We start from the raw sequence: 115343 nt of genomic DNA on the forward strand, positions 1-115343 counted from the left end.
GACGACAATCTGCCCTTGTATGTAAGCCGCAAGCGTATCGTTTAATTCTTTAAAGATTTTCAATCCTTCTTTACGGTAAGGCATTGGCAAAAATTGAACGAGCTTGTCCGGAAACTTATGTCCGTCTTTCAACATATAAAACAAAATGAACGGAACTGTGATCACAGCTAAAGCAATATTGGCAATCACGCCAAACACAGCAGACATACTTGAAGCAATATTTTCCGGCAAATCTTTTAATGTCGAAACAATTGTCTGTTCAAACTTCGAGACGGAGACATAATCTTGATTCATCATCCAAGTAAATGTTTTAGAATGCGAGAAGTCATTCATAAATTTCTGCATATCCGTCACATAACCAGGGAAGCTTTTGACAAGTCCACCGACCTGCGTGACAATAATCGGTCCCGCAGCATTCACAATGAACGTGATGAGTCCGATGAACAAAAGATAAATGATCAGGATAGCCAGTGTCCTAGGAATTTTCTTGGACAAAAATCGAACAATTGGATTAAAGATGAAAAAGAGAATTCCAGCCAGCAAGATGGGAACAAACAAGGTTGAAGCAAATAAAATAATCGGCTGAAATAAAAACGAAACCTTTGTTGATACATAAACAATGAGTAAAACAAGTAATATTTGGAATGTCCAGAAATGAACTTTAGATTTTAACAAAGATGCTCCTCCTGTTACGTATTGATCTTATTAAAAAACTACTATTCAACCCACCTTCTGTCAACTGCTTCTTGTTTTAGAACCTTATTTTTTGTAAAAAAAAGAACAATTGGTATATCATGCACTTTTTCCAGATATACATTCTGTAAGCATGAAAAAAGCAGACACCTTTGCGTCTGCTTGTTACACTCTTTCACTGTGATCAGGCATCACCGATACAATTTGCTGGATCCGCACATAAAAAACTGATTTCGCCCCCGCCTCAATGACAATATGATCCGGCATGACTTCCTTCAATTTTCCACGCACCGTATCTTTCACTGTTTGAACAATTAATCTCATACCGATTACTTTCTGCAATGTTTGATAAACATATGGATCAACTAATGAAACAAGCTGTGGACTTCCTTGTTGTGCCATCCTACCTGCCCCTTTACTTGTGTATTTACCCACAGCGTATGCAATGACCCATGTGAATGTCACTCAGGGCAAACCCACAACATAAATACCATATTTTAACATTTTATATAATTTTACATCTTTTGGAAGTATAATAGATTGGTGCTGCCAACAACTTAAATCATTTGAAGAGGTGAATGATCTTGAAAAAACTCATCTGTCTCGCTGCTGTCATGCTCTTTTTTTCCTTTGCAAGTTATGCGTATGCAGGATCAATTGGAGATGAACCTGGGACACCGGGGAAGTGGTTTAAAGGAGAAGCGCCAGTTCAAAAAGACGAGTCAAAACCACCACTTGTTTTTGTTCACGGCATTAACAGCTCCTCCTCCACATGGTTCGACCGAAACGACATGGCAAAGCAAGCTGTTCTGAACGGATACGAAAGCGCATTCATAGATTTGTATCCAGATCAGGATACGAAAAAGAATGGCAAACTATTAGCAGAAAAGCTAAAAGAAATCTATGATGTGTTCGGTCGAAAACTCATTGTGATTGGTCATAGTAAAGGCGGGGTGGATACACAGTCCGCACTCGTGTATCACAATGCCCATCCATATGTAGAGAAGGTCATCACACTTGGCTCCCCTCATTACGGGACGCCGCTGGCAGATTTAGCGTATAGCAAGGGCGGAAGCTGGCTCGCGGAAATTCTTGGACAAAAAAGCGATGCGCTCTATTCTTTGCAAACAGGGCTCATGGCGGCTTTTCGAAGTGAAACCGACAAGCTGGAGAAGTTTCCTCAAAAATACATCACTTATTCGGGATCGGAATGGGGCACATTTGGCGGGGTGCTGTATTTAGGCGGCATGTATTTAAAGAGCTTTGGTGCAAACGATGGCGCCGTCACGGTAAGCAGCACAAGACTATCATATGCAAACAATATTTTAACAGGGAAATGGGATCACAACTCCATTAAAAACGGCACAAGCATGTTCCCTGTGTTCCAGCATCAGCTGCTGGCAAATGCCACAAGCACTGGAAACGAAAATATAGAGAGCCCGAACTCTACTGAGCTGAATACAGATGTTTATGTGAAAGGCGGAGAAAGTGAAAAGGATAAAACAGAAGCGTTCTATGTAGAGGAAGGAACGAATGGCTTATCGATTCAGTGGTTAAATGAAAGGCATGAGGCGCAGCCGGAAATCATCGTCCCAAATGGAGACGTCTTAACAAATCTGAAGACATCGGAAGCATCTTTCCCATATGAAGGCGCATTTTCGCACCATGTGCAAATCAATAAACCCGTTCCTGGAAAATGGACAATTCGATCAAATTCAGAAAAAATGACTCCTTATTTGCTGCTCGTATCCTTTGATTCACCATTAAATGAAGAAATCAAAGCAGAAGCAGCGAAATCAGGGGATGATGCATCAACCCATTCAAGCGGTCTGATTAAACGATTAAGCAAGAAAGTAGAAACCTTTTACTTTAAGGATGCCCAAAAAGATCATCCTCTCAAAACAACTGCTTCATCAGCTGTTCAATTGAAAAAAGAAGGTGCTTATTCTGTCACGGTTCATTACACTGGACTCACTGCATCAGGTACATCAGCATTTAACCGTACCGTTATTCGCACATTGTATGTCGATCAGCATGGAAATATTCATGGTGACATTCCATACTAAACAGAGCGTTTCATGGGCTGAAGTGCCTGTTGCACTTTCTGATCCAATTCCGTGATTTTTTTCATTGCAAGTGATTCGTCTATTTGTCTGTAATGGTGATGCCCGCCAGGCTCTTCATCCATTTCATCTGCTTTCTTAACGATTTGCTGGAGTGTGTCCTTATGAAGGTCGCCCTCTGGCAAATATGAATCCGTATGAAGCAGAATTGCAAGCGCAATATCTTTGGCTGCCTTTGGTTCCTCACCGAGGCGTATGAGCAGTTTGTGAGCACGCTCCGCGCCTTTAATGGCATGAATATCATTCCGTCTATATGTCTCGTAATCCCATTCTCCGCCAGCTGTATACCATTCATAGTGGCCGATGTCATGCAAGAGGGCTGCTTTCACAGCGAGATCTGGATTAATCCCAGCCTGCACCGCCAGTTTGAATGCGTGATAAGCACAAGCAATCGCATGGGCTTTACCTGAACGATTTAAATATTTTTGAGCGACTGGATGGGTGTAAACATCCATTAATGTAACCTTTCTCATGGAAACCCCTCCTTATCTATATTTTTAGCATCCTAACATATTCTGAAAAGAAACTCAAATATTCTGTTATATTTTCTATGAGTCTCCAAAATAGCTTATGTCAAATAAGCTGTTTTTGCTTGTACAATACGAAAAAAGCAGTCGTTATGACTGCTTTTTCACATACTCACGTGCATCGTAGACACATCCGCCAGCTGGATCATCCGCTAAAAGATCGAGCAAAATACGTGCGACTTCATCTGGGCTCTTTAACGTGCCTGTTTCATATAATTGCTGAAAACGGTCTATTTGTTCAAAGTCTTGTTTTGATGATTTCCGAATTTCCCCCTGCATATCTGTATCGATCGTGCCGGGTGAAAAGGAAAACGTGTTGATCGGATGCGCCTCGTCCTGTTGTTCCTCATGAAAAGTCCTCATAAACATATCGAGTCCTGCCTTTGAACTGCAATACGCACTCCAGCCTTTGTATGGTTTTTTCGCCGCCCCAGAAGAGAGATGAACGATCGTTTTCTTTCCGTTAAATGATTGAGTCTGCTTGGCAAACACATGGCTCAGCAAAACAGGAATGACAAGATTCAGCTTGTAATGCTGATGAAGTGTATCCAGTCCGCCTTGTCCAACGCGCTTGATAGGTGTGACCATCCCTGCATTGTTGACAAGTAAGATGTCATCAGCATCTGCCAGAGTTTGCGGCGTGAGACTATGTTGAAGCCATTTGGCCGCTGCTTCTTCATCGGTCAGATCAACCTGGGTATGTGTAAGCTTCGGATGGGATATCGGCGATGCACTTCTTGCTGCTGTGTACACATGATCCCCGCGTGAAAGCAGCCTGTTCACAAGTGCTAAGCCAAAACCTTTTGATCCGCCTGTAACGATTGAAATTCGAATAACAATCTCCTCCCTTGATATCACTATTTTACGTAGTGAAACGGTATGACAGCAAGCAATCTGCATAAAGAAAAGCCTGCCTCTATTAAAAGAGACAGACTATTTCTTTTCAGCCTTCACATTCACCTTTGGAATCAGAATGATCATCACAACGAGACCAAGGGCTATCAAGAAACCAAAGATCATCGGAAGCAGTGCCGATGTCTGCTTCTCATGTTCATCCTCAGAAGGTGCTGATACAGCCGAATCACTAAAAGAGATATTCATCTCTTTCATCATACGAGCTGGTGTTTTGGGCGGGTTCTCCTTTAGATCACTAAATAGCTGGGGAGAAAGAGATCCCCCCGGGGCTTTAGGCGGTTTAGCAAAATGAATGTCTGTTTTGATTGTTGATGTCGTTTTGCTTTGTTCGTATTTCGTTTGATCCCTCAATATACTCGAGTTAATATTGAGTTCCTTTTCCTGATATTCATTCGGCTTGACATTCGTATCCGTATCTTCACCAGCAGCGAAAGCAGCAGGGATGAGGAGAAAAAGGGAAACGGCAACGAGTGCCGTCCCTTTCACGAATAGATTAAGCTTCATGAGTCACATCACGTTCCTCTGTTTTATCTTTCCATAGCTTTTTCACAAGCGGTACGACCATGAAAAGAACAGTTAAAATCACTAACCCTGTGACGCCCATTCCAAAGGTGTCTCCATTTCCATATTGAATCGACAGGTACACGTCTGTCACTGGATTGGTAAAGTGGAAATTCGGCATCACCAAATCAATTAACGGTGCGACAAAGAAGAAAATCAGCGCTGTTGCTGCCATCCATCCGGCAATAGAACCGAATAGGAAGGCCGTGCGAATAAAGGCAGAGCACGCCACTAATAACAAAATGGTGAAGATCGACCATTGAATGGCTTGATCATCTGCAAGTTTGTAAATGTTCAGTCCAAACAAGCTGATCATGAGTCCGACTAATAGATTCAAGATGCCAAACAGCGCACCTTTGACCAGCATCGGAGCTGACGCATAATACGAGCTGAAAAAGCCAATTAACAAACTGCTGATCATCACAATGACCAAAATGACGACCGGCGGTACGGTCTGCGTTTTTTCTTCCGGCACATCGCCGCTGATTTTCAGCGGATTGGCTAAATGGTTATACACATAGTTACTGTTGCCTTGATCACTTAATGTATTTCCTAAAATACCCTTTAAATCTTGCTGAACAAGCTTTGTAGAGTCGACATTCTTGCTCCAGTTTTCATTCAGCGTATCTGCTTTTTCTTGAACTGTTGTGACACTCTCTTCAATGTTATTCGTATAATCCGCCACCCCTTTTTGGCGGTCGGTTAACGAACTCATATTTTCAGAAAGACGAAGCACTTCCTGACCAATTGAATCCTGTGCACTGACAACAATTGAACTGCCTGCAAGGTCTGCTGTATACACCGCATCTCCTTGATCAGCCATTTGCTCAGCTACATTGTCCGCACTTTCAGAAATTGTCTGTAATTCCTGTTCCATGCTTGCCTGCTGAGTCGTAATGTACTCCGCATAACCATCTGAAAACTTCTGCATCTCATCAATAAAAGTAGACACATCATCGTTTGATGTCAGCATCTGGTTTTTGAGCTTATCCCAGTTTTCTGTTTCTTCTTTTTTGATGGAGAGGATGGATTGGATATTCTCTTCTTTTGCGTCATATAGAGAAGAGTTATTAGATGGTTGATAGACATTTGCGATCATCAGCTCTAGCTGAGAGAGTTGATTTGAATAGTCCATTAATTTTTTAGTTCTTGTTGATTTTGTTTCGAACTTTTTCTCAAAAAGATGATCACTAAAGGCATTACTAATCGGTGAGTTCCTGCGCTTCAGCTCTTTTACTTTGCTTACAATGGATGATTCTTGATTTTTGATTTCATTCGGAATGACGTTATATCGATCTTGTAACCGTAGGATAGTCTTTTCAAGCTTTTCTACTTTTTTCGTAAGGGTCTCAAGCTCTTTACTCATCTGACTCACTTTGTCTTTTAATTCGTCGTTATGAGCGTCCGCTTTTTCTTGTATTTTCTTTTTCACTTCATCTAAGCGAGTTGAGAGTGCTTTTAGGTCATCCTGCGATGAATTCTTGCTGCTGGTATCTGGCTGAGCAGGATTTTCACCGCTTTCACCTTCTTGCCCATCTTCAGTCGAAGGCGGTGGTGTCTCCTGTTCTCCTAATTGATCCGCAAGGTCGTTCATTTCTATTGAAATCTGTGAGAGCTCATTTGTTTCTTCCTCTAGGTTAATCCCAATCTCTTCTGGGTTTTCATTATCTTGATCTGATGGCCCGTCTTCATCAGAGTCAGCTGGCGGTTCAGGCTCGTCCATTAACTCTTGCCTTTTTGCCAATAGCTTTGTCTGCAAGTCTGATATTTTATTTCGATAATCTTCTAAGTAACGATCTTCATAGTTTTTAATCAGTTCCTTCTGAGACGCTATCACAAGTTCCGTTAACCCCGTGGATTGCTTAGGAATAACGTCTTCTCTCGACTTTTGAACAGATTGGATGGCGCTGTCCGTTGTTTTCAGCTGACTTTGTACTCCGTTGATGTCTGTTTTGAGTCCGCCCATTTGATCACTAAAGCTGCGGGCATTTTGGTTTTGAATGTCAGCGAGTTGTTTGAGTCCTTGCTGGATTTGCTTTTGGCTTGCTGATTGCGCTTTGATCAAGAGATCCTTTTGTTTGTCTTGATACTGCTGGTATTGATCGACTGCTTTCACAAAGTCCTTTAATTGGTTCTTTGCTTCTTCTGTTGTACTCAAGCCGTCTTTATATTGTTTCTGTGAATCGGCCATCGCATTTTTTAATTCTTCTATTTGTTTCTTCTGCTGCTGGACGGCATCTGATAGTTTGTTTGAGTTCGGTTTATAGAAGTTGTACATCGTGTTTTGGAATTCGACTTCTTTGCCGACAATATGCTCAAATTCTTCTCTCACATTGCCAATTTCCTGTGATACAAAACTCCAGTATAACGTCGACATCTGTTCATTCATTTTCTTTTGTGCATTTTCCAGCTCTCTCTGCACTTTCTCTTTATTGACTGCATTGAGCTGGTCTTGAATCGAAAATTGAATGGACGCCTTTTCAGGATGGTCTTTATCATAGCTCAGCACATTTTTAGAGAAATCAGACGGAATATAAAGGACAGCGTCATATTTTCTGTTTTTCAGTCCATTTTCCGCCGCACTGCGATTCACTACAGTCCATGTATAATCAGGACGTTCTGACAATGCTGCCACAACATCCTGTCCGAAACGAGCCGTGTTTTCACTTTCGCTCGCTCCCATATCCTCATTGACCACTGCAATATTTCGTGTGGCATTCTTCTTCTGTTTTGCCGGGTCATCTCCAATCAGGTGGAAAAATAAAACCGGCAGCACAAGAATCAATATCATGGTGGATACGATTTTGATGGAGCTTTTTTGCTGCTCTGTCATTGAACACTCTTCCTTTCTACCGCACATAAAGGAACCTGGATTTTCTTCTCTTTTCCGTTTTCAACCAAATACCCGAAGCCTGGCTGAATCTCTGGTTCTTGTCTTGCATACGGAAGCGGTATGATGTTTTGCTCTGATTTTTTCATGAGTAACATAGCATGACGAACTTGTTTGATTTCGTTTGTGAGTGCATCATAGCCCTTACTGAACTCGGTATGATTCCCTGATGCAATCAGGCTGAAGCCTAAGTGTGCATATGACTTCATGAAATCAGCCAATTGATCTTGAAGACGCGGATCGATCGTCTGCTGAAAACGCGTAATGCCATCAATCACAAGCACAATTTGAGGAAAAGACAACTGATCGGTCTCCCCTTGGCGCACAGCTTCGACATACATTTCTTCCCGCACCTTAAATATGCGGTCCATTTCTTCTGCCCATTCGGTGATATCATCTTTTGTTTCAAGGTAATCAATGTTCTCTTCTTTTGCATAATGGGATAAACCTCGATCAATTGAATCAAAGACAGCCAGCTTTTCAGGCTTTGCCACTAAAAGCTGATCGAGCATCAGTTTTGTCACATTTGTTTTCCCGCGCTGCGTTTGACCGATAATGAGGCAATGTTTATTCTTTTTCAAGTCAAAATAAACAGGTGCCACAGATTCCTCATCTAATCCGACTGGAATGTCATAAGGCAGTTTTTGTTCATCTAAACGACTCTCAAGCTCCCAAACTGTCAGCTTATCAGGAAGCATTGGCACAGGCTTTGGTTTTACGGATGCTTCAAAGCGGTCATGAAGAAGCTGTATCTCTTGTTTCAAATGCTCAAACAATTCGAGATCGTTCTCTCCTTCAACTGGCAGAAACATTTGCGCAAAATAAAGCTCTTCTTTGTTGATAATAACTCGTCCTGGGATCGGCTCTAAGCTGAATTTCGGTCTGCCAATAATCGAGTACGCCTCTCCTTGATCCATTAAGTAATGGACAATCTTTGTTTTCAGATTGTTCATCAGCGATTGACGCACTGCATTTACCCGGGTTGCTGTAATCAAGAAGTATATACCTAGTGATTGTCCGTCACGGCTCAGCTGAATAAATTCAGATTCGAGCTCATGCATTTCGTCTTTGACAATGTCAAAGTTGTCAATCACGATAAAAATGAATGGAAGCTTTTTCTCATTTAAGGCGTTGTACATTTTGATATGACTCATTTCTTGCTGTCTGAATAAGCGCTTGCGATATTCAACCTCTTCCCGCAGACGCTTCATTGATTTTTGAATCTTTCTCATCTGATCCATTAAGAAATAATCCGCCGTATGCGGCAGTTTAGCTAACGGAAGCAATGTTCCGTTTCCGAAATCATAAATATATGCGTGCCATTCTTCAGGTGAATACCTCTCCGCAAAGCTCATCAGCAGTGTTGTGGCAGCAAGTGATTTGCCGTAGCCGGAGGAACCGAAGATGCCAATGTTCCCATCTTCCATCATTTGATAAGAAAGTGGATGCTGGCTTTGCTGATCTGGTTCATCGACAAGCGCAAAATGGAAGACATGCTCTTCACTCGACGCATAACGTGTTTTTGGAATACGTTCCTCAAGCGGTGGAAGCCATGGACTTGGCAGCTTCTCGATTCCAAGCTCTTGCTGCATACGTTCAATTTCATCCACAACAGCGGAAATCTCCGTCACTGTCTCTTTTTTCACTGCTGGCTCTGTGCTTACTCCTGATAACGGAATAAGACCAGTATCTGTCACAATGGCAATGTCATCTTCTGAGCCGTAGCCATCTTCCATATATGGTGCACCGCTCCAAGCCGATTGGAACAATTCATAAATTTCATTGTTGCCCACTTGTAAATAACCGCGGCCTGTGACGGTAATGGACGCTGCATCACTATTTTTCAAAATTTCCTTACTGTCTGACGCATCTTGTACTTTTAGTGCGACCTTAAAACGGGAGTTACTCCAAATCTGATCATCAATGACCCCGCCTGGCTTTTGAGTAGCCAAAATGAGATGGACCCCAAGGCTTCGGCCAATACGTGCAGCGCTGACAAGCTCCCTAATAAAGTCTGGCTCTTCACTTTTTAATTCAGCAAACTCATCAGAGATTAAGAACAAGTGAGGCATTGCCTGCTCAGCCTTTTTCTCCTTGTAAAGCTTCGTATAATCATTGATGTGATTCACATGATACTGATCAAACAGCCGCTGTCTTTTCTTCAATTCACTTTTAATTGAGGCAAGCGCTCTTTCACTAAAGTTCTTGCTGCCTTCAATATTGGTGATCGTTCCAAGTAAATGAGGAATATTTCGAAACGGCTGCGCCATTCCGCCGCCTTTATAGTCAATCAACAGAAAAGCAACTTCATGCGGGTGAAAATGTACAGCGAGCGATAAAATATACGTCTGTAAAAATTCACTTTTCCCTGATCCCGTTGTTCCCGCCAACAGTCCGTGCGGGCCGTGCGCTTTTTCATGCAGGTTCAGATCGACAATGTCGTTTTTCCCTTTATAACCAATTGGCACTGATAATGATTTGGCCGTTTCTGAAGTCAGCCATTTTTCACGAATGCCAATGTCATCTACCTGTTTGGCATGGAAAAGATCAAGGAATGAGACCGTCTCAGGAATCGAATTGGTCATACCTACTTGATGATCTAATGTTCTCAGTGTTCTGGCAAACAGTTCATTGTCCCCGCGCTGATGTGTATCAAGCTGAAATGGAATTCGTACCGCCTTCTTGTGCTGAATGAGAATATCTCCTTCTTCTTCGTTAATATAACGGACAAGCGTCGAAATATTTTCAGCTAAGCTTTCCTTTGTTTCTGCTGCAAAGATGATGGAGATACCAAGATCTGTCCGGCTGCCTTCTAGGTATTCTAAAATCACATGCTCGGCAATGAGCTCATGATTTGTCACGATGAACACAAAATGAGGCGTAAAGATTTTCTTCTCTTTTTCTTCTTCTAAATCACGCTCGCGTAAAATTTCATAAATAGAGGACAACAGCTGATCGCGTGTTTGTTCGTTGTAAATAAACCCTTTGCCATATGTATGAGGCAGCTGGAAGTGCGGAAGCCATTTCATCCATTCCCAATTCTCATACTCCTGCTCATGAAAGATAAAGACAAATCTCAAATCGTGATAGCTGTGCGAGAAAGCAAGCTGTCCAACTAGCTGATGAAGCTCATTTTTCACAATCGCAGGCTTCCCTATTAATCCTGTTGGACCATCCGCAAGACCAAATGTAATCGGGACATTCTTCACTTCACGATATACTTTTTGCATGTGCTGCGTTTGTTCCATTAAGTCATCAACATCCCGGTTGGCCATATCGCCGCCGCTCATCGATAATTCATAGCTTGATGGGACTGCGCCTGTTCCAAGACGCAGGTGCAAGAAGTCGTCACTCACAAGCGTCTTTTCCCAAATGCGTCCGCTAATTTCTGAAGTTAAATACTTCATTTTTTCAAATGACGGATAATGATACGTCAAAATATATTGCTGGCGGTCATACAGCTCCTGCAGCTCTTTCCGTTTATTTTCTAAATAAAGAGAATAGACACGCTGCCGCTTCTCTTCTCGTCTTTTGCGCTGTGATTTTTCCTTAAAGTATTGAACGGACGATGTAATTAACGTCATGATAAACATCGCCATTGACACGATAATAAAGATTCCACGCGGCTGGATAAGGGCAACAATCCCCATTACAAGGAGCATCACAAGCGGCGGAAGGACAACAAGCCAAAGCCCTCTGCTGTTATTTTCACTCTCCTGCGAAGGAAAGCTAAAGGATACCCGGTCATCTGGCAAATCATAAATCAAACGCGGTGTACGTCTGTATGAAGGGTATTTTTGTTTTGTTTCTGTACTTGGCGGTCTTGTTTTTTCCAAACGTGTATGAAAGGGTTCGTAAGCTGTCACCTGTAATAAATCATCATCTTTAAATGTCACCGTCAGAAAGTTCCAGAACAGCTCATCTCCTGCATAAATCTTCTCTGGACCGTGGATTTTCTTTCCGTTCACGTAAATCATCTCGTCCTGAGGCATGACATACCATGTTCCTTCGATTTTCTCTAAAGTGAACTGGCTGGCATCTTGAAACATGGAATGAGCTTGTTCTTTCCACACATCAATCTCATCTTTCTCTTCACGTGAAAAAGACAGCTCCACTCTATTTCCTAGGTAATAAATATGTTGATCATGATGTGCATCCATTAAAATAAGTGTGAGTGAACCAAGCTGATATGGTTCATGTGGAAGTAATTTGCCTTTCTTCTCATCTCCCTGATAAATAGTAAAACCATCATTCGGTTCATCAGGAGATAAACGAATGACCCCTTCATCAAACGAAAGTGAAGGGATTGTCACTGTATGCTCTATTTCAGGTCCAATCAGAGCTTCTCGATTGAACTGCTCATCTAAACGGACAGTTTGATAATCCTCCTCATAAAAAACCCAAAGAAGACTCAAACGCTCCACCTCCTCATGGGACAGCACCAACTGTCAGTTGTATCGAAAGAATTATTTTTTCTCATCTTTTTTTGTCTGAGAGGTTTTCTTTTTCGCTTCAGATTCTTTCTCTTTTTTCTCTTGATCGGCTTTTGACTGCTCTTTTTGTTCAGCTGTTTCATCTGTTTGGCTTGCGTCTGAGGAGTCACCTGTGCTTGTCTCGGTTGTTTCTTTTTCTTCATATTTCGCCATTTCCTTAATGATCGGATCTAGCTGTTTTTGTTTTTCTTCAGCAGAAAGGCTGTCATCGTTTTGAATTTCATTGCGATAGGCGACGAGTGCCGTAAATATGTACCTGTCGTCTCCAAGCACCCGTGCAATATCAAGTGCTTCCTTGCTATTGCCTTGTCCAATATGAATCCAGAATAGGAAGTATTGCGGATCTGTCTGCAATGTGTACGTTTCTGTGATTTCTTTTTTATGCTGATCAAGCAACAAACTGCCTTGGTTCGTTTGTACATACGAAATGGCCAGTTCATATTGTAGAGAGACTGGCATTTTATTGGCTGGATATTTCTCTAACGTATCCACCACTTGACTGTACTGTTTGTTGAGATAATATTTGTTTGCCTCGACGTACGCTTCTTGTTTTGGCATGGCAAAAAAGAAGGTGTAAATGGTGTACACCAATGCAGGGATTAACAGGACAAGCAGACCTAATCCGATGTATCGCTCGATCTTCCATTTCTTTTTAGGAATGGTTAAGAGCGTTTTTTCTTTCGCATCGATTGCTTTGATCTTTTGCTCAATCAAAGCTGACAATTCTTCCAGCGACTTCGTTTCACTAATTTCTTTTGCCAGCTCCGATAATTTCAACGTTTCATTGTAAGCCACATATTCTTGAAATTGATATTCATGGTCAACCACTCGAAGAACGACAGCCTTGACCTCTTTTAACAGGCGATGCTCATCGGTTTCATATGGTGGGATGCTTTCTTTGACTCCATAATGCAAAAATGCAGGAGCTAAGCCTTGATGAAAAACAATGTTTTCAGGAGAAACAATAGGATGCAGCCGCTTCACGTCGTGTTTAAGAACTGCATCGACAAGCTGGTATGAAAAAATCCATTTGCTTTTTTCATCCTTTGCATGGATGAAACGAAATTCCTGATAGGCAGGAGGCGGTTGTATAGAAATGATGACCTCATCTTCAGTTAATTGGATCTCTTTCTGAAATGAAGGATTGATGTCTTTGATCGGTGCCGCTTCTAAACCGTCTAAGAGTTTAATCGTCTCTTTTTGAAAAATAAAGGTATAGGTGCCTCCCTCTTTTTTCATGACTGCTTCTAATTGTTCTTCTAAATAGGAACTCTTTTTATCTGCCATTTACAAAAGTCCTTTCATAGTATTTCCAGCCTGTCTCCTGTAGTAATTCCACAGTCTGACAGCTTATATTCGCCTGAAAACACAGCTTTCTTATTGACTACCCGCACCCATCCGCCTTCTCGCTTTGGAAGTGAGATTTGTTTTGCCTGCCAGGCGATATGGATGACTTGTTTAATATGTAAATAATTTGATAGTCTCAAATCAAACACACTGCCATCATAATTTTTTAAGTCGATGGTAATATCGATATACACAAATTTCCACCTCACAAAATAGAAAGAGCGCCGGCATCCATTGACAGACTCGGCGCTGTTTCTGCTTTTCACACTTAGAAAGGAAATCCCTTTGATTAGCCGCGGATTTGGCTTGCGATGTCTTGGTCAGTGCTTTCAAGTGTATTTGCCGTTTGATCAAGCTGATTGCTGACATCTGTTAATAGATCAGACATTTTGATAAATGAAGGCTTAAGCTGTTCGTATTGATCAGCAAATGCTTCACTAGAAGCACCTTCCCACATTCCTTTTAAATCAGAGATCATTCTATTTAGACGATCAACTTGGTTTAACACTTCTTGACTTTCAACACCATATTGCTTAGCGGTCGCTCTTAGTTCTTCTGGGGTTACGCGAATAATTCCTGACATATTCCTCATTACCTCCCGTGCATAGCCGCCATATAATGGGCTAATCCACTTATTTTTTGACGTTATTATTATAAAAACAGAAATGATACACAGTCAAACAAATCTGTTTTTATTTTACAAAATGAGTCTATAGAATTACTGTTTTTTCGCTTTTTATCTAGTATTTAACAGTTTTTTGGTCATATATTCATAATAAGTATCCACCTGCTTCGGTGGATCTTTCCGCCTATTGATTTTTTACTACGTTATTATTGTACTATTTCTTTTTCAGCGTGCTTCAACATCCATTTGCTAGCTTCTCACACTTTTTGTTTTTTTAAGTTTATGGCAGTTTTTTGTTGATTTACGTACCTCATTCTCTTCATAATGTAAGTACGTGAAATATTCGAAAAAGCAGGGGTTTTTTATGACAAAAAAGACAGATCCGTTTAAGTATAGCCTTGATCGTTTAGAGGATGTGGCAGACCAAATTAGTGATGTGCTCAATTGCCCTATTACTATAGAAGATACTCATCATCGATTATTGGCATATAGCACACACAATGATTTTACTGATCCCGCCAGAACTTCAACCATTATCTCCCGCCGGGTACCGGAAAAAGTCATTAATCGGCTTTGGAAGGACGGCATCATTCCTACACTCCTTAAAACAGACGAACCGCTTCGTGTCCCTCAAATTGCAGAGGTGGGTTTATCTAGCAGGGTCGCCATTTCGATCTGGAAGGACAAAGAAGTGCTCGGATTTATTTGGGCGATTGAATCCGCACAGCCTTTTTCAGAAGAAGAAATGGACCTTCTCAAAATGGCAGCGCATGCCGTGAAAAACAAATTACTCAATTTACAAATTCGAAAAACGAAAACAGAAGAACGTAATCAGGAGCTTTTCTGGAAGATGCTCACAGGTCATATTCATGAAAAGGATGAGATGCTTGACCTATTTTTAAGGCTTGGCATCAGATGTCCAGACACATATGCCATCATCATCTTCCGTCTTCGTGACGAACTCACAGAGGAAACAGAAAAAAAGCTGTCCTATCTGCTTGAAACAACACAGCAAGTACAGGTACTGTTAACGACTGTTGATTTTCACGAATTCATTATTCTTGTCTCACCAAAAACAGAACATCCGCTTCAAGATATTAAGCAATTCACAAGCGGCATGCTGCAGCAGCTTGCGGACCGCTATCATATTCAGCATGTTCAGGCAGCAATTGGAGGAATTTACGATAACATCTCTCAAATTCAGCCTTCCTATAAAGAAGCACTGGCTGTATTAAAGACGAAAGAACGCTTTCCAGTTGAAACAGAACGTTTAAACAGCTTTTCTGAACTAGGCATTTATCAATATCTTGATGTGCTTGCTGAGAAGCGAAAGGGCTCTTCTTACTCCAGTTACTCTTTATCAAAGCTGGAGGATTACGACCTGAGGCATCATTCCAACCTTGTCGAAACCCTTGAGCGGTTTATTGACTGTGACAGCAATGCCAATATTGCCGCAAAGCAATTAAACATCCACATCAATACCTTAAATTATCGATTAAAACGGATTACAGACATCGCAGAAATTGATTTAAAAAACATGAATGAGAAAATGACCATCTACCTTGATATGAAGCTAAAAAACGTCCATTTGTGAAATTTCACAAAGAGGCGTTTTTTTATTTTTTATTTCAACCGAAGAATTTTCTAAACTTTCCGGATACACTAGACATACAATATCAATAGATAAGCATAGGAGGAATAAACATGATCATCGGCATTCCGAAAGAAATTAAGAACAATGAAAACCGAGTGGCTTTAACACCAGGAGCAGCTTCTCAATTGCTTTCAGCTGGACATCAGATTTTAATTGAAACAAACGCTGGTTTTGGAAGCGGATTCACTGATGACGATTATGTATCTGTTGGTGCAGAGATTCTTGATCAGGCGAAAGATGTATGGGCATCTTCTGATATGATCATGAAAGTAAAAGAACCATTACCTGAGGAATATCCTTATTTCAGAGAAGGACTCATCTTATTTACGTACCTGCATCTAGCCGCAGAGCCCTCCTTGGCTGAAGCATTAAAACAAAAAGGCGTTACAGCCATTGCTTACGAAACAGTAACGGACGGAAAAACACTCCCTCTTCTCACACCAATGTCTGAAGTAGCAGGCAGAATGGCCGCTCAAATTGGGGCTCAATTTTTAGAAAAGCCAAAAGGCGGAAAGGGTATTTTACTTGCAGGTGTACCAGGGGTATCAAGAGGAAAGGTCACCATTATTGGGGGCGGTGTGGTTGGAACAAACGCAGCGAAAATGGCGATCGGACTTGGCGCAGATGTCACCCTGATTGATGTAAACGCAGAACGCCTGCGTCAGCTGGACGACCAATTTGGCCATCAAATGAAAACGTTAATGTCCAATCCTGTCAACATTGCAGATTCAGTCAGTGAGGCAGACCTTCTCATTTGTGCGGTGCTGATTCCTGGTGCCAAAGCACCGACGCTTGTGACAGAAGAAATGGTGAAACAAATGAAGCCTGGTTCTGTCATTGTGGATGTAGCGATTGATCAAGGCGGCATTGTCGAAACCATTGATCACATCACAACCCATGATCAGCCTACTTATGAAAAACACGGCATTTTACATTATGCTGTCGCTAATATGCCAGGCGCGGTTCCGCGGACATCAACTGTTGCTCTAACGAATGTCACTGTTCCATATGCGCTGCAAATTGCGAATAAAGGCGCTGCAAAAGCTATTAGAGAAAACAATGCCATCGCAGAAGGTGTCAATGTGATGAACGGACATATCACGTACGAAGCGGTCGCTCGTGATCTCGGCTATGATTACGTACCTGTCAGCAAAGCCATCGATGCCTCTTTTATGACCGAAGCTTAATCAGCTACCCGCCCTATTGATGGGCGGGTTTTATTGTTAACCTAAAATTAAAATAAGTTGACAAAAATCCTTCTTCCCCTTAATCTATTTGTACAGATAAGACAGGGGGAAACATCATGCAAAAGAAGACAAGAACTGCTGACTTTGTGCTAGTGGGAATGTTTGCTGCACTCATGGCTATCGGAGCCAATATCACATCCATTGTGCCATTTTTACAGGTCGGCGGAATTCCACTTACGATGCAGCCGTTTTTTTGTGTGCTTGCTGGTCTCTTACTCGGCAGACGGCTTGGCGCATTAGCTATGATTGTCTATGCCTTGGTTGGAATTGCTGGTGCACCTGTATTCGCCCAGTTCTCTGCGGGCTTTGGGGTCATTTTAGGCAAAAGCGGCGGCTTTGTATTATCATACATCCCTGCTGCCTGGCTTGCCGGATTCATTCTAGAAAAAAGAAAAAACCCTGGCTTTGGCCGCTTTTTGCTTGCAGCCATTGCTGGTACGACCGTGATGTATGTGATCGGAACGACCTATACATACCTCGCATTAAATGTATGGCTCAATGCACCGATTTCCTATCAAACCACATGGTTCTTTATGATCTGGTTTATGGTAAAAGACTACGCATTGACTATATTACTTGCGATGCTGGCACCTAAAATTTATCGCTCTGTATCCAAAGCCACATCCTTTCGAAAACAAGAAGCTGTATCATAGAAAAAAGAGCCTGTCTTCATTCAGGCTCTTTTTCATCATTACTCAGCGTATTGATCTATGATTTCTTCCAGCATTCCTTCAAGCACTTCTACATTTTCAAGATCTGATGGACTGAAGCGGTAGCGCACAAGCTGTTCCCCATCATTATACATCTCCTCAAGCCAGCCTCTCAGGCCTCTTGCTCTACGGTCAACTTCGAAAACAATGTCTAATCCGCCTTCATCTATCAGAAAAATCAGCTCTAACTCATCAAGCATATAGCGATAGTAGTCTGATGTCGGAATGAACTCGAATTCTTGGACGAATGGCAGGCGCCGCTGAAAGTAAGGTGCTTGCTCACAGTCTGCTTCATTTAGGTGGAAGCCAAGATTGCTAGTGGCCTCCAGCACATTTTTCACCCAAGGGTGAGCTTCAACGAAAATGCGGTCATAGTCAGATTTATCGATTCCGCCTTGGATATCAAGGTCTGTCTCCACTGCAATTTCAACTTTTCCGATCGTCATCGGGGTATCGATAGGAAGAATAAAAGAAAACGGAAATTCATGCTTTTCTCCTGGCTGGATGGTAAAAGAATCCGTCACCCGTAAAGTAAAGATATTCACATATTTTCTATGCTCTTCATCATCTTTCACAATCACATACTGTGTTTGAATCTTGACATTGATATAACGGATGTCCTGAGCAATTTTTCCGCCCTTTACATGGACAGTTCCCGTTACTTCTTGTCCTGGATAATAAGCGTTTTTCTCTAAAATGGTATCTACTTTTGCCGCACCAATTCCTGCACTTGCCGCTAGCTTTTTAAAAAATGACATGTCCCATCTTCCCCTTTTCATTTTTATCAGCATATATACGTAAGATAGAGAAAGAAAGATTCATTTAATTCATACTTTTGTCCTAATTATTTTTCATCTATGAACAACAAAAAAAGCTTATAGAAAAAACATCATCGTTTTCTCTACAAGCTTTTCATCTTACAGAATAATCGCCGCCAGCCAGCCGAACAGAACAAGCGGAATATTATAATAGATAAAAGTCGGGACACAAGTTCCCCAAATGTGGTGATGCTGTCCATCCATATTCAATCCAGATGTTGGTCCAAGCGTACTGTCACTTGCAGGTGAACCTGCATCTCCAACAGCCGCAGCAGAGCCAATAATGGCAATGGTAGCCATTGGACTAAAACCTAAGTGTAAGCAAAGTGGAACAAAGATGGTTGTAATAATCGGAATCGTTGCAAATGATGATCCGATTCCCATTGTCACAAGCAGACCAACGAGCAGCATTAAAATCGCCGCAAGACTCTGGCTGTTTCCGATAAATTGGGAAGATGCTTTGACAAGAGATTCAATGTCTCCTGTTTTTGTTAAAACGTTGGCAAACCCAGCCGCAACAAGCATGACAAAACCGATAAATGCCATCATATTCATTCCAGATGTAATCAGTTCATCTGCTTCATCCCGTTTCATCATTCCAGTCACAAACAAGACAAGCAGTCCTGCGAGTGCACCGAAGATCATTCCTTCCACACCAAGGCTTTGTGATAGATAAAGCTGGACAATCAACGAAACGAGAATAGCAAGACCGGCAAAGAATAAGCTTTTTTTCGTATAAGCCGATTTCTCTACGTCTGTAATTTCACGATTCTCATATACCTTCGGCTTTCGATATACAAAAATGGAAACGATCAAGCCAAGAACCATGCCTGCTACAGGAATCAGCATCGCATACGGAATATCTGCAAGGTTTACTGTTAGACCCGCTTCCTTCATATTGTCACGAAGCATTCCGTGGAAAATCTGTCCAAAACCGACTGGAAGTAATATATATGGTGCAGTGAGTCCGAAGGTAATGACACACGCTAGCAGTCTGCGGTCAATCTGAAGCTCGTTAAACACCTTTAATAACGGCGGAATGAGGACTGGGATAAAGGCAATGTGAACAGGAACGACGTTCTGTGAAAAACAGGACACGATCAAAATGACAAGAACGATGAGCACTTTTGATAGTGTTTTCCGTCTTGAATCGCCTTCTTTTCCTAGAAGCTTCACTGCTCCTTCAACCATAGCATCTGGCAGACCTGTTTTCGTCAGTGCCGCAGCAAATGCCCCTAATAACGCATAACTAATCGCCACTGTTGCATTTCCCCCGAGTCCGTCCGTAAAGGCGTCCACTGTTCCTCCCAAGCCTAATCCACCTGCAAGTCCGCCAGCTAAAGCGCCAATTGCCAGCGCAATCACGACATTGACCCGCAGCAAGCTTAATATCAACATTAAAACAACCGCTAAAACAACTGCATTCATGGTGAAACCTCCGAAATCCTTTAGTTTACTAATGTAGTAGATAATTAAAGTACCAACGTATGTTACCATAGAAAAAAAACTTCGTCAAATGGCGTATGTCCTACATAAAAAAGCTCTGCCACTTGGCAGAGCCTTCTCCTTTATTTTGTTCCTTCAAATCGTTCCACAAATGTTGCGAGTGATCTCACCATTACTCCTGTTGCCCCTGTTGGTCCAAAGCATGAAGGTTTTTCTGTTGTTGCAGTTCCTGCAATATCTAAATGAACCCAAGGCGTATCTTCTGCGAATTCTCCAATGAAAGCACCTGCCATAATCGCATGACCATCACGGCCTGGTGAGTTATTGAGATCCGCCATTTTGCTGTTTCGTACTCGTTTCTTATCTTTTTCCGTGATGGGCAGCTGCCAGATCATTTCACCGCATTCTTCTGATGCTTCTTTAAACTGAGCGTACAGCTCATCGTTATTGGTCATCGCGCCTGTTGTCTCATTTCCAAGCGCCACAATGACACCCCCTGTTAATGTGGCCACATCTACAAGGACAGAGGCACCGTGCTGCTTCGCATATGTCACCCCATCTGCTAAAACAAGACGGCCTTCTGCATCCGTATTAAGCACTTCGATTGTTTTACCGCTCAGTGACACGATGACATCATCCGGCTTCATAGCGTCTGCTGAAATCATATTATCGGTTGAGGCAATGACCGCAATGACATTTTGCTCTGGACAAAGTTCTCCGATGATTTCCATTGCGCCTAGAACAGAGGCTGAGCCGCCCATATCTGTTTTCATGCCAACCATACTCGCTCTTGGCTTTAAAGAATAGCCGCCGGTATCATACGTGATGCCTTTACCGACAAGACCGATGACGTCTGTCCATTCTTCCTTGCCTTGATATTTCAATACGATGAGTTTTGGCGGTTCTGTTGAGCCTCTATTGACGGCTAAAATACCGCCCATTCCGAGCTCTTCCATTTGTTCTTTATCTAAGATTTCAATCTCAAATTCATATTTATATGCAAGCTCTGCCGCATACGAAGCCAGATCAGAGGATGTGAGCATGTTCGGCGGCATATTCACAAGGGTACGAGCCGAATTGACTGACTGTCCGTACACTTCGCCGACTTTCAAACTCGCCTGAATTTCATCTTGATCATGCTCTGTCGTTGCATAAACAAACTCGATAAAACGATCCGGTTCATTTGTTTTATGTTTAAAATCTTGTAATTCATATGTAGCTAAAAGGCAGCTTTCAGAAAGGGCATGGGCCGCATCTTGAGCAGGCAGATCCTTTCCAATAAACGTATCCAGCAAGACAGAAACCGCTTGCTTTTTATCTTGATGAAGCTTTTTGAATAAATGGGCAAACACTTCTTTTGCCTCTTCAAACGTGTAATCTGATTCCTTCCCAAGCCCGACAAAATAAATGCGTTTGATGCCTGTTTCAGGGGATGGGAAAAACTTCGTAAGCTGATTTCGTTTGGAAGAAATGTCGCCTTCTTTTAATAATTCAGTGATTCTTCCTTCAAGTAATTCATCCATTTCTTTTGCTTTTCCTGATAATTGGCTCTTTTGAAAAAGTCCGATCGCCAGTGTATCTTTATGCTGCAATTCATTTGTCGAGAAAAACATATTTATCACACGCTCCTTAATGAACTCCATTTTTCACATTGGAACTTCTATTATATCAAAATTTGCGTGCCTATACGATCATTGCCAGACTGTCTTTACTTGATGAACATTTATATTTTCATACGCGGAAGGGCATCATGAAAAAGCGGCGAAACCTGAGCAGCCTGTCCGTGTTCTCCTCATTCCACATCTACTTTCTTTAATGTTATAATGAACATGGACTTGGCAGCTTTTTTACTGCTATCATTTTTTCATCATACTAGGATTTTTAGTCCACCATTTCGCACGATATTTTTTCTTAAAGAGAGGATGTTTCTTGTTCATGAGCGTACTGACGAATTTTCCGCTGCTTGCCAGCCTTGCAGCCATCTTTTTTGCTCAATTTGTAAAAGTACCGATTCAATTTATCATTTCTAGACGACTAGATTGGTCGCTCATTACAAGCACAGGCGGAATGCCAAGTTCACACTCCGCAGCAGTAACAGCACTCTCAACAGCAGTGGCTTTAGAGCACGGGCTAGATACATCTATCTTTGCCATTTCCGCCATCTTTGCCATTATTACGATGTTTGATGCGACAGGCGTTCGCAGACAGGCAGGAGAACAGGCGACTGTTCTCAACAAGCTCGTAACAGATTTTAACCGATTTGTTTCCGAAGCAAAGAATTTCCCAAATGCGGAAGAAAAAGAAAAGCAAAAGAAATTAAAAGAGCTTCTTGGTCATAAGCCGATTGAAGTCTTCTTCGGCGGTTTAACAGGGATCTTGCTGACACTCATCTTAGATTATTACTTCATGTAGAAGCGAAAAAGCTTTGGACCTTAAACGGCCCAAAGCTTTTTTATTCTTTATTGGCTTGAAACTGCTGACGGAATACTTGCATCGATTCTGCTTCATTAAGCTGATTTAAGTCTTTTTCCGTTAACGTCCCTTCACCCTTTTTGATGATATACACATCGAGCACTTTTTTACCCCATTCTCTATACACATCATCAACGGTTTCATAGTATAAATCAAGCTTATGACCTTTAATGGCTTTCCCGGTATCTGCAACCACACCGTAGCCATAGTTTGGGATAAACAGCACCGTTCCAATCGGAAAAACAGATGGGTCGGCTGCCACTGTTGAGTATAAATCACGTTTCACTTTGACGCCTGAATATGTAATGCCATATGCATGATGTTCCTTCGTTTTGCCTGTTGATTCCACACCTGCTGTATAGCCGGTTGCAACAACTTTCTGTTTCGGGTAATCGTTCCAATTAAAGGCCTCTTCGAGAGAAACAGCCCGCGAATCTTCACTTTTGAGTGCGATCGTTTCCCTTTTTTGCTGCTGAAAAAAAGAGGATACTTGCTTGCCCGCATCGGTTTTTTTCACCCATACAGCTAAATCACTTGGTTCAACTCCAGATATGCCCGTAAAGCTTGTCAAAAGTGCAAGCATGAATAAGGCGGTCATGAACAATCGTTTCATCCATGTTTTCATCTCTATTTGTCACTCCTCTACCCATCTATTTGTTTCCAAACAAAATGGAAACTATGCAAAGGAGAAACAAAAAAACCCACTTGCGTGTCCACAAGTGAGTTAAAACATTTGATACCCTCTTTTTCGTAGTACATTAATGACAAAACCTGATGTGATTGCACCGATCAGGCCGCTTAATAAGATGATGATATCTGCCGCAGCGAGTGAGACAATCCGGTCTCCTATTCCTGAAAAAGCGGTGCCAGGCTCTCTTACATAAGCGATCATCTTTTGATTGTTGATAATGAAAAGGCATACAATTGGATATAAAATAGCCATAATCCATGACATTCTCAGCAGCATATTGAGCAAAAAACCAATGCCGAAGAATAACACGAAAAATAAAATAACTGAAATGATAACGACTGGTAAACTGATCACTTCATCTCCACCCCCAAATATCCCATCATTAGTTTAACTTGGAAATAGAGATGAAGTCAATCAATGGAAAAAGCAGATCGATTAACGCTTCTTTCCTGTCCCTTTACATTCCTCACACGTTTCAGATCCGCCGAGCAATAACTGAAAATACCCTTTTCCTGAACAATATTGACAGGTTGATGTTTTTTCCTTTGTTTGTGCATTCATATTGCTCACTCCTTAATCTAAATTTTCTGATAATTTATCATAACATATTTTACTGCCGATGACCAAGTGAGAAAATATACCACAACTTATAAAAAAACGTGTATCACGAGGATACACGTTTTTGTCTATGATGGTTTAGAAGAACTTGAATTTTCCTTTTTTCAGAACAAGTCCTGGTCCGCCAACCATGAATAAAGAACGGTTGTCGATGATTTTCTTCATTGCAGAAGCTTTTGTTCCTTGAAGTTTTTTACCAAACGCAACACCTACAGCGTCGTGTTCACCAAGAGAAGCAACTGTTCCTTTGATGTCTGGCTTAAAGCTTTCAAGAGAACCGCCTTTTACTAGTGCTGCAAGGTTTTTCGCTACTGTCTCACCTTGCTGCATAGCGATTTGTGCAGTTGGTGGGTATGGACGGTTGATTTCTTCATTGATAATCAATGAACAGTCACCAATGATGAAGACATCATCATTTTCTGGTACACGAAGATCTGGAGAAACTTTTACGCGGCCGCGCATGTTTTCAAAACCAGCTTCTTCAACGATTGGGTTACCGCGTACACCTGCAGCCCAAACAACAGTTGCAGCTTTGATTTCTTCTGTATCATCGTCTTTTCCAACAATGATACCCTCAGGCGTACATTCTTTGATCGCTGTACCGATTTTGAACTCAACACCTTTACCTTGAAGGTAGTTCATCGCATAGTCGATCAATTCTGGATCGAATCCAGGAAGAGCTGTTGGCGCAGCTTCTACACAGATGATACGCACGTCTTTTTGATCAATGTCATACTCTTTGCAAAGCTCAGGCACACGGTTTCCAAGCTCACCAAGGAACTCAATACCTGTGAATCCTGCGCCGCCGACAACGATTGTCAAACGCTCTGGACGTTTTTCAGCATCCGTATTATACGTTGCAAATTGAAGCTCAATGTGCTCACGAAGCTGACGAGCAGAGTTAATGTTAGAGATTGAGAATGCGTATTCTTTCAGTCCTGCAATACCAAATGTTTCAGGAACAGCACCAAGTGCAACAACAAGGTAGTCATAAGAAAGTTCGCCATCTGATGTCACAACTTTCTTTGCTTCCTTATCAATGCTTTCAACTGTTGCTTGTACAAAGTTGACACGGGAACTGTTAATCACATCTTTGATTTGATAACGACAGCGGTCATGATGAAGTGTACCTGCACTTGCTTCATGAAGCCATGTTGTTTCGTAATGATAATTATGCTTGTTCACAAGAGTAATGTCCGCATCATTTGTGCCAAGCTGTTTTGTTAATCTTGTTACAGTCATTAATCCGCCATAACCTGCACCTAATACAACGATTTTCGGTTTATTCACTGGAATCACATCCACCTTTTTTAAATTTGCTGTAAAACGGATAAAGAATTACATATCGTTATTCTCAACCGCTTTGCGGCATTTTATGAAATTTAAACAAAAAAATAAGTATGTGAAAATCTGAACTTTCACCTACATAAAACGAAAGCATTTGACCGTATCCGACAAAAATTCATAAAAAATTAATATTTAGTTCCCTTAACAATAATAGCGAGTTCTGCTCCAATTTTCAAGGCTTTAAACTGAAAATCCTTATGATAAACGGTCTTTCTCACTTTTTCCTCCTTTTCAAAGCTTCAGCATCAAAAAACGACAAGTTTTTCAAAACAAGTCAAACGACGATATGTGGTATGATATGATATAGTGATAACAATTTTCATTTGGGAGGATTAAAGGAATGCAAGAAGATTCTAAGGTATATGACATTACCGTTATCGGGGGCGGCCCAGTTGGATTGTTTACTGCGTTTTACGGAGGCATGAGACAGGCAAGTGTGAAAATCATTGAAAGCCTTCCTCAGCTCGGCGGTCAACTATCCGCTCTTTACCCTGAAAAATATATTTATGATGTGGCTGGATTTCCAAAAATCCGCGCACAAGAATTAGTTGATAACTTAAAGGAACAAATGGATAAATTTGATCAAACCATTTGCTTAGAGCAGGCAGTTGAAACGGTTGAAAAGCAGGCAGATGGGATCTTTAAACTTGTGACAAATCAAGAGATTCATTATTCTAAAACAATTATCATCACAGCTGGTAACGGTGCATTCCAACCGAGAAAGCTTGAACTTGATTCAGCAGAATCATTTGAAGGAAGCAACCTGCATTACTTCATTAATGACTTGAACCAATTTGCCGGCAGACGTGTGGCCGTTCTTGGCGGCGGAGACTCTGCGGTGGACTGGGCACTTATGCTTGAACCAATCGCAAAAGAAGTATCCATTATTCACCGCCGCGATAAATTCCGCGCGCATGAGCACAGTGTAGAAAACCTGCACAACTCGAAAGTCAATGTACTGACACCATTTGTACCAACTGAGCTCATTGGTGAAGACCGCATTGAACAAATCGTGCTCGAAGAAGTCAAAGGCGACAAAAAACAAGTGCTTGATGTGGACGACGTGATCGTCAACTTCGGTTTTGTTTCCTCCCTTGGACCAATCAAACAATGGGGCCTTGAAATCGAAAAGAACTCCATCGTGGTGAAATCTACAATGGAAACAAACATTGAAGGCTTCTATGCGGCAGGAGACATCTGTACGTATGAAGGAAAAGTCAAATTGATTGCAAGCGGATTTGGTGAAGCACCAACTGCTGTCAACAATGCGAAAGCTTACATGGACCCGAAAGCCCGTGTACAGCCTCTCCATTCCACAAGCTTATTTGAAAACAAATAAGATCGGATCAAAAAAGGAGTTCCCACTCGCGGAACTCCTTTTTCGTTTATTTAAAAATCCCAATATAGGCATTTGCCATCCCAAGTACCATTGCAGCAAGCAGCACCACAACAATCCCTGCCACAACCAAAATCACCCGATCCTTCACACGTTCCTTTTTCGGAAGCGGCTTCTCAATCCCGCAAGACGGACACGTTTTGGAACGATACGGAATCAGTTCATGACAGTTCCTGCAATTGATTTGTTCACTCAAACCTCAGCAACCTCTTTTCTCACTACAGTTTATGTTTGGTTCTCATGATACTCTTTTCGAGTGGAAATAGCCAGTTGTTCGGGCGAGCTGTAACAAAATTGAGCGATTTGCGAAAAAAAAACATAGCTCCTTGAATTCGCTGCTTCAAACAAGATCAACAATGATATAAATTTTTAAAAAGATGATTGACCCTAACGCAACGTCATATTTTATAGTGGATATCAAGAGAGGTGAATTGAAATGAAAGTAAAAGAAGTAGCTGAATTATTTGGTATTAGCATTCGTACACTTCATCATTACGACAAGATTGGTTTATTGACCCCAAGTGAAGTCACAGAAAATCGTTATCGACTTTATTCAGAAGAAAACCTTGAAACATTGCAGCAAATATTATTTTTCAGGGAACTTGGATTTCCATTGAAGGAAATTCACAAAATGATGCACAATCCTTCATTTAACAAGAAAGAAGCATTTATGCTACAAAGAAAAATGTTAATAGAGAAACGAAATAATCTCGATAAAATGATCGGAAATATTGATAAAACGCTACAGCATTTAACGGGAGAAACTCAATACACCTATAAAGAAAGGTTTGAGAATATGAATATGAATTTTAGCCAATATGAAGAAGAAGCTCGTCACCGTTGGGGAAATCAAGCTGTTGATGAAGTCAGCTCAAAACTAAATCATTTGTCTAAAGATGAACAAATTGAATTATCTGATAGCTGGGATAGCATATTGAATAAACTAGCCTCTCTTCGCAGCCAATCCCCTAAATCCAAAGAGGTGCAAATCGTCATCAAACAATGGTACGACTTTTTAAACGAAAACTTCAGTTATTACTCTCTTGATGCTTTTTACGGTTTAGGCCAACTCTATATTCAAGATGAACGTTTCACAAAGAATATAGATCGTTATGGTGAGGGTTTGGCATCATTTATGAGCGAAGCGATGAAAGTCTTTACTACTCTTCATAAAAGAGGGGACAGCTTTGAAAATGATGATTGAGAATACAATCGATTAATACGAAACGTTATTCTCAACGAAACACAACAAAGAACATTTTTTCCGACACACCATGATGAAACCTTTTGAAAAGATGTGGAAGATGATAAACGTTCCGCTAAAAGCTAAACAGCAAAATGGCTATGATGTAATAATGGCAACCAAGATGCTTGGCTATCTTGATGTAACAGATACACAAACTGGACAACAGGCATTAAAAAAACTACAAGAAATTCAGGCTCTTCAAACAGCAGATATGACCTTAAACCATTGTATGGATTTCATCAAAAAGCACAACCTTCAAATAAATGCTGATGAGTTGAGATTTGGTCTATATATAGCTGATCCGAAAAAGCTTGAACTGCAAAAAGGATATTGTGGCTTTGGAGGAATTCCTGGATTTATTCAAGTATCACTATATCCAAATTCATATAATATCCCAAGAATTCCTGCTCTCATTGCACATGAATTCCATCATAATATCCGTTTTTCACATTTTGAATGGGATTACGGAAACGTCACGGTTGGAGATTATTTAATTATAGAGGGTTTAGCTGAATCATTTGCAAAAGAACTTTATGGTGAACATGTTTTAGGGCCTTGGGTCTTGGGTCACTTCTTTTAATAAAGAGGAATTAGACTATTCTAAAGAAGTGATGAAAGAGGCTTTACATATGAAGGGGTTTGGTGACGTCAGCAGTTATATGTTTGGTGATATCATTGCCCAAGAACAAGGCTTTCATCCTGTAGGATTATCACCCTTTGCTGGTTATGCAGTAGGTTATCAAGCTGTACAATCTTTCATGAGAATTAATAAAGTAGGGATTGAAGAAGCGACCTTACTTGGAACAGAGGAAATACTAAGAAACTGCGAGCTTTTTTCTAATTAAATATCTTTATAAAGAGGACGTGCTGAGTGATTGAAGTCATGTCCTTTTTTTAAATCTTTAAAAACAACACAAAAAACCTCCTCAAGAAAATGATTAATTTGAGGAGGTCTTCATTATACAAATGGTTTTACAGAATGAATCGTTTTAACCCTTAACACTCTTCTGGCGTACCGGTATTCGTCGCTGTTCTGAAAGAAGAACCGCACCCGCATGACGCGATGGCGTTTGGATTGTCAATCGTGAAACCGCCGCCCATGAGTGATTGTTTGAAATCAATGATGGTTCCGTTCATGATATCAAGGCTTTCAGAATCGACAAGGACATTGATGCCGTGCTGTTCGAACTGCGTGTCTTTCTCTGAGACTTCATGGTCAAAGCCCATGCCGTACGAAAGACCGCTGCAGCCGCCGCCTTTTACGCCCACTCGAAGGAACGCATTTTCTTCTTCATGCTCTTTCATCATATCTTTAATCTGCAGTGCAGCAGCTTCTGTAATGGTTACTGGTGTACTCATGATCATCCCTCCTTTTGACTGGATGTTTCTTTTCAATTATAAACGTGATGATGCCTTTTCTCAAATAAATGGTTTAGAGATAAAATGTGCCGTCACAAATCGTTTCAGCAGGTCCTGTCATGAGCACATGGTCATTGTCTTTCCAACGAATGATGAGGTCTCCGCCTGCTAAATGAACTGTCATGTCTGTTTCTTTTTTTGCCTGACCATTCACAATTGTGGATACAGCCGCAGCACAGGCCCCAGTTCCGCAAGCCTGGGTAATCCCTGAACCTCTTTCCCACACGCGAAAATGCAGTTCTGTTTCACTGACAACTTCAACAAATTCTACATTGACGCCTTCAGGGAACATGTCGTGCTTTTCGATGATAGGACCAAGTGTATGAAGCGGCGCTTTTTCTATGTCCTCTAAATAAAAAACGATGTGCGGGTTTCCCATCGAAACGGCCGTTCCATTTAATTTCGCAGTGCCAAAATCAAGCGGCTCATTAATCGTTGTGCTAGCCGGTTCACCAAGCATCGGCATTGCTTCTTTTTCAAAACGTGGTTTTCCCATATCTACTGTGACTAGCTGAACGTGACCATCCTGAGCGTGAACGGTCGCTTCAACGAGTCCTGACAATGTCTCAATCTGGAACGTTGAGTCCGTCACAATTTGATGCTCATACACATACTTTGCAACGCAGCGCAGCCCATTACCGCAGTTCTTGCCCTCTGATCCATCATTGTTGAAAATGCGCATCTTCACAGGTGCAACATCTGATGGGCAAATCAGGATCATCCCGTCAGAACCGATTCCTGTATAAACAGAAGAAACGCGGATCGCTATCTCTGATAGCTCCTCTTCTGGAAGCTGCTCCTTCATCTGATTGACGTAAATATAATTATTTCCTAATCCGTGCATTTTCGTGAATTGAAATGATGTCATGAGCTTCCTCCAAAAATGTTGTTTCTTTATAGTATAAAAGGAGTCGATTCAGGAGACAATCTTATCATCCCCCGTTTTTCATACATAGAAGCTCTTTGCTGCCATGGCAAAGGGCTTTTATTATGCATATGCCTCTTTTTCTCTCGTGTGATGCTTCATATTGATGATATTTTATTAGCATAACATATTGGATGCGCTTTCTATTGATTCTCCTTAAAAATGGAAGATGGAAATGTGAAAAAAATGCACCTCATGACCCATGTGGTGCATTTAAAACATGTCGTTTTCCTCTATAAATGCATAAATACGCTCGACTAGCTGCTCTGCATTTTCTCCTGAAACAAATTCTCCATTCACAAGCGCAAATGGGGAGTCCATACATTTGCCGCAATAGCTTAAACAGCCGTATTCCATTACGTCTAGGTTTGGGTCTTTTTCAAGCTTCTCTTTTGCTTCTTGAGACCCTTGTGCAAGATTACTTACACAAAATTCGATCAGTGGAAACACTGTGCTTCACCTCACATTGCCTTACCATCCTACCGAAATTCCTTGTATTAGTCAAAATATGAGCTTCGCCTATATCGTTACGCCTAATCCTCATAAAATGTTTTACTATTTAGGACTAACTGATGAATATGTAGGTTATTTTGAAACAATTATTGTGGTTTCACAGTAAATTCGATATAATTTTATTTGGTATTTTAACTTAAAGTTTTTTAGTATAAGTGTTTTTCAATGTCTACGGGGAAAAGGAGAATCGTCATGAAAAATTTAGTCTTGATCGGCGGAGGTTACGGGAATATGCGGGTTCTCCACCGCTTATTGCCAAATCAATTACCTGATGATGTCACTATCACATTAATTGATCGAAATCCTTACCACTGTTTAAAAACAGAATATTATGCACTTGCTGCTGGAACGATCTCTGATCATCACATTCGAGTATCTTTTCCAGAGCATCCGAAGCTGGATATTCAATACGGGGAAGTAGAAAAAATTGATATTGAAAACAAACAGATCTTATTCAGCGACCGTGAACCGATTCCGTATGATGATACGGTGATTGGACTCGGTTGCGAGGACAAGTATCATAATGTCCCTGGTGCGAAAGAACATACATACAGCATTCAAACCATTGATCAGTCAAGACATGCGTATAACAAATTAAACAATTTGAGCGCAGGTGCAACGGTTTGCATCGTCGGTGCTGGACTTAGCGGGGTAGAGCTGGCCAGTGAATTAAGAGAAAGCCGTGCTGATTTAAACATTATTCTTTTTGACCGCGGAGAGCTGATTCTATCAAGCTTCCCAAAAAGATTAAGTTTGTATGTGCAAAAGTGGTTTGAAGAAAATGACGTAAAGATCATTAACTGTGCCAATATTACAAAGGTTGAAGAAGGTCTTGTTTATAACCATGATAACGCGATTGAAGCTGATGTCATCGTCTGGACAGCAGGAATACAGCCAAGCAAAGTGGTACGAGAGATGGATGTTGAAAAAGACGCACAAGGCCGCGTCGTATTAACTCCTCATCACAATCTCCCTGGGGATGAGCATGTATATGTTGTAGGTGACTGCGCAAGTCTGCCTCATGCCCCAAGTGCACAGCTTGCTGAGGCGCAGGCAGAACAAATTGTCCAATCTCTGCAAAAACGCTGGAAAAATGAGCCGCTTCCTGAGGCTTATCCACAGTTTAAGCTAAAAGGTGTTTTAGGTTCTTTAGGGAAAAAAGCCGGCTTTGGCTTAGTGGCTGATCGTCCACTTGTTGGCCGGGTGCCAAGACTCCTGAAATCTGGACTCCTTTGGATGTACAAGCATCACAATGGCTAAAATCATGTGAATTTTTTCTCAAAGCTCCTTCGTGACGAGGGAGCTTTTTTCTATGAAACGGCATGTGCCGATGAGTTGGTCCATTTGATCGGAGCAAGAGCAAGAATGCAGTCTTTACGAAAGGTTCTCATCGTTTTCTTCGATAAACAATACGCTTGGATAAGCTGATCCGTTTGACGGTGTACAATGATTTTTCTCTTCGTGCACTCCCCGTTTTTCTTCATATAAATCATCTCAATCGGTATTTGCTGATGAAGAGATTGTTTTAGTAAATAATTCATGATGCTCACACTCCTTTCATTTCATTATAAACGAACAAACGTTCTTTTTCAACCTAAAAAAGAACGTTTGTTCGTTTATATTTCTCAAAAAAAGAACAGCTTATTCACTGCTCTCCTTGTACCCGTATTTCTCCATTTCTTGATAAATGTCTTTTAATTTTGGATTGCCCTCTCCAACGATTTGATCCTCTACTAAAACAAGCGGATAAAAGAATTCATCATCAAGAATTCGTTCAGACAATTCCTTTTGTTGTTCATTTTCTGGCGGGTGCTCAATATCAATATATGTGATGCGAAATGGCTGATTCGGATATTTTCGTTTTAATGCTGCATCTAACCATTCAAACGTATCTTTTGAAGAAGGCAGATTCACGCAGCTAGCGCACAAGACATCTCTTCCATATACATAAAGATCGACGGTTTTGTTCATTTGACAAGCCCCCTATTCTTTCTTCATTTTAGCTGAATTTTATGGATGAAAAAAGTCAAAATCACTTTTTGTTTCAAGATGAGATTGTGCTATAATGAGAAGGAAACTTTGAAACCAATCAATAGATTTTTATCGTCCAGATGAATATAATGGTGATATGTTGTGAAAGGAGCGATTATATCTAATGACTGAAGTCGAAATGAAAGACCAAGTACAGGAAGTACTGGACAAACTTCGTCCATTTCTATTACGTGATGGTGGAGACTGTGAGCTTGTAGACATTGAAGATGGCATTGTAAAATTACGTCTTCTTGGTGCATGCGGCAGCTGCCCAAGTTCAACCATTACATTGAAAGCCGGTATTGAGCGCGCATTATTAGAAGAAGTGCCTGGCGTTGTAGAAGTTGAACAGGTTTTCTAATTCATATATGACATGAAAACGACCCGATTTGGGTCGTTTTTTATTAGGCTAGCTTTTCTCTAAACCATTCCTTTATAAAAGTCAGTCTTTGAATACGCTGCCCCGGGTGGCCGCTTCTGGATAGATCATGAGATGCCTTCGGGAATTTGACCAATCTTGTGTCTTTCCCAAGCTCCTTCAAGGCCACAAAAAGCTGCTCTGCTTGATCAACTGGGCAGCGATAATCTTCATCGCTGTGCAAGATGAGAAGCGGTGTGTTCATCTGCTTCACATATTTTAGCGGAGAGCGATCCCATAGCTTATCGACAGAGTCATAAATATCCCCATCAATCTGCCACCTTGTAAAGAAATAACCGATATCACTGATACCGTAAAAGCTAATCCAGTTTGAAATGGAGCGCTGTGTGACAGCTGCGCGAAAGCGGTCGGTCTGACCGACAATCCAGTTGGTCATAAAACCCCCATAGCTGCCGCCTGTCACGCCAAGTCTTGTTTCATCAAGGAAATCATAGGCTTTGAGCACATGATCAACAGCCTGCATGACATCGTCATAATCAACGTCACCATAGTTTCCTCTCACACGGTCAGTAAACATCTGTCCATATCCATGACTGCCATGCGGGTTGATATACACGATGGCATAGCCTTCAGAAGCGAGCATTTGAAATTCATGAAAATACGTATGACCATACATCGCATGCGGTCCGCCATGAACCTCTAGAATGAGCGGATATTTTTTCCCCTCTTCCATCTTGGAAGGCTTCATAAACCAGCCATGCACTTCGTCGCCATCTTTTGACTGAAAAGAAAATGGTTCAGGTTCGGATACGATATGCTCCTTTAGAAAATCATGATGCTCAAACGTGATTTGCTTTAGTTCTGTCTCCCCTAATGTCATCTCATACAGCTCGCTTGGTGAAACAGGTGTAAGCCGGCTGAGCAGTAGTTTGGATTCATCTGGATGAAGGCTGAAATTGGTGATATGTTCCGCCTCTAGTCGAACAGGATAGGCTAAACCTTCAATAGAGAAATAATAAATCCCTGTACTGCCTTGATCAGAAACAAGCGCATAAAACCCTTGGCTGTCCTTTGTCCACTGCGGAAGCTGATAGACCTCTCCCATCACGCTATCTCCTGCCATACAGTTCCCAACATATATATCGAGCACTTCTGACAGTTGAACCGCCTTTTCTTCCTTCAAATCATACAGCCATATTGATGGGAAGGTGGCATTTTGAAATTCGCGCTCATGTCCAATATACAAAAGACTCTCTCCATTTGGAGAAAAAGATACGGTCGAATAAGCGCCGTTTGCTTGTGTGATCTTTTTTGTCTGACCATCTTCTAATGACAGAAGACACACGTCACTTATGTAAGGTATCTGCGGATTTAATTGAATAAAGGCAAGCCATTTGCCGCAAGGAGAAACCGTATGATTCATATGATGAACCTGCTCGCTCGTGACAGGCTCTATCTCTCCTGAATCGATATCCACCTTCACAATCTGCGTGACACGTCCATCTAAAAAGCCTCTTCCATCTGCTTTATAGGTCAAATCATCATATACCGCTGGAGCAAAGTCATCTTGCTCTTCCTTTTTTTCATCATGAACAGATTCTGATTGTTTCAATGACACAGCCGTATAAAGAAAAGCGCCATCTGGGGAAAAAACAGGATGAGATACTCCGTAAGGAATAGTCGTTAAGGTTCGCACGCCGCCTCCTTCGCTCTTCATGAGCGCCAGCTGAGGGACTTCCTTTGGCTTTTGTAAAATAAAAGCAAGCTGCCTGCTATCTTTTGACCAAACTGGCTGATGATGCTTTCCATCCTCAAATGTCCATTGTGCCAGCTCCTCTGTCTTTTCATCTCGAACCCATAAATGGATGTTGTAATCGTCCTTTTTCTCATTCACAGAGACTTTTGTAAAGACTGCCTTTTTTCCATCTGGTGAATAAACCGGATGAGAAACAGAAACAATCTTCGTTAAATCTTCTGCCGTCATCAATTTCTTCATAAACGTACCTCCCCCTTTTCTGCTTAAAAAATAGTTCGATCCTCTAAATAATAATCCCTGCTTCTTCCCATAAAAACAAGCATAAAAAAGAACGTGCAGATTCATAGCACGTTCTCAGATTGTTGAAAAAGGGCTAAAATGATCTTTATTTTAGCTCTTTTTCTTCTTTTCAGCGTGACCTAAAAACCTTTGCAGTCTAGGAAGAACGAGCACTGGCGCAGAGCGAATTTAACATTCGTGAGCACCAGCGCATAGGACTGACAAAGAATGCGAGGGTTTGTCTACACGCTGCGAACGTGCAGATTCACAGCACGTTCTTTACTTGATTAACAGGATGATGCTCCACGACGACCCCTTCTACTGGCACCGTCAGTAAATCGACTTCGCAATGCGGGAAATTTTGGGCTAGCTGCTCTTTCAGCGCTTCTCCCTTCCCTTTTTCCACTAAGGTGAGGATCGTCGGCCCAGCACCGCTCAAAGCCGTTCCATACGCTCCTTTGAGCGAAGCGACATGCTCTACCTTCGACAGCTCTGGAACGAGCATTGTGCGGTAAGGCTGATGAAATAAATCCTTATTCATCATTTCTCCAACAAGCGGCCAGTTTTGCGTCATTAAGGCGGCAACAAGGACGTTGCTCACAGCACTCGCACTGACGGCATGTTTATAGGAGAAGTCCTCTGGCAGGACATCACGGGCATCCTTTGTCAGCACTTCGTAAAAAGGAATCACCACGACGACATCTACATCCACATGCTGCACTTTAACGGCATGTGTTTTGTCTTCTTCATGGAGACCAATCAGTAAACCACCAAATAAAGAGGCACCCGCATTATCTGGATGACCTTCTACCTCACTTGCATAAAAGAGCTTCTGATCATCTGTCATGTTTAATTCAAGAAGCTGATTGGAGAGTTCAATGGCGGCCACGATGGCAGCAGCACTGCTGCCAAGCCCCCGTGCCAATGGAATATCACTCCACACTTTGACATAAACAGGCGGGAGTGTTTTTCCAAAGTCATCTGCGACCTTTTTGGCTGTTTGGTAAATCAGGTTGTCGGTGCCTGTTGGAATCCCAGACACGACATCTGTTTCTGCTTCAAACAGCCAGCTATCATGGTCATAGACCGATAGCTTTAAATAGCGGCTGAGCGCCATTCCAACTGAATCAAAGCCTGGTCCTAAATTGGCAGTGCTTCCCGGTACTGTGATTGAAAAAAGCATGGAGGCTTCACTCATACGCGTGCGGCCTTTTCTAAGTGTTCAAGAATTTGATCTTCATCTGCATCAAGTGTGACCGGCTTGATTTGTGAAATATCGATAGCCGTATTTGGATCTTTCAGTCCGTTGCCTGTTAGTACTGCAACAACTTTACTGCCTGGCTTGATTTCTCCAGATTTCACCTGCTTTAACACGCCTGCAATCGACGCACATGAGCCCGGCTCTGCAAACACACCTTCCTCACGTGCAATCAATTGATATGCATGAAGAATTTCTTCATCAGTTACTTCATCAATCTTACCGTTTGATTCATCCGCGGCTGCCACAGCTTGTTTCCAGCTCGCTGGATTTCCGATACGGATTGCCGTTGCCACTGTTTCTGGCTGCTCAATCACTTCATTTCGAACGATTGCCGCTGCACCTTCTGCTTCAAAACCACGCATGACAGGCAGTCCAGTTCCTTTTTTCTCGTGATATTCCTTGAAGCCTTTCCAGTAGGCCGTGATGTTCCCGGCATTACCAACAGGAATCGCCAGTACGTCCGGGGCAGAGCCTAGCTGCTCACAGATTTCAAATGCTGCTGTCTTTTGTCCTTCAATTCGATAAGGATTGACCGAATTAACAAGGGCAATCGGTGCTTTTTCACAGATGCTGCGGACGATTTTCAGTGCATCATCAAAGTTGCCGTCAATGGCAATGATCTCTGCTCCGTACATGACCGCCTGTGCAAGCTTACCGAAGGCAATTTTCCCGTCAGGAATGATGACAATACATTTCATATCCGCACGGGCTGCATAAGCCGCTGCTGCTGCAGAGGTATTCCCTGTTGAAGCACACATGATTGTATCGTTGCCTTCCTCTTTAGCCTTTGCAACAGCCATGACCATTCCTCGATCCTTGAAAGAACCTGTTGGATTGACGCCTTCTGTTTTCACATGAAGCTCGATTCCCAGCTTTTCTGAAAGCTTGGCGAGATGGATCAGCGGTGTATTCCCTTCATTTAATGTTAGTTTAGGTGTAGATTCGTTTACTGGTAAGAATTCTTGAAATTCTTCAATGAGTCCATTCCATTTCATCAGCTTAAACCGTTCCCTTCTACTCGGTACGTGCTCTTCACTTGAACCACCACGTCGAGGTCGTTTAATTTTTGCAGGATATTTGAGAAATCTTCTTCTGAGGTCTGATGTGTAATAATCACAATTTCAGCCAGCTCATCATGTCCTTTCACAGGAAGCTGAAGGATCTTTTCAAAACTGATGCCTCTTTCAGAAAAAATAGATGTAATGCGGGAGAATGCCCCGACTTGATCTCTAACATGAATTCTTAAAAATTGCTGAGCAAATATTTCTGATGAGGATTTGATCTTCTTCTCAAACTGCGGTGCGATAAATCCGCTTCCGTTCACGCCAAGGCGCATGTTTTTCATCACTGCCACTAAGTCTGATACAACAGCTGTTGCTGTTGGCAGACTTCCTGCTCCAGGTCCGTAAAACATCGTTTCTCCTACAGCACTTCCGTAGACATACACTGCATTAAATTCATTGTTGACGGATGATAATGGATGATGATCAGGAAGTAAGGTTGGCTGAACGCTGACCTCCACTTTCTCTCCGTCTCTCTGAGCAATGCCGATCAGCTTCATTGTATAGCCAAACCGCTTACTGAAATTAATATCCTCATCAGAGATATCAGAAATACCTTTCACCTTGACGTCCTCTAAATCTACATTCATAGAAAAGCCGAGCCTTGCAAGAATCGCCATTTTCCTTGCTGCATCCAGTCCTTCTACATCAGCTGTCGGGTCTGCTTCTGCAAAGCCTAAATCCTGTGCTTCTTTTAAGACATCCTCATATGCGCTTTTATCGACATTCATTTTCGTTAAAATAAAATTCGTTGTACCGTTCACAATCCCCATCATCTTCGTGATTCGGTCAGAGGCCAGCCCTTCCTCCAGCGTGCGCAGAATCGGAATTCCTCCGGCGACACTTGCTTCATAATAAAGATCACAGCCATTTTCTTGCGCTACATGTAAAAGCTCCGTACCGTAAAGCGCCATTAAATCTTTATTGGCTGTAATGACATGCTTCTTCTCATTCAACGCATCTATTAAATATTGTTTAGTCTCTTCAATGCCGCCCATCACTTCAATGATGACGTCGACCTCTGGATCTCTAATCACATCGTATACTTCAGTTGTGAAGACCTCTCTTGCGACATCCACATCTCTTTTTTTATCGGGATTGCTCACAAGCACTTTTTGTATTAATACCGGACAGCCGATTTGGTGCATTAATTTATCCTGATGGTCTTGGATAATTTTTACGACACCGCTTCCCACTGTTCCTAATCCTAATAGCCCAACTCGAATTGCCTTCACCTGAAATTCCACCTTTCTCCATAAATGTCCTCTCTAAAAAGACATTTGTTAACCTTACACAGACATTCAATGTACACACATTATAAAGGGGTATCCTCATTTTGACAAGGTAATAAAATAAGAGATTGTCAGAATGAAACCGCTTAACAGCTATTTACATCAAGATTCTATATTTTCAAAAAATTTTTGTCAGAAAAGCTCCCGAAAGCCGGGAAGCCTTATATTATGAACGAACCGGCGTTTTGGCTGGCTCGTCTTGTAAGACAAGCGCAATATTTTCAGCACATAAACGCATCATCGTTTTTCTCGTTTCGACACTAGCACTTCCAATATGAGGGAGAACTGTAACGTTAGGTAATGTCGTTAACGGATGAGACGGACTGACAGGTTCCTCTCTAAATACATCCAGACCAGCGCCGGCAATTTTTCCTGTTGTGACAGCCTCGTATAAAGCATCCTCATCCACAGTCTGTCCTCTTGATACGTTAATGAAATAAGCAGAGTTCTTCATCAGATCAAATGCTTTTTCATTAAACATGTCTTTCGTTTCCGGGGTTAACGGCGTCAGACAGACGATGAAATCAGACTGCTTGAGCAGTTCCTCAAAAGCCGCATAGGTCACGCCAAGCTGCGCTTCTGCCTCGGGTTTTCTTGAACGATTATGATAAAGGACATTCATATTAAAGCCTTTGGCCCGCTTGGCAAGTGCTGTTCCAATGCTGCCCATTCCGACAATCCCGAGCGTTTTGTGATGAACATCAGCACCGGCAAGAAGAAGCGGCCCCCAGCCTGTCCAGTTTCCATCCTTAATCCAATCACTCGCCTCGACAATGCGTCTAGCTGATGCCATCAGAAGGGCAAAGGCTAAATCAGCCGTCGATTCTGTTAAGACGTCTGGTGTATGACATACGGTGATTCCGTGCTTTTTGGCTGCTTCAAGATCAATATTGTCATAGCCAACAGCAAGGTTTGCGACCACCTTGATATTTGGAGCCTTTGATAAAAGCGGCTCATCTATTTGATCTGACAGCATGGTGAGAAGCGCATCCGCTTTAGCAGCTTGTGTTTCTAACTCTTCTCTTGGACACGGCTCATCCTCGCTTGGCCACATCTCAACATGAGCGACTTCTTTTAATGGTGTAAGTGATGCTTCATCCAGTTTTCTTGTGATATAGACGTAAGGTTTCGTCAAGAAGAACACTCCTTTTATCGATTTCTTTAAGCATAACGAAAAACGCCTCAAGAGAAAAGAGACGTTTCGTCTGTTCACTGAAACTTCAAATCAGCTGCAGGCTGAATCCAGCCAACAGCCGGAATGGGGCTCCCGCCGCTTCGCATGGCACTCATTTCTTGAAAGATCTTCAGAAAGTATTCATAGCGATTGGCATCATTTAAGACGTAATCTAACCGCTCTTCATAATATGACTTTTCATTTTCTCCCGACATGTAGTAGCCTTCTACAATTTCAAAGTAATGAAGCGGGAACAGCAGGCGGCTGTATAACAAACGCTTTGAAAAGGAGGAAAGAGGTGTCACCTCCTCATATTGCTGAAGAAAGGAAAAGCCTTCTTCAATTAAATCTTCCTTATGCTGTACAAAGGTTTCTCTTAAGTATTCAGCAATATCACGGGTTGGATGATCAAAGACCCAATCCACAGGTAAACGCAGCGGCTGCTCATGCGGCCATGTCATACGTGAAAAGCGCTGATGACAGACAGTGCCCGAGTCACCTTCTTTCGGTTCATCATCAAGCTCAGTATCGACTAAATATTGAATGGCATTCTCCGTTAATCCAAGATAATACGGAAACGATTCAATGAATTTTTGTTCAAACCGTTCCAGCGGTTTTTGATGCATTTGCTGCATCCAAAAGCCTTCAAGCTGATCTAATCGTTTTGCCCATAATTCCTTCCAGGCACCGACACGTTTTGTTTCGGATACTTCATATGGAAATCCTCTTCCCCTGACATGGAAGGATGCCAGTTCTGACGCTTGCTGAAACGAGCGGCTTGAGAGCGGAGGCGCTGCTTTTAATAAAGCATACTGCTCCTTCCCATGAGTAAAGGTGGGTTTCTCTTCATTTGTTAATTCAAACACAGCGACGTATGGGTCTCCAGCATTCAGTAAATACTGACTGATATGATACAACTCTGAGAGTTCTTCTTCTCGCAAATGAGACACAGGAACAATGAGGAAGAAAGCCTCCGCCGTTTGAAAGCTCTGATAACTGCCATATGGCGTAAATTGACGAACATCAATACCAAATGTGTGATAGATGGTTTCTTTCATGTTTTCACCTGCGTTCCTATGATCAATCTCTTATCATATCGTAGTCGCAGGTTGAGGGATTTATGAATACTATTTACTATCCGAAGCTTTTTACACGTTGTGGACAAATTACGAGGATTGGGTGAGGAATACATGCCGCATCATCATGAGATGAACGAAGTAGAAAAAACAGCAAGACGCCGTTTACAAGAACGTGGCGTAACCATTCAAGATATAGCAGACCTTGTCTACTTTTTACAGGAAAAATATCATCCTGGCTTAGACATGACAGAGTGCATCCACAATGTGGAGCGTGTCATCGCAAAACGTGAAGTCCAAAATGCGATATTAACGGGCGTCGAACTAGACGTACTCGCCGAACAAAAAAAGCTGACTGAGCCGCTTCAATCAATACTTGAAACGGACGAGAGCCTGTATGGCGTTGATGAAATTTTATCCTTTGCTATCGTCAATATTTATGGTTCGATCGGCTTTACGAATTACGGATATATCGATAAAGAAAAACCAGGAATTCTCGGGAAACTCAACGATAAATCCACAGGCGAATGCCACACCTTTTTAGATGACATTGTCGGCGCTATTGCTGCCGCCGCATCAAGCAGGCTGGCACATAGTGCAAGAAATGCGAAATAAAGAAAAAGAGGACGCGCGCGAACGCTTGTCCTCTTTTTTTTATGATAATCGCTCAATCCACTCGGATAATGAATCAATGACATAGGTTGGTTGCTTTTCATACTTCTGAAGCAGCTCTTTTGTTGTCACACCTGTATGGACGAGTAATGTGTCCATTCCTGCATTCATTCCTGCCATAATATCCGTATCATAGTTATCACCCACCATGAGCGTCTCAGACACATCTGTCCCAAGTACACGCATCGCTTGTTCCATAATAATGGATTCCGGCTTTCCGATAAATGTCGGCTGAACCGTTGTCGTCACGGTCAGTACAGATGTTAACGAGCCGTTCCCTGGCAAAAGCCCTCTTTCTGTTGGAATGGCAATATCTCCATTTGTTGAGACAAATTGTGCGCCTTGACGGATGGCAATCGCACCTACTGCTAATTTTTCATATGTAATGCCACGATCAATTCCAACAACAACGAAATCAGCGTCTTCCTGACCAAACGTCAGCCCTTTTTCTTCAACGGCCTGCTTGATTCCTTCTTCACCGATCACGTAAACGGACGCATCTTTCTTTTGCTCAGCAATATAATTAGCCGTCGCCATACTTGTTGTAAAAACTTGTTCTTCTGTTGCTGGGATATCGAATGAAACGAGTTTTTCCGCTACCTGCTTTGGCGTACGTGATGAGTTATTCGTGACAAACAAGTAAGGGATGTTCAACTCATTTAACTTTTGAACAAATTGACCTGCTTCTTCGATCTTTTCTGTTCCTTTATACATGGTCCCGTCTAAATCAATTAAATAGCCTTTGTATTTCATGATGCTCACAACTCCAATGGTTTATTTAAACGCTGATACTGGGCCAAGCTCCTGCTCCAAGTAGGTACGGATGCGGCTTGGAAAGACCTCTAGCGCCTGCTCTACTTCGCTGATCACCTGCAATAAGTCATGATGAACCACTTCCTGATATTGCTGCACAAGTGTTTTGCGGGATGAGACAAGCTTTTTCAGCTGACTTCCTTCTCCTTCTGGTACAACCTTTTCATCAACAAGTATATCCATGATGTCATCATAGCTTCCTGGGTCACGCATAATAAAGCCATCAATCATGTCATTTCCGGTATCAAGAATACATTCGACGAGCAAATGAACAATTCGTTCCAGCGCTTTTTTCTCTAGAGGACTTGTCCATGTTTGATGACTCTGCATCAACTCATATTGCTCCTCGAAAAAACGTAATGTCTCTTCAATCTTTTTTCTGTCAACGAAATACATTATGACGCTCCCCTTTGCGTTATTTTCTAATTCGCTTTAAGACAAAATAGGCACACCCAAAATTACAGTATTCATAAATGTATTCATCGAGTGTGCTGATTTTAGTATCAAATGTGGCCTTTTGGTTTTGGTCATCAAAGAACCCTTTCAGCCTGAGCTGATTATAGCCCCAGTCCCCCACAATATAATCATACTTATTTAAAATATCTGAGTACCTTGCTTTAAACGCTTCTTCATTAAAGCCGTCTTTGATATCTCTTACAAGATCAAAGGTAGCATTCTGAACGACGATCATCTTCTCACCTCTTTTTAAACGATCCATCTTTAATGATAATTCATTGGAAGAACTCCATCAATTGCTAAAGCATGTTTTTTCCGATTTAGCCGAAGCTAAAGGAAAAAGGAGGTCACATTTATGAAGAAACAACTGACAGCCGCGATTCTCCTCAGCATGCTTTTAGGCGGGTGCGGCTTTCAATCAGGTATGAACCGGCAAGTGGATGAAGATTCTTCAAGTAAAACCATCCGTCTGTCGGATCGTCATGAAGGAAATAATTCCAACATGCCAGAAGCAGATACAAACAGAGCAGGATATGTTCGTTATCAGCGCCAGCAAGTAACGGATCAGAAAGAAAGAACCCCTGCTTTAAATCGTGAGCATCTTGCCCACGTGATTACAAGTTTAACGGTGCAGCTGCCAAACATCAAAGATGCAGCCACACTTGTGACAGATGAGGATGCACTCATCGTGTATCGAACAGGAAACAAAAACCGTGATGAATCTGCCGATCAAGTAAAGAAAACGGCGGTTTCTGTTCTCCCTCGTTATTATCATGTATACGTCTCTGATAATCCAGAGCACTTTCAATCCATTGCCAATTTTTCACGTCTTCAAACCAATTCACGTGATTTTGACCAAATTTTAACCAAAACAATTCAGCAAATGAAATATTCCCCTCAAGGCGGGAACATATCGAATCAAGAAGATGCAAATGGGATGACGAATTCCGACCGAACGATGAGAAGAAACACCCCTTACGGCCAAAATTAATACGAGAAAAAACGCCAGAGAGCTCTGGCGTTTTCTTTGTTACGCTTGCGCCTGACGCTTTTTAGACGCTTCGTTTACTTGTTCATCTGCATGGTAGGAAGAGCGCACAAGCGGCCCAGCTTCACAGTGGCTAAAGCCTTTTGACATCGCAATTTCCTTTAGCTCTGCAAACTCATCCGGATGGTAGTATTTTTGAACTTTCAAATGCTTTTTCGAAGGCTGTAAGTACTGACCAATCGCCATAATATCCACGTTATTGGCAAGAAGATCATCCATGACTTCAATGATTTCTTCCTTCGTTTCACCGAGTCCAATCATAATGCTTGATTTTGTTGGAATATCGGGCTGCATTTCTTTTGCACGACGCAAGAATTCTAATGAACGATCATATGTAGCTCGCGCACGAACTCTTGGCGTTAATCTGCGAACTGTTTCAATGTTGTGATTTAAAATGTCAGGACGAGTGTCCATTAACGTCTTCAAATTATCATAATTACCGCCCATGTCTGAAGGGAGAACTTCAATGGTCGTGAATGGGCTTTTTCTTCTAATCGCACGAACGGTTTCAGCGAACACACCTGCGCCGCCATCCTTTTGGTCATCCCTTGCAACCGCTGTTATAACAGCATGCTTTAAGTTCATTAAGGCTACTGAATCTGCCACGCGTTCTGGCTCTTGCAGGTCAAGCTCAGTTGGAAGTCCAGTTTTCACCGCACAGAAACGGCATGCGCGCGTACAAACAGATCCAAGGATCATAAATGTAGCGGTTCTTCTCACTGCCCAGCATTCGTGAATATTCGGACATTTTGCTTCCTCACAAACGGTATGCAGGTTGTTTTCCCGCATCATTTTCTTTAAACCGGTATAGTTTTCATTCGTATTCAGCTTAATTTTAAGCCAGTCCGGTTTTCTTACGTGCTCTTCCTTCTTTGCCAATTCCATCATCTCCATATGAATTCGTTAAAGGTGCATCTACAAAAATCTTCCTGCTATATACGATGGATGCAGCCAAGAAGCTGCAAAAAATTGAATCTTCGGCCTAAAGCCTTTTCTTTAGACACTTTAACATAGTACAGATTGAACAACAAGGGAATGAGCTGCAAAAATACCCAAAAGCCTCCTAAAAAAACAGAAGAAAATTACTAACATTTTCTTCTTATGAAATAGAGTGATCTAACCACACTAAACGGTAGAAGATGATGCTCGATGAAAGGAGATGGACGTTTGTGAAAGTGGTTTTAGCCATTATGATTGCTCTTTCAATGCTCCCTTTACCTGTTCATGCAAAAGGGACGGGCAAACAGCCAGATGAATTGAAGCAAAGAATGGCCCTATATGAAAAAGTCTCCATCACAACACAGGTTCCATGGTATGTACTTGCTGCAGTTGATCAGTATGAACACAATATTCGAAAAAGCAGAAGAGATTTACCGAAACAAAAAGGCGTCATTGGCATCTACATTCCCCGGGAAATGTGGATTGGACCAGAAAACCCGAATAAACAGGATACCTCTCCTTTAAGCATTAAAGTGTTTGACGGAATTGGTCTTGATGGGAATGGGGATGGCAAAGCAAGCAGCGATGACGATGAGGATGTATTGTTCACGTTTGCTCAATACTTGCTTCACTACGGCAGCAGCATTGATCAATTAAAAATTGGCTTATGGGACTATTATGGACGTGATCAAACCGTTGGAATCATTTCATCTTTTATGAAGCTATATAAGCACTACGGCCATCTTGATCTTGGAAAACATGCTTTTCCTCTTCCGGTTGGAGCTGACTACAGCTACCGAAGTACATGGGGAGATGCGAGAGGGTTTGGAGGAAGGAGAATTCATGAGGGAACCGATTTATTTGCCCATTATGGACTTCCCGTTCGTGCGACATCGTATGGTGTGATTGAAATGAAAGGCTGGAACCGCTTTGGCGGCTGGCGGATAGGTATTCGAGATATTCATAATCATTATCATTACTTCGCGCACTTAAATGGCTTTGCGAAAGGACTCAAGACAGGTCAAATTGTTGAACCCGGCCAGGTGATTGGGTCTGTCGGAAGCTCCGGCTACGGCCCTCCAGGCACCGCAGGAAAGTTTCCGCCTCATCTTCACTATGGCATGTACAAAGACAACGGCAGAACCGAATGGTCATTTGATCCATATCCTCATTTGAGAGCGTGGGAAAGAGCTGAACGGAAACGAAAGTAAATAACAGCCCAATCATTGTTGGGCTGTTATTCCTTTTTCTCCTTTTTCTCTGGGAGAACAATTGATGGAGCACCTGAGTTTGTTCCGCTGCCATTATAATAATCTGGTACGTCTCCTTGAACGGCTTGTATGGAGACAGGAACAGAGTTTTTAACTACGATTGTTTCAGAAGCAAACGGGATAATGACTCTTACCTTGACCTCGATCAGAACACTAATATCAATCAAGGCATTGTTAATGCCATAAGGCTTAATGTTTTTTTCAACGTCCGTATGCGGATCACCAATCACACTAAAACGTACAGGCACTTTGGGTCCGAGGTTGGCGATGAGTGCATTTCCGGATGCTTGCCCAAGCGGAATGTTATATATAATGCCGTCATGTCCATCTGTTTGATCCTTTAATGCTTCTTTTGCCTCTTTTTGAAAGTTCCCCTTTTCAATGTCCTCTAAATTTTTTTGAAGATGACGCGAGAGGTCAGCCATTGCTTTCGATGTTGCTTGCGCATTAAAATCGATGGTCGTCACTTTTCCGTTCTCACTTGTATTCATGACCACCATATCCTTCATATTCTCCTGATCGTCTGCAAAGTCTTGGACTGAATATTGTATGAGGTGATTGGCGATGCGCTCTGTTTCTAGTTCAGCAATGTGAATAAGGGTAGGTTTAATGGATCGGTTGATAAAAAATAAACTAATTACGGTTGAGAGCACAAAGAATAAGATCGCAAGCAGCATGACGTAACGAAATGGCAAAGGGCCCTTCTTGTAGGGGCGATAACGGCGGTTCATTCTCAATAAAAAATCCCCCCTTCTCCATTACATGTGTATGCAGACAGGCGGGGGGATAAGAATCATCTCTCTATTTTATTTCACCATTTTTAATAATGCATCTCTTCCAATTGTTCCAGCTGAGATGCCCAGCGCTTCTGCGGCGTATGTCACAGATTCTAAAGGAGCATCGAGCAATTGCTCAATGGTTCTTACACCAACTGCTCTTCCTGCAATAATTCCTCTATCTGCAAGCTTTTCATTCAAGAGCCCGACATCCAGTGCACCGCACATGATATATCCATGTTCATTTGTTACTGCCATGAAATTTGTCTTCGGCAGCTTGACGGTGACCGCTGTAAAGGAATGGCCATCAATTGTAATAGGTGTTAAATTCACCAAATCCCTTCACTCCTCTCATCACAATCTATGTGAAAAGAGGGCGCGTGTTGTTAGGCTGAAGCGGATTTCATGTTGCTTCCTTCAAGCGCCATGTCAGAACATCACGTAAAAATTCAGGCATAAAATATTCAATGTGTTCGTGATCACGGATATGAGGAAAAAGAGAGCCTAATGTATACATATCGACTGTGCCAACAGTATAGGAGGCGTCTTTCTTGATCAATTGACCATGTACAAAGACATCCTTCACCCGTTTGGCCTCGCCTTCTTCTAATGTATAGCTGAGGCCGCTATATAGCATTTTCCCCATCAGCTCACCTCTAAAGCCGAAGCCATTGATGCGCAGCTGTTCCATTTTTTCTTCACAGCCCCGCTGAACCGTTTCGATGAGCTGTTGACCGGTAAGCGTCACCCGAATGGGATTAATGGGATGCGGACATATCCGGTGGATTTCTTCTCTTGTAACAATCCCTGCCTCTAACGAATCAAGCACCATACCTGCATTCATCATCCCAATATCTGCTCCGCACCAATCTTTAATGGCATCTGTTAAGAGCTGCGGAAGCGGAGATTCGTCGAACCACTTCGTTTCTAGCTTCGACTCAATCGTTGTCACTTTTTCCTGCATGAGTGCTTTTGCTCTTCTTTCTGCCTGCTGCAAGGTGGTGATGGCTTCATCTGATTCACTGATAAGCTGATCCACTGACTGCACTGTCGCTTTTTTCTCTATCAGCTCTTTGCGCGCTGTATCGATCGTCAGCTCAACGCAGCCAATATAATGCCCATACTTTTCAGCACATGCAAGCAGCACACCATTGTCCATTTCACCTTGTTCTAACAGATGATGTGTGTGTGAACCTAGGATGATGTCGATGTCAGGGAAATCACGGGCGACCTCTCGATCATGGATGATACCGAGATGAGATAAAAGCACAATGACATCTGCCTGTTCCTTCACTTCCTGCAGCATGTCCCGTATGCTGTCAAACGGATCAGTAATGTTCCAGCCCAGCTTCTCATATACAGGTGTATACGCAATGGTCACGCCTAAGAGACAGAGCTTCAGTCCGTTTTCCATTGTGATCATATGATAGGGCTTTGCCCATGATGGCCTTTTGCCTTTCTCAAATAAATTAGACAGGACCACTGGAAATTGTGCATTCTCATACAAGTGATCCAGCTGATCATGGGGCAGCGTAATGCCTTCATTGTTCCCGATCGTGACTCCATCATAGCCAAGCTGATTGAGGAGCTTGACGTTTACCTTTCCATAATCCGCTTCGGATACGAGGTTCACTCGATCCATATGGTCGCCAATATCAAACAAGAGCATCTGATCGTGAACTTGACGCTTTTCTTCAATATAAGCTGCAATTTTTGGCCAGTTCTCAAAGTGGCTGTGCAAGTCGTTTGTATGATATAACCATAGCTTCTGCAGCATGTTGATCTCTCCCTCAAGTTGTCACTGACCGTCTCATTCAGGTTGAAAGCTTCAGTCAGCTCTCGGTTAACTAAATAAATCTAACTGCTTCGGAGACAGGCTTGAATAGGTGATATCCAGCAAATCAATCATCTGCTGGCCATTCGCCGCTGCATCTCCGCCGGAGTTATTATTAAACACGACATAGACATCTTTCGATTGCTGATGCAGGATGTCGAGATTCTTTTTCCACTCTTTTAATTCAGCTTCATTATATAAATATAAGTATCTCACTTCACGCCAATTCTCATGGTCTGCCGGGTGAAGCCAGCCCTGTTTATTCCTCCCGTGAAATCGGACCAATGTTTTATCACGGTGTGTAGCTTGTATGACTGGCGGAATGGAGCCTTCTCCGACTTGCGGTTCATCACAGACAGAATGAATCCATCCTTCCTTTTCCATAAAGGACAAAGTCTGCTCATAAAATTCCTCTGAAAACCATGTACGGTTTCGGAATTCAAGAGCACATGGAATGTCCCCCATCTTCTCCTTACACCATCTTAAATAGTGGACGTGCTCTTTTTTGCAATCAAACCAAGGTGGAAATTGAAAGAGCACCATGGCCAGTTTCCCTTCACGAATGAGCGGAGTCAGCGAAAGAATAAATGCATCAAACATGTCCTCCTTCGAAGCAAACGGAATCTCGCCCCTTTGATGTCCAGTCATTCCTTGGTATGCTTTCACAACAAATTGAAAGTCATCTGGCGTATCCTTTATCCACTTTTCATGATTACGCTCAGGCTGAACCGCATAAAAGCTGGCATCCAGTTCCACAATCGGAAACGTTGACGCGTAGTGAAACAGCTTTTGCGCGCTGCCGATTCTCGGCGGATAAAGACTGTCATGATCTCCCCAGCCAGTTAATCCGATATAAATCATGTTCCTCACCTCTTGCCACTCTCATGTATAGACGGCTTCCTCACATCAAAGCCTTTATTCCTTGTGATACCCATATTTCTGAAAGAAATTCTTCTGTTTACAACATATCATATTTGCTCGTAATTCTGAATGAAGATGACTGGCGGCACGTGATTTTGTCCTGACGCTCTGTTTGTTTGTCATATGAATTGACAACTTTCTATCTAAAATGATTTTAGCTGATAACATAAAATGCATATCAGAGATGTTGTCAGTGATTGTCCATTTTTTTATTCATCTTCACCAATAAAGGAGACCCAGTGGATATGAGCATAGACGATAACCAGTTTGAAATTTTACAAAAAATGGCCAAAAAGATTCACAAGCCCATCTATTTGTTTAACCAGCATGGACGTATTCTCTATACCTCGCACCCCATGATCACAAGCTCAGAATGGATGCACATTCTCCCCTTTTTTCAAAGCAGGACAACTCATTCTTTTTCAATGATACATGCAAAACAAACCTTTTCCATCTTTCCAATTGATCTAAACGAACAAACATGTGATTATCTGGTCATCCTTTCTTTCATTCACCCGCAGAATAAAACTTTGCATGGGATCATTGCAAAAGCAGTAAACAAAATGTCGATTGCACGTATGAGACAATATGCCGCCCTGCAAACGGCCAAGCGTGCTAGAAATGAGGGCTTTCGCAAATGGATAGAGAGGGCATCGTCTTCCCAGCAAGATCCCTTACATTTCGCTCAGGCGTTTGGATTAAACGCCGAATGCCGCTATCTATGTATGATCTGTCAGCTTGACGAGCGCAGTGATACCACATGTTTTATGAAGCAGCAAATGGTTTTGGATCAAGTGGTTGATCTGCTCGAAAGTGCACTTCCAAGCTGCCCATTTCCTGCCTTTCTGTTTTTAAAAGGTGATATGGGTGTTGTATTGATGGAGGAGACTGGCAGTTGGCCGGAGGTTAGCGACAGGCTCAGCTCTTTTTTAAAACAATTGCAGATGCTTGTTAAACTGCAAGTGAATCATACTATTTCTTTTGGGGTGAGCTTGACGGGCTGCCTCATCTCCCATCTGTCTGAAGGATACAATGAAGCATTAGAGGCTCTTCAAACCGGACATCTCTCATTGCGTACTGAATATATTCAATTTTATCAAGCCAAGGATGTGCCAGATTTACTAAGGCTCATTCCAAGAAAGGATATGATCACGTTTCACCAGCTGCACCTTCACCCGTTATCTGAACCATCACAAGTCGATCAAAGCCTTCTTCACACCTTATCTGTCTATTTAGAAACCCATTGCCACATTTCAGAAACAGCCAAACGATTGTCCATTCATCGCAACACGGTCATTTATCGCCTCGAGAAGTGTGAAGAATTGCTTCGAATCAGCTTAAAAAATTCTGACGCAACATTGCGGCTGCGCTTAGCCTTCCGTATTCAAATGTTTCTCTCATCCCATCCTGATTGAATTTTTTCTTCTGAAACCTCATATAGTTTGGAGGAGAAAAATGAGACTTAAGGAGGGATGATAAATGGATGATGAGCTCCGTCACATCCCGCAGCCCATTCGAAAGGATGGCGCGGGTGCCACCGACTTAGGCCCGCGCGATGTCCTTCGAGATATAGAGAACCCAGATATGCTCGTTCCCCCTAAAACCGATGCCGGAACAATCCCCAATTTAAAATTTTCATTTTCTGATACACACATGCATTTGAATCACGGCGGCTGGTCGAGGGAAATTACAAAGCGGGAGCTACCTGTTTCAACAACGATTGCAGGTGTCAACATGCGGCTCACACGCGGAGGTGTTCGTGAACTTCATTGGCATAAGCAGGCTGAATGGGCGTATATGATTTTAGGTAAAGCCCGCATCACATCTGTAGATGCAGAAGGGCGAAATATGATCGCTGATCTAGAAGAAGGCGATTTGTGGTATTTTCCACCTGGTATCCCGCACTCCATTCAAGGACTTGAGGATGGTTGTGAGTTCCTTCTTGTATTTGATGATGGCGATTTTTCTGAATTTGATACATTCACGATCACAGACTGGTTTGCCCATACACCGAAAGAGATTCTCTCCGCCAATTTTGGTGTTCCTAAGAAATTGTTTGACCATATTCCGAATAAGCAGCGCTATATGTTTCAAGGCTCACCGCCGTCATCCTTAGAAAGCCAAATGGTATCTGATCCATACGGGAGCATTAAGCCGCCATTTACGCACCAGCTCCTTCGTCAAAACCCGATAACGACCTCTGGCGGAACCGTCCGAATTGTCGATTCACGGAATTTCCCGATTTCAAAAACGATTGCGGCTGCACTTGTTGAAGTAAAACCTGGCGGCATGAGAGAAATGCACTGGCACCCTAATAATGATGAGTGGCAATACTATTTAACAGGTACAGCTAAAATGACGGTCTTTGGAGCAGGAGGTACTGCCCGCACCTTTAATTACAGAGCAGGTGATGTTGGATATGTTCCTTTTGGCATGGGGCATTACATCCAAAATATCGGCCAAACGAGCCTTTGGTTTTTAGAGATTTTTAAAAGTGACCGGTTTGCAGATATTTCGTTGAATCAGTGGATGGCCTTAACCCCGCCTCAATTAGTGAAAGAGCATTTACACGTAGATGAAGCGATGATTCGTGCGCTTCATAAAGAAAAATCACCTGTCGTGAAATATGAGAGATGATGCCCATCATAAAAAACCGATCAATTCGTCCTGATCGGTTTTTTTATCAGCAAATTTTAAGAAGCTGCCGAAGCATGCTGCACTTTTTTCCCCCACACGATGGATGCAGCGAAGCTTACGCAAAGCACTAGTGTTCCAAACATAAAAGGAAACTCAATATTCACATCAAATAATATACCCGCAAGACTCGGTCCGACGATATTGGCAAGGCTCATAAAGGATGTATTGAGACCGCCTGCTACCCCTTGCTGATTGCCTGCCATCTTGGACAGCAATGTATTGAGGGCTGGTCGGACAAATGACGTAGCCGATAAAAATAAAATCGAACCCGTAAAAATCAACCAAAAGGACGGCGCATAACGGCAGGCGATCAGCATGAAAGCCGCACCTAACAGCGCATAACGGACGACTCTCATCTCTCCAAATCGTTTCACACAGGCATTCACTAACGCCCCTTGAACAAGCACCCCGGCAAGACCCGCAACCGTAATCACAAACGCAATATCCTTCGGTGAAAATCCGTGTTTTTGGTCTACATATAAGCCGAAAATCGATTCAAAATGAATTATTCCGAAATTGAGGACAAAGGCCAATATAAACAAAAAGCCGTACGATGTCTTTAGAGCCTTGATCATTTGTACAAAAGGATTGAAATGAATATCCTTGTTGAGCCGCGCCTCTTCCTGTTTTTCCTTTGTTAATGTTTCAGGTAAGAAGAGGATGGATAACAAAGTAGAAAGAGCAGCAAAGGAACCGGCAATAAGAAATGGAAATGCGATCCCGTACTCAACCAAATAGCCGCCTACGCCCGGCCCGATGACAAAACCTAGTGTCATCGCTGCACTGAATAGACCCATTCCTTTCCCTCGGTCCTTTTCACTTGTAATATCAGCGATGTATGCAAACATGGCCGGCATAAGCAAAGCCCCGGCAGCACCGCCTAAAAACCGTGACACAAATAGCATCCAAAGCTGATCAGCAAAAGCAAAAATAAACTGAGCAATCGTAAAGCCCGCAATCCCGGCAATGATCAATTTTCTTCGTCCAAATCGATCGGTCAGTGCCCCGGCAACCGGCGATAACGCAAATTGTGTAAAACCTGTTGCAGCGACAAGAAAACCGAGTGTTTTTCCTGTTGCACCAAAGGCTTCAATATAACTCGGCATAACAGGTACAATGAGGCCAAAACCAAGCATGGCAATAAAAATATTGAGCATCAAAATGTATAATCTGCCCATCTTCTTCATATAAAAACCTCTTTCTGCATATAAATGAAAATGATGACAAAAAATGATAAGAACTTCTCCAGTATAGCGATAACCTCATCTATAAGTCTAGTTTTTCAAAAATTAGCGTTCTTTTCCAAATGAAAAAATACCCGCCAATGGCGAGTATGTTGGATCTCGTTATTCATCTTGTTCATAGATAGTAAGAGCCGCCTGAAGCCCTGCCCCGCAATGGATAGACGCACCGTGTTTGATGAGAATCGCTTCAAGCCCTGCTAACACAAACAGCACATTTTCCTTTCGGCAGCTGTAGCCCATTGTCCCAATTCTCCATATACGGCCGGCAAGCGGTCCAAAGGAGCTTGCAATCTCAATCCCAAAATGATGAAGCAGGTCGGCACGGACCGCTTCTCCGTCAATACCACTTGGAATGACAATACAGGTCACAACCGGCATTTTACAATCTGGATCACCAAACAATTCAAGCCCCATTGCTTCAAGACCTTTCATCAAGGCTTTCTCATGATATGAGTGCCTTTGAAAACGTTCAGACAGCCCTTCTTCCAGCACAAGACGAACCCCTTCTCGCAGTGCATAAAGCATCGTTGTCGCTTCTGTATGATGATTTAATCGTCTTGGGCTCCAATAATCCTGAAGCTGGCTTAAATCAAAATAATTGCTTTTGATTGGAGAAATGTCAATTTGTTTTTGTAATTCATCCTGTGTCGCAATGCCTTTTTCTACTTTCTTTCTCGATTCAATGACAGCTGCGACTCGGTCATTATACGTAATAGGTGACATACCTGATGGAACAGATAAACATTTCTGCGTGCCGCCAATCGCCGCATCTATTTTCCATTCGTCCACTTTTACCTCGACACCGCCAATGGTTGCCACAGCGTCTACAATAAACAGTGCATCAAGAGCCCGGCATGCTTGCCCGATTTGCTTGAGCGGCTGTAATCGTCCGGTGGATGTTTCACCATGAACCATGGCAACGATTTTAGGCTTGACCTGCTTTATTTCTTTGATGATGTCGTCAGGATCAAAAACCGTCCCCCATTCACATTCCATTGTATGTACCTCAGCACCATAGCGCTGTCCTATTTCAATGAGCAGGTGACCGAAGCGGCCAAAGACAGGCACAAGCATTGAATCTCCCGGCTCAATCACACTGGCGAGCACAGCTTCAAGCCCTGAACGGGACGTACCGTCAATTGGATAAGCCCATCTGTTTTCTGTTTGAAAAAGTGACCGCAATAAGGTCATTGTTTCATTCATAATGTGTGTAAATGCTGGATCAAATTGACCGAGAATTGGCGTGCTCATCACACGGAGCACTCTCGGATCTACTTCAACGGGTCCCGGTGTCATAATCGTTCTTGAAGGTGTTTGCAGTTCTTTCACGTGATCCATCCTCTCCCTTGCTGTCCATCCTTATAAGCCCACTTATACAGGAATGCGCCTAAAATAGCAATCTCTTTTCCTATGAACTTATTACAAAAAATTTACGAAGAATCCATTTATTTCTTCATGGCAATATGATAGAAATAAAGAGAATACATTCCCTATCAAGGAGGAAATCGAATGAAAAGAACTTTATTTGGAACTGTGGCCGCCGGAATCATAATATTCGGCACATTCGCCGCCCCGCTGCCTCCAGCTGCAAATGCTCAAGGTTTCAATCTGAGTGAACCTAGTCAAACGATCACCTTTTCCCCGTTACAGCTTCAAAACAAAACATCTGCACAACAAACGCAAACTGCCGCCACAAGTCAAATCGATTCCTATTACCAATCTGCTGCTGGCAAATCAGGACCCGCTCTCAAAAAGGCTTTACACGATATCATTGATGATCATACGCAGCTATCCTACAGCCAGGTGTGGGATGCATTAAAGAAAACAGATGAAGACCCCAATAACCCAAACAATGTGCTGCTGCTTTATAGTGGTGCCTCCCGTTCAAAGCAAGCGAATGGCGGGAATGTGGGCCAGTGGAACAGAGAGCATGTCTGGGCCAAGTCTCATGGCAATTTTGGGACAAGCCAGGGGCCTGGGACAGATCTCCACCACCTTCGTGCGACAGATGTGCAAACGAACAGCACACGCGGAAATTTAGATTTTGATACAGGCGGTAATGAATACAAAGGGGCGCCGGGCAATTTCTACGACAGCGACTCATTCGAACCTCACAGCCGGGTCAAAGGAGATGTTGCGAGAATGCTCTTTTATATGGCGGTTCGCTACGAGGGTGATGACCGCTTTCCAGATTTAGAATTAAACGACAAAGTGAATAATGGAAGCTCCCCTCTTCACGGCAAAATGTCTGTACTTCTCAAATGGCACAAGCAGGACCCAGTCGATCAAATCGAACGGAACCGCAATGAGATCATATATCAAACGTATCAGCACAACCGCAACCCTTTTATTGATCACCCTGAATGGGCAAGTGAGATTTGGGAATAAAAAAAGGGCACTGCTACGAGCAAGCAGTGCCTTTCTTTTTTTCAAGAGGACAAACAAGACAATAATCGAGACTCTCCGATTTTTTCTCAAGCTTATAATACATACAGCAGGTTTTCCGGTTGGATGTTTCAAGTAAACTGTCGTCTAGGTTTAGGCTGTGCTGAAATGGATTTTGCTGAGCTCCAAAAACATCTCCAGCCGCCTGCTTCAGATACAGATAATCCTCCCGCACGCGCTGCTTCACCGCAGGTTCTTCCGCTTCCCGCATCATGCTTCGATAAAGAGAGTTGATTCGAACCGCTACATTTTCCCATAAAATACGATAAGAGAGTTTTGAGGTGCGGTTCAGCACGTCTAAAAGAGGCGTGACACACTCCGTAAACAGCGCACGCACGACCTTCTCTCTCCACTCATGCCGATCTCCTTCTAGTGGAACAAACGAACACGCCGCCTCATCCACTTCAATTTTCCGATCCTCTCTAAATGCACATGCTGCTGGTGGAAACTGATAGACACCGTCATACAGCGTGATCAAATATAAAGAGGAACTGACGGCTAAGTAGGCATACCGCTTTGAAAACATAGAAGCTGCTACCGCAAGATTCGGTGCATGCATCGCTTCCTTTTCAGCTTCTAATAAACGCATGACGGCTGCTTCTGAAAAAAGCGCAGCAAGTGTGCGATCAGATGTCATTGGTCCATTTGTGATGTGTACCCCAAAATCAAGTAATTCTCTCTCAACCCACTCTGGCCCCATATCAAAACCCCCATCTTCTGTTTATCGATTACGCTGTTGATATAACAAATAAATAAAGAACGGTGCACCAATGGCCGCCGTAAATACACCTGCTGGAACATCTAACGGTAGAAATGCGGTTCTAGCCACAAGATCAGCCAGCATCACGAGAATACTTCCAACTAGCGCAGAAGCTGGAACAAGCGCTATGAATGAACGTCCAATGATCATCCGTGCAACATGCGGCGCCATGAGTCCAACAAATTCAATGCCGCCTGCAAATGCGACTGCAACACCAGCCAATGTCACACTCATCAGGAGAAAGAATAATCGTTTCGCCTGCACTTTTACCCCGAGACCTGTTGCAAGATCATCGCCAAGTTCTTTTACATTCATCGTTCTTGCTAACACCATGACAATCGGTAAAATGATCATCACCCAAGGAAGCATCGCAGTGACGTCTTTCATCGTAGAACCATATAAGCTCCCCGTCAGCCAGATATAAGATTTTGTCGTTGTCATCGTATCACTAAGAACAAGCGTAAACGTCACACAAGCCTTCATAATGGCAGAAATCCCAATTCCCATTAGGACAAGTGTGATCGGCTTGACCCCTTTTTTCCATGAAAGCAAATAGATCAGACACGATACCGCAAAAGCACCTGCAATCGCCCATAAGGATTGATAAGCAATAGGCACAGTGCCCATCCAAAAGACGATGAACATAATCGCACCAAACGAAGCACCACTTGTAATTCCAATGATATCAGGTGATGCCAGCGGGTTGCGGATCAACCCTTGCAAAATAAGCCCTGATACCGCAAGTGCGGATCCAACTAAGACAGCCAGCAGCGTTCGTGGAATCCTCAGCGTATTTAACACAAAGGAATTCCCCTCTCCCTGACCGATTAAATGAAGCAGCACATCGACCGGCTGAATGAACCGGCTTCCCATACTGAGACTGAGAATAAATAAGCCAAAGGCAATGACCGTCAATAAAAGTAAAATTAAAAACGTCCGCTTTGAAAATTGAAATGAAATGCGCCCGCCTTTAGAACGCACTGTATATGTTTTAGCCACCTGTCTTCAACCCCTTGCGCACGAGATAAACAAATAGAGGCGCTCCTGCTACCGCCGTCATGACACCAATCGGCACTTCTTGCGGCATGATCAGAAAACGAGCCGCCAGATCCGCGGCAAGTAAAAGCGACGCCCCCACAACGGCACAATACGGCAGTACCCAGCGGTGGTCAGGCCCGACGAGCTTTTTCACAATATGCGGCACAAGAAAACCAACAAAACCAATTGAACCAGCAACAGCGACGGAACCACCTGCTAAAAAGACAACGAGTACACCCATCGTGATTTTCAGCAGCAGTGTACGCTGGCCAAGTCCTTTGGCAATATCATCTCCCGACAAAAGAACATTAATAGAACGTCCAAGAAGCAGCGCCACTACAGTCGCACCTAAAATATAAGGCAAAACAGGGATTAACATATCAATGCTTCTTCCAGACACTGAACCAGCCATCCAGAACAAAATACTTTGAATCGACTGTTCATTCACGATTAAAAGACCTTGTGTAAAAGACGCAAACAGTGCAGATATTGCCGCACCTGCAAGGACTATTTTAACCGGCGTCAATCCATCTCTTCCAATGGAGCCCAATAGAAAAACGAGCATCCCTGCAATCGCTGCGCCTAGAAAGGCTGTCCACATATAGCTTGTTAACGACTCTGTTGAAAAGAAAACAATCGAAATCACGATAAAAAATAGTCCACCTGCATTAATTCCTAATAAATCAGGCGCCGCAAGCGGATTTCTTGTCAATGCCTGCATGAGTGCACCTGAAATCGCCAGACTTGAGCCAACGACCGTTGCGATTAATGCTCTTGATAATCTGGATGTCATGACAATGACACTGTTTGGATCCGATTCATCAAATTGAAGAAAAGCATGGATGGTGGCTTTGAGGGAAATGGAGGTTTGCCCAAGGGAAATACTGAGCATAAAAAAGACCAACATCAACACAATGAATCCAGCAAAAAGCAGTGCCTTGCTTGAATCCTTTTTTAATAAACTTCTCATCTGATTCCCGCTTTCAATCTGTTATGGAAAAAAGGAGAAAATGGTATATTCACATTTTCTCCTCTCTTATGTCTTATTTATCAATTCCTAGACGATCGTAAATATCATCAAGCATCATGTTTGCAGCGATAATACCGCCGCCCATGTTCCAAGTGATTTCATCAACTTTATGCACTTGTTTCGCTTTCACTGCGTCAAGCTGCTTCCATAAAGGATGACTTGTCCACTCTTTATATGCTTTTTCAACCGCTTTATCCTTTTCATCCATAAAGTAATAGATCACATCTGCATCCATTTGCGGAATGCTCTCTTTGTCTGTAAGTGTAATGATGTCTTGCTTTTTATCTTTGACATTCTTAGGTCCTTCAAAGCCTAGCTCTGTTAAAATGGACCCTGCGAAACCAGTTTGATAGATTCTAGCATGATCTGCACGGAAGTTCACCACAGATACACTCATCGGCCAGTTTTTGATGTCTTTTTTCGCTTTTTCTTTGAAATCAGCGACGCGGTCATCCCACTTCGTCAGCAATTCTTTTGATTTGTCTTGCTTGTTTAATGCTTCACCCATTAATTTCACTGTGTCTTTAAAGGTGAACACAGTTTCAGTTGCAACAGTTGGAGCGATTTCTTGCAGCTGATCAAAAATTTGCTCGTGGCGGATTTTTGATGCAATGATCAAATCAGGCTTGAGCTTTTCAATTTCCTCTAAGTTTGGCTGTGTTTCCTGCCCAACAATTTTAACATCCTTTAAGTCATCTCTTAAATATTTATACGTAGGTGCTTCAAGCCATGATTCAACAACACCCACTGGTTTAATGCCCATAGCGACTGCTGCATCCGTTGCTCCTTGGTACAGTGTCACCACACGTTTAGGCGATCCTTTAATTTCAGTTGAACCGATAGCGCTTTCAACGGTTCTTGTTTTCTCTTTACTATCTGACTTGCCGTCACTGCTATTACTGCCGCAAGCTGCAAGTAAAACGATGGAGAGCACAACTAATAGCGACCAAAAAGATTTCTTGAACATGTACCTCACCTATCCATTCTATATGTAGTCATATCGTTTGATAACGATTCTCATTATCACACTATGATTTTATCATAGAAAAGGATGGTGTCAATGTAAAATATAAAAATAACAACTGATCATCGCCTCATCACATCATGACATATTATAGGAAAACACAATTCTTTCATCTTTTTTACCGTCTTCTATTTCTTTCTGCGATGGAGTGAAATGATTTTTTAAAGGAAGCTTTGAACTCTATGCTTATGTTGGCTAAAGTATCAGCAATAAATTAAAAAACACCGACAAGAAATGCTGGGATGTATTTCACAGCACCTCTTTTTATCGGTGTTTCTTTAATGAGTGATACTATCTTTGTTGAAAAAGTTTCGATTCTCCTGTACGTTTCATATGCTTTTTCAGGAGTATAGTCTTTTCCTATAAGAACTTCCTATTGGGAAAAATTCTTGAAGAATGTGTGTATAGTGTAATCCTCCTTTTAATATCCTCCAGTCCTTCAAATTCAGTGCACTGCATCCACTCATTCTCATCTAACATCTTGTCAAAAATAACTAAATTCTATTTCAATGACCATGACCTTCTTCCGAAGCTATGGCGTCTTTTTTGGTTACATGGACAGTCCCAAATGGATGATTAGGAGGTGCATATATCGAATAAAGTTTTAACGGAATATTCCCTCTATTAGTTACGTTATGCCATGTTCCAGCTGGTATAAATATGGCATAATCATCATGCACATTTCTATAGAAATTTAAATTATATTTACTTTTTCCCATTTGGACAATCCCATGTCCTTGTTCAATTCTTAAGAATTGATCAAGGTCAGGATGCATTTCCAACCCTATATCTTCACCAACGCCAATACTCATTAAAGTGGTTTGCAAATGTGTTCCTGTCCATAAGGCAGTGCGATAAGTATGATTTTGCTTTGTTGCTTTATTGATATTGATGACAAATGGTTGTGTGCCATAATCTTTTAACCGTCTTTTTCCATCAACGTTAAAGTTTTCAAGCCTTCTTTCATGAGGGAAATTCCAGTAACCAGGATGCACACTATGATGATGCCTCGGGGCACTTACATAATAAGGATATTCATATGGATAAAAATAAGGATTATAGTACATTTTCAATCAATCCCTTCACCTTGATATAAAACCATCCTATGCAATGGGTAAGGAATTGTACTCCGGTTACATGAAAATCAAGATGATAAAAAGAGAGACAACCACTTCACTTATAGCGAATAAGTGCAACAAGAACAAAAAACTTGCACAGCGACATAACCTACAATGAATAAGATTTGTTGATGGTTGAAAAGGGAATAAACATGCATTTCCTCAATATGCACCAAATTATGTTGATTTTTATCGTGTGCCAGTTAATTTATTAATGCTATTCAAAAAGCCATAAAACTAGGCAGAAGCTATTGAATGGAAAACGAAAACCTCATTAATCAAGCGTTTTGAATATCCCTCTTCCCTCACTTCACTTCTTCATGCTCCTGAACCGCATGTCGCTTACTGGCGATAAAGAGTGCAACGGTCATGGCTAAAATGGTCAGCGCCCACCAGAACGTCGATACTGCCTCCTTATGATCGATGATAATCAAACGGATGACGGCTGTGATGCCAATATAAATAAAATAGCGAAGCGGAAAATGAAAATTTGATTTAAAGTACTTAATAATTAAGGCAATAAACTCAAAGTACATAAAGAAGATCAGCAGCTCACCAAGCATTTCATAATAACTGTCTTCTTTGCTGAGCAAATTCTTGTAGACGAATTGGACAATATACCAAGTTTCACTAATTAAGAGGACGCTTAAAGCAATAGCAAGAAAGAATAAACAAATATTCAGAAGGCCTTGCAAGAGATCCGGTACCTTTTGGAAGTTGTTGAATCGTTTCATTAGATTGTCTCTCCATTCCATGTTATTCATTTGCCACCTATATTTTGATGTGCCAGAAACGCAGCACGATGTAGTAAACGCCGTTCTTTTCCATCCTTTCAAACTGCCCGTGCATGCGGGACATCATTCGTTTTATGCTTCGTTCACCAAGTCCAGTGCTTTCCTGCGTGTCATTTGTCTCGTTTATCGCATTGCTGACATGGATCTCAAAGATTTCTTGGTCGGATAGAAACGTGAGATTGATATCTTTTTTCGGATCAGCGTATTTCAGTATGTTCGACATCAGATTATCAAACACTCGGCCAAGCTCCTCGACATTCACATTGATATAACTGTCTGGCAGCTCTCCTAAAAGATGAACCTTAAATGTCTCTTGATGCAAGATCGCCACCTGATCTGATAAGAGATCGTAAATCACCTCTTTGACTGCAACTGTCTCAAGCTCAGGTTCATGTTCTTTATCAAGTAGAAAATAGGCGAACAGATTATCAGATAGATTTTTCAATTGCAGTGCTTTTTCATAAGCACTCGCTATATATTGGTCTTTACGGGTATCCGCTCCAGCCTCCTCTTTTTTCGCAAACTCCAGATTCATCATCAGCGACGTCAGCGGTGTCCTCATATCATGGGACATTTCGGTGACCAAGCTGCGGCTCTCTTCTTGAAGCTCATCGATGGCTTGAAGCTTGTCCAAAAAAGCTTTACGAAGGTCCTCAATACTTTTGGCAATCATCGCTAATTCGTCATGCCCTTTCACCGTCATCTCATAGTCCAGCTCGCCGCCTTCAAGAATATGAATGTCTTGGTGAATCGTTTGCAGGTAGCGTAAACTTTTGCGAATACCGAGAAGAACAATGAGGAGAAAAATAAGCGTTGCTCCGAGCAGCTCGAGTGTAAAGGCAAGATCGTGGTAGCGAGATGAATAGAACCCGTCCACCATGACGCGGCCTTTACCGTCGCTAAACTGAACCGGATACGAATGTTGCTCAGCGTACTGGGTCATCCTTTCTTTTCCGTACGCCGATTCATCGGCAGCGGAATAAATAGAGTCATATTGCAGCACTTGATCCTTGAAGATGGTCAAATTAATGTAATTCTCTTTTTTCACCCACTCACCAAACGCTTTTCGATCCGTTGAAGACAGCTCATTCTCAGACACGTAGCGGCTGAATTTTTGAATGTACTTGGCTGACTCCTGATCGTAATACTCATCCGAACTCAAATATCCATCGATCAAATCATTGGTGATCTTTTGCAGCGTCAAAAAGACAATACCACTCACAATTGCAGCCGCCAAAATCAGCAGTGCAAGCTTTTTGGCCAGTGTATATTTACGATGTGGATGTGCCAAATCGATATCCTCTTCCCCATTCAGTTTTGATATATACAGGACGTGCCGGATCATCCTCAATTTTGGCACGCAGCTTTCGAATATGCACCATCACCGTATTGTTGGAACAATAGTAATAAGGCTGTCCCCATACGCTTTCATAAATATTTTGAGCTGAAAAGATTTTGTTTCGCCTGCTCATAAGCAGTTTTAACATCCGATATTCTAGATCAGACAGCTTAATTTGCTGGTTTTCTTTCCATACTTCATTAAATTCTTCACTTACCTTCAGTTTGCCCCCAACAAGAAAGGTCTCTTCCTGTTCCTTCTTTTCCTGATAGACAGTATACCTGCGTAATTGTGCAATCACTCTAGCATGAAGCTCCTCTTGTGAAAAAGGTTTTGTCATATAATCATCCCCGCCGGCAAGTAAGCCTTCGGTTTTATCGAATGTACTTGATTTGGCTGTTAGAAATAGAATCGGGACATTAGAAGAGGCTCTTATCTGCTGGCACGTTTCGATGCCTGAGAGCCCCGGCATCATCACATCTAAAATCACCAAATCGAGCGAATCCTCCACAAACTTCAATGCTTGCTCGCCATTCATCGCTCTTAGCACCTCATATCCTCCACGTGAAAGGGATTCCTGCAGAAGGTCACCAATATCCTGATCATCTTCTACGACTAATATTCGATGGGTCATGTCTCTCACCTCATGTAATGTGTTGCTCTTTCTTTTATGTCTTTACTATATATCATCTAGCTATGTGAAAAGATACAGCATAAACCTTAACAGTTTATGAATTTGACCATCTGCCATCAATTTGTCACATTTATTTTCAAAAAATTGGATCTTCATAAATTGTTAAGAATTGGGCCGTATATTGATTCATTGTAAGGATCAATGAATTGATCCGAATGACATTTATCATACAAGAAAAGGAGCATGGATATGAATGTAAACAAAGTAGCACACGGACAACCGATGAGTCTGCGGGAACGGGTTCATTTCTTGGACATCGTACGAGGGTTTGCCTTAATGGGGATTATTCTAGTCAATTACTTTTTGATCGTGGATTCGGCCAAGGGATTCGACATGCTGTCAAATGATGTCTTTCACAATGTGGTGAATTGGTTTGCCTCGGGGAAATTCATTACACTGTTTTCCTTTCTATTCGGGGTTGGTTTTATGATTTTTATGGACCGAGCTGCTCAGAAGGTGGACAGTCCGAACAAACTGTTTGCCCGCAGATTAACCATTCTCTTAGGATTTGGCCTTCTGCATTTGACCTTTGTTTGGATTGGTGACATTTTGGCCTATTATGCAGTCGCTGGCTTTTTATTGCTTTTCTTTTACAAACGCACAGCCAAAACCATCGGATACTGGCTCATCACACTCTTTGTGATTCAATTGCTCACACCTATTTTCACGATGCTGTTCAATACCGTCAGTTCAGGATCATCAGGCAAGCCGGACTTTGCTGATTTCGAGCTGACCAGCCACAACAGTCTGACTTATTTAGCATCTATTGGTGATCGGTGGACAGATATGGTCACAATGGCTTCCAGTTCTTTTTCCACCGTCTATTCTATGTTCTTCATGTTTTTACTCGGTGTGTATTTTGTGAAAATGGAGTTTTTCAAAAACATGGAGGCAAAAAAAGCGATTTGGAATCGCATTTGGATCATTTTTGCCATCGCTTTTCTCATCACCCAAGGCAGCACGATCATAGCAGCGGTTAATCCTTTTGAAAATACGCTCTGGACGAACATAGCCTCTGCCCTTGAGCAAAACGGCGGATTAACAGGCAGTATGTTCTATATGAGTACACTTGCGATGCTGTTTCTTCACGTCCCTCAGCTGCGAGGTGCTTTGATGGTATTTACCAAAGTCGGACGCATGTCACTGACCTGCTATTTGCTTCACTCCATCATTGGCACAACGCTATTTCTGAAATACGGAGCCGGACTTGCCGATCATCTTCAGCCCGCTGGCACGTTTATGATTGGACTCGGAGTTTATGTCTTCCTCGTGCTCTTTAGTACATTATGGTTAAAGCGGTTTAAATATGGCCCGATGGAGTTTATCTGGCGTCAGCTGACATATGGGAAGGTTGATGATCAACCGAAAACAAATACAATGGATGTGGCGAAGTAACTGAAATAATAGTAGTTAAAAAGAGTGGGAAAAGGCGAACTTTAGTGGTTCGCCTTTTCTGTAGTATATTAATTTTTTTTTGATTCAATACTTGTCAATCACTTCTCGTAATTGATTCAAATAACTTTCTTTCAATTCATCTGGGTATTCAATTTTCACATGTTTCCCAAATGACATCAAATAGTGAGTCATATACGATAATTCTTCTTGGTTGTATCCACCGACAATATAAGGAATCTGATCAATGATCTCCAATCTCATATTTGGGTAATGATGCTTTAAAAACTTTTCTTTTCCTTGTTCCGTTAATCGACATTTAAATGAGATATCATGATAAGTTTTTTCGTACTCGAGTTGCAGTTCTTTTAATTCTTCCTTTGTAAATGTGTCTCTGATTTCTTCTTCAATCACCATGTCCTTCATAAAGTCACATCTATAGATGCCCCACTTTTTATTTTGAACATCATATGCTTGAGAAAACCAAATACCATTTCGATAAAACAACTCAAGAAATTGCAGCCTGATCCATTTATTTTCATATTGAGTGTACGTCATCTTCACGATTTGATCTTTCATCATTGCCTGTAAAATCAATTCCAAATGATTTTGTTCACTAACTGGTGCGACATTATAGTAATGAATCACATCCAAAGTCTCCGTAATCATTTGCTTTCTCTCTTCAGACATTGTGGCAAACAACTTTTGCCGAATTTGTGAGTAGGATTTTTTAAATGGTGTTGCTGACACCAGGTCAAGCGCTTTAAGAGCGAAAAAAATAGCTTGGACTTCTTCTATATTGAAATAAATAGGAACCAATGGAGATTGATTCACCAGTCGATATCCTCCGTGTCTGCCAGGTTCAACATAAAAAGCTAAGCCCATTGACTCTAGCTCTTCTATATCTCTTAAAGCCGTCCTTTTAGAAATGCCGAATTCGGACTGTAAGTCCTTTAACTGAAAAGAGTGTTTATCGCTTAAAAAAATAAGTTCTTGGTTTAATCGTTCTGATTTTTTCATTTGTTTTCCCTCTTAAAAAGGTGCCTTCTTTTGTCACCTTTATCATTTATACTCAGCTTATCAAAAGAAAAGGAGCATGTACATGCAAACATTAATCATTAACGCGCACCCAGATTTCACTCATCGAGAAAGTTATTCAAACAAACTGCAAACACTATTTTTAAAACAGTTTAAAGAAAGGTTTCCTCATGAGGAACCAACCATTTTACATTTATATGGAACTGAAATTCCTCGTATCGAAAAAGAACAGCTGATAGGAATTTGGGATAAGCAAGCATCCAAACAAGCATTAACGGCTGCCGAGGAAAAAATCGCCGCTGCTTCATCTGCTTTATTGGCTCAATTTAAAGCACATCATCGAATTGTGATCGTGTCACCTGTTCATAATTTCAATGTAACTTCACGAATGAAAGATTATATAGATAATATCTTTATTGCGAGAGAAACGTTCAAATATACAGAAAATGGTTCTGTTGGTCTGATGACTGACGATTATCGTGTACTTTTACTTCAAGCAAGCGGCTCAATTTTCACAAATAACGATCGATATACACCTCTGGAATTTTCACATCATTACCTAAAAGAAATATTTCAAAACTTGATGGGGTTTCATCAATTTCATATTGTCCGAGCACAAGGAACAGCGATTTTAGAGCAAGATGCGATCTTACAATCTGCATCTGATGATATGACGAAAACCTTAGATCAGTTTTATGCACCTCATTAACCTCTATTTAATCAAAAAGACCCAAAACGAAAAATCGTGCTTTTTTATTAAAAATCACCTTTTTCGTTTTAGGGTGCTATAAAATCTTTCAGTTGGTGTGCATCGGTGGGATCACAAGCACTGCGATTTCATTTCAATTACGACATACTTTATTTATCCCACATTCTCAACTGCTAGTAAGACTATTTTTTATAATTAATGCTGCCGTTTCACTAGGATGGCTAAGAGGAAAATGATGGCCGTATGGAACAACATCAACCTGACCAAGATGCAACGGAGCAGAATAGCCTTTGTCATACTCTCCCCAGATAATATGAGGATGATCCTTTGTTAATTCATTGAATTCACCTTGATCGATGTTCAATAGTAAATGATTAAGCTGAACCGTCGTATTTAAAATTCTAGGAGACGTAAAACTGTTTCTGATTTTTTCAATATAATGTTCAGGGATGCTCTCCGTCCTTTCAAACAAACCATTACTTAATAAATAACGCTCTATCATTTTAGGAGTTGCTAATTTTAAAGACCATTTGTTCATCCATTGAGGAACATTTAGCGATTTAGCATTTTTTTTGGCAACTGGCGGCTGAAGTAAAGTGATTGAATACTTCTTATCTATGTACCCTTGTCCTAGCGCTTCCAGTAGAATAAACGCACCGAATGAATGGCCGATAAGATGTGCACCATTAGCCGCTTTCTCCAATACCTTTTTCACTACATTCAAATAGATATCTAGAAGGTGTTTCCCTCGTTTAAATGGAGAACGTCCCAAACCTGGAAGATCCAAGATCCATACAGGCTGACCCGTTTTTTCATGAAGCCCTTGTGCTAAAAGAAATAAATCCTCTCCATCACTCAATAAACCATGTAATAAAATAAATGGCTTCCCCTCTCCTTGTAATTGGTAAAGGGTATTGTTATCGCATAATGTTCGCTCAAATACATGATAATGCTCACCATGTTGATCCATCATGCGATAATCCAGATCAGCTACTACGGCAGAGAAAAAGTTCATGACACTCGTCTTCTTAAACCAATCCCCTCCCATTATGTTTTTCACTGAAGCATTTGAAAATGTTCGTTTTGTCATAAAATTGAGTCCATCAGAAGGAATGTTTGTTATTTTACTTACTCCACTTTTCATTATTGTTTTCATAAGCGGCATTGGGACAGAGATTTTTGGTGCTCTCATATTCATACTTTCCGACATCACACTTAATAATTCAGCAATGTTCTGATCATACTCTTTGTCTTCAACAAGTGTATATGTTTGAATAGCCGGCTGCTCCATCCTGAAAACCTGCACAATAAACTTCGCAAACTCATCGTTTGAAATCAGTGGCAGCCTATATCCTTTACCTCCAGGAATCACTGGCATAAGCCCTCTTCGCATACTTGTTACAAGCAAACCTAATCCTGCTATCTGTTCTGTACTCCCTGTTTTACTACTGCCGACCACAGTTGGCGGATTAATGACAGACAGCGGATAACCTACAGCTGATGCTTGTTGACGGATATAAAGATCTGCTAAAAATTTTGTTCTTTCATAAGGATTCTTTATTTTCAGGTAATCATTTCCTTCTTTAAACACATCAATTGCAATCTTGCTATTTTGATCATCAAAGGGGCTCATATAACCGACAACATGAATAAATTGATGCAAGCCCTTCAATTGATGAATACTTTTAGCTAATTCACCAATATGTTTGGCACCATTTAAAAAGACGGAAGCTGCCTCGTTACTTGTCGCTTGAATATCCATAGGGCCTCCTGCGTGAATCATCACATCCGTCTTCAATACCCTCTCTTTATCTTCAGGACTTAGACCTAAATCTATTTTCGTCAAATCACCTTCAACAAAGTGCATCACTGAATCTTTTAAAATACGTCTTTCTTGAAAAATGCGTGTCGCTTTACTTTTCGACCTCACTAAAAGAAGAATGTTCACATCCTCTTTGGCTAATTCTTTCACTAATTGCTTTCCAATAAAGCCTGTTCCACCAGTTAAAAATACTGTTTTCATATGAAATCTCCTTTTTAGTACTACATAGTACTAATTTGATGTAAAAAAAATGCTTCTTTATCGAAGCAAGTTAAATAAATGATCTGCTGTTTTTGTGATGACAGTGGCATCCTTCAATGTTTCTGAAATAAATAACGCTCCTTCAAGATTTGTAATAAAAAGTGATGCCACCTCATCAATCTGAATCGTATCTCTGAATTCCCCGTTCTCTACACCTTGTTTCAGTAATAGAGAAACTTTCTTTTGTAATCCTGTAAAAAAAAGACCTATTTTTTCTTTTATTTGTATGGCCTGTGCAGGACTTTGAATATAAAGAGTAATAAATGGACAGCCTCCCTGATACTCTCTCGACTGAACGCCTTGTGATAATTGCTTTAAAAACATTTGGATACGATCTTCAACTGAAAATTGGGTCTGAGACATTACGTCGTCTATTGCAGCTTGATACATATCAATCCAATAATCAACGACCCCTTCTAATAATTCTTCCTTATTAGAAAAGTGATAATACACATTCGACTTTGATACTTTGCTTACACGTACCAATTCATCCATACTTGTATAAGCAAACCCTTTTTCCAAAAATAATGTTGCAGCTACTTCAAGTACACGTTTTTGATTCATTAATTTTGCCTTTGTCATAATTAGAACTATACAGTACTAATTTGAATGTTGCAAGTATTTATGTTCGTTTAGAGAAAAGTTTGATTAAAAAAGTTCACTAACATTGATTTTACTGCAAAAAAATCCTTATCTTTAGAAGAAATGATTATTAGAAACAATTTTAATAAAGGGTAATGTTATTTTTCAAGAGGTTTTGAACGTAATGATAGAGAAAATAGAGAAACTCGAAGCACTACACAAGAAATATAGACTGTATGACGAATAAACAAAAAAGGACCAGGTTCTCACTTTCATGAGTGCCTGGTTATTTATTTTGATGACTATTCAACAATACCTATACCTGTGTCTACGAGGTTTAATTGGTATATATACCTATTAAAAACTAATAATTGGTTTGATAACCAAAAATATCTATGTTATCATAACGTTTCAATATATTTCTAAATATAGGAGGTTTTTCTTTATGAAAAAATTATTACTCGTCCCCATTATTTCCCTAGGATTATTTAGTGGAATAACTGATGATGTATCTGCTACTGAAACAAAAAACTACAATCAAAATCAAAATATTTCTACTATCATGAATACATCTAGCAGTATTCATGATAAAGCCTTTGAACTAAAAAATGGAGGTATAGGTAATTCTTATACCAACAAGTATAACCCCATTAAATATTATAAATTTTATTTTGATGGTTATGAAGGCGTCAGTGTAATATTTGATAGTAAGGGATCTCATAAAATAAGTATCTTAAACGGAAATTTTTTTGAAGTTGGAACAGACATTGCATTTTTTCCGGATATAACTTCAGGTTGGAATTATATTGAAGTAGTAGATACAAGACCTAGCCTTGGTGCATCATACTTTGATTTAAAAATACAATGGAATTAATTTGTTAGTACATATTTAGAAAAAAATACTTTTAAATGTTTATTTAAATGTGAGAATATAAGACCCAGACGGCAATTACGCTATCTAGGTCTTATTTTATTTATTATGTCTTTGTTGAATTGCAAGATACAATTCTACTTTGTTGAAAAACAGATTAGATGAGATACCAGCAATAAAGTAATTTTAACAACCTTAAAGAACACATCATCCTCTTATCACATGTTTAAATGATGCAGTATTAAAAGAACTTAAAAAATTTAAGATAAAACAGAATGACATGAGAGTACTGAGAAAATAAAAGAAGACGAACTAAAAAGTTCGCCTCCAATCAAAAGATAAAATCTATATCGGCACGGCCGATTTTTATTATTCTTTCATAACCTTTAAAATCCTTTTAAATGAGGCGTTTCAGGTGTATTACCCGATACTGCCTTCCATCTCAAACTTAATCAAACGGTTCATTTCAACGGCGTATTCCATTGGCAGTTCTTTTGTGAATGGCTCGATAAAGCCCATGACGATCATTTCTGTTGCTTCTTCTTCAGAAATTCCGCGGCTCATCAAGTAGAACAGCTGTTCTTCTGATACTTTTGATACTTTTGCTTCGTGCTCTAATGAAATGTTGTCGTTTAAGATTTCATTGTAAGGGATCGTATCAGATGTTGATTTGTTATCCATGATGAGTGTATCACACTCGATGTTTGAGCGTGCACCCTCTGCTTTGCGTCCGAAGTGAACGATTCCGCGGTATGTGACTTTACCGCCTTGTTTCGAAATCGATTTCGATACGATCGTTGAAGATGTGTTTGGTGCAAGGTGAATCATTTTCGCACCTGCATCTTGGTGCTGACCTTTACCTGCTAGGGCAATACTTAATGTCATACCACGAGCGCCTTCACCTTTTAGGATGACCGCTGGGTATTTCATTGTCAGCTTAGAACCGATGTTTCCATCAATCCATTCCATTGTTGCATTCTCTTCACATACTGTACGTTTTGTCACAAGGTTGAAGACGTTGTTTGCCCAGTTTTGAATCGTTGTATAACGGCAGTAGCCGCCTTTTTTGACGATGATTTCAACAACCGCACTGTGAAGTGAGTTTGTTGTGTAAACTGGTGCTGTACAGCCTTCTACGTAATGCACATGTGCGCCTTCGTCAACGATGATCAGTGTACGCTCGAACTGACCCATGTTTTCAGAGTTGATACGGAAGTATGCTTGAAGTGGAGTATCTACTTTTACGCCTTTTGGTACGTAGATAAATGAACCACCAGACCACACAGCCGAGTTAAGCGCAGCAAATTTGTTGTCAGTCGGAGGAATGACTTTTGCCCAGTGCTCACGGAAGATGTCTTCGTTCTCTTTTAACGCGCTGTCTGTATCTTTAAACACAATTCCTAGATCTTCAAGGTCTTGCTTCATGTTGTGATACACAACTTCAGATTCATACTGAGCAGATACACCTGCTAAATATTTTTGCTCTGCTTCTGGGATACCAAGCTTATCAAAGGTTTGTTTGATTTCTTCTGGTACTTCATCCCAAGAACGCTCAGAGCGCTCTGATGGCTTTACGTAGTACGTAATTTCATCAAAGTTTAATGCATTTAAATCTCCGCCCCATTGTGGCATCGGCATGTTGTAAAAGTGCTCAAGAGATTTCAAACGGAAGTCGAGCATCCACTGAGGCTCTTCTTTCATACGAGAAATTTCTTCAACGATCTCTTTTGTCAGTCCGCGCTCTGAACGGAAAATGGAAACGTCTTTATCAGAAAAGCCGTATTTATATTCACCAACATCTGGCATTTTTTTAGCCATCCATTTTCACTCCAATCTTATGATTTGCCGTTATCTTCGGCAGATGCGCCTTTTTCAAGCGCCTTCCAGGATAATGTTGCACATTTGATGCGGGCTGGGAATTTTGCAACTCCCTGCAGCGCTTCAATGTCACCAAGATCAATGGAATCGTCGTATTCTTTTCCTTGCATCATATCGGAGAAAATCCGAGACATTTTCAAAGCTGTTTCAATATCTTTCCCTTTAATCGCCTGCGTCATCATGGAGGCAGATGCCATCGAAATCGAGCATCCTTCTCCTTCAAATTTCGCATCCGTGACTTTTTCGTCTTCGATTTTCATCGTAAGACGAATACGGTCACCACACGTTGGGTTGTTCATATCGACGACAATGCTGTCGTTTAGTACACCTTTGTTTCTCGGATTTTTATAATGATCCATAATCACTTGTCTGTACAGTGTGTCTAAGTTTACATTAAAAGACATTCGTAAAATACTCCTTTGTCTTACGGAGCGCTGCAATGAGTAGATCAATCTCTTCTTCTGTATTATACAGATAGAAGCTTGCTCTTGCAGTTGCTGATACACCAAGCCATTTCATGAGCGGCTGTGCACAGTGGTGTCCAGCACGAATGGCGACACCTTCCGTATCCAGAACAGTTGACGCATCATGCGGATGGACGTCGTCTAAGTTAAACGTCACAAGCCCAGCTCGGTGCTGCGGTCCATAAACAGTCGCACCGTCAAGCTCTTTAAAGCGCTCAAGCGCGTAAGTCGCAAGCTGATGCTCGTAACGGCTGACTTCCTCCATACCGATGTCATTTAAGAAGTCAATTGCTTTTCCTAGTCCAACTGCTCCAGCAATAATCGGTGTTCCCGCTTCAAATTTCCACGGCAGCTCTTTCCATGTGGAATCATACAGATCCACAAAGTCGATCATTTCACCGCCAAACTCAGCAGGCTCCATATTATTCAAAAGGTCCTTCTTCCCGTAAAGCACACCGATGCCAGTCGGTCCACACATTTTATGCCCAGAGAATGCGAAAAAGTCACAATCTAGATCCTGAACATCAATTTGCATGTGCGGGGTGCTTTGCGCACCGTCGACGACAATGATTGCCCCATGATCGTGGGCAATTTTGGCGATTTCTTTAATCGGGTTAATGGTTCCTAATACGTTTGAGACATGTGTGACAGCGACGATTTTCGTTTGATGTGTGATCGTTTGCTTCACATCTTCAAGCGATAGCGTGCCGTCTTCCTGTAACGGAATGTATTTCAATGTGGCGCCAGTTGCTTTTGTTGCTTGCTGCCAAGGGATGATATTCGCATGATGCTCCATATGCGTAATGACAATCTCATCGCCTTCTTTGAGGTTTGCTCTAGCATAGCTGATCGCCACTGTGTTTAGTGCAGTTGTTGTACCTCTAGTAAAAATAATCTCCTGGACAGATGAAGCACGGATGAATGCACGAACTTTCTCTCTCGCACCCTCGTATGCGTCCGTTGCTTTTGTGCCAAGGGTATGAACACCCCGGTGGACGTTCGAGTTGTAAGACCGGTAATACTCATTCATTGCATCAATGACCACTCTTGGTTTTTGAGAAGTCGCTGCACTGTCCAAATACACCAAATCATGTCCGTTCACTTGCTGATGAAGGATTGGAAATTGCTCACGAACGTCTTTGATATTCATTATTTTACTTTCCTTTCAATCACAGAAATCAGCTGCTTTTTAACTCCTTCAATCGGCAGTTCTTTCACAACTGGATTTAAGAAGCCATAAATCACAAGTCTTTCTGCATCTTCTTTGGAAATTCCGCGGCTCATGAGGTAGTACAATTGAATTGGATCAACACGTCCAACAGAAGCGGCGTGCCCTGCTGTCACATCATCTTCATCAATTAAAAGAATTGGGTTTGCGTCACCGCGTGCTTTCTCACTCAGCATGAGGACACGTGATTCCTGCTCTGCATTTGACTTTGTTGCGCCATGCTCGATTTTGCCAATTCCGTTAAAGATAGAGGATGCTTGATCCTTCATCACACCATGCTTCAAGATATACCCTTCAGAGTTTTTACCGAAGTGGATGATGCTTGTTGTGAAGTTTTCTGTTTGGTTTCCTCGGCCGACAACAACTGATTTCGTATCACCGAATGTACCGTCGCCCATCAGTTTTGTGATGTTTTCAGACACGACGTCTCCATCATTCATCAGGCCAAGCGCCCATTCGATTTTACTGTCACGGCCATTAGCCATACCGCGTCTGTTTACATATACTGTCACACCTTCTGCAAGGTTATCTACAGCACCGTATGTGACGCGGGCGTTAGCACCTGTGAACACTTCAGAAACGATATTGAAGATCGCTTCTTCCGGTTTTGCTGTACTGATGTAGTTTTCTACATATGTCACAGCACTATGATCGTCTGCTACGACGATGACATGGTTGAACAAAGTCGTTTCGTCATTTTCATGAAGATAAACAGCTTGAATTGGTGCTTCAAGCTCTACGTTTTTCGGTACATAGAGGAAAGCTCCGCCATTCACTAAAGCAGCATGTAAAGCTGTTAGTTTATGCTCATCCACTTTCACTGCATCTGTCATGAAGTATTGTTTCACTAAATCTCCATGCTCACGAATCGCTGTATGAAGATCAGTGAAAATCACACCTTTGTCTTTCGCTTCAGCTGAAAGAGACAAATAGGCCGGCGTTTGATCACGCTGAATGTAAACTGTCTTATCTGTGTCCTCTAAATCAATAAGAGATTTCACTTCTTCTGGAAGCTCTTCTAATGATCCAAATGGCGCACTTTCGACTGTATGCTGTTTGAATTTCGTTAAATTCCATTTTGAAATATTCGTTTTGTCAGGCTTTGGCATTGGGAGGTCTTCTGCTTTTTCAAGAGCCTGTAAGCGAAGGGAGCTCATCCATGCCGGTTCCTGATGCTTCTCGGAGAAGCTTTTGACATAATCTTGATCTACTGATAATTTCGTTTCTAATGTCATCAATAATCCTCCTAACGCTTACGCTTCTTGACCAACAGTTTCGTCTTCAATTCCTAACTCTTTTTTAATCCAGTCATAGCCTTCTGCTTCTAGACGCTGCGCGAGTTCTGGTCCGCCAGATTTCACGATACGACCTTGCATCATGACATGAACGTGATCTGGTGTGATGTAGTTCAGTAGACGCTGATAGTGAGTGATCATTAAGCAGCCGAAGCTTTCGCCGCGCATTTTGTTAATTCCTTTAGAAACAACTTTCAAGGCATCGATATCAAGACCAGAATCGATTTCGTCAAGGATGGCGATCTTTGGTTCAATCATCATTAATTGAAGAATTTCGTTGCGTTTTTTCTCCCCGCCTGAGAAACCTTCGTTTAGGTAGCGCTGTGCCATATCTGGGTCCATTTCAAGGAACTCCATGTTTTCGTCCATTTTGCGGATGAATTTCATAAGAGAGATTTCATCGCCTTCTTCTCTGCGTGCGTTAATTGCAGAACGAAGGAAGTCAGCATTTGTAACACCGCTGATTTCAGATGGGTATTGCATCGCAAGGAAAAGACCAGCTTGAGCGCGCTCATCTACTTCCATTTCAAGGACATCTTCGCCATCAAGCAAGATGCTCCCTTTTGTTACTTCATATTTAGGGTGACCCATAATGGCAGCAGATAAAGTAGATTTACCTGTTCCGTTTGGTCCCATTACTGCGTGGAATTCTCCACCTTTTATCTCGAGGTTTACACCCTTTAAGATTTCTTTCCCTTCAATCTCAACGTGCAAGTCCTTAATTGTTAATGTCGAAGCAGTCATATATCGATACCTCCAAAATAATCATTATTCTCAATTTATTCTCATTCTAATTTTATAACAAATTAAAACTGAATACAACACATTCACGATAAGCGTGAGAGGATGCTCTCAAAATTCTAACAAAAAAAGCAGGTAGATAAAAGGATTTATGTCGAAAAGACTGTTTTCATAAAGAAAGGGCGGGAAACTGTTCTCCCCGCCCCTCAGCTATTATTAGCCTCGTATATTCATTTTTGCGAGCTGTCTTTTCTCATCTCGATAGGACTGCTCTCGTTTATATTCCACTTTCATCCTTAAGTCATGGTCTCTTTCGTACTCTGCATAGCTCATGCCATGAGCTTGATGCATGGCCTTTTCCATCTCGGCGGTATAATCCAATCCTAGTGTACTATGGTCCGAAGAAATAATAAACCATTCCCTTCCTTGAGTGTAGCTTTATTGTAGCAAACGTATGCGGCTTCACTCAAAAGGGATATGACACCTTATGCTGGCATATTTTCTCACACAATCGGATGAGAAGCGCTCAACTCCCTGAGATGGAAAAATACCGTGTTTTGCTTCCCTTAATGCGTCTGTCCTCCAAATTCATCAATACATTGCTGAACGACAGTGATTCCTTGGCTTAGTGCTGCTCCGCCGCCAAAAGCTGCCGCCACGCTGACAACCTCCAGCAAATTCTCTTCTGTCGCCCCTTGATCGAGCGCTCCTTTTGTATGATAAATCATGCAGTATTCATCCTGCGCATGAATACTGATACCGAGGGCAATCATTTGTTTTTCCTTTTGCGTTAATGAATCGCTTTGGAAGCACTGCTCCGTAAATTCATTAAATTTCTTTCCAAACACCGGCATTTTCTTCTGGAATTCACCCATTGCGGTTTTATAATCAGTCAGTGATTGCTGCATGGATCCGCTCATATGCTGTTCATTCATCTTGATTCCATCCCTTCAGGTCATTTGTACGTTTTTATTATGAGCGAGATTTGAAAAAATACACAAAAAACCTCGCTTTGATAGAAGCGAGGTTGCAGATTGTTGATAAAGGGCTAAAATGATCTTTATTTTAGCCCTTTATCTTCCTTTCAGCGTGATAGAAAACCTTTGCAGTCTAGGAAGGGCGAGTACCGGAGCGGAGCGAATTTGACATTCGTGAGCACCGGAGCGCAGAACTGACAAAGAATGCGAGGGTTTGTCTACATGCTGAAACCTCGCTTTGATAGAAGCGAGGTTGAAATGTTGTTACTCAGATACAGGCAATACTGCACCGTCATATTTTTTGTCGATGAATTCTTTGATTTTATCAGAGTGAAGAACTTCCATTAGTGCCTTGATCTTATCTGATTTTTCGTCACCTTTGCGAACCGCAACGATGTTTGCATATGGGTTGTTCTTTGTTTGCTCAAGTTCGATTGAATCTTTTTTCGGATTCAATTTATTTTGGATCGCATAGTTGACGTTGATAAATACAGCATCGCCTTCACTGTTTTCATAAGCTTTCGCAGTTAATTCAGGCGCGATTTTTTTGAATTTTAGGTTCTTTGGGTTTTCTTTAATGTTCTTTACTGTTGCGTTAATTGTATCAACCTTCGGATCAAGCTTGATGACACCAGCATTTTGCAGCAGGGCAAGCATACGGCCTTGTTCAGCTACGTTGTTTGTCATGATGATTGTGCCGCCGTTTGGAATATCTTTTACTGATTTGTATTTCTTAGAGTAGATACCGAAAGGCTCAAGGTGAACCGCACCAGCACTCACTAGGTTATAATCTTTGTTTGATTTATTTTCTTCGTTTAAGTAAGGGATATGTTGGAAAAAGTTCGCATCCACTTCTTTTTCAGCTAACGCTTTGTTGTACATTTTATAATCGCTAAGCACTTTCACTTTTAAATCGTAGCCTTTTTCTTTTAGAAGTGGTTTTGCTTCTTCAAGAATTTCGGCATGCGGCGTTTTTGAAGCGGCAACCGTAATGGTTTTGCTTTCACTTGCGTTATTAGATGAACCGCACGCAGCTAAAATACCTGCAAATGCTAGAAATAGTGCACTTAAAATCAATTTCTTCATCAATAAATCCTCCCTTAACGTTTATCAATTTTATTTGTAATCAAATCACCGATTATTTGAATAATAAAGACGATGATCAGAATAAACACAGTAGCTACAAGTGTGACATCTGTATTACCAGATTGGTATCCTTCCACATAGGCGAGGTCACCAAGTCCGCCTGCTCCAATTGCACCTGCAATCGCAGTAGAGCCAATTAGAGCAATCGCTGTTACGGTAATACCTGAAATAAGGGCTGGCAATGATTCTGGCAGCAATACTTTGAAAATGATTGTCGACGTTTTTGCTCCCATTGATCGTGCTGCTTCAATGACTCCTTTATCTACCTCACGCAGTGCAATTTCGACAAGACGTGCATAGAATGGAGCTGACCCTATGACAAGGGCAGGGAGTGCTGCATTTGGGCCAAGAATCGTGCCCACAATGAGTTTTGTAAATCCTAATAATAGAATGATTAGAATGATAAAAGGAATCGATCTGAAAATATTGACGACTGCCCCAATGACGGTATTAATCGGTTTATTTTCCCAAAGACCGCCTTTACTCGTTAGAAAGAGTAATAGTCCAAGGATAATACCAATGGCAAAGGCAAATGCCAATGAAATCAGTGTCATATACACCGTTTCACCTGTTGCACTCCAGATGACGTCTAAATCAACGTTCGGAAACCATTTCTCAAACATGTGTCATCACCTCGATTTCAACCTGTTTGCTTTGGATATAGGCGATGGCTTTTTCTACCTCAGTCTCTTCTCCATTAATGTGGATAAAGAGTGTTCCAAACGCGCCTTCCTGCGTTTGAGAAATCTTCCCTTGAAGGATATTCACATCGACATTGAAGGATCGAATGATTTCAGTGATCAGCGGCTGCTCGGCAGAGTCTCCAATAAAGGACAACCGTACGACCTGACCTTCTTTTACACGTTCTAAGACGTGCTCGATTGTTTCTTTCGCTTCCTCTGGTTCTGCAAGCTGTTTCACAAATCGTTTCGTCATTTCTTCCTTTGGCTGTCTGAAGACGCGTAATACTTCGCCTTCTTCGACAATGCGTCCATTTTCCATGACCGCGACGCGATGACAAATTTTGCGAATGACGTGCATTTCATGTGTAATGAGCACAATCGTGAGCCCTAACCGTTTATTGATATCCGCCAAAAGCTCAAGGATCGAATCAGTCGTTTGCGGATCTAGCGCAGATGTCGCTTCGTCACATAGAAGAACCTTTGGATCATTCGCTAATGCTCTCGCAATGCCGACACGCTGTTTTTGCCCGCCGCTTAGCTGAGACGGGTATGCATTTTCTTTTCCTTCTAAACCGACCAATTTAATCAGTTCATTCGCACGCTCTCTCCGTTTCGATGTCGGTACACCTGCGATCTCAAGCGGGAACATAATGTTTTGTCTCACCGTTCTTGACCAAAGTAAATTAAAGTGCTGGAAGATCATGCTGATTTCTTGTCTTGCTTTCCGAAGTTTCGCATTTGATACTTCATTGATCCGGTTGCCTGCCACTTCAACAATTCCTTCTGTTGGCAGCTCCAGACCGTTTAATAGGCGAATAAGCGAGCTTTTCCCTGCACCGCTATACCCGATAATTCCGAATATTTCACCTTTATCAATATCCAAGTTGACGTCTTTCACGGCATCAACATTTCCGCTTTTTGAATGGTACGTTTTTGATACATTCTGTAAATGGATCACAGTCTGATCACCTGCTTTCTTGCTGAATCTATAGGTTTCCATCACATACGTTATTTATTCTTCTTTCTGTCATGACTCTAGCCTGGCGTCAGGTCAGTAAAAAAGACCTAACTGCAACGCAAGCAGAAAGGCCTTTTATGTCAATTACGCCTTTCTCTCATCTTTCAAAGCGTTGCGGCTTTGAGTGAATTGGCACCAATTTCAGCTATGCTGACGGTTGCCGGGTTTCATAGGGCACGTCCCTCCACCTCTCTTAATAAGAGAAAATATGTTGTTTTATGTGATGTTCATGTTTTTACTAACGTAGAATATCATGCTACCCGAGATATGTCAACGCTGTAAATCGCTAATTTCCAAGTAAACAACTACGTTATCATTTTTCGAAAAAAACCGTTCGTCAGCCAAAGCACTGCCTCTAGTCTAAGGAGCGCACGGAATGACCCTTTCACTTTGACTTGTCCTCTGCTGATTAACTGCTGTAAGGACATATCTCCATCTAATAATTGAAGAATTTCTTTCCTCTCACCATAAAAGATGAGATCCGATAACTCAATTGCAGGTAGTTTCTTCACTTCACCACGTTCATCCACAATCAATGTACAAGAGTCAGTTTCCGCCTCAAATGTAATCTTCAAGGATGATGATGAGAGCAGCGGCTTTAATAATAAACGCTGCCCTGTGTTACCATGGGCTTTCACATTTTCCACATGTATAACCTCCCTGTCATTTGGTTATACATAACATTTCTCTACAAACATCGGCTTGTCCTTTATAAATAACTCGACAAATTTTCAAATGAATTTCTTGAAATATGACAAAAAACCGCTTTATTTAGCGGTTTCGATCATTTCATGAAGATATGGAACTGAGTGAAAGGCATAGCCTTTTTGCACCAATTCACCTTTTTTAAACAGGAGAAAGCAAGGAACACTCTCAATTTCAAATGCTTTCGCAAAGCCTGGTGAATAGTTTAAATTGTTTTCGTAAAATGGTACATCCGGCTGCATGGCGTCTACGACTGCCAGCATTTTCTTAGCCAGCTGGCATGTTCCGCAAAACGGTGTATATAAGTATAAAAGAAATAAATCGTCCTCTATCTCCGTGAATTCGTGTTCTTCAATTTCTTTCATATACGTCCACCCTCATAAATATTTCGAATGAACATCAATGTTTGCAGCTAATAGGATAGATGCAATGTGGGCTGACGGTGAAGCGGCCACTTCGCGGTACGTTCTGTCGACAAAAAGATGAAGTGCTTCAGGGAATTCTTTTCGAAATTGCTTCCGCAGTTTGTCGCCTGCATCGTCACTGTCAGCTAATATGTAAACGTCTTTCCCCACTAAATCGTCCACAAGCTGATCCAGCTTCGATGTACTGATCGTGCCATTGGTGCAAATGATGGTAACAGGTTCACTTATGACTTCTTTTAGCTTTTGTTTGTCTGTTTTACCTTCTACAATGATGACCTTTTCTATCTCGACATTCATCACGATCACCCGGCCCTTTTGACGTTGATTCACTTCTTCCTTAGATTACAATCTTTCATTCAGGTTGTAAAGATTGAGCGCCTCGTCATCAAAAAGACTGCAGCTTCTGTTCACTGCAGTCTCATCTGTGATTAGCACCAGCCATTTTCATCGTCACAGTCAACATATTTTTCTGTCCCATCGGTTAATGTGTCCGTTAAACGATAAAAACGATTTTGATCATAGGAATATCCCGATTTCAGCTCATATTGGTTTTCACTAATCATCGTGCCAATCTCTTCATTTTGATGATAAAGCACCATGCCGCTTTCTTTGAATCGTCCAGTGACATGCTCTGTTATATCCACGTGTTCTTTTTGAAAAGACAAATTGGACACCCCCCATAAAGGTAGAGTGTCCAATTTCTCATGAATTAGTCTTCTTTTGTCATTTCTTCATATTGCTCAGCCGTCATTAAGTTCTCAATTTCAGAAGCATCAGCTGGTTCTACAACGATCATCCATGCTTTTTCGTATGGAGAGTCGTTGACGAATTCTGGGCTGTCATCCAGCTCATCGTTCACTTCAACGATTGTGCCATTGATCGGTGCATAAAGTTCAGAAACGGTTTTCACTGATTCTACACTTCCGAAAGGCTCGTCCGCTGTGATTTTGTCTCCTACTTCAGGAAGCTCAACGAACACGATATCGCCCAGCTCAGATTGAGCAAAATGCGTAATACCGATACGCACCTTATCTCCTTCTACTTTGACCCATTCATGTTCTTCTGAATAACGTAAATCTTTTGGTGTGCTCATTCAATACCCCTCCAGTCTTTTCTTACAATCTATATTGAAGATACCACAATCTGAATGAAAGTTACATCATTTCCAGACGCTTTTAAATGTATCTTCATTAAATCCTACCGTGACTCGTTTTCCGTCTGTTGTAATCGGGCGCTTAATCAGCATTCCGTTAGACGCGAGTAATTCTAGCTGCTCGTCCTCTGACATTGCAGGAAGTTGATCTTTCAGCTGCAGCTCCCGGTATTTTTGTCCGCTTGTATTAAAGAATTGCTTCAGCTCTAAACCGCTTTTTTCGTAAAGGGCTTTTATTGTTTCTTTATCAGGCGTCTCTTCGACGATATGTATGCTGTTGATGTCTTTATTGTGTGCTTCCAGCCACTTTTTTGCTTTTCGGCATGTACCGCAAGATGGGTATTCGTAAAAATCTAAAGCCACCATTTTCACCTCCTGCAAATTGTGACAACATTTTATCACAAAATATTTTAAAAACCTAAATGTATGCTTACAAAAAGGTGCGGAGTAATATCCGCACCTTTCAGATTGTTGACAAAGGGCTAAAATGATCTTGATTTTAGCCCTTTGTCTTCTTTTCAGCGTGATAGAAAACCTTTGCAGTCTAGGAAGGGCGAGTACCGGAGCGGAGCGAATTTGACATTCGTGAGCACCGGAGCGCAGAACTGACACCGAATGCGAGGGTTTGTCTGCACGCTGAAAGGTGCGGAGTAATATCCGCACCTTTTAAGCCGTCCTTATACGATATATTTCTCTGCTTCAAAGATTCGTTTTGCCACTTCGCGCTTTTTGGCGATGACATTGATCGGCGTAAATCTTGTCAGCTTGCGAAGGGCTGACAGGCTCATGCGGAGTGAATCTCCTTCCTCCATCGCAATCAAGGATTCTTTTGCATGGGCTTCAATCTTTAAGAAAGCCTCCTGCGTGAAAATTTGTGTGTAAGCAAGCTTTTGTTCATTCTTTTCTGCCCCTGTTGCAGCGATTGCCTTTTCTGTACGCAGAATCGCTGATTCAGCAGCAAAAATTTCATTGACGATATCGGCTATGTTCACAAGAATTTCTTGCTCTTTGTCTAAGGCTTTCCCGTATTTCATCGCTGCCATACCAGCCACCATTAAGGCGATCTTTTTCGCATGGGCGAGCAAATATTTTTCTTGATCGAGCGGCTGATCGCCTGGCTCTTCCGGCATCATCATCATTAGCTCTTCCTGTAAGGTTTGCGCTTTTTGAAGCAGCGGAAGCTCTCCTTTCATCGCTTTCTTCAAGAATGTACCGGGTACAAGCAAACGGTTGATTTCGTTTGTCCCTTCAAAAATCCGGTTAATCCGTGAGTCGCGATAGGCTCTTTCGACCTCGTATTCTTGCATGAATCCATATCCGCCGTGAATCTGCACGCCTTCATCCACAATATAATCTAACGTTTCAGAGCCAAGCACTTTACAGAGAGAACATTCAATCGCATATTCCGCAATGGATTGGGCAATTTGTTTGCCGTCTTTTTGCTCTTCATCACTTAAGAGGCCCATCCGCTGTTCAAATAATCCAACCGTACGGTAAACAGCACTTTCCATCGCATAGAGCTTTGCTGACATATTGGCTGCTTTTTCACCAATTAAGCTGAATCGAGAAATTGGTGTTTTGAACTGCTTACGCTGGTTCGCATATTCTGCCGACAATTGAATGACGCGCTTTGATGCACCGATTGTGCCGACTGCCAGCTTATAGCGCCCAATATTCAAAATGTTAAACGCAATCACATGACCTCTGCCAGCTTCACCGAGCAAATTCTCCTTCGGTACTTGGGCATCTTCAAGAATCAACGTTCTTGTTGATGATCCTTTAATACCCATCTTTTTCTCTTCAGGCCCCGTTTTGACACCTGGAAAATCCTTTTCGACGATAAAAGCAGAGAAGTGTTCACCATCAATCTTCGCATACACAACAAAGACATCGGCAAATGCGGAGTTTGTGATCCACTGCTTTTCTCCATTGAGGACATAATGGGTACCTGCTTCATTCAGAACTGCCGTTGTTTTTGCGCCAAGAGCGTCAGAACCTGATCCAGGCTCAGTGAGTGCGTACGCCGCAATGGTTTCACCAGAGGCGAGTCCAGGCAGGTACGCTTCCTTTTGCGCTTGATTCCCGAAGAGCACGATCGGCAGAGAACCAATACCGACATGAGCACCATAGGAAAGTGAGAAGCTTCCTGCTCTAGCGAATTTTTCAGTAATGATAGCTGAACTGATTTTATCTAATCCAAGCCCGCCGAATTCCTCAGGCACATCAGCTCCAAGCAGCCCAAGCTCACCAGCCTTTTTGAGAAGCCTGACCGAATGCTCGAACTCATGGTTTTCAATTTGATCAATATGCGGAACCACATCTTGTAAAATATAATCCTCTGTTGTTTTTCCAATCATTTGATGTTCATCAGAGAAATCCTCCGGTGTAAAAATATGCTCATAATTCGTCTCATCAATTAAAAAGCTTCCACCCTTTTTTACATCTTCCAATGCTTTCATCCTGATTTCCCCCTTTAGATCAATTCAAAAATGCCTGCTGCTCCCATGCCCCCGCCGATACACATTGTGACAATGCCAAATTGCTCGTTTCGCCGTTTCATTTCATGAATAAGTGACAGCGTTAGTTTCGTTCCTGTACAGCCGAGCGGATGTCCGAGCGCAATTGCCCCGCCATTGACATTCACCTTTTCCTCATCAATTCCTAAATGACGAATGACTTGAATTGCCTGAGAAGCAAACGCTTCGTTTAATTCAAACAGGCCAATATCCTTCAGCTCAAGTCCAGCGATTTTCAGCGCACGCGGAATAGCTTCAACCGGACCGATCCCCATCACTTCAGGCGGTACACCGCCAACAGCAAATGCTCTGAATTTAGCGAGCGGCTGAAGAGAAAGTGAGGATGCTTTCTCACGGTCCATCATCATCACACACGCAGCCCCGTCACTTGTTTGAGACGAGTTCCCTGCGGTCACCGTGCCTTTTGTTGAGAAGGCTGGACGCAATGTGGAAAGAATCTCCTCCGTTGTGCCTGCTCTCACACCTTCATCCTGTGAGAACGTGAATTGATGCTCTTCTAATTGATATTGCTCACCTACCCGTCGCTCTGTTACATCAACAGGCACAATTTCATCTGAAAATTTCCCTTCTTGAAGTGCCTTTGCTGCCTTTTGATGACTCCTCACCGCAAAGGCGTCCTGATCTTGACGTGTGACCTGATACTTTTGCGCCACTTGCTCTGCCGTGTGCCCCATGCTCATGTAGTATTCAGGTGCTTGCTCTGCCAAGAGAGCATTTGGACGAATGGAATGCCCCATCATCGGTACCTGCGACATCGATTCGACTCCTCCGGCTAAAATCGTGTCTGCCTGCCCGAGCATAATACGTTCACCCGCATAAGCGATAGATTGAAGACCAGACGAGCAGTAACGGTTTATGGTGATGGCAGGTACCGTATAAGGCAGTCCCGCTAACGCTCCAATATTCCGGGCCACATTTAACCCCTGCTCTGCTTCCGGCGTTGCACAGCCAATGATCAAATCATCTATTTGACCGTCGTATTCACCGGCACGCTTTAACGTTTCTTTTACACATAATGCGCCCATATCATCAGGCCGGACATGTTTTAACGATCCTTTTTTCGCCTTCCCTACTGGTGTTCTTGCGCCAGCGACAATGACTGCTTCTCTCATTTTGACTCCCCCTTAGTTACGTAAAGGTTTTCCTTTGACGAGCATGTGCTGCATACGTGCCTGTGATTTCACTTCTCCTACAAGACTTAAAAAGGCTTCTCTTTCAAGCTCTAATAAGTATTGCTCCTCTACCTCGGTTCCAAATGGCAGTTTCCCGCCGGAAATGACATGAGCTAATTTTTTTACAATGGTCATGTCATGCTCTGAAATGTATCCTGACAGTCTCATATTTTCAGCAGCCAAAATCATCGCTGCATATCCTGTTTCTCCCATGACCGGCACCTTTTGCTTGAGCGGCGCACGATAACCGGCTTCATCAAGAGAGAGCACCAGTTGTTTTGCATCATAGATCAGGTGATCGCCGTTCATACTGATCCGGTCACTCACGCGGAGCATGTTCATATCCCGCGCATCCTCAGCTGAAGTCGATACTTTTGCCATTGCAATTGTTTCAAATGTTTTCAGCGTGGCATCCTGTATAGCCGTCTGCGACGGCTTCGCTGATCCTTGCAGGTGACGAAGATATAACTCTTTGTTTCCGCCGCCTCCTGGAATCAGTCCAACTCCCGCTTCCACAAGTCCCATGTAAGTTTCGCTGGACGCCTGAATAGCTGCTGCCGGCAGACAAACTTCTGTTCCGCCTCCTAATGTCATCCCAAATGGGGCGGCTACGACTGGGCGATTGCTATATTTCACCTTCATCATTGCCTGCTGGAAGCGTCTGATCACAAAGTCAATTTCAAAGAAATTGTCGTCCTGTGCTTCCATTAAAATCAGGGCAAGGTTTGCGCCAACACAGAAGTTCTTCCCTTGGTTTCCGATGACAAGCCCTTTATAATTCTTTTCCGTCTCATCAACAGCGCGATTGATCATATCAATGACATCTAGTCCAATGGCATTGCTTTTAGAGTGAAATTCGAGCAAGGCGACATCATCACCAATATCGATCAGGCTCGCACCAGAATTTTTGAAGATGACGTCGTGCTTCTTTTTCAATCTAGCTAAAGATATATGTTTGTCGTTCCCTTTTTCCTGTTCATAAGCCCCGTTATGATAAAACGCACGCTCTCCATCAGCATTCTCTTGATAGAATGTCTCGTGTCCTTTTGACAGCATGTCTTGCACCCATGCTGGAATACTGTGGCCTTCTGCTTCCATGCGTTCGGCAGCTTTTTTGACCCCAATTGCATCCCACAGCTCAAATGGGCCATGCTGCCAGCCAAATCCCCATTTCATTGCGTTATCGATAGACTGAATATCATCCGCAATTTCACCTGTTAGATGAGCTGAATAAAGAAGTACGGGCGCTGTCATATTCCAAAGTAGTTGCCCTGCACGGCCATCCTGATAAATAAGCGCTTTCAACTTTGCTTTTGCACCCTTTTGCTGTTTCGCCATTTCAATGCCTGGATCTTTTAGCTTTGTGCGTTCACCATATGTGAGCGTCACTGGATCAAGCTCTAAAATGACCTTCCCATTTTTTTGATAAAAACCTTGGCCTGCCTTGCTGCCAATCCATCCTTTTTCGAGCATTCTTTCAATAAACTCAGGCAGCTGGAAAATCTCTTTTTCCTTTCCTTCTACCTGCTCATATACGTTTCGTGCCACATGTGAAAACGTGTCGAGTCCCACTACATCCAGTGTACGGAAGGTTGCACTTTTCGGTCTTCCAATGAGAGGTCCTGTGACAGAATCCACTTCTCCGATGGTGTATTTGTTCTCAAGCATTTCACGCACTGTGACAAGAAGTCCATAAGTGCCAATGCGGTTTGCAATAAAGTTCGGTGTGTCCTTTGCTTCAACCACACCTTTGCCGAGTACATCCTCGCCAAATGTTTTCATAAATGAAAGTACTTCTGGATCGGTTTCTTGAATAGGAATGATTTCTAAGAGCTTTAAATAACGAGCTGGGTTAAAAAAATGTGTGCCTAAAAAATGGCGTTTAAAATCATCTGATCGGCCTTCTGCCATTTTTTCAACTGAAATACCGGATGTATTGCTTGATACGATGCTTCCTTCTTTGCGGTGTTCGTCGATGAGAGAGAATACGTGCTTTTTGATGCTGAGCTTTTCAGTGACGACTTCAATGATCCAGTCAGCATCGTGTAATAAGGAAAGGTGGTCTGTGAGATTTCCCGGTGTGATGTATGATAGGTTTTTTGCTGAAGTAAGAGGTGCTGGCTTTTGCTTTAACAATTTTTTCATCGCTTCTTGACTTAATCGATTCCGAACACTAGGGTGATCAAGCGTCCGCTTTTTCGCCGTTTCTTCCTTTGTCAGTTCATTTGGCACAATATCTAGCAGTGTAACTGGTATCCCAATATTGGCTAAATGTGCAGCAATGCCTGAGCCCATGACACCTGAACCAATGACAGCCGCCTTGCGAATATGTTTGCCCATAAATATCCCCCTAAACATTTTGAATGAACAGTCATTCATTTTTTGTCCAAAAAAAAGCAATGCCTCTTTCTTTATCTTAAAAGATTTTCCGAAACAGTTCAATAGCAGATTTCAAAAATTTACACATTCTCGTGTGCCTTATTTTGCGGCGTATGAATTAAAGATGAGAGGGAATTGTAAGAATGGAGGTGATGTCCACATGTCTCGTTTGAAGAAAAACCCATCGAAAGCAGGCGTTAGTGCTGCAAGTGTAAAAGGAAACGCAGGTCCATCACAGGAAGCAGACCTAGGCGGGAAAAAAACCAGTCAAAATCAGCAATATAAAAAGAATCAGTAAGGAAACAAATTCGTAAGGAGGAACACAAGTTGAACAATCAGCAAATGAATATGCCCCCAGAAGTCATTTCAGTGAAGGATTCCTTGTACTTAGAGGATATGCTCAACTGGAACTTGATCGCCATGAAAAAGGCTCATTTTATGGCCGAGCATTGCCAGGACCAAACATTGAAACAAGAATTAAATCAAGTTGGGCAAATGCATCATCAGCATTACACACAAATTCTTCAGCATTTAGGCAGCTCAGGGCAAGGCCAGTCTACTGGCTTTATGCAATAGGAGGAAAAAACATGGAACAGCAAAACCAACAAAAAATCGGGAATCCACAAACTCCGGTTCCCACAACAACCAACATGAACGATCGTGATTTTGTCACAGATCTCTTGTCGACTGAAAAATATATGACAAGTGGATACAACACAGCGCTCAATGAATTCAGTCATGAATCTCTTTATCAGGATATTCAGCGAATTGCACTGGAAACACAGAAAACACAAAGACATTTATATGATGTCATGTTCCGATATGGCTGGTATTCTGTTGAAGCCGCTGATCAGCAAAAGCTCCAGCAGGCATACCAGAAATTCCAGCAAACACTGACAGATCAATCTCCGTACGGTTCATCACAAATGTCATAAGAAAAAAACTGCCAGTCTAGTGCTGGCAGTTTTTTAACGGTCTTTATTGGCGCGGTGAGCTTCGTTCAACTGTTTGATTCGTTGAATCGTGTGTTTGATTTCTTCTTTTGCTTCTGGATACGTTTCATTGAAATGCTTTGCTAGCGGCGGCATGCTTTTTGCGATATGGGAGTAGATCACCCATTGTTTCACATCTTGTTTCAGCTCGTCTGTTGATTCACCGAGCAGCAGCTCTGTATATTTATCAAGCAAGCCTTCCAGCTTTTCATCTAATTCATTTCCCATTGATATTCCGCTCCTTTTTCAGAAAAAAGCCTGACTCTGTGAGACACAGATGTCAGGCTTTTGACATACGATTATCTTGCAGCAAGAAACGTTTCAGCTTGCGCTTGCTGCACAATACAGCGTCCTCTACCGTGCGGAATACATAATGGTGTTCCAAATAAAGGATCTGTTGTCACTTGGCAATTCATATCAAAGACATTTTTCACGAGATCACAATTAATCACTGTTTCTGGTCTGCCTTCTGCATAGATTGACTTGTCTTTAATCGCGACAAGATGATGAGCATATCTGCATGCAAGATTGAGATCATGAAGAACCATCACAATCGTGCGCTGCTCTTTCTCATTTAAATCAAACAGAAGGTCCAAAATTTCGATTTGATGCGTCATGTCTAAATATGTCGTCGGCTCATCTAACAAAATAATATCGGTCTCTTGGGCCAGCGTCATCGCAATCCATGCACGCTGCCTTTGTCCACCTGATAATGAATCAACGGTCCGATCAGCAAGATCTTCCATCTTTGTTGACTTCAATGCGCGGTTCACAGCTTCTTCATCTTGCTTCGACCACTGCTTCAGCCAATTTTGATAAGGATATCTGCCTTGCTTCACTAACTGATGCACGGTTAATCCTTCTGGCGCTTCTGGTCCTTGTGGAAGAATGGCGAGCTGTTTCGCTACTTCTTTTGTTGGTAATTTTGCAATGGAATGACCTTCAAGCAGGACAGAACCACCCATTGGCTTCATGAGTCGAGCCAAAGAGCGCAGTAGCGTGGATTTACCACATCCATTACTGCCAATAAATACTGTGATTTCACCCTTAGGGATTGATACATTTAGTTCATCGATGATCATTGTTTCTCCGTAGCCTAAGCTTAAACCTTCAGTAGAAATGGCACTCATTCCGCTCAAACGCTCCTTTTCTCATCCAAATTTTTATATGAAATATCGTCTATGTACAGACGTAAAAGATCACTTATCTCAATTTAGTGTATCAGATTTAAGTGATCTTGAAAATCATTTTCAATTAAAAAATGAGAAAGTCTCGTTTATTTCTTCCTTTGGAATGTACGTTTGGTCCCATCCTCGAGCTTTAAATCGATCTGAATCCGCTGATAATCATCATCTAAATTAAAAGCAGTTAATAGTTCATTTACATACGCTTCATTGATCTTTGCACTAGGAATCGACATATCATTCAGCTTCATCTTCATCTCGCGCAAGGCTTCTTCTCCTTCATAGCGGGCTCCATTCATATGATCACGAATGATTGCTTCCTCTTTGCCTCTTGCCTGACGGTAGGTCGCTTCGTATAATTCGTTTTTCTGTCCATATTGGACAAGCAGATGCACATGCTGAAATGGCAGTTCCTTCATTTGAACAGCTGATAGACTTTCTGCTTCTGCTTCATGTGTTTGTTGTAACGGTTCAACTGATTGACAGCCGGACAGCATAAAGAGTAGCACTCCTATTCCTCCCGCCTTCTTCCAACACATCATGTGTTTCCTCCTATTTCACAGCATCGCTTTTTATTCTTCTCCAGGCTCCTTTTTGTTATTCAATAAAACAGCCCACTATGATAAATTGAAACAAAAAGGAGGACCGGATGATGAAAAAAACAGCCATTGTAACTGGTGCCAATAGCGGCTTTGGCAAGCTCATCACAATGCGTCTCGCCAAGCGGGGCTATACAGTGATTGCCGGCGTCAGACAGGAAACCAATGCCAAAAAGCTCGCTGAAGAAATCGAGGAAGCCTCTTTATCTGGCATGATACATATTGAAGCGTTAGATGTGACCGATACGCAGTCGATTCAAGCATTTCAGAAGAAGCTTCATGCTTATGCACCCATTACCCTGCTTGTGAACAATGCGGGAACAGCCTTTGCTGGTTTTGCGGAGGAGGTTCCTGTCGATACATACCGCCAGCAATTTGAAGTGAATGTCTTCGGTGTGATGGAAATGACCCAAGCCGTGCTGCCGTTTATGACGAGTGGTGCAAAGATTTTCAATATGAGCAGTATCAGCGGATTAATGGGAATGCCTGCACTTTCTCCATATGTATCATCTAAGTTTGCGTTGGAAGGCTATACAGAAAGCTTGCGGATTGAACTGGCTTCGTTCGGTATACAGGCGGCCTTGATCGAGCCAGGCTCTTTCCAGACAAATATTTGGAACACCTCCATGAACGAACAAATGATTCAGCCAGCAGAAGGATCGAAATACACAAAACTCTATCAAAAGATGATGGCCCATATTGATGCCCAGAAATCCAACTATGGAGATCCTCGTGAAGTGGCAGATCTTGTTGTTCGATTAGCAGAAAAGAAGCGGCTGAAACGGCTGAGATATCTTGTTGGAAAAGGTGTACGACTTTCATTCACAGCAAAGCAGCTTCTGCCGTGGAACATGTGGGAACACATCATACTACGGACACTCTCTTCAAAAAAATAAGCACAAAAAAACAGGTGGATATGTTGACATCCACCTGTTTTTTTCATTTATTCGCTATCTGACTGTCCAAGGGTAATATCTAGATTTTTGTTCTTTCCTTCACGAATGACAGTCATTGTGGTTTTATCGCCGACTTTTGTTTCTTTGTAAAGAATTTCTTTCAGCTGAGAGCTGTTCACTACGTCTTTTCCTTTGAACTTAATGATGACATCTCCAGATTTCAAGCCTGCTTTTTGAGCAGGTGAACCTTTTGAAACATCCTTTACGTAAATGCCTTTGCCGATTTGTTTATCAAATAAGCCGAGCGTATTTTCCTGATACGTCTCAGGCACTTGCTCAAGGTCAATCATTTGTACGCCAAGGTATGGACGTTCGACTTTTCCATTTTTCAACAGCTCATCTACAATCGGTTTGACATCGTTACTTGGGATCGCAAATCCGAGTGATTCCACACCGCTTTCGCTGATTTTCAAGCTGTTAATGCCAATGACTTGACCATCTGTATTGATCAGTGGCCCCCCGCTGTTTCCTGGGTTAATGGCTGCATCTGTTTGCAGCACATTCATCTCCACCGTACCAGATGACGTATTTGCTTCTACGGTACGATCAAGACCACTAATGATTCCTTCTGTCACAGTACCTGAGAACTGTGCACCGAGCGGATTCCCAATGGCAATGACTTTATCTCCAGCACGAAGCTTAGAAGAATCACCAAAGCTCGCCACTTTATCAATGCCGTCTGCGTTCATTTCAACAACAGCTAAGTCGGTCATGACATCACTGCCGACAAGCTTTGCGTCTTTTGTTTTTCCATCATAAAGGGTGACCTTGATTTTATTAGCCCCTTCGACAACGTGGTTATTTGTAATAATGTACGCTTTTTTGCCATCTTTTTTGAAGATGACACCAGAGCCTGTTCCAGCTTCAGCTTCTGTTTGATCACCGCTCAAGCCAAACGAATTTTGTGTAGATTGATAGTTTGAGACCCCTACAATAGTGGGCTCTAAATCTTCTACCATATCAGCAACATTTGTGGCATTGGTGATTTGTTTTGTCGAGAAATTATCTGAGGCTGCCGGCTCGCTTGATGCGGTCTGCGTTTGCGTGTTGGCAGCTGTATCCTGTGACTGCGGCAAAAGCGGTGTAATGCCAAGTACAAGACCCCCGCCAATAATCCCTCCAAGAATTGGGCTGAGCCATGCCGCCTTCCGCTTTTTCTCTTTTTTCGACGCACGGTCATCCACCATTTGAGGAGAATGCTTTGTCACACTCTCCTGCGAGGCAGATGCTTCATTTTCATGCTGGTGAAAAACGAGTTCCTTCTCTTTTTCTGGTGCGTCTATTTGTTTCTCATTCTCTTGATGGGTATCTTTTTGATGATTCATTTCATTGTCTTGATTTTCTGGATGATTCATCTTATTCTCTTCATCTTCTCTTCGGAAATCCATCGCTTGCACTCCTTTACATCATGTTTCATTCATATGTCTAGATAGGACTCAGGTCCTCTTAATGGAAAGATCATTGAAAAATACTTTATGGCAATATGTCAAATTATATAATACTTATTCATAGAAAAAAAGCAAGGTGCGCACATTGATGAAAAGCACCTATTCATCCGCCTTTTGTCTATGCCCTTTTTTCCCTTGACCTTATCATAATCAAACATTATGGGATAATGATGAGAAGAATATGTGAAATTGTGAAAAAAGCGTGTGATTGTTGACATGCCGCCTTCGTATCCCGTTATAATGACGTTGAGAGGATGTGGAAGACTTTGTCGTACACCATTTATTTAGTTGAAGATGAACAAAATTTAAATGAACTGTTAACCAAATATTTAGAGAGTGAAGATTGGAATGTCTCCTCTTTTTTAACCGGAGAAGCGGCACGCGAAGCCATAAACAAGCCGCCGCATCTATGGATTTTAGATATCATGCTGCCTGATACAGACGGCTACACCCTTATTAAAGAAATCAAAGCCGCATCACCTGACGTACCGGTCATTTTCATTTCAGCACGTGATGCAGATATCGACCGTGTCCTCGGCTTAGAGCTGGGAAGCAGTGATTATATTGCGAAGCCGTTTCTTCCTCGTGAGCTGATCATTCGGGTTCAAAAGCTGCTGGAGCTTGTGTATAAAAACAGCGATACCCCGCAGCAGCAAAGCGTCACTTCAGTTTCTTCTTATGTCATTCATGAGGATGTAAGAGAGGTCTATGAAGAGGGGCAGCTCATTAACTTAACGTCTAAGGAATTTGACTTGCTGCTTTTATTTACACATCACCAAGGACATGCTTTTTCTCGTGAAGATATCCTCGTCAAGATTTGGGGACACGATTACTTCGGGACAGATCGTGTGGTGGATGACCTTGTCAGACGGCTGCGCAAAAAAATGCCCGACTTAAAGGTCGAGACCATCTATGGATTTGGCTATAGGATGCTGAAAGGATGAAGAACAAACCGCTCGCTTTTCAAATTTGGGCTGTGATCTCTGGCATTTTGCTCACCATTTCCATTGTCCTGATTATTCTATTTTCCAATACATTACGTGACTTCTTCACAAATGAAATTTATAAAAATATCGAAAATGAACAGCAAGTGCTGACAGAATATCCATTGAACCGAGACGGCTCGCCAAAGTCGACACCGGAAAACCGCTCCGTGCAGCACATTTTGATCCCGTCAGATGAATTAGATCAAATGGCGCAGTTTTTTCCGCATGCTTTTATTGAGAAAATCCAATCGTTTGTGAAAAAACAAAAAAGCGCAACGAAACGGTATTCTGAAGAGGTGAACGGCCAGCATATCTTTTTTGTCATCAAAAAAGTATCATCAGGCAATACACAATATATTCTTCTGTCCTATGCACCAGATTCTTATCGAGATGATCTGTCCTTTACGCTGTTTAAACAGCTGATCTTTATCTTAGGCACTGTTATTTTACTAAGCTGGATTCCATCGATTTGGCTTGCCCGCTATCTATCCCGACCAATCGTTGCGTTTGAAAAGCACGTCAAACGGATTGCCCAAGAGGACTGGGACGATCCTGTCATCGTTGACCGGCAAGATGAAATTGGCAAACTTGGTCATACCATTGAAGAAATGAGACAAAAACTCATTCAAAAAGATGAAACAGAACGGACACTTTTGCAGAATATTTCACATGACTTAAAAACACCTGTCATGGTCATCCGCGGCTACACGCAGTCCATTAAAGATGGTATTTTTCCTAAGGGAGATCTTGAACAAACGGTGGAAGTCATTGAAGGTGAAGCGGAAAAGCTTGAGAAGAAAATCAAGGATCTGCTGTACTTAACAAAGCTTGATTATTTATCTAAACAACATCCCGCACATTCTTCCTTCCTACTCAGTAATACGATGCTGGAAGTGGTCGACCGAATACGCTGGTCGAAAAATGAATTGCAGTGGAACGTGGACTTAGATGATGAGGCTGCTCTTGAAGGCGATCCAGAACAATGGAGCAAATTATTTGAGAATGTACTAGAAAATCAACTTCGCTACGCAAAAAGTAAGATTGATATTCAGATGAAACAAGAAGAGGATCAAATCCGCATTGTCATTCGTAATGACGGTCCTCCAATTGAAGAACATATGCTGTCCAACCTATACGAACCTTTTAGTAAGGGAAAAAAGGGCGAATTCGGTATTGGATTAAGCATTGTCAAAAGAATTCTTTCAATGCATCAAGCGTCCATATCTATTGAAAATGATGATCTAGGTGTACGTTATACAATCATGGTTCCTAAGAAGAGACTGTAGGTTTTTGACCGCAGTCTTTTTTAAATGAATGAATACCCATTGAAATCACGGTATGTGGCTTTGATCTTTTTGCCAGCTTGATACATCCATTTCTTTTCAATGGTTGTCTCTTTCGGCATTTTGACTTTTTCTACTTGAATCCCTTTTGTTCGCAAGCGTCTAATCATATCATCGATTTCTCTCATGGAACATCATCCTTTCACATATTTTGACCAGTTGGTCACCTTACTTTATAATATAAAGAATTACACTGTAAAAAACAAGTTACAATCTGATTAATTTTTGAAAACTTTCGTCGTTTATGACCAATAAGTCACATCTCTTTGCGCACGTTTCCTAAGACATTTGTCTCTTGGTAAGAAAGGATGACATTCATATTGAAAAAGAAAGAAAAAATGATCATTGAGGCTGGCATGAAATTATTTGCCAGCAAAGGCTACAACACAACGTCTGTTCAGGAAATTGCGGATGAATGCCACATGTCAAAGGGTGCTTTTTATCTTTATTTTAAATCAAAGGAAGCATTGCTCATTTCGATCCTTCATTACTATTACGATAAGGTATTTACCCGGATTCATGAGGTTCAAACAGAGGGCGGCACACCAAAAGAAGCCTACCGCAAACAGCTCACTGTCTATTACGATAATATTTTGCAGCAAAAGGATTTTATTAAAATGCAGCTGAGCGATCGAGCGCTTCCTATGACTCAAGAAACGCAGCAGCTCGCAAAACAAATTAGGCTTGCGACGATTCAGCTTCATATCGATAATATTAAACAAGTGTATGGAGACGCTGCCATTCCTTATATGGCTGATTTATGTTTGACGATTGAGGGCATGAGCCACGTTTATTTCGAGCTTGCGATTTTATATGATTTTCAGCTGGAAGCAGAAGAGCTTGCCACAACCATGATTCACCGTATCGATGATTTGATGGGCGGTATGATGAAGCGAAATGATCTTCCTCTCATTTCTGTAGATCAAGCGAGCGATTGGTTTGGTCCGATTTATGAAAGGTCATTCGATCCGCTCACAGAATCTCTTTTACAGGAGTTAAGAGAGATGGCTGAAGCACACTATGAAGTGAAAGACGAGCCTGAATTATTTGAAGCACTTGGCATTCTGGAAAATGAATTAAACAAACAAAAACCAAGACAAGTCATCGTGAAAGGCATGCTGTACCAATTGAAATTATATGCACCGCTTCAAACCAACTCCGAATCTCTTTTGCGCATTTTGAAAGAGGATCATTTGTAAACACATATTTTCAATGAAAAAAACCAGGGGCAGCCGCCCCTGGTTTCTTATTTTGCTTTCGGTGTCACCATTTCCTCTGGTTTCACAAATTGTTCGAACTGCTCTTCTGTTAACAGCTCTAATTGAAGTGCTGCTTCTTTTAGTGTTAATCCTTCTTTGTGCGCTAGCTTCGCAATTTTTGCTGCATTTTCATATCCGATGTGCGGGTTAAGTGCCGTCACAAGCATCAATGAATTGTTCAAGTTTTTCTCAATCGTTTCAAGGTTTGGTTCGATTCCAACTGCACACTTGTCATGGAATGAGTTCATGCCGTCAGCAAGTAGTTCAACTGATTGCAGGAAGTTATAAATGATGACTGGCTTAAATACGTTCAGCTCAAAGTTTCCTTGGCTTGCCGCAAAACCGATTGTGGCATCATTCCCCATGATTTGTGCTGCAATCATGGTTAAAGCTTCACTTTGGGTTGGGTTGACTTTTCCTGGCATAATGGAGCTTCCAGGCTCATTTTCAGGAATGATCAATTCACCAATTCCGCAGCGAGGACCACTTGCAAGCCATCTCACATCATTGGCAATTTTCATTAAATCAGCTGCAAGTGCTTTTAAAGCACCGTGTGCATACGTAATTTCATCATGGCTTGTCAGCGCATGGAATTTGTTTGGTGAAGAATTGAATGTTTGACCTGTCAGCTGGCTGATTTCCTCAGCAACATATTGACCGAACTCAGGATGTGCGTTAATGCCTGTACCAACAGCCGTTCCGCCAATGGCCAATTCTCTCATTTTTTCAGTTGATTCTAGAATCATTTCTTTTGAACGGTCCAGCATGTATACCCAGCCGCTAATCTCTTGGCCAACTGTCAGCGGTGTTGCATCCTGCAAGTGCGTACGGCCGATTTTCACAATCTCTTGATACGCTTTTGCTTTCTCATCAAGAGTTGTTCTTAACTGGTCAATAGCAGGCAGCAATTTTTTGTACACAGCTAAAACAGCTGCCACGTGCATAGCCGTTGGGAATGTATCATTTGAGCTTTGGCTGCGGTTAACGTCATCATTCGGATGAATGCTGAACTCGCTATTTTTATCTTTCAAGTAAGCAGTTGCTCTGTTTGCAACGACTTCGTTCATGTTCATGTTACTTTGTGTTCCACTGCCTGTCTGCCAAACAACAAGCGGGAAATGCTCGTCATACTTTCCGCTGATGATGTCATCACATACAGCAGCAATTGCTTCTGCTTTTTCGCTTTCAAGGTTGCCAAGACGTTCGTTGGCAATCGCTGTGCTACGTTTCAAAATTGCAAACGCATTCACAACTTCCTTTGGCATTTTCTCAGAACCGATTTTGAAATTTTCTTTGCTTCGTTGTGTTTGTGCACCCCAGAACTTGTCCTTCGGCACTTTGATTTCGCCCATTGTGTCTTTTTCGATTCTAAATTCCGTCATTATGTATCCCTCCATAGCTTCTCATCACTCAACTCTATTCTATACAAAAAACGAAAATCCTTTAAGCGTTTTCAATTAAAATTTTATCTTTATTTTAATTTTAGTTCAATATAAACGCGAACATCCTTCGAATATTTGTATTTTGGGTTCGTTTTTCCGTAATCCTTTGATGTATATGTCACCTCATAATGCTTGTCAAACGACTGTAGAATACGGTCGATCTCCTCTTTTGTTCCTGCTAAACGAATCTGTGCCATCTTGTTTCCTCCAAAACCCTCATTCTTTCTTTTACCACAAAATAATGTAACACAGAATATTGTTTTTTCAAGCAGGTAATGCTAAGAAAAAGATTTGAGGCGGGTGATCCGAATGAATCAAACTCCATTAAAAGAGCACTTATACGATAATCTCTCCGTCCTCCTTCCACAATTAAAGGAAATGGACGATTTGGTCCATGAGAAAAAAACGCTGCCTCACGGACAGGTGGTTTACTATTTATACATAAAAGAAATGAACGAAAAGATGGAGATTCAAACCTTTTTAAAGCTGCTTCTCCAAGATCATACGTCACTCACAAAAGAGAAGCTGGAATCCAATTTATCGATGATGACCACCCGTTCGGTGAAGACCACCGAGGAATTGGTCGATGCGATTTTTGATGGGCATTGTGTTGTTCTGATTAACGGATTTCAGCATGCGTATATTTTAGAAACGCATGGAACAAAGAAACGCAGTATAGGGGATGCTACCTCTGAAACAGTTGTGAGAGGACCGAAAATTGGCTTTATTGAAGATTTAGATACGAACTTAGCTCTTGTAAGACAGCGCTTGAAAAACCCCGATCTTAAAACCGTCGACATGAAGATTGGTCAAAAAAAGTACACCAAAGTGACCATCATGTACATTGACGGTATGGCTCAATCATCTGTTTTAAAAGAAGTGAAAAAACGGCTCAAGCAAGTCACTATTGATGATATACAAGATTCCGGTGTTCTTGAGGAACTGATTGAGGACAATGTGTACTCTCCTTTCCCGCAAATACAAAACACAGAACGGCCGGATAAAGTGGCATCTGCTTTAAATAATGGACGTGTCGCCATTTTTGTTGACCATTCACCTTTTGTGTTAATTGTACCTGCTTCTCTCGCGACGATTATGCAATCACCTGATGATTATTATGAAAGGTGGATCGCTGCCTCTCTCATTCGGATGCTGCGGTTTACCTCTATTTTTCTGACATTATTTTTATCAGCCATTTATATTGCGCTTGTGTCCTTCCATCAAGGGCTTTTACCAACAACTCTTGCTATTTCAATCTCAAGCACTAGAGAAAATGTCCCCTTTCCGCCTATTGTGGAGGCACTGATCATGGAGATAACGATTGAGCTGCTGCGGGAAGCCGGTTTAAGGCTGCCAAATCCGCTCGGGCAAACGATTGGACTTGTAGGCGGAGTTGTCATCGGGCAGGCGGCCGTTCAGGCTCATATTGTGAGCTCGATCATGGTGATTATCGTCAGTGTGATTGCCCTCGCATCATTCACTGTCCCTCAATATGGGATGGGCATGTCGTTCCGCGTGCTCCGGTTTGTGTCCATGTTTACAGCAGCTACCTTTGGTTTATATGGGATTGTGCTGTTCATGCTCGTTCTCCTTACTCATTTAACACGGCAAAAAAGTTTTGGGACGCCTTATTTCTCACCAGATTTTGTGTTCAGCTATAAAAACGAAGACAATTCCATCATTCGATTGCCTTTAAAAAATCAAAAGAAAGGAGAACGATATGGTCAATCATAAAGAGTCGATCACCAGCTATCAGGCAAGTGCCATCATTGCCAATACAACATTAGGTGCAAGTATGATGATTCTGCCAAGAGCAATGGCTCAGGCTGCAGCTACACCTGACGGCTGGATTGCGCTCTTACTCATGAGTGGCATTTACATTGTATTTATTTTTGCGAATGTCCTTATGATGAAAAAAGTCCCCTTCTCCTCTTACTATGATTATACGAACGAGGGGCTTGGCAAGTGGATCGGTGCCCTTGCTAACCTGCTCATTATTATTTATTTTCTCGGCGTTGCCAGCTATGAAGTGCGGGCTATGTCGGAAATGGTGAAGTTCTTTTTGCTTCAAAACACTCCTGTAGCGGTGACAATGATCAGCTTTATTTTGGTCGGTCTTTATCTTGTCGTCGGCGGGATTGGCGATTTTGCCAGACTGTGCCCTTTTTTCCTCATTGTCACCCTGATTATCTTATTTATTGCTTACGGACTCAGTGTTCAAGAGTTTAAGTTAGATAACCTCCGGCCTGTTTTAGGCGAGGGCTTCTCACCTGTCTTCAAATCCTTTAATGCATCAGCCATTTCGTTTGTCGGCATTGAAATGATGCTGTTTATGCCTGTCTATATGAACACGCAAAAACACACCTTTGCTTATGGCGCAATCGGCTTTTTGATTCCTGTGATCATTTATATATTCACCTATATTCTTGTCGTTGGTGCGTTCACTGTGAAAGAAACTGCGACGTTGACTTGGCCGACGATTGCTTTATTTCAATCGTTCGATATACAGGGGATCTTTATTGAGCGGATTGAATCTTTTTTACTTATCGTTTGGCTTGTTCAGCTTTATACGAGCTTTGTAGGATATACGTTTTTTGCTGCAATGGGGGTATCCAAACTAACAAAATTACCCAAAAAAGTCGTACTCACGTTGATGGGAATTGTCATCTACTTTGCCGCCGTTTTCCCAAAGGATGTTGATACAGTGCGTGATTATTTAACCTATGTGAACAATTTATTTTTCCTTTTATTCGGCATTCTCCCGTTTCTCTTATTTATCATCGTGTTTTTTAAAAGGAGGCGGAAAGCGGCATGAAAAAGAAAGTGGTTTTTGCATTAATGACCCTTTTTCTATTAAGTGGATGCTGGGATAGTACCAATATTGAGGAACTCAACATGGCGATTGGTTATGGCTTAGATAAAGGAGATGACGGTCATAAGCTTAAAATATCAATGCAAGTCCTTGTTCCTCAAAAAATTGAACAAGAATCCAGCGTAAAAGACCCAACAAAGATTATAGAAACTAGTGGTGATTCGGTACATCAAATATTCCGAACAACGACGCTCAAAAGTCACCGTATTTTCGCCCAGCAGCTGAGAGTGTATTTATTTTCTGAGGAACTCATCAATGAGAATAATTTCGACCTCGTCATTAATCAATTCATTCGCGACAATGAAACGAGGAGAGGAAGCCTCGTCTTTATGACCTCAGAAAAGCCTGGGGACTTGCTGAAAATCAATGACGCTGGTCAACCAGCTTCTTCTACATTATATGACCTTTCTGCGAATACAAAATCGACCATACGTATGTTCAAGCCCGTTTCATTAGGAGATATTTCTTCTGCTATGCAAAACAACGTATCTTTTGCTGTTCCGAAAGTCGGTGTGGATCAAGGGAAATTAATACTCGACGGAGCCTCTATTATTAAGAACAGACGATTTCTCACCAGCATCTCTCCGTTAGCCGTGCAGTCATACAACCTGTTGACTGGGGACGGAAAAGGCGGAGTGATTGAATTTGAATATGATCACAGCATCTATTCGTTTGAGATTTTTAAACTGAAACACAACATTGAAACGAATAAAACAGCGAGCGGAAAATATCAATTTAATGTGTCAGTGGCGCTTGAAGGAAGGTTGTCTGAGGATTGGAATGAGCGGGAAAATGCATTTAATGAAAAGTATCTCCAAGAGATTGAAGGTGTCGTGGAGCGTCGAATAGAGAAAAACGTAAAAGATTTCATTGGGGAATTACAGCATGAGATCAAAGCAGATATTTGCGGGTTTTCTCAAAAAGCGAGTATTGCGTATCCGAAGGACTTTCGAAAAGAAGCGAAGCATTGGGATGAAATTTTTAGTGAATCAGACATTCGTTACAAGGCAAATGTGAAAATCCGTGACTTCGGGACTAAGGGCGCAACACAATCTTTATAGAGTATGTTAAAATGGTAAGAAAAAAAGGGTGTCAATCATGAAACGAGCTTTACTTTCGGCCGGCATTCTATTTTTGATTCTAGGGATACTTCTGTTAATCGTTGTATTCACGCAATCAAAAGAAGATTTCTTCATTGAAGCCGACAGCTTTTCAAGCACATTTTTGATCGTGGTTTATTATGGACAAACCCCTGCGCTCCTTCTGTTGGGAGGCGGATTATTCGTCGGACTTTCACAGATCATTGATTTGCAGGAAAAAAAAGCGGCAGCAGCAAAGGAGAGCGTAAAGCTTTTATCCGAAATGAAGAAAACCCTGGAAGAAAAATCGGCCAAGGAGCAGGAGGCTTTTCCAGTTCCTGAGCTCCATCAACTATCCGAACGTCCGATCACAGGACAGAAGGACTAATTTTACGCATGTTCTAGCAGCTTTCACTTGAAAGCTGTTTTTTTATTGAATCAGCTTATGACGGTGCGCATACACAGCCGCTTGCGTTCGATCTTCCACATCAAGTTTGGAAAGAATGTTGGTAATATGGGTCTTCACCGTTTTAATTGTAATAAATAATTCCTCGGCAATGACCTTATTCGATTTCCCATCCGCAATCAGCTTCAAGATCTCCATTTCTCTTGCTGTTAATGAATCGTGAAGGATGGACCCATTTGATGAATGACGGAGTTTATTCATGACCTTTCCAGCCACTTTTGATTCAAGTCTTGGTTCACCGATACTTGCTGATCTGATGGCATCAGCAATTTCTCCTGCCTTGGATGTTTTTAATAAATAGCTTAGAGCACCCGCCTCAATCACCGGATAGACTTTATCATCGTCAATAAAGCTCGTCAGAACGATGATTTTGGCATCTTCAATTTCCTGACAAATTCTTTTCGTTGCTTCGATGCCATCCATCCCTTCCATGACAAGATCCATTAAAATGACATCTGGCCTTAATTCAACGGCTAGCTCTACACCTTTTTGTCCATCTGACGCTTCACCAATGACTTCAATATCAGCCTGCGCCTCTAAAAAGGCCGCAAGACCCATTCTCACCATTTCGTGATCGTCGATTAAAAGCACTCGAATCATCGAACGTTCTCTCCTTTTCCTTCATCAAAAATGGGAACCTTCACATCAATTTGTGTGCCTTTTCCCTCAAATGACATAATCTCTGCGACACCGCCTACTTCACTTGTTCTCTCTCGAATCGATTCAAGTCCGTAGGAGGCTGTCTTCACATGATCTGTTTGAAAGCCGATACCATTATCAATAATCTTTAGCTGCACTTGCCGGTTTCTTATGAGCAGGCGCACAGTTACCTTTGTCGCCTTTGCATGCCTAAATACATTAGACAGGGCTTCTTGCACAATTCGGAAGAGGTGGTCCTCTACTCCTTTAGATAACGGAACATCATCTTCGATTTCCCAATCAATATCAATCGGCTGCTTTGCTTGGAATTCATTTAGCAGTTCAATTAAGCCTTTTTTCAGGTCTTTTCCTTCTAGCGTGATCGGTCTTAGGTGAAGCAGAAGAGCACGCATCTCATTTTGTGCATCGCCAGCCATTCGTTCGACAAGCTGCATTTGCTTTAATATCTTTTCGTCCTTTTCCTTCATGCCTTCAAGAATAGCTGAAGTCATCATTGAAATTGCAAATAACTGCTGACTGACCGCATCATGGAGCTCTCGTGCAAGCCGCTGCCGCTCTTCTGAGACGACCGATTTCTTCATTTGAACCTGCCATTCAGCCCGTTCATTTGAAAGCTTTTGCAAAGAGGCTACTTGCCCTTCGACCCGCTTCGCCATTTCATTTAATTGATCGGCGGCTAAGCCAATTTCATCGTCGCCAAGAGACGGTAGTCTGTATGCAAAGTTTCCATTTTCAAATTTCAAAATCGACTCAACAAGCTGATCGAGGCGTTTCTTATGCTGATAGCCAAATACACTCCCGGCAGAAATCCCAATCGCAAGACTAACGATAAGTAAAATACAAAAAAACGGTATGCCAAACCAGCGGGTAGAAAGCAGGATCATTGGATCAAGCTGATAATAAAAAAACATCGGCAGTGTCGTCATTGTCACAACACCGAGCGAGATACCGACGCCAAGACGAACAGATTGCCACTGGAGACCTAAATGCAATTTCCTCATAAGTATCTCACATCCACATCTCCGATCAGCAGAGAGATGGAGATTTTCACTTTTCGTTTGCTCTCATCGTAATCGTTGGTCATCACGTACACTTTACTGCCAAACCCGCTTCTTTTTTCATCTATGATTTTCATATCACCAATCGCGGCGGAAGCACTCACACATACTTCAATATCCTGCGGTACGTAAATATCCACATCTCCGATCAGCCCGCTAATCACGATCGTACTCTCTTCTTCTGCGATGATCGCCTTTGATAAATCGATTTTAACATCGCCAATAAAGCCTGAAATCGTCAAATCACTTAATTGAAACGGCTTTTTCATCAGCCTGACTTCACCAATAAAAAAGTCATGCTCTTTGCGCGGCTTTGTCTGGCTTTTTGTTTTCTTCTGATCGCTCTTTTTTTCAAGATTGACTTTCAGTGAAGGCTTCCCGTCTTCTGATGTTTCCTTTTTATCGACATCAAAAACAGGTTTATTTTTCAATAAGCGATAGCCGGCATAAATCAAAAAGGCCGCAAATAGGTAACCTGTTAAACTAAATGTAATATTGAGCAAAAATTTTAAGAAGAGAAAGCCGGCAAAAATATAGGAAACTGAACCGAGCCAACGTTTGGATCGTGAGTGCAGCCAATAACCCGCCAGCGCAAAAAACACAGGCCAAAACAAATCTGCTCCGATCCCAATAATTTTGAGAAATAAATTAATACCAAATATCACAACAATGATGCCTAAAATTTGATTCCTTGTAAAACGCAGTTGACTCGCCTCCTTCCTTTCTATCATTCATTACCGCAGCTTGAGGTTACCACTTGTCATTTCAATATCGACTAAATGTGTCCCTTTTCCCCGCGTACCTGTAAAGCCTCGACCTTCATTATCCACTTGATCAAAGTCATACGAGTGATCGACGCTTCCACTTGTTTTTTTCACCTGAACGTTGAAATCTCCGTCATCTGGCAAATTAAATTTCGCGCTCCCTGATGTCATATGAAAGGAGACAGGTGACTCAATTGTATCAAAACTTGCTGTCAATCGGCCGCTTGTCATGCCCAATTGCAGCTCGCCTTTGACATCATTAATATCAGCACGCCCTGAAGTTGCCCCAATATCACTATCCTTCGCATCAATGTGCGACACTGCCAGTCTGCCAGAGGTTGCTTTGATTTCTACATTTTTTGCTGAGAAATTCTCAGCTGTGAGGTTTCCGCTCGTTGATTTGAGTATCACATCTTGAAGGGACAGCTTTCCTTCTCCATCAATCTCACTGACGCCGCTTCCACCCGTAATCTTCACATTTTTATGATAATCTGTTGGAATTTTAACTAAAAGCTCTCCTTTTTCAAATTGAGTGAAAAACAAGAAGCTTTTATTTTCAGCACGAATTTTGAACGTACCGCCTGTTTGCTCCGCATACATTTTCCCTTTTCCATTGACAGCAGTCACCGAGATATCGGAACGATTTTCAGGTTTTACCTTCACGCGAAACCCAGAAAGAGAAATATCTAATTGATCAATCTCCTCTTTTTTCGCTGAAGCTGTTGTCACTGGTTTTTCACGGGAAAAACTTATATGAAAGAGATTTTCATTTTTGAAAAGCATGCCAATCATTAAAAAGATACCTACAAGTATACAAATTAGACCGATTAATCGCTTCATTTATACCATCCCTTTATCTTCTGACCTTTTCATTATAAGGAAAAGCGAAACAGAAAGAAATCAAATATCGGAAGAAAAAGCCTGCTTTTCTTCCGATTTGACCTCTATACGTTTGCTTGCTGCTGTTCAGGCTTTTTCTCAAGCTTCAGCTTCTGCCATTCTTTTTCAACCTCATCGGCGTAGTCTAAATGAGCATATGCCCCTTGATCTGCAAATTGTGCATAGCTGCCTGCTTTTGTTTCCATTTCTTCAATACGGTTCTCCATTCGAAGAAACTCTTTATATGCACTTTCACTGTCTACTTTATTGATGGAATCATTCATATGCTGCTTTGCCTGTGCGGCATTGGCTCTTGCAATCAGGGCCTGCTTCTTGTCTTTTATATCACGCAGCTTTGTTTCTAAGTGCTGCAATTGCTCTTTCAGCTCTTTCAATTGTTTCACAGATTGCTGGTAGGCTTCCTGATATTCGTTGTGCTTTTCCTCAAAATACTTCATTTCTGTGAGCGCTTTTCGTGCAAGCTCCTCTTCTCCCGCATGATATGCCAGCTCGGCCTGTTTCTTTCGCTTTTCAGCAAATGCTTCCGTCTCTTCTGCTTTTCGCAGGAAGCCTTGCTGAATCGTTTGCTGTTTGATGATGGCATGTTTCGCTTTCGCAACATCATCCTCCATATCACGAACGTATTGATTCAGCATGACACGCGGATTCTCCAATTTATCTAAACCTTCATTGACAGTTGCAACAAACATATCTCTTACTCTTCTTAATACCATTTGATATTCCTCCCTTTATTTTTTCTTTAAAAAGTCTTCCCACTCTTGATCAAAAGACGTATGAATCGGTTCTTCCGTATTAGGTGCCGTGTTTGGCTCCATATAGGCTCTGCTTGATGATTTTTCGGTAGATTCACCATTGATCATCGACCAGCCAAAATAAAGAAGTACCCCTGCAAATGCGATGCCGAGTATAAACGGCAGAAATTGCACGACGATCAGTACACCAATGACTGCTAGAATGACACCTAAGGTTTTACTGCCTTTTTCGTATTTTTTAACACCTACATAGATGAGCCCTGCACCAATCAAAACCGGGATCAGACCACCAAATGAACCACCAAAGAAGATGGATAAACCGACAAACAATAAAATTGAACCGATAATGGTTTTACTTGTTATTTTCATCTTCATGCCTCCTTTCTTGCTCCTTGCTTTAACTATAGTCAAAAAAGAAAGCCGGCAAAACGTGTCACAGATTGATCTTTGTTTGCGACTAGAGTCGTAACAATGCTCAGACTAAGCGGCAGAACCTAATAAAAAAGCACTCTTCTATGAAGAGTGCTTTCCTTATTTAGAACGAAACACATCGGCACTTCGTTCATATTCAACATCAGCTTCACCAAGCCGATAATTCACGATTCGAGCGGCTGCAAATAAATAATCGGATAGACGGTTTACGTATGAGAGCGCAACGGCTGGAATCTCCTCCTGTTTTGCAAGCGTCACAATATGCCTCTCGGCTCTTCTGACGACTGTCCGCGCTACATGTAAGAGAGCAGCGCCTTCCTGACCACCCGGTAAAATAAACTTAGTAAGCGGCTCAGCTTCTTCTACATAGACATCCATTCTTTCCTCAAGGACTGTCACAGAGGCTTCTGTTAATTTGCCTTCTTTACGTGGTTTGACTGCTGCCAAATCACCCCCGCAGTCAAACAGCTCATGCTGTATAACGATCAGCTCTGACAAAAGGTCCGGAAACAATTCGCCATGATGCCGTAATTTTGCATGCGCGAGTCCAATAAAGCTATTCGCCTCATCTAACGTACCATACGCCTCTACTCTCACATCATCTTTATCGGCTCTTCCTCCGATCAAGCCTGTTTGACCCTGATCCCCGGTTTTCGTATAAAGTTTCAACGGTTTTCCCTCTTTTCTACTGCTTTGTCTTTTTAGTATAACCCGAACTGAATAAGATGCAGTTGTTTTACTAAATCATGAGGAATGAATGTCATCAATGAAAAAGAAAAGTGAACCATTTGTTAAATTAAGATATTAAATAATAGGATAGATAGTCCATTATGAAGGCAAACCATCCTTTTTATTTCATTATAAAATAGTGATTGAAGATATAGTTTATAATGTAAAACATGATTAAGACAAAATGAAGGAGGATGGTATGAGTAAATTTAGTTTATTTAACAAGTTTTTGGTACAAGAAGGCGAAAGAGAAAAAATGGTTGATATTCTATTAGAAGCAGCAGAATCAATGAAGAATTTGGATGAATGTGACATATATCTTGTGAATATTTCCGAGAATGAACCAAGTTCTGTTTATGTTTATGAAGTGTGGGCAAATGAAGATGCCCATCAAGCGTCTCTAGGTCTCGAAGCTATCCAAACATTAATAAGTCGTGCGAAACCAATTATTACTGGTATGGAAAGAATCAATACTTTAATAACACAAGGCGGAAAGGGCATTTCATCTAATTAGAATTCGACCGTCTTAGATATAAAATTAGAACTGGCTGTCATTGTGGCAGCTTTTTTTCTTATTTAAAGCAAAGATTAAGAACTATTGTCAGGACTACACATTTTAGATATGTGTAGTCCTTTTATTTCAACTGTTTTACTCAACTAACCTAAATATAATTGTACATTCACTTTTGAATGACATTCAACGTTTGAAGAAGCCTTTGTACCTTTTGTCCTAATCTTTCGTGTAAATGGTCAGCATCTTCCGTTTCTTGCGTATTGGGTGCAGCGATGCACAGATGATGGATCGGATAACTTGTTTCTTGCTTAATGATGTGCATAAGCTGCCCCATGAGCTGAACAACTGCGCCATCTGCTAAAGATCGTTTTAGGATAAGCCAAATGGTCAACGCTTCCTGCTGAAGCATGCCGTAAAGGATCATATCGTCTTCGGCGTCTTCTGCGGCAAATTGTGCTAATTTGTTAGCTTGCTCGAAAAACAGCATTTCTTCAGCTGACTCTAGCTGCTCATGAAGCGCCTTCGTCCCCGTTCCAATAGACCTTTTCCAAAAGAACCCGCCGTTTTTCTTATGTGAGGAAAGGATGCGAAGAGGCTGATTAATGGAAAACGTCATTCCTTCTGAACCATATGTCCTCCAACCATCCGCTATGTTTACAATTGATGCTTTAGAAGGGGCTGCAGGCTCAACCATCAGCTGAGGGTTTGCCCTAAATGGATGCTGGAGCGGTGTCACATTTGTTTCATACACACGGTTGATTCGTTCAGTGGTCAAGACGTGATGCGGCATTCCTAACATGTCAGTCTTTCCTCCATGAAGCAGCAGCAGCCGATCACAATATAAACTGGCGATGTTCACATCATGGAATACGCCAATGACCGTTAACCTAGAGGAAGCAGTTTCTTCTTTAATTAAATCAAGCAAATCTTTTTGATAGGCTAAATCAAGGAAACTCGTAGGTTCATCCAGCAATAAATATTCAGGCTGCTGCGCCAATGCCTGTGCTAAATATACACGCTGCTGTTCTCCTCCGCTTAACTCATGGATGGATTGATTCTTAAACTGTGCAACACCCGTTTGTTCCATGACTTTGCTGACGACCTTCACATCTTCTTGCGTGACAGATTGCAGCCACCCTTTTTGATATGGATAACGACCGAATTGGACGGTTTCTTCCACCGTAAATGAAAAAGCTTGGTCCGTTTTCTGCGGCAGAACTGCCATCTTTTGCGCAAGCGCCTTTGGCTGATAGGATTGAATAAGGTGACCGCTGAGACGTACTTCACCGCTCATAGGTGCTAAAATCCCTGCCATCATTTTAAGAAGGGTCGTCTTACCGCTTCCGTTTGGACCGAGTATACCGAGAAATTCTCCTTGCTTTACTTCAAGATTAATGCCACGAATGACCTCTTTCTCTCCATATCCACCTCTGATTTCTTTCACTTGAATCATATGTGCGTCCCCCCTCTATATTTACGAATGAGGATGATGCCAAATACAGGTGCACCAATTAACGCAGTAATGATGCCAATCGGTAATTCAGTCGGCTCGATGATGGTACGGGATAACACATCTGCTAATACAAGAAAGGAAGCACCGTTCAGCATAGACAAAGGCAGCAGATGCCGATGGTCCGTGATAGTTAAGAGGCGGATAAAATGCGGAATCACAAGTCCTACAAAACCGATCGTCCCTGATACCGCAACTGCACTTCCAGTCAGGATCGAGCCCGCCAGCAGCACAATATATTTGCTCCTTTTCACATGTACACCTAATAACTTTGCCTTTTCCTCGCCATACGTCATCACATTCAAATCCCGCCCCATCAACATTAACGCAAAGGTTCCAATAAGAAAGAAAGGAAGAAAAAGCACAATATAACGCCAGCCCCTCATGGACACACTGCCAAGCAGCCAATGAATGATCTCTTTTAGATCATCACCTGTTAAAGCAATCATCAATGAAATGAGCGCACCCAAAAAAGAGCTGAAAATCACTCCTGTCAAAATTAAAGAAGAGATGCTCATCCCCCGATGAACAAGACGCGCAAAAAAGAGAACGAGACAGAGGGTCACAAGCGCTGTTGTCATACTGAATAATGGCAGTGTGAAACTACCAAAAAGCGGAAGCTGCAAGCTGAAAAACAGGGTCGCTACGGCTCCAACTGATGCCCCTTGAGATACCCCCAGCGTATAAGGGTCAGCAAGAGGATTTTTTAATAAACCTTGAAAAGCTGCACCAGATAACGCAAGTGCTGCTCCGACTAATGCCGCTAATATGACTCTTGGCAGCCGAATGTTCATCATAATATTGCGATCGATGGAATCAATGGTTCCAAACTGCACGCCGAATAGTTCGTGAACAAATATTCGAAGAATAGAAGGAATGGGAATCCCTAAGCTTCCAAAGGAGATTCCCATTCCAATGCTCATCACAAGAAGTAAAACACTTAGTGTATATGCGATGGTCAATTTATTTGAACGTATCAGGATAGACGTTTTTCGCAAGAGCCTCGACTCCTTCAACCAATCGCGGTCCCGGTCTTGATGCGAGATCCGTATTCAATTGAAAGACTTGTTTTTCTTTCACTGCTTTCATTGCATTCCAGCCGTCTCTTTTTTTCAAGTCAGCTAAGCTGGAACCATCAATTGTCACGATAACATCAGGATTTCGCTTGATGATCGATTCTTCTGTCATTTGCACCCAGCCAGTTTGATCGCCTGCAGCATTTTTGGCATGGATAACAGAAAGCATTTCATCCATAAATGTATTTTTACCAGTTGTATAGATTTCAGGTGCACCTGACACTTCGACAAAGACTGTTTTTTGCTTATCTTTCGAAATCCCCTCTGCTTGTTTCTTGATGTCATTCAGCTTTGTTTTCATTTCGTCTACAAGCTTTGTTGATGCTTCTTTCACGCCAGCTGCTTCACCGATCATATTGATTGATTTGTACACATCCTTAAAGGACGTTGCATCATTTACAGTCAGCACTTGGATCCCTGCATCTTCAAGCTGTTTAAATCCATCTTTTGATCCCATCTGAGATGCATGTGCTAAGACAAGATCTGGTTTTAAGGAAATGACCTTCTCGACATTGAATTCAAGTCCGCCAATCTTCTCTACCTTTTCGACTTCCTTTGGATAATTGTCAAAGTCTGATCGTCCAACCATTTTATCTCCAAGACCGAGTGCATAGGCAACCTCCGTATTACTTGGAATTAACGAAACAATTCGTTTAGGCTGTTCTTTGATTTCGACTGTTTTGCCAGCTGCATCTTTTATTGATACTGGAAAAGCCGCAGTGGCCGTTTCTTTATTTTGTGACCCTTTTGCTTTGTGATCTGTCTCAGCGCCTGCACATCCTGCTAAAACACCCATCACAAGCAATAACGATAGCCAAATAGCTGTTAACTTTTTCATGAGTGAACCCCCTGTTTATGTACTGCTTAACGAAATCTCTTTCGTCAATTCTTTTCTAATTTCGGGAATATTATACTACAGTGCAGATAGGTTGTATATGTGATTTCTAAAAGCGTCTTTTCTGTTCCTAAAACAAAAAAACAGCCTCTAAAAAGACTGTTTTTCACTCTTCAATGAATTGATTTGTTCTCCATTGATGACGACTTTCTGAAAAGCAGGAGAAACGGCATGCTCTAAAGATAAGGGATACGCCACATCATCTATGACACAATCTTTCATTTTAAAATGTGTCACAGGAGAATGTGCGTATGCGGCTATTTTCACACCATATCGTCCGCCGCTGCTTTTGAGTCCTTCTACTTCAATATGACGTACAACAGGACGGTGCGGACCAGCATCTCCTTCCTCATACATCATGTCGATACAGACCACTTCATGCTTTAGACTTTTCACTGTATTGTTTTTAAAATAAATATGTTCAATGGTGCCGCCTCTGACAGAGTTGGTTTTAATACGCAGTGCCCGGTCAAGGTTCGGACTGTCCATTACATTATCTTCTGCATAAACATACTTTACCCCGCCAGAAATCTCGCTCCCGATCGTCACACCGCCGTGTCCATCCCGCATCTCATTTCTACGAATGACAATGTTTTCAGATGGAATCCCTATTCTCCGTCCATCCTCGTTTCTGCCCGATTTGATGGCAATACAATCATCTCCGTTATCAAAATAACAATCTTCAATGAGCACATTCCGGCAAGACTCCGGATTGACACCATCTGTGTTTGGTCCATGCCCAATGATTTTAACGCCGCGGACGATGACGTTATCACTTAACACAGGATGAATTTGCCACATCGGTGAATCCTTCACTGTCACTCCTTCGATTAGCACATGCTGACATTGGTATGGCTGAATAAAGCTCGACCTTAAATAATGACCTTCTCCAAATACCCTTTCTTCTACCGGTATTCTCTTTTCCGCCATTTCAAACAAAAGCTGGCGATCCCGATCCTGAGAGGGCTGGCCATTTGTCCCATACTTCCAAGGCCACCAATGATGCGCATCCCCTCTGCCATCAAGCGTTCCAGCTCCTGTAATAGCGATGTTTTCTGCATGGTGTGCATAAATGAGAGGAGAATAATTATAAAGTTCAACCCCTTCATATCTTGTCAGTACAAGAGGCAAGTAATCCTTTGGGTCTTGGCTGAATGTCACATAGGCTTTCTCATGCAGATGAAGTTCTACATTGCTTTTCAATTCTAAAGCACCTGTCATAAATGTCCCTGCTGGTATCAGCACCCGTCCCCCTTTCAACCGGTGCGCATCATCAATGGCAGACTGAATGGCATTTGTAGAAAGCTCTTGCCCTTCCGCATCTGCTCCATAATGCACCACATTCAATTCACGATCTGGGAACTGCGGTGCTTTTATCTGCTTTAGCACTTGATCAATTCCGTTTGCTTTCTTATTTTTCTTCCCTTGCTTTGCTAAACGAGCAATTCCGACTCCAGTTAGTACCGTTCCTGCTGTGATATACATCAAATCCCGCTTTTTAGACACGTACTCATCCCCCAGTCGACTTAAAGTGTGACACCTGTTTTGAAAATAGCCAGCTCTCTAAAATTGTTTTTTTCATGATTTAACAGCTTCCCGCTCGCCACATCAATGACAGTTGAAATGAATTTTTCTAATACAACATCTTCCGGTACATCTTCAAGCAGTTCTCCAGCATTAAAGTCAATCCAGTGCTTTTTTGTTTCATATAAGGCTGTGTTGGTCGAGATTTTCATTGTTGGTACAAACGTACCAAAGGGTGTCCCCCTGCCTGTTGTAAACAGGACCATTTGACAACCGGAAGCAGCCAGTGCAGATGAAGCAACCAAATCATTACCAGGTGCACTTAATAGGTTCAATCCCTTTTGTTTCAGCAGCTCTCCATATTTCAATACATCTTTAATTTCAGAAGTACCTGCTTTTTGTGTACAGCCAAGAGATTTATCCTCTAATGTCGAAATTCCACCTGCTTTATTTCCCGGGGAAGGATTTTCATATACCGGCTGTCGATGATCCATGAAGTATTGTTTAAAGTCATTGATCATTTGCACAATATTGTCGAAAGTCTTTTCTGATTCCGCTCTCTCCATTAAAATCGTTTCAGCACCAAACATTTCTGGCACTTCTGTTAACACTGTCGTGCCACCTTGAGCAACAATAAAATCGGACAGTCTGCCCAAAAGCGGATTTGCGGTAATACCAGAGAATCCATCTGATCCTCCGCACTTCAAACCGATTTTCAGCTCAGATAACGGAATATCTTCACGATGATCTTCTTTCGCGGCATCATAAATTTCCTTGAGTAATGCGACTCCCGTCTCAATCTCATCTCCTACTTCTTGGCTTCTTAAAAATTTCACTCTCGTATGGTCATATTCACCTAATGTGGACTGAAAATCCTCAATGTCATTGTTTTCACACCCAAGTCCAAGAACGAGTACTCCTCCAGCGTTAGGATGCTTCACCGCATTTTGTAAAATGGTTTTGGTGTTCTCATGATCGTCCCCAAGCTGTGAGCAGCCATAATTGTGCTTTAATACAAGGGCTGTTTCAAAAGGATGGATGTTTCCACCCATTTCAGCGGTAAATATTTGGATCATTTGATCGGCGATGCCATTCACGCATCCAACGGTAGGAACAATCCAAAGCTCATTGCGGATTCCGCTTCCGCCATTTTTTCGTTTATATCCTTTAAATGTAAGATTCGTTTTTTCATAAGGGTTTTCTGATAATGAAGGCTGGTATTCGTATTCTAGCTTGCCAGATAGATTGGTTTTGATATTATGCGTATGCACCCATTCTCCAGCAGAAATGGCAGTCACTGCATGACCAATGGGATAGCCATATTTGATAATATTCTCTCTTTGCTTGATTTCAGCCAATGCAAACTTATGACCTTTGGCGACGGTCTCTTTTAAGATAATCGTATGTCCTTGATGCTGCAGCTCCTCCCCTTGCTCAAGTCCTTTTAAAGCAATACCGACATTATCTGAAGGGTGGATGACAATAAAGTCTTTCATGCTTTCTCCCCCTGACTTTCATATTGATTAGGC

118 protein-coding genes, 2 pseudogenes and 1 riboswitch (2 of these 121 only partly in view) are annotated in these 115343 nt (G+C 41.8%); of the genes and pseudogenes, 31 read left to right on the forward strand and 89 right to left on the reverse strand.

The annotated features are described in order from the left end of the window. Positions 1–675: the 5' portion of an AI-2E family transporter gene (locus MHI08_RS14610; RefSeq protein ID WP_039181146.1), read on the reverse strand. It extends 429 nt beyond the left edge of the window; 675 of the gene's 1104 nt are visible here — the first part of the coding sequence; its start codon is at positions 673–675; its stop codon lies beyond the left edge, outside the window. 183 nt (positions 676–858) lie between these two features. Beyond that, the gene (locus MHI08_RS14615; protein ID WP_024423334.1) at positions 859–1095 is read right to left on the reverse strand and encodes a YuzF family protein; all 237 of its coding nucleotides are present in this window, start codon (positions 1093–1095) and stop codon (positions 859–861) included. A gap of 176 nt (positions 1096–1271) precedes the next feature. Between MHI08_RS14615 and MHI08_RS14620 the strand changes: the two genes are divergently transcribed. Further along, complete coding sequence (locus MHI08_RS14620) at positions 1272–2759, forward strand: alpha/beta hydrolase (RefSeq protein ID WP_342499713.1); 1488 nt, start codon at positions 1272–1274, stop codon at positions 2757–2759. Here the strand turns inward: MHI08_RS14620 and MHI08_RS14625 are convergent. From MHI08_RS14625 to MHI08_RS14660, 8 genes are all read right to left on the reverse strand, one after another. After that, entirely contained in the window at positions 2756–3289 is a 534-nt protein-coding gene (locus MHI08_RS14625; protein WP_024423336.1) for an HD domain-containing protein, read from the reverse strand. The two genes, MHI08_RS14620 and MHI08_RS14625, sit on opposite strands and share 4 nt — an antisense overlap. A gap of 144 nt (positions 3290–3433) precedes the next feature. Further along, positions 3434–4177 carry a (S)-benzoin forming benzil reductase gene (locus MHI08_RS14630; RefSeq protein WP_342500198.1) on the reverse strand — a complete coding sequence of 248 codons (744 nt, stop codon included), beginning with the start codon at positions 4175–4177 and terminating at the stop codon, positions 3434–3436. 99 nt (positions 4178–4276) lie between these two features. Continuing rightward, the gene (gene essA, locus MHI08_RS14635; protein ID WP_342499714.1) at positions 4277–4762 is read right to left on the reverse strand and encodes a type VII secretion protein EssA; all 486 of its coding nucleotides are present in this window, start codon (positions 4760–4762) and stop codon (positions 4277–4279) included. After that, positions 4752–7652, reverse strand: a complete 2901-nt coding sequence (esaA, locus tag MHI08_RS14640; RefSeq protein WP_342499715.1) for a type VII secretion protein EsaA — start codon at positions 7650–7652, stop codon at positions 4752–4754. Before esaA ends, essA begins: the two co-directional genes overlap by 11 nt. Beyond that, positions 7649–12124, reverse strand: coding sequence for a type VII secretion protein EssC (gene essC / locus MHI08_RS14645; RefSeq protein ID WP_342492048.1), 4476 nt, complete (start codon positions 12122–12124; stop codon positions 7649–7651). Before essC ends, esaA begins: the two co-directional genes overlap by 4 nt. Positions 12125–12175: 51 nt before the next feature. Continuing rightward, the gene (essB, locus tag MHI08_RS14650) at positions 12176–13489 is read right to left on the reverse strand and encodes a type VII secretion protein EssB (protein ID WP_034622144.1); all 1314 of its coding nucleotides are present in this window, start codon (positions 13487–13489) and stop codon (positions 12176–12178) included. A 14-nt stretch (positions 13490–13503) separates the two neighbouring features. Continuing rightward, positions 13504–13743 (reverse strand): EsaB/YukD family protein, encoded by a 240-nt coding sequence (locus MHI08_RS14655; RefSeq protein WP_003213579.1) that lies wholly within the window; start codon positions 13741–13743, stop codon positions 13504–13506. Between the two features lie 95 nt (positions 13744–13838). Then, positions 13839–14132: a WXG100 family type VII secretion target gene (locus tag MHI08_RS14660; RefSeq protein WP_003213769.1), complete on the reverse strand. Its 294-nt coding sequence runs from the start codon at positions 14130–14132 to the stop codon at positions 13839–13841. Between the two features lie 406 nt (positions 14133–14538). On the opposite strand from MHI08_RS14660, the gene MHI08_RS14665 reads away from it, so the two are divergent. The 3 genes from MHI08_RS14665 to MHI08_RS14675 all read left to right on the forward strand — a co-directional run bounded on the left by MHI08_RS14665 (position 14539) and on the right by MHI08_RS14675 (position 17728). Continuing rightward, positions 14539–15768 carry a PucR family transcriptional regulator gene (locus MHI08_RS14665; RefSeq protein WP_024423341.1) on the forward strand — a complete coding sequence of 410 codons (1230 nt, stop codon included), beginning with the start codon at positions 14539–14541 and terminating at the stop codon, positions 15766–15768. 110 nt (positions 15769–15878) lie between these two features. Further along, complete coding sequence (gene ald, locus MHI08_RS14670) at positions 15879–17015, forward strand: alanine dehydrogenase (RefSeq protein WP_025094176.1); 1137 nt, start codon at positions 15879–15881, stop codon at positions 17013–17015. 116 nt (positions 17016–17131) lie between these two features. Next, positions 17132–17728: a biotin transporter BioY gene (locus MHI08_RS14675; RefSeq protein WP_034282595.1), complete on the forward strand. Its 597-nt coding sequence runs from the start codon at positions 17132–17134 to the stop codon at positions 17726–17728. A gap of 38 nt (positions 17729–17766) precedes the next feature. Here MHI08_RS14675 and MHI08_RS14680 read toward each other — a convergent pair whose 3' ends face one another. The 3 genes from MHI08_RS14680 to MHI08_RS14690 form a co-directional block, all read right to left on the reverse strand. Beyond that, on the reverse strand, positions 17767–18543 hold the full coding sequence (locus tag MHI08_RS14680; RefSeq protein ID WP_197202665.1) for a sporulation protein: 777 nt from the start codon (positions 18541–18543) through the stop codon (positions 17767–17769). Positions 18544–18702: 159 nt separating this feature from the next. Next, on the reverse strand, positions 18703–20031 hold the full coding sequence (locus MHI08_RS14685) for a Na+/H+ antiporter family protein (RefSeq protein WP_024425962.1): 1329 nt from the start codon (positions 20029–20031) through the stop codon (positions 18703–18705). Between the two features lie 140 nt (positions 20032–20171). Next, complete coding sequence (locus MHI08_RS14690) at positions 20172–21662, reverse strand: leucyl aminopeptidase (protein WP_342499716.1); 1491 nt, start codon at positions 21660–21662, stop codon at positions 20172–20174. A 322-nt stretch (positions 21663–21984) separates the two neighbouring features. On the opposite strand from MHI08_RS14690, the gene MHI08_RS14695 reads away from it, so the two are divergent. Beyond that, a complete protein-coding gene (locus tag MHI08_RS14695) occupies positions 21985–22461 on the forward strand; it encodes a divergent PAP2 family protein (RefSeq protein WP_024423347.1) in 477 nt (158 codons plus the stop codon). A 40-nt stretch (positions 22462–22501) separates the two neighbouring features. On the opposite strand, the gene MHI08_RS14700 is transcribed toward MHI08_RS14695, so the two are convergent. From MHI08_RS14700 to MHI08_RS14715, 4 genes are all read right to left on the reverse strand, one after another. Further along, positions 22502–23146, reverse strand: a complete 645-nt coding sequence (locus MHI08_RS14700) for a 3D domain-containing protein (RefSeq protein WP_024423348.1) — start codon at positions 23144–23146, stop codon at positions 22502–22504. A 99-nt stretch (positions 23147–23245) separates the two neighbouring features. Further along, positions 23246–23566: a YuiB family protein gene (locus MHI08_RS14705; protein WP_342499717.1), complete on the reverse strand. Its 321-nt coding sequence runs from the start codon at positions 23564–23566 to the stop codon at positions 23246–23248. 81 nt (positions 23567–23647) lie between these two features. Further along, complete coding sequence (locus MHI08_RS14710) at positions 23648–23773, reverse strand: YuiA family protein (protein WP_157840088.1); 126 nt, start codon at positions 23771–23773, stop codon at positions 23648–23650. 135 nt (positions 23774–23908) lie between these two features. Continuing rightward, positions 23909–25126, reverse strand: a complete 1218-nt coding sequence (locus tag MHI08_RS14715) for an NAD(P)/FAD-dependent oxidoreductase (protein WP_024423350.1) — start codon at positions 25124–25126, stop codon at positions 23909–23911. 391 nt (positions 25127–25517) lie between these two features. Here MHI08_RS14715 and yumC point away from each other — a divergent pair, with 391 nt between their 5' ends. Next, positions 25518–26516 carry a ferredoxin--NADP reductase 2 gene (yumC, locus tag MHI08_RS14720; RefSeq protein ID WP_024423351.1) on the forward strand — a complete coding sequence of 333 codons (999 nt, stop codon included), beginning with the start codon at positions 25518–25520 and terminating at the stop codon, positions 26514–26516. Positions 26517–26562: 46 nt separating this feature from the next. On the opposite strand, the gene MHI08_RS14725 is transcribed toward yumC, so the two are convergent. Further along, positions 26563–26769: a hypothetical protein gene (locus MHI08_RS14725; protein WP_024425965.1), complete on the reverse strand. Its 207-nt coding sequence runs from the start codon at positions 26767–26769 to the stop codon at positions 26563–26565. Positions 26770–27009: 240 nt separating this feature from the next. On the opposite strand from MHI08_RS14725, the gene MHI08_RS14730 reads away from it, so the two are divergent. Together MHI08_RS14730 and MHI08_RS14735 are read left to right on the forward strand one after the other, a co-directional pair. After that, positions 27010–27777 (forward strand): MerR family transcriptional regulator, encoded by a 768-nt coding sequence (locus MHI08_RS14730; RefSeq protein ID WP_342499718.1) that lies wholly within the window; start codon positions 27010–27012, stop codon positions 27775–27777. After that, a pseudogene (locus MHI08_RS14735) lies at positions 27761–28664 on the forward strand (DUF2268 domain-containing protein). Before MHI08_RS14730 ends, MHI08_RS14735 begins: the two are co-directional and overlap by 17 nt. A 151-nt stretch (positions 28665–28815) precedes the next feature. Here MHI08_RS14735 and MHI08_RS14740 read toward each other — a convergent pair. The 3 genes from MHI08_RS14740 to MHI08_RS14750 form a co-directional block, all read right to left on the reverse strand. Further along, positions 28816–29178: an iron-sulfur cluster assembly accessory protein gene (locus MHI08_RS14740; RefSeq protein WP_024423354.1), complete on the reverse strand. Its 363-nt coding sequence runs from the start codon at positions 29176–29178 to the stop codon at positions 28816–28818. A 73-nt stretch (positions 29179–29251) separates the two neighbouring features. Continuing rightward, positions 29252–30106, reverse strand: coding sequence for a diaminopimelate epimerase (gene dapF / locus MHI08_RS14745; protein ID WP_342499719.1), 855 nt, complete (start codon positions 30104–30106; stop codon positions 29252–29254). A gap of 270 nt (positions 30107–30376) precedes the next feature. Next, complete coding sequence (locus tag MHI08_RS14750; protein ID WP_008346813.1) at positions 30377–30613, reverse strand: YuzB family protein; 237 nt, start codon at positions 30611–30613, stop codon at positions 30377–30379. Positions 30614–30868: 255 nt separating this feature from the next. On the opposite strand from MHI08_RS14750, the gene MHI08_RS14755 reads away from it, so the two are divergent. Further along, on the forward strand, positions 30869–31936 hold the full coding sequence (locus MHI08_RS14755) for an NAD(P)/FAD-dependent oxidoreductase (RefSeq protein WP_265192431.1): 1068 nt from the start codon (positions 30869–30871) through the stop codon (positions 31934–31936). A 50-nt stretch (positions 31937–31986) separates the two neighbouring features. On the opposite strand, the gene MHI08_RS14760 is transcribed toward MHI08_RS14755, so the two are convergent. Continuing rightward, entirely contained in the window at positions 31987–32217 is a 231-nt protein-coding gene (locus MHI08_RS14760) for a hypothetical protein (protein WP_065215216.1), read from the reverse strand. Positions 32218–32317: 100 nt separating this feature from the next. Further along, a complete protein-coding gene (locus MHI08_RS14765) occupies positions 32318–32647 on the reverse strand; it encodes a YuzD family protein (protein ID WP_034282615.1) in 330 nt (109 codons plus the stop codon). A gap of 121 nt (positions 32648–32768) precedes the next feature. On the opposite strand from MHI08_RS14765, the pseudogene MHI08_RS14770 reads away from it, so the two are divergent. Continuing rightward, a pseudogene (locus tag MHI08_RS14770) lies at positions 32769–33068 on the forward strand (NifU family protein). A 43-nt stretch (positions 33069–33111) separates the two neighbouring features. On the opposite strand, the gene MHI08_RS14775 reads toward MHI08_RS14770, so the two are convergent. The 6 genes from MHI08_RS14775 to yutH form a co-directional block, all read right to left on the reverse strand. Then, positions 33112–35082, reverse strand: a complete 1971-nt coding sequence (locus tag MHI08_RS14775; protein ID WP_342499720.1) for a S9 family peptidase — start codon at positions 35080–35082, stop codon at positions 33112–33114. 304 nt (positions 35083–35386) lie between these two features. After that, the gene (gene thrB / locus MHI08_RS14780) at positions 35387–36319 is read right to left on the reverse strand and encodes a homoserine kinase (RefSeq protein ID WP_342499721.1); all 933 of its coding nucleotides are present in this window, start codon (positions 36317–36319) and stop codon (positions 35387–35389) included. Further along, a complete protein-coding gene (gene thrC, locus MHI08_RS14785; RefSeq protein ID WP_024423361.1) occupies positions 36316–37377 on the reverse strand; it encodes a threonine synthase in 1062 nt (353 codons plus the stop codon). Before thrC ends, thrB begins: the two co-directional genes overlap by 4 nt. Beyond that, a complete protein-coding gene (locus MHI08_RS14790; protein WP_087976187.1) occupies positions 37377–38678 on the reverse strand; it encodes a homoserine dehydrogenase in 1302 nt (433 codons plus the stop codon). Before MHI08_RS14790 ends, thrC begins: the two co-directional genes overlap by 1 nt. A 223-nt stretch (positions 38679–38901) precedes the next feature. After that, positions 38902–39870 carry a D-glycerate dehydrogenase gene (locus tag MHI08_RS14795; RefSeq protein WP_342499722.1) on the reverse strand — a complete coding sequence of 323 codons (969 nt, stop codon included), beginning with the start codon at positions 39868–39870 and terminating at the stop codon, positions 38902–38904. A gap of 74 nt (positions 39871–39944) precedes the next feature. Beyond that, positions 39945–40967, reverse strand: a complete 1023-nt coding sequence (gene yutH / locus MHI08_RS14800) for a spore coat putative kinase YutH (RefSeq protein WP_087976185.1) — start codon at positions 40965–40967, stop codon at positions 39945–39947. A 132-nt stretch (positions 40968–41099) separates the two neighbouring features. On the opposite strand from yutH, the gene MHI08_RS14805 reads away from it, so the two are divergent. Further along, the gene (locus MHI08_RS14805; protein ID WP_041107672.1) at positions 41100–41600 is read left to right on the forward strand and encodes a phosphatidylglycerophosphatase A; all 501 of its coding nucleotides are present in this window, start codon (positions 41100–41102) and stop codon (positions 41598–41600) included. Positions 41601–41639: 39 nt separating this feature from the next. Here the strand turns inward: MHI08_RS14805 and MHI08_RS14810 are convergent, their stop codons facing one another. The 3 genes from MHI08_RS14810 to MHI08_RS14820 are packed head-to-tail and all read right to left on the reverse strand — an operon-like array spanning position 41640 to position 43161. Further along, positions 41640–42413: a TIGR01457 family HAD-type hydrolase gene (locus MHI08_RS14810; RefSeq protein WP_087976249.1), complete on the reverse strand. Its 774-nt coding sequence runs from the start codon at positions 42411–42413 to the stop codon at positions 41640–41642. A gap of 18 nt (positions 42414–42431) precedes the next feature. Then, positions 42432–42866 (reverse strand): DUF86 domain-containing protein, encoded by a 435-nt coding sequence (locus MHI08_RS14815; protein WP_025094159.1) that lies wholly within the window; start codon positions 42864–42866, stop codon positions 42432–42434. 19 nt (positions 42867–42885) lie between these two features. Continuing rightward, positions 42886–43161 carry a YutD family protein gene (locus MHI08_RS14820; RefSeq protein ID WP_024423368.1) on the reverse strand — a complete coding sequence of 92 codons (276 nt, stop codon included), beginning with the start codon at positions 43159–43161 and terminating at the stop codon, positions 42886–42888. Between the two features lie 120 nt (positions 43162–43281). Between MHI08_RS14820 and MHI08_RS14825 the strand changes: the two genes are divergently transcribed. After that, positions 43282–43917 (forward strand): YhcN/YlaJ family sporulation lipoprotein, encoded by a 636-nt coding sequence (locus MHI08_RS14825; RefSeq protein WP_087976184.1) that lies wholly within the window; start codon positions 43282–43284, stop codon positions 43915–43917. A 39-nt stretch (positions 43918–43956) separates the two neighbouring features. On the opposite strand, the gene lipA is transcribed toward MHI08_RS14825, so the two are convergent. After that, a complete protein-coding gene (gene lipA, locus MHI08_RS14830) occupies positions 43957–44853 on the reverse strand; it encodes a lipoyl synthase (protein WP_008360456.1) in 897 nt (298 codons plus the stop codon). Between the two features lie 326 nt (positions 44854–45179). On the opposite strand from lipA, the gene MHI08_RS14835 reads away from it, so the two are divergent. Next, on the forward strand, positions 45180–46124 hold the full coding sequence (locus tag MHI08_RS14835) for a M23 family metallopeptidase (RefSeq protein ID WP_229137106.1): 945 nt from the start codon (positions 45180–45182) through the stop codon (positions 46122–46124). Between the two features lie 26 nt (positions 46125–46150). Here the strand turns inward: MHI08_RS14835 and yunB are convergent, their stop codons facing one another. The 4 genes from yunB to MHI08_RS14855 form a co-directional block, all read right to left on the reverse strand. Then, positions 46151–46921, reverse strand: a complete 771-nt coding sequence (gene yunB / locus MHI08_RS14840) for a sporulation protein YunB (RefSeq protein ID WP_080701219.1) — start codon at positions 46919–46921, stop codon at positions 46151–46153. Between the two features lie 69 nt (positions 46922–46990). Then, positions 46991–47296, reverse strand: coding sequence for a DUF1805 domain-containing protein (locus MHI08_RS14845; protein WP_024425980.1), 306 nt, complete (start codon positions 47294–47296; stop codon positions 46991–46993). Positions 47297–47363: 67 nt separating this feature from the next. Continuing rightward, positions 47364–48737, reverse strand: coding sequence for a bifunctional UDP-sugar hydrolase/5'-nucleotidase (locus MHI08_RS14850; protein WP_087976183.1), 1374 nt, complete (start codon positions 48735–48737; stop codon positions 47364–47366). Between the two features lie 66 nt (positions 48738–48803). Further along, positions 48804–49655 (reverse strand): DUF72 domain-containing protein, encoded by an 852-nt coding sequence (locus MHI08_RS14855; protein ID WP_041107676.1) that lies wholly within the window; start codon positions 49653–49655, stop codon positions 48804–48806. Between the two features lie 305 nt (positions 49656–49960). On the opposite strand from MHI08_RS14855, the gene MHI08_RS14860 reads away from it, so the two are divergent. Both MHI08_RS14860 and MHI08_RS14865 read left to right on the forward strand, forming a co-directional pair. Next, the gene (locus tag MHI08_RS14860) at positions 49961–51130 is read left to right on the forward strand and encodes a helix-turn-helix domain-containing protein (protein WP_087976182.1); all 1170 of its coding nucleotides are present in this window, start codon (positions 49961–49963) and stop codon (positions 51128–51130) included. A gap of 64 nt (positions 51131–51194) precedes the next feature. Further along, positions 51195–52352 carry an oxalate decarboxylase family bicupin gene (locus tag MHI08_RS14865; RefSeq protein WP_087976181.1) on the forward strand — a complete coding sequence of 386 codons (1158 nt, stop codon included), beginning with the start codon at positions 51195–51197 and terminating at the stop codon, positions 52350–52352. Between the two features lie 56 nt (positions 52353–52408). Here MHI08_RS14865 and MHI08_RS14870 read toward each other — a convergent pair whose 3' ends face one another. Continuing rightward, on the reverse strand, positions 52409–53599 hold the full coding sequence (locus MHI08_RS14870; protein ID WP_041107682.1) for a tetracycline resistance MFS efflux pump: 1191 nt from the start codon (positions 53597–53599) through the stop codon (positions 52409–52411). Between the two features lie 159 nt (positions 53600–53758). Next, positions 53759–54994 carry an alanine--glyoxylate aminotransferase family protein gene (locus tag MHI08_RS14875; RefSeq protein ID WP_254805932.1) on the reverse strand — a complete coding sequence of 412 codons (1236 nt, stop codon included), beginning with the start codon at positions 54992–54994 and terminating at the stop codon, positions 53759–53761. Between the two features lie 171 nt (positions 54995–55165). Here MHI08_RS14875 and MHI08_RS14880 point away from each other — a divergent pair, with 171 nt between their 5' ends. Then, positions 55166–56044, forward strand: a complete 879-nt coding sequence (locus MHI08_RS14880; protein ID WP_087976179.1) for an endonuclease — start codon at positions 55166–55168, stop codon at positions 56042–56044. 13 nt (positions 56045–56057) lie between these two features. Here the strand turns inward: MHI08_RS14880 and MHI08_RS14885 are convergent, their stop codons facing one another. The 8 genes from MHI08_RS14885 to MHI08_RS14920 form a co-directional block, all read right to left on the reverse strand. Next, positions 56058–56801 carry an IucA/IucC family C-terminal-domain containing protein gene (locus tag MHI08_RS14885; RefSeq protein ID WP_087976178.1) on the reverse strand — a complete coding sequence of 248 codons (744 nt, stop codon included), beginning with the start codon at positions 56799–56801 and terminating at the stop codon, positions 56058–56060. Positions 56802–56822: 21 nt separating this feature from the next. Beyond that, positions 56823–57860, reverse strand: coding sequence for an iron ABC transporter permease (locus tag MHI08_RS14890; protein WP_041107690.1), 1038 nt, complete (start codon positions 57858–57860; stop codon positions 56823–56825). Continuing rightward, the gene (locus tag MHI08_RS14895; RefSeq protein WP_041107692.1) at positions 57853–58869 is read right to left on the reverse strand and encodes an iron ABC transporter permease; all 1017 of its coding nucleotides are present in this window, start codon (positions 58867–58869) and stop codon (positions 57853–57855) included. Before MHI08_RS14895 ends, MHI08_RS14890 begins: the two co-directional genes overlap by 8 nt. Positions 58870–58942: 73 nt before the next feature. Further along, positions 58943–59896, reverse strand: coding sequence for an iron-siderophore ABC transporter substrate-binding protein (locus tag MHI08_RS14900; RefSeq protein ID WP_087976176.1), 954 nt, complete (start codon positions 59894–59896; stop codon positions 58943–58945). Between the two features lie 563 nt (positions 59897–60459). Beyond that, complete coding sequence (locus MHI08_RS14905) at positions 60460–61020, reverse strand: cupin domain-containing protein (RefSeq protein WP_342500199.1); 561 nt, start codon at positions 61018–61020, stop codon at positions 60460–60462. 356 nt (positions 61021–61376) lie between these two features. Next, positions 61377–61805: a phosphate-starvation-inducible protein PsiE gene (gene psiE / locus MHI08_RS14910; protein ID WP_024423385.1), complete on the reverse strand. Its 429-nt coding sequence runs from the start codon at positions 61803–61805 to the stop codon at positions 61377–61379. Between the two features lie 37 nt (positions 61806–61842). Then, a complete protein-coding gene (locus tag MHI08_RS14915) occupies positions 61843–63156 on the reverse strand; it encodes a HAMP domain-containing sensor histidine kinase (protein ID WP_041107696.1) in 1314 nt (437 codons plus the stop codon). After that, positions 63137–63838: a response regulator transcription factor gene (locus tag MHI08_RS14920; RefSeq protein ID WP_087976175.1), complete on the reverse strand. Its 702-nt coding sequence runs from the start codon at positions 63836–63838 to the stop codon at positions 63137–63139. The genes MHI08_RS14915 and MHI08_RS14920 overlap by 20 nt, the downstream gene beginning before the upstream one ends. Positions 63839–64087: 249 nt before the next feature. Here MHI08_RS14920 and MHI08_RS14925 point away from each other — a divergent pair, with 249 nt between their 5' ends. Next, positions 64088–65293 (forward strand): DUF418 domain-containing protein, encoded by a 1206-nt coding sequence (locus tag MHI08_RS14925; RefSeq protein ID WP_087976174.1) that lies wholly within the window; start codon positions 64088–64090, stop codon positions 65291–65293. Positions 65294–65377: 84 nt separating this feature from the next. Here MHI08_RS14925 and MHI08_RS14930 read toward each other — a convergent pair whose 3' ends face one another. Continuing rightward, positions 65378–66310, reverse strand: coding sequence for a WYL domain-containing protein (locus MHI08_RS14930; RefSeq protein ID WP_087976173.1), 933 nt, complete (start codon positions 66308–66310; stop codon positions 65378–65380). Positions 66311–66392: 82 nt separating this feature from the next. Between MHI08_RS14930 and MHI08_RS14935 the strand changes: the two genes are divergently transcribed. Beyond that, a complete protein-coding gene (locus MHI08_RS14935; protein ID WP_087976172.1) occupies positions 66393–67037 on the forward strand; it encodes an NAD(P)H-dependent oxidoreductase in 645 nt (214 codons plus the stop codon). A gap of 166 nt (positions 67038–67203) precedes the next feature. Here the strand turns inward: MHI08_RS14935 and MHI08_RS14940 are convergent, their stop codons facing one another. Beyond that, positions 67204–69060 (reverse strand): alpha/beta fold hydrolase, encoded by a 1857-nt coding sequence (locus MHI08_RS14940; protein WP_087976171.1) that lies wholly within the window; start codon positions 69058–69060, stop codon positions 67204–67206. Positions 69061–69117: 57 nt separating this feature from the next. After that, positions 69118–69684, reverse strand: coding sequence for a TetR/AcrR family transcriptional regulator (locus MHI08_RS14945; protein WP_140352793.1), 567 nt, complete (start codon positions 69682–69684; stop codon positions 69118–69120). Between the two features lie 463 nt (positions 69685–70147). Between MHI08_RS14945 and MHI08_RS14950 the strand changes: the two genes are divergently transcribed. Continuing rightward, positions 70148–70576 (forward strand): hypothetical protein, encoded by a 429-nt coding sequence (locus MHI08_RS14950; protein WP_076839973.1) that lies wholly within the window; start codon positions 70148–70150, stop codon positions 70574–70576. A gap of 417 nt (positions 70577–70993) precedes the next feature. Here MHI08_RS14950 and sufB read toward each other — a convergent pair whose 3' ends face one another. The 19 genes from sufB to MHI08_RS15045 form a co-directional block, all read right to left on the reverse strand. After that, positions 70994–72391 carry a Fe-S cluster assembly protein SufB gene (sufB, locus tag MHI08_RS14955; RefSeq protein ID WP_007500362.1) on the reverse strand — a complete coding sequence of 466 codons (1398 nt, stop codon included), beginning with the start codon at positions 72389–72391 and terminating at the stop codon, positions 70994–70996. Between the two features lie 17 nt (positions 72392–72408). Then, a complete protein-coding gene (sufU, locus tag MHI08_RS14960; protein ID WP_039181277.1) occupies positions 72409–72855 on the reverse strand; it encodes a Fe-S cluster assembly sulfur transfer protein SufU in 447 nt (148 codons plus the stop codon). Next, positions 72845–74065: a cysteine desulfurase gene (locus tag MHI08_RS14965; RefSeq protein ID WP_342499723.1), complete on the reverse strand. Its 1221-nt coding sequence runs from the start codon at positions 74063–74065 to the stop codon at positions 72845–72847. The genes sufU and MHI08_RS14965 overlap by 11 nt, the downstream gene beginning before the upstream one ends. Further along, positions 74065–75378, reverse strand: a complete 1314-nt coding sequence (gene sufD, locus MHI08_RS14970; protein WP_342499724.1) for a Fe-S cluster assembly protein SufD — start codon at positions 75376–75378, stop codon at positions 74065–74067. The genes MHI08_RS14965 and sufD overlap by 1 nt, the downstream gene beginning before the upstream one ends. Before the next feature lie 18 nt (positions 75379–75396). Beyond that, complete coding sequence (gene sufC, locus MHI08_RS14975; protein WP_007500355.1) at positions 75397–76182, reverse strand: Fe-S cluster assembly ATPase SufC; 786 nt, start codon at positions 76180–76182, stop codon at positions 75397–75399. Positions 76183–76395: 213 nt separating this feature from the next. Next, on the reverse strand, positions 76396–76530 hold the full coding sequence (locus MHI08_RS14980; protein ID WP_254965641.1) for a hypothetical protein: 135 nt from the start codon (positions 76528–76530) through the stop codon (positions 76396–76398). 215 nt (positions 76531–76745) lie between these two features. Further along, positions 76746–77114 (reverse strand): carboxymuconolactone decarboxylase family protein, encoded by a 369-nt coding sequence (locus MHI08_RS14985; RefSeq protein ID WP_003212803.1) that lies wholly within the window; start codon positions 77112–77114, stop codon positions 76746–76748. A 306-nt stretch (positions 77115–77420) separates the two neighbouring features. Next, positions 77421–78242, reverse strand: a complete 822-nt coding sequence (gene metQ / locus MHI08_RS14990) for a methionine ABC transporter substrate-binding lipoprotein MetQ (RefSeq protein WP_024423400.1) — start codon at positions 78240–78242, stop codon at positions 77421–77423. Between the two features lie 14 nt (positions 78243–78256). Then, positions 78257–78925: a methionine ABC transporter permease gene (locus tag MHI08_RS14995; protein ID WP_342499725.1), complete on the reverse strand. Its 669-nt coding sequence runs from the start codon at positions 78923–78925 to the stop codon at positions 78257–78259. Beyond that, positions 78918–79943, reverse strand: a complete 1026-nt coding sequence (locus tag MHI08_RS15000) for a methionine ABC transporter ATP-binding protein (protein WP_024423402.1) — start codon at positions 79941–79943, stop codon at positions 78918–78920. Before MHI08_RS15000 ends, MHI08_RS14995 begins: the two co-directional genes overlap by 8 nt. Before the next feature lie 154 nt (positions 79944–80097). After that, a riboswitch (SAM riboswitch) is annotated at positions 80098–80206 on the reverse strand. Between the two features lie 102 nt (positions 80207–80308). Then, the gene (locus MHI08_RS15005) at positions 80309–80650 is read right to left on the reverse strand and encodes an SCP2 sterol-binding domain-containing protein (RefSeq protein WP_024423403.1); all 342 of its coding nucleotides are present in this window, start codon (positions 80648–80650) and stop codon (positions 80309–80311) included. A gap of 120 nt (positions 80651–80770) precedes the next feature. Beyond that, a complete protein-coding gene (locus MHI08_RS15010; RefSeq protein WP_025094138.1) occupies positions 80771–81073 on the reverse strand; it encodes a thioredoxin family protein in 303 nt (100 codons plus the stop codon). A gap of 12 nt (positions 81074–81085) precedes the next feature. Next, positions 81086–81430 (reverse strand): toprim domain-containing protein, encoded by a 345-nt coding sequence (locus MHI08_RS15015; protein ID WP_024423404.1) that lies wholly within the window; start codon positions 81428–81430, stop codon positions 81086–81088. 131 nt (positions 81431–81561) lie between these two features. After that, entirely contained in the window at positions 81562–81798 is a 237-nt protein-coding gene (locus MHI08_RS15020) for a YusG family protein (RefSeq protein WP_024423405.1), read from the reverse strand. Between the two features lie 44 nt (positions 81799–81842). After that, positions 81843–82226: a glycine cleavage system protein GcvH gene (gene gcvH, locus MHI08_RS15025; RefSeq protein WP_008347039.1), complete on the reverse strand. Its 384-nt coding sequence runs from the start codon at positions 82224–82226 to the stop codon at positions 81843–81845. A 66-nt stretch (positions 82227–82292) separates the two neighbouring features. Continuing rightward, positions 82293–82649, reverse strand: a complete 357-nt coding sequence (locus tag MHI08_RS15030; RefSeq protein WP_342499726.1) for an arsenate reductase family protein — start codon at positions 82647–82649, stop codon at positions 82293–82295. A gap of 314 nt (positions 82650–82963) precedes the next feature. Next, the gene (locus tag MHI08_RS15035; RefSeq protein ID WP_025094137.1) at positions 82964–84745 is read right to left on the reverse strand and encodes an acyl-CoA dehydrogenase family protein; all 1782 of its coding nucleotides are present in this window, start codon (positions 84743–84745) and stop codon (positions 82964–82966) included. A 14-nt stretch (positions 84746–84759) separates the two neighbouring features. Further along, positions 84760–85935: an acetyl-CoA C-acetyltransferase gene (locus MHI08_RS15040; protein ID WP_024426007.1), complete on the reverse strand. Its 1176-nt coding sequence runs from the start codon at positions 85933–85935 to the stop codon at positions 84760–84762. Positions 85936–85947: 12 nt separating this feature from the next. Then, the gene (locus MHI08_RS15045) at positions 85948–88335 is read right to left on the reverse strand and encodes a 3-hydroxyacyl-CoA dehydrogenase NAD-binding domain-containing protein (RefSeq protein ID WP_342499727.1); all 2388 of its coding nucleotides are present in this window, start codon (positions 88333–88335) and stop codon (positions 85948–85950) included. A gap of 199 nt (positions 88336–88534) precedes the next feature. Here MHI08_RS15045 and MHI08_RS15050 point away from each other — a divergent pair, with 199 nt between their 5' ends. The 3 genes from MHI08_RS15050 to MHI08_RS15060 are packed head-to-tail and all read left to right on the forward strand — an operon-like array spanning position 88535 to position 89309. Next, positions 88535–88672 (forward strand): YuzL family protein, encoded by a 138-nt coding sequence (locus tag MHI08_RS15050; protein WP_003212904.1) that lies wholly within the window; start codon positions 88535–88537, stop codon positions 88670–88672. Between the two features lie 44 nt (positions 88673–88716). After that, positions 88717–88950, forward strand: coding sequence for a hypothetical protein (locus MHI08_RS15055; protein WP_224426662.1), 234 nt, complete (start codon positions 88717–88719; stop codon positions 88948–88950). 11 nt (positions 88951–88961) lie between these two features. Further along, positions 88962–89309: a spore coat protein gene (locus MHI08_RS15060; protein ID WP_342499728.1), complete on the forward strand. Its 348-nt coding sequence runs from the start codon at positions 88962–88964 to the stop codon at positions 89307–89309. A 33-nt stretch (positions 89310–89342) separates the two neighbouring features. Here MHI08_RS15060 and MHI08_RS15065 read toward each other — a convergent pair whose 3' ends face one another. The 3 genes from MHI08_RS15065 to MHI08_RS15075 form a co-directional block, all read right to left on the reverse strand. Next, positions 89343–89594: a YusU family protein gene (locus tag MHI08_RS15065; RefSeq protein WP_024423411.1), complete on the reverse strand. Its 252-nt coding sequence runs from the start codon at positions 89592–89594 to the stop codon at positions 89343–89345. A 71-nt stretch (positions 89595–89665) separates the two neighbouring features. Then, positions 89666–90496, reverse strand: coding sequence for an ABC transporter ATP-binding protein (locus MHI08_RS15070; protein WP_008347057.1), 831 nt, complete (start codon positions 90494–90496; stop codon positions 89666–89668). A gap of 146 nt (positions 90497–90642) precedes the next feature. Next, positions 90643–91089 (reverse strand): YusW family protein, encoded by a 447-nt coding sequence (locus MHI08_RS15075; RefSeq protein ID WP_200956592.1) that lies wholly within the window; start codon positions 91087–91089, stop codon positions 90643–90645. A gap of 113 nt (positions 91090–91202) precedes the next feature. Between MHI08_RS15075 and MHI08_RS15080 the strand changes: the two genes are divergently transcribed. Then, positions 91203–92045 carry an oxidoreductase gene (locus MHI08_RS15080; protein ID WP_082580671.1) on the forward strand — a complete coding sequence of 281 codons (843 nt, stop codon included), beginning with the start codon at positions 91203–91205 and terminating at the stop codon, positions 92043–92045. Between the two features lie 47 nt (positions 92046–92092). On the opposite strand, the gene MHI08_RS15085 is transcribed toward MHI08_RS15080, so the two are convergent. Beyond that, on the reverse strand, positions 92093–93493 hold the full coding sequence (locus MHI08_RS15085) for a trypsin-like peptidase domain-containing protein (RefSeq protein WP_056765823.1): 1401 nt from the start codon (positions 93491–93493) through the stop codon (positions 92093–92095). 326 nt (positions 93494–93819) lie between these two features. Between MHI08_RS15085 and MHI08_RS15090 the strand changes: the two genes are divergently transcribed. Further along, positions 93820–94497: a response regulator transcription factor gene (locus tag MHI08_RS15090; RefSeq protein WP_024423415.1), complete on the forward strand. Its 678-nt coding sequence runs from the start codon at positions 93820–93822 to the stop codon at positions 94495–94497. Next, a complete protein-coding gene (locus MHI08_RS15095; protein ID WP_024423416.1) occupies positions 94494–95825 on the forward strand; it encodes a HAMP domain-containing sensor histidine kinase in 1332 nt (443 codons plus the stop codon). The genes MHI08_RS15090 and MHI08_RS15095 overlap by 4 nt, the downstream gene beginning before the upstream one ends. A gap of 20 nt (positions 95826–95845) precedes the next feature. Here the strand turns inward: MHI08_RS15095 and spxO are convergent, their stop codons facing one another. Beyond that, complete coding sequence (spxO, locus tag MHI08_RS15100; RefSeq protein WP_003212782.1) at positions 95846–96010, reverse strand: anti-adapter protein SpxO; 165 nt, start codon at positions 96008–96010, stop codon at positions 95846–95848. A gap of 192 nt (positions 96011–96202) precedes the next feature. Here spxO and MHI08_RS15105 point away from each other — a divergent pair, with 192 nt between their 5' ends. Then, on the forward strand, positions 96203–97081 hold the full coding sequence (locus MHI08_RS15105) for a TetR/AcrR family transcriptional regulator (protein ID WP_024423417.1): 879 nt from the start codon (positions 96203–96205) through the stop codon (positions 97079–97081). 47 nt (positions 97082–97128) lie between these two features. Here the strand turns inward: MHI08_RS15105 and fumC are convergent, their stop codons facing one another. Continuing rightward, positions 97129–98523 (reverse strand): class II fumarate hydratase, encoded by a 1395-nt coding sequence (fumC, locus tag MHI08_RS15110; RefSeq protein ID WP_024423418.1) that lies wholly within the window; start codon positions 98521–98523, stop codon positions 97129–97131. Between the two features lie 89 nt (positions 98524–98612). Next, a complete protein-coding gene (locus MHI08_RS15115) occupies positions 98613–98780 on the reverse strand; it encodes a YvzF family protein (RefSeq protein WP_003213147.1) in 168 nt (55 codons plus the stop codon). Between the two features lie 112 nt (positions 98781–98892). On the opposite strand from MHI08_RS15115, the gene MHI08_RS15120 reads away from it, so the two are divergent. The 4 genes from MHI08_RS15120 to MHI08_RS15135 are packed head-to-tail and all read left to right on the forward strand — an operon-like array spanning position 98893 to position 102922. Further along, positions 98893–100317 carry a spore germination protein gene (locus tag MHI08_RS15120; protein ID WP_034623851.1) on the forward strand — a complete coding sequence of 475 codons (1425 nt, stop codon included), beginning with the start codon at positions 98893–98895 and terminating at the stop codon, positions 100315–100317. Further along, positions 100304–101398, forward strand: coding sequence for an endospore germination permease (locus tag MHI08_RS15125; RefSeq protein WP_056765820.1), 1095 nt, complete (start codon positions 100304–100306; stop codon positions 101396–101398). Before MHI08_RS15120 ends, MHI08_RS15125 begins: the two co-directional genes overlap by 14 nt. Next, a complete protein-coding gene (locus MHI08_RS15130; protein ID WP_056765819.1) occupies positions 101395–102516 on the forward strand; it encodes a Ger(x)C family spore germination protein in 1122 nt (373 codons plus the stop codon). Before MHI08_RS15125 ends, MHI08_RS15130 begins: the two co-directional genes overlap by 4 nt. A gap of 37 nt (positions 102517–102553) precedes the next feature. Then, a complete protein-coding gene (locus MHI08_RS15135; RefSeq protein WP_041107739.1) occupies positions 102554–102922 on the forward strand; it encodes a hypothetical protein in 369 nt (122 codons plus the stop codon). A gap of 42 nt (positions 102923–102964) precedes the next feature. On the opposite strand, the gene MHI08_RS15140 is transcribed toward MHI08_RS15135, so the two are convergent. The 7 genes from MHI08_RS15140 to MHI08_RS15170 form a co-directional block, all read right to left on the reverse strand. Then, a complete protein-coding gene (locus tag MHI08_RS15140) occupies positions 102965–103600 on the reverse strand; it encodes a response regulator transcription factor (RefSeq protein WP_024426015.1) in 636 nt (211 codons plus the stop codon). Then, the gene (gene liaS / locus MHI08_RS15145; protein WP_024426016.1) at positions 103597–104661 is read right to left on the reverse strand and encodes a two-component system sensor histidine kinase LiaS; all 1065 of its coding nucleotides are present in this window, start codon (positions 104659–104661) and stop codon (positions 103597–103599) included. Before liaS ends, MHI08_RS15140 begins: the two co-directional genes overlap by 4 nt. Beyond that, entirely contained in the window at positions 104658–105449 is a 792-nt protein-coding gene (gene liaF / locus MHI08_RS15150; protein WP_172643439.1) for a cell wall-active antibiotics response protein LiaF, read from the reverse strand. Before liaF ends, liaS begins: the two co-directional genes overlap by 4 nt. A gap of 3 nt (positions 105450–105452) precedes the next feature. Further along, positions 105453–106322, reverse strand: coding sequence for a DUF4097 domain-containing protein (locus MHI08_RS15155; protein ID WP_056765817.1), 870 nt, complete (start codon positions 106320–106322; stop codon positions 105453–105455). 104 nt (positions 106323–106426) lie between these two features. Next, positions 106427–107095, reverse strand: coding sequence for a PspA/IM30 family protein (locus MHI08_RS15160; RefSeq protein ID WP_024423427.1), 669 nt, complete (start codon positions 107093–107095; stop codon positions 106427–106429). Between the two features lie 15 nt (positions 107096–107110). Then, positions 107111–107503, reverse strand: a complete 393-nt coding sequence (locus MHI08_RS15165) for a membrane protein (RefSeq protein ID WP_024426019.1) — start codon at positions 107501–107503, stop codon at positions 107111–107113. Between the two features lie 162 nt (positions 107504–107665). Further along, the gene (locus MHI08_RS15170; RefSeq protein WP_342499729.1) at positions 107666–108235 is read right to left on the reverse strand and encodes a cob(I)yrinic acid a,c-diamide adenosyltransferase; all 570 of its coding nucleotides are present in this window, start codon (positions 108233–108235) and stop codon (positions 107666–107668) included. A gap of 259 nt (positions 108236–108494) precedes the next feature. Here MHI08_RS15170 and MHI08_RS15175 point away from each other — a divergent pair, with 259 nt between their 5' ends. After that, positions 108495–108809: a putative quinol monooxygenase gene (locus MHI08_RS15175; protein WP_056765814.1), complete on the forward strand. Its 315-nt coding sequence runs from the start codon at positions 108495–108497 to the stop codon at positions 108807–108809. Between the two features lie 166 nt (positions 108810–108975). Here the strand turns inward: MHI08_RS15175 and MHI08_RS15180 are convergent, their stop codons facing one another. The 6 genes from MHI08_RS15180 to MHI08_RS15205 form a co-directional block, all read right to left on the reverse strand. After that, the gene (locus MHI08_RS15180) at positions 108976–110262 is read right to left on the reverse strand and encodes a heme ABC transporter ATP-binding protein (RefSeq protein WP_056765811.1); all 1287 of its coding nucleotides are present in this window, start codon (positions 110260–110262) and stop codon (positions 108976–108978) included. Next, the gene (locus MHI08_RS15185; RefSeq protein WP_024423440.1) at positions 110259–111317 is read right to left on the reverse strand and encodes an iron ABC transporter permease; all 1059 of its coding nucleotides are present in this window, start codon (positions 111315–111317) and stop codon (positions 110259–110261) included. The genes MHI08_RS15180 and MHI08_RS15185 overlap by 4 nt, the downstream gene beginning before the upstream one ends. Beyond that, the gene (locus MHI08_RS15190; protein ID WP_024426031.1) at positions 111283–112233 is read right to left on the reverse strand and encodes an ABC transporter substrate-binding protein; all 951 of its coding nucleotides are present in this window, start codon (positions 112231–112233) and stop codon (positions 111283–111285) included. Before MHI08_RS15190 ends, MHI08_RS15185 begins: the two co-directional genes overlap by 35 nt. A 147-nt stretch (positions 112234–112380) precedes the next feature. Next, complete coding sequence (locus MHI08_RS15195) at positions 112381–113796, reverse strand: glycoside hydrolase family 28 protein (RefSeq protein WP_056765810.1); 1416 nt, start codon at positions 113794–113796, stop codon at positions 112381–112383. A gap of 20 nt (positions 113797–113816) precedes the next feature. After that, positions 113817–115310, reverse strand: coding sequence for an altronate dehydratase family protein (locus MHI08_RS15200; protein ID WP_056765808.1), 1494 nt, complete (start codon positions 115308–115310; stop codon positions 113817–113819). Continuing rightward, a protein-coding gene (locus MHI08_RS15205) for a tagaturonate reductase (protein WP_056765807.1) crosses the window boundary here: on the reverse strand, positions 115307–115343 show its 3' portion. Its footprint extends 1421 nt past the window's final position; the window shows 37 of its 1458 coding nt (coding positions 1422–1458); the start codon falls outside the window, past its right edge — the gene reads right to left on this strand; the stop codon is at positions 115307–115309. Before MHI08_RS15205 ends, MHI08_RS15200 begins: the two co-directional genes overlap by 4 nt.

Source organism: Bacillus sp. FSL M7-0791 (genome assembly GCF_038627085.1).
In the GTDB taxonomy this organism is placed as follows: Bacteria; Bacillota; Bacilli; order Bacillales; family Bacillaceae; genus Bacillus; species Bacillus safensis.

Bases quoted from the DNA above. Each gene is read 5' to 3' on its own strand.
- MHI08_RS14615 (WP_024423334.1), bottom strand. From the start codon at position 1,095: ATGGCACAACAAGGAAGTCCACAGCTTGTTTCATTAGTTGATCCATAT.
- MHI08_RS14620 (WP_342499713.1), top strand. From the start codon at position 1,272: ATGATCTTGAAAAAACTCATCTGTCTCGCTGCTGTCATGCTCTTTTTT.
- MHI08_RS14625 (WP_024423336.1), bottom strand. From the start codon at position 3,289: ATGAGAAAGGTTACATTAATGGATGTTTACACCCATCCAGTCGCTCAA.
- essA (WP_342499714.1), bottom strand. From the start codon at position 4,762: ATGAAGCTTAATCTATTCGTGAAAGGGACGGCACTCGTTGCCGTTTCC.
- esaA (WP_342499715.1), bottom strand. From the start codon at position 7,652: ATGACAGAGCAGCAAAAAAGCTCCATCAAAATCGTATCCACCATGATA.
- essB (WP_034622144.1), bottom strand. From the start codon at position 13,489: ATGGCAGATAAAAAGAGTTCCTATTTAGAAGAACAATTAGAAGCAGTC.
- MHI08_RS14660 (WP_003213769.1), bottom strand. From the start codon at position 14,132: ATGTCAGGAATTATTCGCGTAACCCCAGAAGAACTAAGAGCGACCGCT.
- MHI08_RS14665 (WP_024423341.1), top strand. From the start codon at position 14,539: ATGACAAAAAAGACAGATCCGTTTAAGTATAGCCTTGATCGTTTAGAG.
- ald (WP_025094176.1), top strand. From the start codon at position 15,879: ATGATCATCGGCATTCCGAAAGAAATTAAGAACAATGAAAACCGAGTG.
- MHI08_RS14675 (WP_034282595.1), top strand. From the start codon at position 17,132: ATGCAAAAGAAGACAAGAACTGCTGACTTTGTGCTAGTGGGAATGTTT.
- MHI08_RS14680 (WP_197202665.1), bottom strand. From the start codon at position 18,543: ATGTCATTTTTTAAAAAGCTAGCGGCAAGTGCAGGAATTGGTGCGGCA.
- MHI08_RS14685 (WP_024425962.1), bottom strand. From the start codon at position 20,031: ATGAATGCAGTTGTTTTAGCGGTTGTTTTAATGTTGATATTAAGCTTG.
- MHI08_RS14690 (WP_342499716.1), bottom strand. From the start codon at position 21,662: ATGTTTTTCTCGACAAATGAATTGCAGCATAAAGATACACTGGCGATC.
- MHI08_RS14695 (WP_024423347.1), top strand. From the start codon at position 21,985: ATGAGCGTACTGACGAATTTTCCGCTGCTTGCCAGCCTTGCAGCCATC.
- MHI08_RS14700 (WP_024423348.1), bottom strand. From the start codon at position 23,146: ATGAAAACATGGATGAAACGATTGTTCATGACCGCCTTATTCATGCTT.
- MHI08_RS14710 (WP_157840088.1), bottom strand. From the start codon at position 23,773: ATGAATGCACAAACAAAGGAAAAAACATCAACCTGTCAATATTGTTCA.
- yumC (WP_024423351.1), top strand. From the start codon at position 25,518: ATGCAAGAAGATTCTAAGGTATATGACATTACCGTTATCGGGGGCGGC.
- MHI08_RS14730 (WP_342499718.1), top strand. From the start codon at position 27,010: ATGAAAGTAAAAGAAGTAGCTGAATTATTTGGTATTAGCATTCGTACA.
- MHI08_RS14740 (WP_024423354.1), bottom strand. From the start codon at position 29,178: ATGAGTACACCAGTAACCATTACAGAAGCTGCTGCACTGCAGATTAAA.
- dapF (WP_342499719.1), bottom strand. From the start codon at position 30,106: ATGACATCATTTCAATTCACGAAAATGCACGGATTAGGAAATAATTAT.
- MHI08_RS14755 (WP_265192431.1), top strand. From the start codon at position 30,869: ATGAAAAATTTAGTCTTGATCGGCGGAGGTTACGGGAATATGCGGGTT.
- MHI08_RS14760 (WP_065215216.1), bottom strand. From the start codon at position 32,217: ATGAATTATTTACTAAAACAATCTCTTCATCAGCAAATACCGATTGAG.
- MHI08_RS14765 (WP_034282615.1), bottom strand. From the start codon at position 32,647: ATGAACAAAACCGTCGATCTTTATGTATATGGAAGAGATGTCTTGTGC.
- MHI08_RS14775 (WP_342499720.1), bottom strand. From the start codon at position 35,082: ATGAAGAAATTGATGACGGCAGAAGATTTAACGAAGATTGTTTCTGTT.
- thrB (WP_342499721.1), bottom strand. From the start codon at position 36,319: ATGAGTGAAGCCTCCATGCTTTTTTCAATCACAGTACCGGGAAGCACT.
- thrC (WP_024423361.1), bottom strand. From the start codon at position 37,377: ATGAAATGGAATGGACTCATTGAAGAATTTCAAGAATTCTTACCAGTA.
- yutH (WP_087976185.1), bottom strand. From the start codon at position 40,967: ATGAAAGAAACCATCTATCACACATTTGGTATTGATGTTCGTCAATTT.
- MHI08_RS14805 (WP_041107672.1), top strand. From the start codon at position 41,100: ATGCCGCATCATCATGAGATGAACGAAGTAGAAAAAACAGCAAGACGC.
- MHI08_RS14815 (WP_025094159.1), bottom strand. From the start codon at position 42,866: ATGTATTTCGTTGACAGAAAAAAGATTGAAGAGACATTACGTTTTTTC.
- MHI08_RS14820 (WP_024423368.1), bottom strand. From the start codon at position 43,161: ATGATCGTCGTTCAGAATGCTACCTTTGATCTTGTAAGAGATATCAAA.
- MHI08_RS14825 (WP_087976184.1), top strand. From the start codon at position 43,282: ATGAAGAAACAACTGACAGCCGCGATTCTCCTCAGCATGCTTTTAGGC.
- MHI08_RS14835 (WP_229137106.1), top strand. From the start codon at position 45,180: ATGCTCCCTTTACCTGTTCATGCAAAAGGGACGGGCAAACAGCCAGAT.
- MHI08_RS14850 (WP_087976183.1), bottom strand. From the start codon at position 48,737: ATGCTGCAGAAGCTATGGTTATATCATACAAACGACTTGCACAGCCAC.
- MHI08_RS14855 (WP_041107676.1), bottom strand. From the start codon at position 49,655: ATGATTTATATCGGATTAACTGGCTGGGGAGATCATGACAGTCTTTAT.
- MHI08_RS14860 (WP_087976182.1), top strand. From the start codon at position 49,961: ATGAGCATAGACGATAACCAGTTTGAAATTTTACAAAAAATGGCCAAA.
- MHI08_RS14865 (WP_087976181.1), top strand. From the start codon at position 51,195: ATGGATGATGAGCTCCGTCACATCCCGCAGCCCATTCGAAAGGATGGC.
- MHI08_RS14870 (WP_041107682.1), bottom strand. From the start codon at position 53,599: ATGAAGAAGATGGGCAGATTATACATTTTGATGCTCAATATTTTTATT.
- MHI08_RS14875 (WP_254805932.1), bottom strand. From the start codon at position 54,994: ATGGATCACGTGAAAGAACTGCAAACACCTTCAAGAACGATTATGACA.
- MHI08_RS14880 (WP_087976179.1), top strand. From the start codon at position 55,166: ATGAAAAGAACTTTATTTGGAACTGTGGCCGCCGGAATCATAATATTC.
- MHI08_RS14885 (WP_087976178.1), bottom strand. From the start codon at position 56,801: ATGGGGCCAGAGTGGGTTGAGAGAGAATTACTTGATTTTGGGGTACAC.
- MHI08_RS14895 (WP_041107692.1), bottom strand. From the start codon at position 58,869: ATGAGAAGTTTATTAAAAAAGGATTCAAGCAAGGCACTGCTTTTTGCT.
- MHI08_RS14900 (WP_087976176.1), bottom strand. From the start codon at position 59,896: ATGTTCAAGAAATCTTTTTGGTCGCTATTAGTTGTGCTCTCCATCGTT.
- MHI08_RS14905 (WP_342500199.1), bottom strand. From the start codon at position 61,020: ATGTACTATAATCCTTATTTTTATCCATATGAATATCCTTATTATGTA.
- psiE (WP_024423385.1), bottom strand. From the start codon at position 61,805: ATGAAACGATTCAACAACTTCCAAAAGGTACCGGATCTCTTGCAAGGC.
- MHI08_RS14920 (WP_087976175.1), bottom strand. From the start codon at position 63,838: ATGACCCATCGAATATTAGTCGTAGAAGATGATCAGGATATTGGTGAC.
- MHI08_RS14925 (WP_087976174.1), top strand. From the start codon at position 64,088: ATGAATGTAAACAAAGTAGCACACGGACAACCGATGAGTCTGCGGGAA.
- MHI08_RS14930 (WP_087976173.1), bottom strand. From the start codon at position 66,310: ATGAAAAAATCAGAACGATTAAACCAAGAACTTATTTTTTTAAGCGAT.
- MHI08_RS14935 (WP_087976172.1), top strand. From the start codon at position 66,393: ATGCAAACATTAATCATTAACGCGCACCCAGATTTCACTCATCGAGAA.
- MHI08_RS14940 (WP_087976171.1), bottom strand. From the start codon at position 69,060: ATGAAAACAGTATTTTTAACTGGTGGAACAGGCTTTATTGGAAAGCAA.
- MHI08_RS14945 (WP_140352793.1), bottom strand. From the start codon at position 69,684: ATGAATCAAAAACGTGTACTTGAAGTAGCTGCAACATTATTTTTGGAA.
- MHI08_RS14950 (WP_076839973.1), top strand. From the start codon at position 70,148: ATGAAAAAATTATTACTCGTCCCCATTATTTCCCTAGGATTATTTAGT.
- sufB (WP_007500362.1), bottom strand. From the start codon at position 72,391: ATGGCTAAAAAAATGCCAGATGTTGGTGAATATAAATACGGCTTTTCT.
- sufU (WP_039181277.1), bottom strand. From the start codon at position 72,855: ATGTCTTTTAATGTAAACTTAGACACACTGTACAGACAAGTGATTATG.
- MHI08_RS14965 (WP_342499723.1), bottom strand. From the start codon at position 74,065: ATGAATATCAAAGACGTTCGTGAGCAATTTCCAATCCTTCATCAGCAA.
- sufD (WP_342499724.1), bottom strand. From the start codon at position 75,378: ATGACATTAGAAACGAAATTATCAGTAGATCAAGATTATGTCAAAAGC.
- sufC (WP_007500355.1), bottom strand. From the start codon at position 76,182: ATGACTGCTTCGACATTAACAATTAAGGACTTGCACGTTGAGATTGAA.
- MHI08_RS14980 (WP_254965641.1), bottom strand. From the start codon at position 76,530: ATGCATCAAGCTCATGGCATGAGCTATGCAGAGTACGAAAGAGACCAT.
- MHI08_RS14985 (WP_003212803.1), bottom strand. From the start codon at position 77,114: ATGAATGAACAGCATATGAGCGGATCCATGCAGCAATCACTGACTGAT.
- metQ (WP_024423400.1), bottom strand. From the start codon at position 78,242: ATGAAGAAATTGATTTTAAGTGCACTATTTCTAGCATTTGCAGGTATT.
- MHI08_RS14995 (WP_342499725.1), bottom strand. From the start codon at position 78,925: ATGTTTGAGAAATGGTTTCCGAACGTTGATTTAGACGTCATCTGGAGT.
- MHI08_RS15010 (WP_025094138.1), bottom strand. From the start codon at position 81,073: ATGAAAGAAATTGAAGAACACGAATTCACGGAGATAGAGGACGATTTA.
- MHI08_RS15015 (WP_024423404.1), bottom strand. From the start codon at position 81,430: ATGAATGTCGAGATAGAAAAGGTCATCATTGTAGAAGGTAAAACAGAC.
- gcvH (WP_008347039.1), bottom strand. From the start codon at position 82,226: ATGAGCACACCAAAAGATTTACGTTATTCAGAAGAACATGAATGGGTC.
- MHI08_RS15035 (WP_025094137.1), bottom strand. From the start codon at position 84,745: ATGAAAGCATTGGAAGATGTAAAAAAGGGTGGAAGCTTTTTAATTGAT.
- MHI08_RS15040 (WP_024426007.1), bottom strand. From the start codon at position 85,935: ATGAGAGAAGCAGTCATTGTCGCTGGCGCAAGAACACCAGTAGGGAAG.
- MHI08_RS15045 (WP_342499727.1), bottom strand. From the start codon at position 88,335: ATGGGCAAACATATTCGCAAGGCGGCTGTCATTGGTTCAGGTGTCATG.
- MHI08_RS15050 (WP_003212904.1), top strand. From the start codon at position 88,535: ATGTCTCGTTTGAAGAAAAACCCATCGAAAGCAGGCGTTAGTGCTGCA.
- MHI08_RS15055 (WP_224426662.1), top strand. From the start codon at position 88,717: ATGAATATGCCCCCAGAAGTCATTTCAGTGAAGGATTCCTTGTACTTA.
- MHI08_RS15060 (WP_342499728.1), top strand. From the start codon at position 88,962: ATGGAACAGCAAAACCAACAAAAAATCGGGAATCCACAAACTCCGGTT.
- MHI08_RS15065 (WP_024423411.1), bottom strand. From the start codon at position 89,594: ATGGGAAATGAATTAGATGAAAAGCTGGAAGGCTTGCTTGATAAATAT.
- MHI08_RS15070 (WP_008347057.1), bottom strand. From the start codon at position 90,496: ATGAGTGCCATTTCTACTGAAGGTTTAAGCTTAGGCTACGGAGAAACA.
- MHI08_RS15075 (WP_200956592.1), bottom strand. From the start codon at position 91,089: ATGTGTTGGAAGAAGGCGGGAGGAATAGGAGTGCTACTCTTTATGCTG.
- MHI08_RS15080 (WP_082580671.1), top strand. From the start codon at position 91,203: ATGAAAAAAACAGCCATTGTAACTGGTGCCAATAGCGGCTTTGGCAAG.
- MHI08_RS15085 (WP_056765823.1), bottom strand. From the start codon at position 93,493: ATGGATTTCCGAAGAGAAGATGAAGAGAATAAGATGAATCATCCAGAA.
- MHI08_RS15095 (WP_024423416.1), top strand. From the start codon at position 94,494: ATGAAGAACAAACCGCTCGCTTTTCAAATTTGGGCTGTGATCTCTGGC.
- spxO (WP_003212782.1), bottom strand. From the start codon at position 96,010: ATGAGAGAAATCGATGATATGATTAGACGCTTGCGAACAAAAGGGATT.
- fumC (WP_024423418.1), bottom strand. From the start codon at position 98,523: ATGACGGAATTTAGAATCGAAAAAGACACAATGGGCGAAATCAAAGTG.
- MHI08_RS15115 (WP_003213147.1), bottom strand. From the start codon at position 98,780: ATGGCACAGATTCGTTTAGCAGGAACAAAAGAGGAGATCGACCGTATT.
- MHI08_RS15120 (WP_034623851.1), top strand. From the start codon at position 98,893: ATGAATCAAACTCCATTAAAAGAGCACTTATACGATAATCTCTCCGTC.
- MHI08_RS15125 (WP_056765820.1), top strand. From the start codon at position 100,304: ATGGTCAATCATAAAGAGTCGATCACCAGCTATCAGGCAAGTGCCATC.
- MHI08_RS15130 (WP_056765819.1), top strand. From the start codon at position 101,395: ATGAAAAAGAAAGTGGTTTTTGCATTAATGACCCTTTTTCTATTAAGT.
- MHI08_RS15135 (WP_041107739.1), top strand. From the start codon at position 102,554: ATGAAACGAGCTTTACTTTCGGCCGGCATTCTATTTTTGATTCTAGGG.
- MHI08_RS15140 (WP_024426015.1), bottom strand. From the start codon at position 103,600: ATGATTCGAGTGCTTTTAATCGACGATCACGAAATGGTGAGAATGGGT.
- liaS (WP_024426016.1), bottom strand. From the start codon at position 104,661: ATGAGGAAATTGCATTTAGGTCTCCAGTGGCAATCTGTTCGTCTTGGC.
- liaF (WP_172643439.1), bottom strand. From the start codon at position 105,449: ATGATAGAAAGGAAGGAGGCGAGTCAACTGCGTTTTACAAGGAATCAA.
- MHI08_RS15155 (WP_056765817.1), bottom strand. From the start codon at position 106,322: ATGAAGCGATTAATCGGTCTAATTTGTATACTTGTAGGTATCTTTTTA.
- MHI08_RS15160 (WP_024423427.1), bottom strand. From the start codon at position 107,095: ATGGTATTAAGAAGAGTAAGAGATATGTTTGTTGCAACTGTCAATGAA.
- MHI08_RS15165 (WP_024426019.1), bottom strand. From the start codon at position 107,503: ATGAAAATAACAAGTAAAACCATTATCGGTTCAATTTTATTGTTTGTC.
- MHI08_RS15175 (WP_056765814.1), top strand. From the start codon at position 108,495: ATGAGTAAATTTAGTTTATTTAACAAGTTTTTGGTACAAGAAGGCGAA.
- MHI08_RS15180 (WP_056765811.1), bottom strand. From the start codon at position 110,262: ATGATTCAAGTGAAAGAAATCAGAGGTGGATATGGAGAGAAAGAGGTC.
- MHI08_RS15190 (WP_024426031.1), bottom strand. From the start codon at position 112,233: ATGAAAAAGTTAACAGCTATTTGGCTATCGTTATTGCTTGTGATGGGT.
- MHI08_RS15200 (WP_056765808.1), bottom strand. From the start codon at position 115,310: ATGAAAGACTTTATTGTCATCCACCCTTCAGATAATGTCGGTATTGCT.